The following is a 111353-nucleotide window of genomic DNA, read 5'->3' as shown; positions in this document are numbered from 1 at the left end:
CCGCTTCGATGCCAAAGGGCCAGACCTGAGCTGCGGGCAGGACCAGCGCATCGTAGTCCTGAAACAGCGCAGCCGCTTTCCGGAACCAGTCAGACCGGATCAGGCTGGCCCGGTGCACCTCCATCGCTGTCATGGCAAGACCGCGATCCAGTTCCCACTGCACGCTGTCTTTCAAAGATGCGCGGTGGTCCAGCAAGGGCTCAAGGCCCGTCGCCACGCTCCAGGATCGCAGGGTGATCCAGCTGTTCCACATCTTTTCCGGGTCGAAAGGCGGGGGCACAGCGTCGACCTGCGCACCGAGGTCTTCGAACACGGTCAGCGCATCCCGGCACAGGCTCAATATGCCGTCTTCCATCGGGAACGCTCCGCCCCAATCGCCAAGCCAGCCAATTCGAACGCCAGTCAGATCGGCGGCCTGCACCGGGGACACCGGTTCGTCTTGCGTTGCCAACGGCGACCGGGGGTCAGGCCCCGAGATCACGTCCAGCAGCAACCCCAAATCTTCGGGGCTGCGCGCCATGGGGCCGAGGGTTGATAGCTGATGCAGGAACCCGTCGCCGACCGGATCAGACGGCACCCTGCCCCAACTGGGCCGGAACCCGTAAACATTGTTCCACGCCGCCGGGTTGCGCAGGCTGCCCATCATGTCGGACCCGTCCGCCAGCGCCACCATCCCCGTCGCCAGTGCAACGGCAGCACCGCCGGACGACCCGCCGCAACTGCGGGCGATATCGTACGGGTTCCGGGTCGCCCCGTAGACCGGGTTGAACGTGTTTGAGCCCAAACCGAACTCTGGCGTGTTTGTCTTGCCGATGAGGATCGCCCCAGCCGCCCGCACCCGCTCCGCGATCAAGGCGTCCGTCTCCGGCACAAAGTCCCGAAAAATCGGAGAGCCCTGAGCCGACAGGATGCCCGCCACATCGACCAGATCCTTGACCGCAATCGGCAACCCGTGCAGCGGCCCGCGGATGGGTCCGGCATCACAGGCCTGCGCCTCGGCCAGCAAGGCGTCTTTACTCCGCAGCGCGACGATGGCGTTGACCGCGCCATTGACCACTTCGATCCGGTCCAGCGTCTTATGCATCAGGTCCACGGCCGACAATTGGCGGTTCGCCAGCTTGCCCAGCAACTCGGTGGCTGATGTGAAAGGATGGATCATTCTTGCCTGCGCTGCTGCCGTTCGCGGCCAGCCTAACCAGACGTGCAGATCATTTAAACCTGCCGTTCAGATGTATTTTTACCCAAACCGCAGCGTTGATCAGGCTTACCCGTCGCCCTGCGCCTCGGACCGGCTTTTGCCTGCCACGTTCAGCGCCAGCGTCGCGGCCATGAAGCCGTCCAGATCACCGTCCAGAACCCCTTTGGTGTCCGAGGTTTCGTGGTTCGTCCGCAGGTCCTTCACCATCTGGTAGGGCTGCAACACGTAGGATCGGATCTGGTTGCCCCAGCCCGCATCGCCCTTGGCCTCATGCGCGGCGTTGATATCCGCATTGCGGCGGTCGAGTTCCTGCTGGTAGAGCCGCGATTTCAGCGCCTTCATTGCGATATCACGGTTCTGGTGCTGCGACTTTTCGGAACTGGTCACAACGATGCCCGTAGGAATATGCGTGATCCGCACCGCCGAGTCCGTGGTGTTCACGTGCTGACCGCCCGCGCCCGAGGACCGGTAGGTATCGATGCGGATATCCGCCGGGTTGACCTCGATCTCGATATTGTCGTCCACCACCGGATAGACCCAGACCGAACTGAACGAGGTATGCCGCTTGGCCGCCGAGTCATAGGGCGAGATGCGCACCAGCCGGTGCACGCCGCTTTCCGATTTCAGCCAGCCATAGGCGTTATGCCCGGAAATCTTGTAGGCGGCAGACTTGATCCCCGCCTCTTCCCCTGCCGTCTCGGACTGCAACTCGACGGTATAGCCCTTTTTCTCGGCCCAGCGCACATACATCCGTGCCAGCATCGAGGCCCAATCGCAGCTTTCGGTCCCGCCTGCGCCCGAGTTGATCTCGAGGAAGGTGTCATTGCTGTCGGCTTCACCATCCAGCAGCGCTTCAAGCTCTTTCTTGGCGGCTTTGGCTTTCAGGGTCTTGATGGCAGCTTCGGCGTCCTGGACGACCTCTTCATCCTCTTCCATCTCACCCAGTTCGATCAGTTCGATATTGTCGCTCAGATCGGTCTTGATGGATTCGTAGGTCTCGATGGCGTCCACCAGCATCTGACGCTCGCGCATCAGTTTCTGGGCGTTTTCGGGGCTGTCCCACAGGTTCGGATCCTCGACGCGCGCGTTGAATTCCTCAAGCCGATGCGGCGCGGTTTCATAGTCCATGCGCTGCGCCAGCAGCTCCAGCGACTTTTCGATTTCCGCCACGATGTTCTGGGTTTCGGCGCGCATGGTCTTGTCCCAACTTGCTCAATCAGGCCTGCGTGATAGCAAGAGGCGCAGGCCACCACAAGACAGGCGAGACGCGAATGCAGAACCCTCCGCAGCAGATTCTGGATCAATGGGGTTTGACCTTGCCAATCGGCGTGGCCGACACCGGAGCGGCGCTCGTATGGAAGGTCATCCAGGCCGACGAGTCTGCTGCTGCGTTGAAACTGTATCGCAATCCTGATCGTGGCAACGAGGCGCCGGGCACGGCGTTGTTGACGGCATGGCAAGACCGAGGTGCCGTTCGGATCATTGCGGAGGTCGACAACGCTGTACTGATGGAGTGGCTGACCGGGCCCTCGCTGGGAGACATCGCGAGACGTGGTCAGGTGGACAACGCCACGCAGATGCTTGCGGAAACGGCGCATCAGTTGCACCGGCATCCACCGGTTCAATGCTCAGGATTAAAGCCTTTGGGTGATGTGTTTGCGCCCCTGTTCGATTGTACGTTCGCCGACAGTTGCCATACCGCTTTGGAAAGGGACATGCAGCGCGCAATGGCTTTGGCACAAGACCTGCTGGACACTCAGACAACGCTTGCACCGCTGCATGGGGATTTGCATCCCGACAATGTCATCCTGACGCTGGATGGTCCTCGTGTGATTGATGCCAAAGGGTATCTGGGCGACCCCGCCTTCGAACTGGCCAACGCGTTGCGTCATCCCAAGGGCATGCCCGACGTAGTGCGCCAAAGGCGGCAAATTGAGACCTGCCTGACCCTCTATGCAAACGCGATGGAACTGCCGCGCGCACGGCTTGCCAATTGGGCGGCAGCGAAATGCGCCTTGTCGATTTTCTGGAGGTCAAACGGCCTGGTCACCCACGATGACGAGGCCGATTTGCTGAACCTGTTCCTGAAAGCCGCAGGTCAGTAAAGCCCACCGGTCGTCACATCGCCCTGTGTGGCTTTCGGCCCGACAATGACGGTCTGACCGGTCGAGGTTTGCACCTGAACACCGGCGCGCTGCACCTCTTCGAACAAGGGCAGGTCCGAGCCGATGGCAAAGCCGCCGTCATAGACCCGATCGATGAACCCATCGACGCCGTCGCGGAAGTATTCAGCCACCACGTATTCGCCGCTGGCATCTGCGGGCAGACGCGCGCCGCTGAAACGATCGATCTTGATGAAGTGACCACCCGGAGGCACTTCGAACGGGCCGCCGCCGTATTTCTCGACCGCTTTTTCCATGAAGCTCTGGAACACCGGGCCGCACATGGTGCCGCCGTAAGCCCCGCGCCCCATTGGACGGGGGCGGTCATAGCCGATGTAACACCCGGCAACGATGTTGGATGTGAAGCCGATAAACCACGCGTCCTTGGATTCGTTGGTCGTTCCGGTTTTACCGGCGGTCGGCACCGGCAGGTTCACATGACGGGACGCCGTGCCCCGATCCACAACGCCTTTCATCATCGAGGTCAGCTGATACGCGGTGATCGCGTCCATGACCTGGCTGCGGTTGGTCTCGATAGTGGGCGACTCATCCGGTTCCAGCCAGCTGGAATTACAATCCAGACACTGCCGGTCGTCATGACGGTAGATCGTTTTGCCGAACCGGTCCTGAATGCGGTCGACCAGAGTGGGTTCGACCCGCTCACCGCCATTGGCAAACATCGCGTAGGCGGCGACCATCTTGTAGAGCGTGGTTTCTTCGGACCCCAACGAGTTCGCCAGAAATGCGCCCATGCGGTCGTACACACCGAACCGTTCCGCGTATCCGGCGACAACCGGCATCGTGACCTCCTGCGCCAGACGGATGGTCATCAGGTTCCGCGATTGCTCGATCCCGGTGCGCAACGGCGTCGGGCCGTAGAACTTGTTGGATGAGTTCTTGGGCCGCCACAGGCCTTGTGGCGTGTTCACCTCGATCGGGGCATCCACAACAATGGTGGCGGGGCTATAGCCACTGTCCAGCGCGGCGGCGTAGACGAAGGGTTTGAAACTTGAACCGGGCTGGCGCTGCGCCTGCGTGGCGCGGTTGAATACGGTGTCCTGGTACGAGAACCCACCCTGCATTGCCAGAACGCGGCCCGAGTTCACGTCCATTGCGACAAAGCCGCCCTGCACTTCGGGCACCTGACGGGCGGACCACTGGCCCTCTTCCCCGGCCATGACAAGGATCACGTCGCCGCGTTTGAAATTGGCTGCGAAATCGCCCTGCATCCACTTGATGTCCGAACGCGGGATGATGCCGTCGGCGGGGCCGTCCTCGACCCCGACGGTCAGGGACTGATCGGCCACGTTCAGCACCACGGCAGGATACCATTGGGTCGGCAGCACCACATCGCGCGGGATTTCGATGATGGACAGCGCTTCGCGCCATTGCGCTTCATCTGACAGTTTTTCTTCGGCGATGACCTCGCCCGTGCCACGCCATTTGCCACGCGACAGGTCGTATTTCTGTAGCGCCTCGCGCAACGCGCGCGCCGCTTCGACCTGCATTTCTTCGTCGACCGAGGCGCGGACGGTGAAGCCGCCGGTAAAGAATTCACCCTCGCCGAAATCTTCGCTCAGCTGGCGGCGGATTTCGTCGGTAAAATAGTCACGCGGCGGCAAGGCGGTGCGGAAGCTTTCGAAATCACCGTTCTGGACAGAGCGCAGGGGCATCTCGACCTCGGTGTCATAGGTAGCCTGATTGATATAGCCGTTCTGACGCATCTCGCGCAGCACGTAGTTGCGGCGATCCAGCAAGCGCTGTTTCTGCCGAACCGGGTGGTAGTCCGAAGGTGCCTTGGGCATCGCGGCCAGCATCGCCGCTTCGTGCGGGGCCAGTTCCTGCAGCGTCTTGTTGAAATAGGTCTGGGCAGCGGCGGTCACGCCATAGGAGTTCTGGCCCAGAAAAATCTCGTTCATATAAAGTTCGAGGATCTGTTCCTTGTCCAACGTATCCTCAAGCCGTGTCGCAAGGATGATCTCCTTGATCTTGCGCTCGGCCCGGCGGTCACCGGACAGCAGGAAGTTTTTCATCACCTGCTGCGTGATGGTTGAGGCCCCGCGCACGGTCTCACCTTTGGTCCGCACGGCCTCAACCCCGGCGGCGATGATACCGCGCGGATCATAGCCCTGATGTGTATAGAAATTCTTGTCTTCCGCCGAGATGAACGCCTGTTTCACCAGATCGGGGATTTCCTCGGACGGCGTGAACAGGCGGCGTTCCTGTGCGAATTCGTCGATCAGTTGCCCTTCGCCTGAATAAATCCGGCTGATGGTCGGCGGCTTGTACTGCGCCAGCGATTCATGGCTGGGCAGGTCACGGCCATACATCCAGAACACCGCACCGATCACCAGTGCAGCCATAAAAATACCCAAAGTCACGAGGCTGAAGATCGCCCCGAAAATCGAAAGAATGAACCGGATCACGTTACTGCCTTTTTCTCGCGCTGCCGCCTATATAGGGATGCACCGCCCGAGGGTCAAAACCACAAGCGCATTCTAGCCGTTTTGGACGCCCGGGTCACTGACCAATGAGGGATTGCCTTATCACATCCTGCTGGTGCCAGTCCTCGAGCCCCTGATAGATGCCCTTTGCCATCCTGGCGCGCCATTCCGGATTTTTCAGGTTTTTCAAGTCTCTGGGGCTGGAAAGAAACCCAAGCTCAACAAGTACCGAGGGGATATCCGCCGCCTTGAGCACCGAAAAGGATGCCGTGCGCAAGGGTTTGCTGTTCATGGGTCCGCCCTGTTGCGCCATGCCGTTCGCCAAAGCCTGTGCCAGCGCGTTGGTGCGGGGTTTGGTTTCCTGCCGTGCCATGTCCAGCAGAACATCGGCCACCTGATCGTCGGCCCCGTTCAGATCGATGCCTGAAATCAGGTCGCCCCGGTCATGCCGTTCCGCCAGTTTTACACTGGCCACATCCGATGCGTCGGCGGACAGAGTATAGACCGCTGCACCATGTGCCTGCCCTTCAGAGAGTGAATCGGCATGCAGCGAAATGAACACATCCGCCCCGGCCCGATGCGCCAGCGCGATGCGGCGTTCCAGCGAGACGAACTGATCTTCGACGCGGGTCAGGATCACCTCGTAACCGCCTGACCGCAATAGCAGTTCCCGCAGCTCGCGCGCGAAAACCAGCATCATGGTCTTTTCGTCGATCCCGCCAAACTCGGCCCCCGGATCGATACCGCCGTGGCCCGGGTCCAGCATAACGCGCAGGGGGCGGTCTGCACGGCGTGGGGCCTCACCCTCGATCACAGCCGGTTCCGGCAAATCCCACCCGGGGTTGCGCGGCGCACCGGCCGCAGCGTTGAAGGCGTCGAAATAAGTACCTTTCAGATGCAGGGACAGCAGCGCTGCGCCCGAGCTTTCGTCGATCCGCAATTCCGCCGTATCCACTGCCATCGGCGCACCCAGTTCCAGCACCAGACGCGACCAGCCCGGCACATACGCTCCGAACTGCACACCGCTGATGCGCTTGGACTGCAGAAAGTCGTCGCGGGTCAGGCCGGTCCAGTCGACCTCCTGAAAATCCAGAACCATCCGGTAGGGATCGCGCAGGGTGAAGATGCGGTATGGCACGCCCTGGCTTAAACTCAGGTCCACGCGGACACCGGTTTGCCCGGTATCCACAATCCGGCTGTCCTTGGGCTGAACACGCGCCAACGCGCTGAAATCCTGCGCAACGGCAGCACCAGCCAGCGCCCAGATCAGCGCAATGCAAAAGAGTATCCTGCTCATGGCCTCAAGTTTTCCCGAGATCGTTTGCGCGCCAGCCTATCCCATCGGGGCGCGTTTGTGAACGGCTCAGGCCTGTTCCGTGACTGCCCCGCGTTCCGCCATGAAGATACGCAACCGGTCCAGCCCCTGCTGAATGTCAGCGGTGGCGCGGGCGTAGGAAAAGCGCAGCGTCCTGTGGCCGCGCTGAGGGTCGAAGTCCAGCCCCGGCGTCACAGCGACCCCGGCCTTGTCCAAGATCTCGGCCGCAAAGGCGCGGCTGTCATCGGTCAGGTCCGACACGTCGGCATAGACATAAAACGCCCCGTCAGGAGGCGCGATATTGGTGAATCCGGCCTTGGGCAGACCGTCCAGCATCAATGCACGGTTTCGGCGGTAGACGTCCAGATTGGCCTGCAACTCATCCTCGCAGTCCATCGCCGCCAGGGCCGCGACCTGACTGGCATGCGGCGCGCAGATGAACATGTTTTGCGCGATGCGCTCGACCACGCGCACCTGATCCTCGGGCACCACCATCCAGCCCACGCGCCAGCCAGTCATCGAGAAATACTTGGAGAACGAGTTGATCACGTAGCACTCATCCGTCAGTTCCAGCGCGGTGACGGCTTTGGCCTCATATTCCAGCCCGTGATAGATTTCGTCGCTGATGAAGGATGCGCCCTGCCCCTGCGCCGCGTCGATCAGAGACGACATCGCCGCATGATCCAGCATGGTGCCGGTGGGGTTAGCGGGCGAGGCAACCATAAGCCCCTGCAAGTCCAACCCGGCGAAATCGGTCGGAACCGGCTGCAGCCGGTTTTCCGGCGCGGTCGGCAGATCGACCGGAACCAGACCGAGCGCTTTCAAAATCTGACGGTACGAGGGGTAGCCCGGCGCACCGATCCCGACCCGATCTCCGCTGTCGAACAGTGCCGTGAAAGCCAGCAGAAAACCGCCCGAGGATCCGGGCGTGATCACCACCCGGTCAGGATTCAGATCGACGTTGTACCATTCGCCATACATCCGGGCGATGCGTTGGCGCAATGCGGGCAAACCAAGCGCCACGGTATAGCCCAGCGGGCCGTGTTCCATTGCGCTTGCCAAGGCCTCGGTCGCGCCTTTGGGGGCACCGGTTCCGGGCTGGCCGACCTCCATATGGATGACATGTCGCCCGGCCTCTTCCGCTTTGCGCGCGGCCTCCATCACATCCATCACAATGAAAGGATCGACCCCGGACCGGGTTGAGTTTCTCATGCCCATCTCCCATGTTTCTGACATGGCTTTTGAACGCGTATCCCGGCTGGCGTCAATCCCGGCCCTGATGCTGGCTGCGGTGATGTGGCTGGCAGCCGCCGCGCAAAGCCATGCACAAGGCCTGATCCGGGACCCAGATATCGAACACGGGCTGCGCGAACTGGCCTTTCCGGTGCTGCGCGCCGCTGGGCTGAACACCAACCGGGTTCGCATCCTTGTGGTCAATGACAGCACCTTCAACGCCTTCGTCATCGATTACAACGCCATCTATCTGAATTACGGGCTGATTCTGACGGTGGACAGCCCCGACATGCTGCAGGCCGTGATCGCGCATGAAGCCGCGCATATCGCCAACGGCCATCTGGCCCGGCGCGCCGAGAACCTGAAAGCTGCGAAGCGCAAGGCGGGTTTGGGAACGGCCCTTGCCTTGATCGCCGGTGCCGCCGGTGGCGGAGAGGCCGCCGCAGGCATCGCTGCGGGCACGCAATCCGCCGCCCTGCGCAGTTTTCTGGGACACACGCGCGCCGAGGAATCTGCCGCCGACCGCAGCGCCGCCGGTTATCTGCGATGGGCGGGCATTTCGCCCAGCGGCATGGTCAAACTGCACCGGAAGTTTGCGGGTCAGGAACTGCTGAGCCCGGCCAATCAGGACCCCTATATGCGCTCGCACCCCACCAGCCGCGAACGCTTGCGCGCTGCCGAAACCTTTCTGGATCAGTTCGGCGACAAGGCGCAGCCCAATGCCAATGCCGATTATTGGTTTGCGCGGGTCAAGGGCAAACTCTCGGCATTTCTGCGCTCGCCCGCCTGGACCCTGCGCCGGTCACATGAGGAAACCGATTACGACATCCGCATGATGCGCGAGGCCTCGGCCCATCACCAGAACCGCGATCTGGCCCGTGCCCGCGCCGCGATTGACGAGGCACTGGCAATGCGCCCCGACGATCCTTTCTACTATGATCTGAAAGGGCAAATCCTGCTGGAAAACAGACAGTTGTCCGAGGCTGTTGCAGCATACAGCCAGGCCGTGGACATGGCCCCCAATGACTCTCTGATCCTCGCCGGGTATGGCCGCGCCTTGCTGGCGCATGGCAAGACGAACGAAGCCCTGCAAGCCCTTGAAAAAGCACGCGCTCGGGACTATCGCGACGTCCGGCTGATGCGCGATCTGGGTGCGGCTTACGCCAAGGTTGGCAATAACGGGATGGCCTCGACCGTCACCGCAGAACGATACGCTTTGCAAGGCAAGCTCGCCGACGCAGGCATTCACGCAAAACGGGCCATTGGGCAGTTGCCCGAAGGCTCACCGGGTTGGCAAAGGGCGCAGGATGTGTTGATTGCTTCACAACGCGCCGAAAAGGAAAAAAGGAAACGGAAATGATCCTCAGACATGCAGCACCCGCCCTTCTGGGGCTTTCCATGCTCACCAGTCCTGCACAGGCGCTGGACCTGAACGCCATGAGCCAGGCCGAGAAAGACGAATTCGGCGCGCAGGTCCGTGAATACCTGCTGGAAAACCCCGAGGTGATCATCGAGGCGATCAATATTCTGGAACAACGCAACGCCGCCGCCGAAGCGCTGGCCGACAAGGAACTGGTCGCAGCAAATGCCGACGAGCTGTTCGACGATGGCTATAGCTGGGTCGGCGGCAACCCCGAGGGCGATATCACGCTGGTCGAGTTCATGGACTATCGCTGCGGCTATTGCCGCCGCGCCGTGCCCGAGGTGACCAGCCTACTGGCCGAAGACGGCAACATCCGCCTTGTGATCAAGGAGTTCCCGATTCTGGGCGAAGCGTCGGTCCTGTCCTCGCGGTTTGCGGTCGCAACCAAACATGTGGCCGGGGGCGATGCCTACAAGCAGGTGCATGACGCATTGCTGGAGTTCAGTGGAGAACCCTCCGAAGTCACCCTGCGCCGTATCTCGGACGGTCTGGGGCTGGACAGCGACGCGATCATTGCCGCGATGGACAGCGATAAAGTGACCGAGGAAATCGCCCAGACCCGCGCGCTGGCGCAACGGATGCAGATCACCGGCACGCCATCCTTCGTGCTGGGCACCGAAATGCTGCGGGGGTTCCTGCCAGCAGAGCAGATGCAGCAGATTGCCGATGGAGTTCGGGCTGAACAGGGGTGATTGGAGCGTTTTTTGAACGCGCCTTACCCTAGTACGGATAGGGCGCGTTGCACTTCAAAGATACGAACCACTCAGGCGTTCCATCTCTGCTGAAACGCGTCGCAGACACTGGCTGCCCTTTGATTCCCGCTGGTATGACATCGCGACCTTGCCGGGTACTTTCGGCAAGAATGGCATTCAGATCCTCGGGTTTCGTGTAACGGCGTATCCCGGTGTTTTCGGTAATCGGCCCCGACCTGCAATAAGTTGCTCTCGCAATCTGCTTGGCCAAACCCAGCGCCGCAGCTTTATCCTGTCCGTCCCGCAAAGATACCGCCACGCGCGAAGCGAGTTGCGGGTCAGCGTTGATGATCGTCGACTTTCGTGACGGATTGCCCTGTCCGCCCGGTCCGATCCGCACCCGGGCCAGCGTGTTCGTCCCGCTTTCATTATACCCCGAAACATGAACAGACAGATATCCCAGCTGTGTTCCGGCTGTTGGCTGCGGCACCGGAACACTCACAAAACCCGGTCTGTTATCATATTCGCTTGAAGGACTGGTGCATGCCGTCAGAAGCACCGTAGCGACCAACGCCGCCGAAAACTTAAAATGCAAGGGAATCGCTCCGAAAACTGATTTTGTTCAGCCAGTTCTGGAACGGAAATTCGACCGAATGAAGGCATTCCGGAATGGTGAGTTACTCCGCCGCCTCTGCAGCAGCATCCAGTTCAGCCGCCTTCTTCTCGACCTGCTCGACGATGTGATCGATCATCTGTTCATTCGACATCTTGTGGCTGGCCTTGCCCGCCAGATAGACCATCCCCGACCCGGCCCCGCCGCCGGTGAAGCCCACGTCGGTCATCAACGCCTCACCCGGTCCGTTCACGACGCAGCCGATGATCGACAGGGACATGGGCGTCTTGATGTGTTCCAGCCGGTGTTCCAGCGCCTCGACCGTCTTGATCACGTCGAACCCCTGACGCGCGCAGGAGGGGCAGGAGATGATGTTGACGCCACGATGCCGCAGGCCGAGGGATTTGAGGATCTCAAACCCGACCTTGACCTCTTCCACCGGATCGGCGGACAGGCTTACGCGGATCGTGTCGCCGATGCCCATCCACAGCAGATTGCCCAGACCGATGGCCGATTTGATGGTGCCGCTGACCAGCCCGCCGGCCTCTGTAATGCCAAGATGGATCGGCGCGTCGGTGGCTTCGGCAATGCCCTGATAAGCGGCAGCCGACAGGAAGACGTCGCTGGCCTTGACGCTGATCTTGAAGTTGTGGAAATCGTTGTCCTCAAGAATGCGGATATGTTCCAGCCCGCTTTCGACCATCGCCTCGGGGCATGGCTCGCCGTATTTTTCAAGCAGATGCTTTTCCAAAGAGCCCGCGTTCACCCCGATACGGATCGAACAATTGTGGTCGCGCGCCGCCTTGATGACCTCTTTCACCCGTTTCTCATCACCGATATTGCCCGGATTGATCCGCAGACAGGCAGCCCCAGCCTCGGCCGCTTCGATCCCGCGACGGTAGTGGAAATGGATGTCGGCCACGATCGGCACCGGGCTTTCGCGCACGATCTCTTTCAGCGCTTTTGACGAGGCTTCATCCGGAACCGAGACGCGGACGATATCCGCGCCAGCCTCGGCTGCGGCCTGAACCTGAGCCACGGTTGCTGCTACGTCGGTGGTCAGGGTGTTGGTCATGGTCTGCACGGCAATGGGCGCATCCCCGCCAACTGGCACGGTCCCGACCATGATCTGACGGGATTTGCGGCGATAGATATCGCGCCATGGACGTACGTGATTAAGGGACATGAGGACCGGTCCGCGTCTGCCTGGGTTGCGCCTTTAGATAGTCCGGCAACCCGTGCTCCGCAATGGCTAGATCACTCGGCAGGCTCTTCTGTCGCCTGCGACTGAAGCTCGGCCACGACTTGTTTCAGCGCGCTGTTCTGTTCGGCTTCCAGATCGGCAACCGCATAGGTTTCGGCCACTGATTCCTTCGACAGAACAACGCCCTTGGCGACCGTTCCCGGCGCGCCCACGGGACCAAAATGTTCACCGTTCATCGAGAAGAACACAGATCCGGATGCGCCAGCGCGCAGTTGCGGGGGTTCTTCGGTCAGGGGGACTTCGAACACGTTGCCTTGCTCAATCGTTCCCAGCGTGCCTTCGAAGATCACGCTGCCATCGGCGGCAGTGACCCGCATCCATGCCGGATTGACGGCCACGATCTTGAGGGTCGTATCGATCTGCTCGACCACCTGCGGCAGCGCCGGTCTTTCGACCGTATGCACCTCGGCCAGTTCGGCCTTTGGCAGTTCCGGCGGGCGGAAGGTGCCAACATTGCGCGGATCAAGGGTCGAGATCGGGGCGTCGCGGGCAACCAGGACCGGAACGTCCAGCGCCTGCGGGCGATAAAGGCGATCCAGCGCCTCTGCCGTCGGGGCAGCCGCTGTTTCGACCGTGTCGCTGTTGTTACGCGCTGCGTCCAGCGGGTCGAGATCGGCCAGCACCACGGGCGCCTGCTCAACCGGGCTGACCTGCACCTGCTGAATCCGGTTCAGAACCGACCAGCCGCCATAGCCAATCCCGCCGATCAGCATCAGCAGCACCAGCGAGGAACCGATGGCGCGAGGTTCGATCTGGCTGACCAAAGACTCGCGGCCCGGAACGAACGGCGTATTCGGAGAGATAAACGGATCATGCCCCATCGGACCGCGCGCCGGGGTGCCGCCCAGGGGTTTGCGCACCACCGAGGCCTCGGCCGACATGCCATGAGCGACCTCGAACCCGCTTTCCTTGCAGAAGGCGGCAAAGGTTTCGTCCGGGTTCATGCCCAGATAGCGGGCGTAGGAACGCACATACCCGGCGATGAAGCCGGGTGTGTCGAATGCATCGGGGTCAGCGTTTTCGATGGCGGCGATGTAGGTGGCCTTGATCCGCAATTCGCGCTGCACGTCCAGAAGCGACTTGCCCATGGTGGCGCGTTCACCGCGCATCATATCGCCAAGCCGAACCTCATAGTCGTCATAACCTTTCGGTCTGACATCCGTGTCCTCTTCGGAATCGCGCTGAGATCTGCGCCCAATCATTCCTGCCGCCCCATTTTGCCTGTCGCGCGTTTCGCGCTAACGGCGAATCATTCCCTTAACGATTCGTCCGTTGTTTTTGTTAGCGTAAGCTTAACATGCGACAAACCAGTTGCACACTTAACCGTGACGTTAGCCTGCAAGTTCGGCGCGATTTAGCGCACAATGTGACCAAAGTTCGTCCATCGCCTGCACCAGACGGTTCATTTCGTCGGGTCCATGCACCGGGGATGGGGTAAAGCGCAGACGCTCGGTTCCGCGCGGGACGGTCGGGAAATTGATCGGCTGCACATAAATGCCATAGTCGTCCAGCAGCATGTCGCTGAGTTTCTTCGTGTGGACAGGGTTGCCCACGATGACCGGAACGATGTGGCTGCCGTGATCGATCAGCGGCAAACCCATCCCCTTCAGCCGCAGCTTGAGGATCTTTGCCTGGGTCTGATGCTGCTCGCGCAGTTCGGGCGCACGCTTGAGATGCGCGACCGAGGCCGCAGCACCAGCAGCAATCGCCGGCGGCAGCGACGTGGTGAAGATGAACCCCGGCGCATAGGACCGCACCGCGTCGCACATCTTGGCGCTGGCCGCGATGTATCCACCCATAACGCCATAGGCCTTGGCCAGCGTCCCGTTGATGATGTCGATCCGATGGGCCAGACGGTCCCGCTCGGTCACGCCACCACCGCGGGGGCCGTACATGCCAACCGCGTGGACCTCATCAATATAGGTCAGGGCACCGAATTCATCGGCCAGATCGCAAATCTCTTCGATCGGGCCGAAATCGCCATCCATCGAATACACCGACTCGAACGCAATCAGCTTGGGCGCGGCGGCATCGTCAGCCTCGAGCAATTCGCGCAGATGGGCGACGTCGTTGTGGCGGAAGATGCGCTTGGCCCCGCCATTGCGGCGCACGCCTTCGATCATCGAGGCATGGTTCAGCGAGTCGGAATAGATGATCAGGCCAGGGAACAGCTTGGGCAGCGTGCTGAGCGTTGCGTCATTGGCGATGTAAGCGCTGGTGAACAGCAAGGCGGATTCTTTGCCGTGCAGATCGGCCAGTTCCGCCTCAAGCCGCTTGTGATAGACCGTTGTGCCCGAGATGTTGCGCGTGCCGCCCGATCCGGCACCGGCCGCATCAACCGCGTCATGCATCGCTTCCAGGACAACCGGGTGCTGCCCCATGCCCAGATAGTCATTGCCGCACCAGACGGTGATGTTCTGCTGCGAGCCATCAGGGCGGGTCCGTACCGCGTGGGGGAAATGCCCGTTGCGGCGTTCGATATCGATAAAGGTCCGGTAACGTCCTTCGTCATGCAGCCTGGCAATCGCTGTATCGAGCTGAGCAGTATAGTCCACCGGACCCTCCTTGACTGCCCGGCGCGGATTTCCACCCCGGACAAAATTCCACCGCTTTAACAGAGTGCTCTGTTCAGGCGGCTATTTTGCGTTCGTATGCTTCAACTCACTACAGCCGAACCGCAGAACCCAACTTTGATTTGCATCAAATATAAGTTTGGTCCCTCTCCGACAAGCAAAGTTACGGCCTTCAAGCGCGAGGAAACGACGCAGGCGCTATATCCAGCATCGGCAGGTTTCCGATATTAGACGAATTTCAACGCCTTGCCCACTGGACGGCAAGTATAACCCTGTTAGGTTCCCGCAAACACCACCAAAGCAGGAGCCCGCCATGTCCTTGGACGCCGTGCTGAGCCGGATCGACGACGATCTGCAAACTTCAATTGACCGTTTGATGGAGCTGTTGCGCATCCCGTCCATCTCAACCGATCCGGCTTATAAAGAACAGGTCGATCAGGCCGCCGACTGGCTGGTTGCCGATCTGCAGAGCATCGGTATCGCCGCCGAGAAACGGGAAACACCCGGACACCCGATGGTCGTTGGCCATGTTGGGGAAGGCGGAAACGGGCCGCATGTGCTGTTCTATGGCCACTACGATGTCCAGCCGGTGGACCCGCTGAACCTGTGGAACCGCGACCCGTTCGACCCGGCGATCGAAGAAACGGAACACGGCCCGGTGATCCGGGCGCGCGGTGCCTCTGACGACAAAGGGCAGTTGATGACGTTTGTCGAGGCATGCCGCGCCTGGAAAGCGGTCCACGGCACCCTGCCCTGCCGCATCACCTTTTTCTTTGAAGGGGAAGAGGAATCGGGCTCTCCGTCGCTGGTGCCGTTCCTCAAGGAAAACGCTGCCGAACTGAAGGCCGACCTCGCGCTGGTCTGTGACACATCGATGGTGTCGCGCGGGGTGCCGTCCATCGCCTCGCAACTCAGGGGGATGCTGAAGGATGAGTTCACTATTGTCGGCCCCCGTATCGACCTGCATTCCGGCCACTATGGCGGCCCCGGCCTGAACCCGCTGCGGGAATTGTCGAAGATCGTCGCATCGTTCTATGACGAGGAAACCGGGCGGGTGGCCGTCGAAGGATTCTACGAAGGCGTCCACGAGGTTCCGGCTGAGCTGTTGCGCCAATGGGAAGGCTGCGGGTTTGATGAGGCCGAGTACCTGAACTCGGTCGGATACACGCAGGCCCACGGCGAAAAGGGCTATTCCACCCTCGAACAACAATGGGCGCGCCCGACGCTGGAAGTGAACGGGCTTTGGGGCGGCTACAACGGCGCAGGTTCGAAAACGGTGATCCCGTCCGAGGCCCACTGCAAAATCACCTGCCGTCTGGTGGGCGACATGGACCCTGACGCGCTGCGCGACAAAATCCGCAAGCACGTCCAGGATCGCCTGTCCCCTGATGCGAAGGTTGTGTGGGACAACGATCTTGAAGGGTCCCCGGCCTCGGTCATGAACCTGGATCGACCTGAGTTTGAAACCGCCCGTGGCGCGCTGTCAGACGAATGGGACCGCGAGGCCGTGTTTACGGGCATGGGTGGATCAATCCCCGTCGTCGGCTATTTCAACACGGTGCTCGGGCTGGATTCGATGCTGGTCGGATTTGCCAATGAAGACGACGCTATTCATTCGCCGAACGAGAAATACGACGTGAAAAGCTTCCACAAAGGCATCCGGTCCTGGGCCCGGATATTGGAAGCGCTCAGCAAATAACTCAGGGATTTTGCGAGGCTCTGCCTCGCGCTCCGGGATATTTTCAGCCAGATGAAGAACGGATCCCCTGCTTCATCTGGCCCATAAATATCCCGGGGGAGTCGCGGCTTGCCGCGGCGGGGGCAGAGCCCCCTATCCCTACATGTGGATTACGCGACCGTAAGCATCCAGCACGCTTTCGTGCATCATCTCCGACAGAGTCGGGTGCGGGAAGACGGTGTTCATCAGGTCTTCTTCCGTGGTCTCCAACTGGCGGCCGACGACATAGCCCTGGATCAGTTCCGTCACTTCAGCGCCGATCATGTGCGCGCCCAGAAGTTCTCCGGTCTTGGCGTCGAACACGGTCTTGATCAGACCTTCGGGTTCGCCCAGAGCAATGGCCTTGCCATTGCCGATGAAGGGGAAGCGCCCGACCTTGATGTCATAGCCAAGCTCTTTGGCCTTCGCTTCGGAATATCCAACCGATGCAACTTGTGGCTGGCAATAGGTGCAGCCTGCGATGCTTTCGGGTTTCACCGGATGCGCGTGCTTGCCGGCGATCAGGTCGGCGACCATGACGCCCTCGTGGCTGGCCTTGTGCGCCAACCAGGGCGCACCCGCGATATCGCCGATGGCATAGAGGCCATCGACCCCGGTTCGGCAATATTCATCGGTCACAACATGGGTCCGGTCGATTTTCACACCCAGCGCTTCCAGCCCCAGGTTTTCGACATTGCCGACGATGCCAACCGCCGAGATCACGGTGTCAAACTCGTGTTTCTCGACTTTGCCCTTGACCTCGATATGCGCTGTCACTTTGCCCTTGGCGCGGTCAAGCTGCTTGACCATCGCCTTTTCCATGATCTTCATGCCCTGCTTGGTAAAGGCCTTTTTGGCGAGCGCGCTGATCTCGGCGTCTTCCACCGGCAGAACGCGGTCCATGACCTCGACAACGGTCGTATCCGCGCCCAGCGTGTTGTAGAAGCTGGCGAATTCGATGCCGATTGCGCCCGAACCGATGACCAGCAGTTTCTTGGGCATGCGGGGCGGCTGCAGCGCGTGTTTGTAGGTCCAGACCAAATCACCGTCTGCCTCAAGACCCGGCAGTTCGCGCGCCCGCGCACCGGTTGCTAGGACAATGTTCTTCGCAGTCAGATCCTCGGTGCCCTTGTCGGTCTTGACGCTGACCTTGCCTTTGGCGGGAATGGATGCCTCACCCATCACCACGGTGACTTTGTTCTTCTTGAGCAGATGCCCGATACCACCCGACAATTGCCCCGCAACCCCGCGTGAGCGTTTGACGACCGCATCCAGATCGTAGCCAACCTTGTCTGCCTTGAGGCCGAAATCCTTGGCACGTTCCATAAGGTGAAACACCTCGGAAGAGCGCAGTAGCGCCTTGGTGGGGATACAGCCCCAGTTCAGGCAGATGCCGCCCAGATGCTCACGCTCAACCACTGCGGTTTTCAACCCCAGTTGCGCACCGCGGATTGCGGCGACATAGCCCCCCGGCCCGGCGCCAATTACGATCAGATCAAAAGATTGTGCAGCCATGTGTCCCTCTCGGCGCAGGTCGATAGAAATTTAGTTTACCATTAAACTAATTTTCGCAACGCATCAACACACCGCCCCGCGACAAAAGCGACGCAGGGTCAATTTGGTCGAATTGTGCGGTTTTCAGCCTATACCCGAGGGGGCGCAATAGCTAGAAAAGAAGAGGTTGAACCCTGCACACGTTCTTAATTCCAAGATATTCGAAAGGCTTACCATGGCCAAAACGCTCAAAGATCTTTTGCTTGCCCTGCTGAACGCGACGCTGATTTTGGTGGCACTTTGCCTGTTTCTGGGTTGGAAACTGGCCTCGACCGTCAACGGGATCACATCAGAATTTGCCGAGAACCTGCAGATCGTGACCCCCTTGCGCGATCAGGCGCAGGACCTGCGCGGCGAGCTAGCGAGCCTACGCAGTGAACTGGCGGAGCTGCGGACTGACGGCGGCGCGCTGGATGAGGCGGCGGCGCAGCGCCTTGGTCAGACGCTGGGCAGATTGGAACAGATCGAAGAAAAGCTGCAATCCGTTCAAACCCGGTTTGCGGACATGGCGGACTCGCCCGAGCTGTTGATTGATCAGGCAATCAGCACCTCGGCCGACGTTATCGCCGACCAGGTGAACGAAATCCGAGGTTGCGTGCCCGAGGCCTAACCGGCGGCCTGCAACTCGCGCACCGTTGCGCCATAGCCGCCCATGCTGACATAGGCTGCCTCATGCTCGGTCGTGGCGCGGGACAGGGCCTCATTCCGGTACGGGAAGCGCCCGAACTTGCGGATCACTTCGCGATGCGCCCTTGCATGCAGCAGATTGCGCGAATTGTCCTTGCTCATGTTCTCGCACATCAAACGCACGCAGCGTTCCTGATCGCACAGGTTTTCCGAATGCATCAGCGGCAGGTAGAAGAACTGCCGTGCCGGTTCGTCGATCTTCAGATCCCAGCCCTTGTCGATGGCGCATTTCGCTGCCGCCAGCGCCGCGCGGTCGGTTGCAAAGGCCTTGGCCTCGCCCCGGAACATGTTGCGCGGAAACTGATCCATCAGGATGATGTACGCCAAAGCGCCGCTTGGATAAGTCAGCCAGAGCGAAAATTTGCCCCCATTCGCTGCTTTCCATGTCTCAAAGAAACGATCCCGGATGTCGGCGTCCATCGCCTCATCCTGCAGATACCAACCCTTGGGACCAACCTCATCTAACCAATAACTCAATACACTTTCAGGACCAACCATGCCCTAAACTCCGTCTTGCACCCTCCCCAGGGACGTAACTTTATTTAAGTCCGTTTTACAGAACTGTTACAGTAACATATTGCAACACTGGCGACATAATCTCGTGTCCTAGGCAACATCTTGCGTATCCTGGTCCGCCTCGGCGGCTTCTATAGCGACTTCCTGTGCCACCTCGAGCGCAACAGGTGAAGCAGTTGGATACAATGTGGACATTGTGCCGGTTTCGTCCACGGGAATCGCGGCACGCTGAGTCGTGCGGTAGAGCGCATAGGTGGCCATCGCGAACAAAAGCAATGCGATAAACAGGAAAAAGCCCGGCGGTCCAAAGACCGTATCGCCCATCAGCCAGCCTGTGATCAGCGGCCCGGCAATCGCCCCCAGCCCATTGATGAACAGCAACCCGCCCGAGGCTGCGGCCATGTCTTCGGGTTCCAGAAAGTCATTCGCGTGAGCGATGAGAAGAGAGTAAAGCGGGTTCGACATGCCACCGATGATGAAGGCCGCAGCCAGCAGGATCGGGAACGCGATGCCAAACATCATACCCGCAATTGCGCCACATCCCCCCGTTGCGGCGACAAGCAGGATCAGGAACCGGCGGTCCATTCGGTCCGAGAACCAGCCCAGAGGGTATTGCAGCACGATGGCCCCGATGTAGAACGCGGCGACAAAGGTCGAGATTTCGACCAGCGACAGACCGGCCCGGGCGCCGTAGACCGACGCCATGCCAAACTGAGCCGAGAAAACGCCCCCCAACAGGAACATGCCCACGCAGCCCAGCGGTGACTTTCCCATCAGCTCGCGCAGGGTCATCGCCTTGGTGGTATCGAAAGCGGGCGTGGGCGAAATCGACAGCAGGATGGGCGCAAACGACACCGAAACCAGTATCGACGCGATTACGAACGTTTCATACCCCGCCGGATCACCGGCCAGCACCAGCGCCTGCGCCCCGATAATGCCGGACATCTGAACGATCATGTAAAGCGACAGCGCCTGGCCCCTGTTTTCATTGCTCGCGGCGTTGTTCAGCCAGCTTTCCGCAGTGACATACACGCCCGAGAAACAGAACCCGATCACGACCCGGCCCAGAACCCAGGCAACCGGGTCGGTCAGCATCGGGTACATGATCATGACCGCTGAAATGAATGAGGCCAGCGCCGCGAACACGCGCACATGACCAACACGGCGGATCATCTCGGGCGCCAAACGCGAGCCGCCCAGGAACCCCACAAAGTAGGCAGACATGACAAATGACATCTGCAGGGTCGAGAAGCCTTCGATCTCGCCGCGCACACCAAGAATCGTGCCCTGAAGGCCGTTTCCGACCATCAGCAGCCCCATGCCAAGCAAAAGAGCCCACGCGCTGGACAGGACCTGAATCATTGGGGCCTCCGAAGTAATGCCGATCTGTATTGGGGTCCGTTTTGCGATCAAAACCCGCCCTGGTCGCGCTTGTCTACGACATTCCCGAAAAATGATGCCCGGAACGCGCCCTTCACGGGATTAAAAGCGACGCGTCACCGTAGGAAAAGAAACGATATTTCTGACGGGTGGCATGGTCGTAGACGTCCCGCATCCGGTCCTGCCCCATCAGGGCCGAGACCAGCATCAGCAGGGTGGATTTCGGCAGATGGAAATTGGTCATCAGCGCGTCTGTCACCTGAAACTGAAAACCGGGATAGATGAAGATGTCGGTCTCACCTTCCCACGGTTCGATCCGGCCGCCGCGTGCCGCGCTTTCGATCAGGCGCAGCGCTGTGGTTCCGACCGGGATGATCCGCCCGCCCGCCGCTTTGGTGGACCGGATCTCTTCGGCGGCGGTGGCGCTGACCCTGCCCCATTCCGCATGCATTTTATGTGTGGTCACGTCCTCGACCTTCACGGGCAGGAACGTGCCCGCCCCGACATGCAGGGTGACATGGCTGATATGTACCCCGCGATCCGCCAGCGCCTGCATCAGCGGTTCATCAAAATGCAAAGATGCCGTGGGGGCTGCAACCGCGCCCGAGTTGCGCGCCCAGATGGTCTGATAGTCGGTCTTGTCTTGTTCATCCGCTGGTCGCTTGGCCGCGATATAGGGCGGCAATGGCATCGCGCCCGCCTGTTCCAGCGCCGTGTCGAAATCTTCGCCGGTCAGGTTGAACCGCAGGCAAGCCTGCCCGTCTTCCACCCGCTCGAGCGTGGCGCTCAGGTCGTCCGAGAAAACGATGCGCTCTCCTGGCTTGATCTTTTTTAGCGGCTTGATCAGGGCCGCCCATGTGCCATCGGCCTGCGGATCCAGCAAAGTGGCCTCGATCGCGGCGGAAACCGGCCCCTGCGCGCTGTCCCGATGACGCCGCCCGTTCAGGCGCGCGGGGATCACCCGCGTGTCGTTCAACACCAGCCGGTCGCCCGGCTGCAGCCATTGCGGCAGGTCGAACGCGTGGCTGTCAGTGATCGTGTCCCCCTGCGCCACCAGCAGCCGCGCGGACGAGCGCGGGTTGGCAGGACGGGTGGCGATCAGGTCTTCGGGCAGGTGGAAATCAAAGTCGCTCAGTTTCATGGCCGCGCCTTACAGGGCCGGAACAGATTCGGCCATATTCGGATTTACCGGTCGCTTGTCCGTGACCCGAATGTCTTCTTCACCTCATCCGGCTTTTGCGGCTTGGCGTTGGGTCCGTCCGAGACGGTGGGCGCAGGCGCGCGCAGAAGGTTGCGCAGGAACAGCGGGGCAAGGCCGGACAGCGGGTTAACCGAAACCTTGGGCGAGGCCAGCGGCCCGGTTAACGTGTAGTTGAAGCCAATGACCCCTTCGCCCTTCTTGGTGAAGACACTGCCGATGGCATTCACCAGATAGATGGGTGAAATCGCGCCACGCAGGTTCAGCAGCCCCGCCACCGTGTCGATGGTTCCGTCAAAAGACAGGCCCATCGAGGGGCCGACCGCGCTGCCGCTGAGCACTTTGATTTCCGTCGGGGTGATCCGCATCCGGCTGTCGATGGTCGAGAAAAAGATGCCCTGCCCCGCCATTTCATCCAGCAACCCGACCAGACTGATCGCGTTTAGCAGCGCAGCCATGGCCGGAGCATCCTGAATGCGCGTGTTGACGATTTTCAGGATCACGTCGTAGCTGCCCGGCGCAGTGACCGGCTCGAGCTGCAGGTCAAAGCCGCCGCCACGCGCTTGCGTCAGCACGCCGGCAGACCGAAGGACGGCCCCTGCATTGTCGGATTTCAGGTTGACCGCGCTGCGCCCACCGCGCGGCGTTACCTCCCCCCGGACCGAGGCCCCGCCGTTGACCAGAGCCGTAAAGGGCCCGTGGACACCGCCGCTGGTCTGGAACGTGCCTTTGAACCCGGTCAGCGCAATTGTCTCGGTGACCTGCAGACGGTCCAGCGTGACGTCCAGTTTAAGGCTGGATGCCGCGCCGCCACCGCCGCCTGATCCAAAGGTCGAGCGGCCCAGATTCAGAACGCCGCCCAGAACGCGGATATCCGGGGCTGCCGAGCCTCGCGACACAAGCTCCGCCGGAACCGCCAGCCAGTTGCCCAGATCGAATGAGCTAAATTGCATACGGTCGAACTCGCCCTCGTTGAAGGAAATCGAGGCTGTCGTGCGCAGTCCAGCGGCGTCAAGACGCAGGGAATCCACCTTTAGCTGATCCCCCAACGTTGCCTCGGCGGTCAGCGTGCCGGAACTGTTCGCACCTTTGCGCCAGCCCAGTTCCGGGATCGCAAGCGCGACGCCAACCAGATCGGAGGACGCGCTAAGCTTCGGTGGTTCCCCCGCGCCGATGCCCAGTGTGATATCCGCCGTCCCCTTGCCCGTCAGCATGCCTTGCGGCAAGCCCGCCTTGATCTCGTCCATCAGGCGCGGTGACAGTTCAATCTGCCCGGTCAGTTCGCTGCGCTGTGCGGTTTTGCCGTCGATCGGCTGATACCAACGGGCCTGAATCGGGACATCTCCGAACAGGCCCTGCCCGTCGATTTCAACACCGGTCTGATCGCCGCTCAGGTCGAGCAGAGCGGCACTGACCGCGAAGCCGGGCACCAGACCGTCACTGCTGAGGTTGCCCAGATCGCCTGAGAAGTGGAACTCGGTGTCCTGAAACTGCAACCCTTTTTTCATGGGCAGAGACAAGGTGCCCGACAGCGCCACGGACCCATCTGCCAGATCGACCGGCAGCCCCGCTTTGCTGAGCAGGCTCAGCGGCGGACGGTCCAGCAGGGACAAAGCAGCCGTCACGCTTCCCGCCGCATTGATCCGCGCGATGGCGGGTGAGGATTTCTTGATCTCGGTGTCGGGAACGATGAAGGACGTCCCTGAGGCGTCAACTGCCCCGCCCTCATCTGCGATCACGACACCGCTTTCGGCGGTGGCGGTGAACCTGTTTTCGATCAGGATGGCCTGCCCCTGCGCGTTTTCAATCGGGGGCAGCGTTTTGACGAACCGGATCTTGGCCTTGCTGAACCCGAAATCCAGATAGATATCCGGCCTCTCGTCGGGTCGCAGCCGCAGTGCGAAATCCATATCCGACAGTTCGCCCTCGTACAGGTTCTTCGTCACCCATTCGCGGGGTTTGGCGGCCAGACGCTCGGGCCAGTAGCTTAGCACCTCGTCCGAGGTCATCGCGTCCAGATGGGCATCCAGATCGACCGACCACCCATCGGGCAGGCCGATCAGAATGCCGGACGCGCGCAGCGTGTGTTCCGCATCCTCTACCGTCAACTGACCGACACGCAGTTGGAACGGGTCGAATTTCATCTGCAGGTCAAGTTCCGCGTGCGTCAGGTCCAAGGCTTCCGGGAACAGGTTCGCGGGGTTCACGTTCAGCCCTGAAAACTGCAATTGCGAGGACAGGCTTTCCAGAACGCCGTTTTCCACCCCCTGCAGAAAGGCTTTGCCATCGGCCTGAATCGATCCCCAGGCCGAGACCACCGAGAACTCGTTGAAGTCCAGTGCCTGTTGTTTCGGATCGTAGGTGAAATAAGTGCGGGCCGAGTCGAACTGCACCGGAAGGGTCTCGGGGTTCGGCTGCAGCGCCCCCGCCCCGAGGTTCAAGGTCGCAAACAGGGGGCCAATTGCGCCCTGGTCATCCACACTGCCGCGCAGCGCGCCGGATATCGGCGCGCGCAGGTATTGCAGCCAGGCCAATGCCGCGCTTTGCCCGGCGATGTCTTCGGCCGGCAGATCGGTGATCGAAACGCCGAAGCTCGCCGCCGGAGTACCCAGAACGCTTGTATAGTTCGCCTCGATCTCGCTGGCATAGTCCCTGCCCGACAACACGGAAAACCCGGTTGCCAGACGCATTTCACTGGCGCTGCGCGTGGCCTGAATATGGCCGCCATCCATGACCCAGGACCGCCCCTGCCGCAGATCGGTGAAATCCAGCGTGATCGCATTCACCTGAACCGAGGTCAGTGCTGAAAGCACCGGCGACAGAAAGACCTCATCCGAGGTTTCGATCAGTTGGGCGAGGTTCGGCGCCTCCTGCACCGGCGCGCTGCCCGCGCCCACGGTCAGGGTCAGCGCCCCGTCCATCCCACGCGTCAGCGCGATCTGAGCCCCGCTGAGGATGATCCGTTTGGGCCGCACATGCCCGCGCAGCAGCGGGCGCATCGCAAGGCTGGCGCGCATGTCCGACACCTGAGCGATCTGCTGTCCCGCCGCGTCGCTGATGCTGACATCCGTCAGGCGCAACCGGGGACGCCATCCTTCGTGAATGATGAAGCTGACATCGCCAAAGCGGATTTGCAGCCCGCCCATATTCTGTTCCAGCCGGGCCTCGACCCGGTCACGGACCCAGACCGGCGCGTGGAAGGTCTGCCCCAGAACCATGAAACCGGCAAACAGTGCCAGAACCACCAGTAGCAACGTGCCCCGCATGGCCCAAATTCCGGCAGCACGGCGACGGGAACGGCGACGTTTGGGTTTCCCCGCCGTCCCGTTACCTTCCTGTTTCTGCTGCACCAATTTGCTATCCACGCCTTTCCACCCGTCCAGGATGCCCTATGATAACCGGCAGCCCTTAAATCTCTTTACCGGAGTTTCCAATGCCCGACATTTCAGACATAGCCCCTGACTTCACCCTGCCGCGCGACGGTGGCGGTGAGGTGACACTTTCGGATCTGCGCGGCGGCACCGTCGTTTTGTTCTTCTACCCCCGTGATGATACGCCGGGCTGCACCAAGGAATCTATTGGTTTCTCAGAACAACTTCAGGCCTTTGCCGATTCAGGCGCTCACGTTTTCGGCATTTCGCGGGACAGCGTGGCCAAGCATGACCAGTTTGTCGCCAAGCACGGGCTGACCACGCCGCTTCTGTCGGACGAGAACTCGACCGTCTGCGAGGATTACGGCGTGTGGGTCGAAAAGAACATGTATGGGCGCAAATCGATGGGGATCGAGCGGTCGACCTTTATCATCGATGGCGAGGGCAAGATTGCCCACGTCTGGCGCAAGGTCAAAGTCCCCGGCCATGTCGATGAGGTGCTGGAGGCGGTCAAGGCCCTCTGACCCTCGACCCCGAGCGCCATCCGGTCTATCACCCGCAGCGAAGCAAGCAGGCGGAGCGACAGAGTGCCCCAAACACTGACCCAGATGGCGACCGAGGTTCTGACAACGGCGGACGGGCGGGCGAAAACCGCCCTGTCCAAACGTCACGCCGCCGCGTGGTTCGCCGCCCGCAAGGGCGAGGCCGAAGCCATCGAGGTCGGTACGGCAACACCACCGCTGAACCCCGCCCGCCCAGACAAGCCGGAACTGCTGTCGCCCCGCGACGTACCGAAACGGCGACCGGGAACCGAGGCAGGGCGTATCGCCTTGCTGCATGCTGTGGCGCATATCGAGCTTAACGCGGTCGATCTGCACTGGGACATCATCGCGCGGTTCGGGCATGTGCCCATGCCCATCGGGTTCTACGACGACTGGGTCAAATGCGCCGAAGAAGAGTCGCGCCATTTCGAGATGGTCTGCGATTGTCTGGAAAGCATGGGCAGCCATTACGGCGCCCTGCCCGCCCACGCAGGCATGTGGCGCGCGGCGGAGGACACCGCCGAGGATCTGATGGGCCGCCTTGCCGTGGTCCCCATGGTGCTTGAGGCGCGCGGGCTGGACGTCACCCCCGGCATGATCGAAATCTTTCGCAAGGCCAAAGCCGAACAGGCCATCGCCGCGCTGGAAGTGATCTATGCCGAAGAGGTTGGCCATGTGGCTTATGGCTCAAAATGGTTCCATTTCCTTTGCGGTCGCGAAAACGCCGACCCCAAGGATGTGTTCCACGCCCTTGTCCGGCGCTATTTCCACGGGGTTCTCAAGCCCCCCTTCAACGAAGAAAAACGCGCCGAGGCCGGGTTGCCGCCCGACTTCTACTGGCCGCTGACCGAAGACCTGCCTGCGCCCGGGCATGTCTCAAAGTGATGCTTTTCAGTTGATTTCGGCAATATCCCGCCGATGAACCGCAGGAATTCCGCATGGATCGCTGCGGATGGGTCAACAAACTTGCCCGACCGCGACCGGCCCTTTATGCAAACGCCCCAAGGGACGGCGACGCACTCACTCACGACCGGTCCCGATCTTGGGGACGAGAGGATAAGACGCGTGAGAACACGTCTGGCAATCAAATTACACTCGCTGCTTGAACGGCACTTTCCCGAACGCCGGGTCTTTCTGAAATCCGACAAAGACACGCGGTTTATCCGTCTGAGTTCCGAGACGCAGGTGGCCGCGGTCGCCGGTGTCGCGGTCATGGTCGGCTGGACGACGGTGGCCACGGCGATCCTGCTGATGGACAGCATCGGCTCGGGCAACTTCCGCGAACAGGCGAAACGGGATCAGGCCACCTATCAGGAACGTCTGAACATCCTGTCAACCGAACGCGATGCGCGGGCGCAGGAAGCGCTGGCGGCGCAGGACCGGTTCAATGCGGCTCTGGATCAAATCTCGGCGATGCAATCCGAACTTCTGGCCTCGGAAAACCGCCGTCGCGAGTTGGAGACGGGGATCGAAGTGATCCAGACCACCCTGCGCGCGACCATGAAGCAGCGCGAAGAGGTTCGGACCGAACTGGCCAAGCTGCAGCAGGAAACCGACGGCACCGACATGTATATGGCCGCCGTCGCCAACCCTGCGCAGATGGAGTTCATGACCGACGCCCTGGCGCGCACGGCGGAACAGCGGGACCAGATCGCCGCCAACGCGCAGGACGCGCTGGATCAGCGGGACGATCTGGAACTGGAAATTCGCCTGATGCAAGAGCGCAACGACGAGATTTTCCGCCAGTTGGAAGAGGCGATGGTGATCTCGGTCGAGCCGCTGGACAAGATGTTCCGCAGCGCAGGCATGCCCACAGATCGCATCATCGAAGAGGTCCGGCGCGGATATAGCGGTATGGGCGGTCCGCTGACCCCTTTATCCTTCAGCACACGCGGTGAAGAAGAGGACCTGTCCGCGGACGAGGCCCGGGCAAACACGTTGCTGCAGCAGATGGATCAGCTGAACCTGTACCGTATCGCAGCCGAAAAAGCCCCGTTCGCCAGCCCGGTGAACGCGGCCGTGCGCTTTACCAGCGGTTACGGCACCCGCCGCGACCCGAAAACCGGCGGTCGGCGCATGCATAACGGTGCGGATTTTGCCGGCGCGCATGGCACGGATATCTTCGCAACCGCTGACGGAGTCGTCACCCACGCGGGCTGGCAATCGGGCTTTGGGCGGCTGGTCAAGATCCGCCACGCGTTCGGAATTGAGACACTTTACGCTCATAACACCAAGATCAACGTAAAGGTCGGTCAAAGGGTCTCGCGCGGGGATCATATTGCTGATATGGGTAGCACCGGACGGTCTACCGGCACACATTTGCACTATGAGGTGCGTGTGAACGGAAAACCTGTAAACCCAATGACTTACATCAAGGCTGCGAGAAATGTTTTCTAAGAGCAAAATCAACGAGCCCGGGTCGAAAGAAACCGAGGCAGCAAAACCGGCCGCTCCGGCCACTCCGGCGACCCCTGCACCGGCTGAAACCAAGGCCAGCACCGCGCCCAAGCCCAAGCCTCCGGCGTCGGTTCTGTCTTCGGACCTGCACATCACCGGCAACCTCAAGACGAGCGGTGACATTCAGGTTGAAGGCACGGTCGAAGGCGACATCCGCGCGCATCTGCTGACCATCGGCGAGACCGCGACAATCAAGGGCGAAGTGACGGCGGATGACGTGGTTGTCAACGGCCGCATCGTAGGCCGTGTGCGTGGTCTGAAGGTCCGCCTGACCTCGACCGCACGGGTCGAAGGCGACATCATCCACAAGACCATCGCCATCGAAAGCGGCGCGCATTTCGAAGGCTCGGTCCAGCGTCAGGACGACCCCCTGAACCCGGGCCGCAGCGGCAAATCGGGCGCAAACCCGGCGGCGGAAGTGAAGCAGTAAGCTTCTTTCGGCAAAGTGACACTATTCGGAAGCGCCGCAGGACCCCCTGCGGCGCTCTGGTTTTCTGGGGCGCTTTTCGTGGTTCTGGAATGTCCTTGGTGCGCAATGAAGCTGCCGTTCGATCCCGGAATGCACTTCAACCGACAAGCTTTTCCTGAACTGCAAACGGGCTGAGGCCGAGCCAGGTTTGAATTGTCGAGGAAATTTCTTTTGGCCCTGTAAATTCAAACTTCTCGCGTTCGGAAGCGACATCTGTCACACCCATCCAGATCGCCGTCATCGTGCGAAGATCGGTAGATACGAAAAGATCGACCTCGAATCCCGGGTCTGCCCAGCACAAATCGACATCCCCTGCCGGTTCAATTACCAGCCACCAATCGCGTTTGGTTGATGGCAGGTCGTGGTACAGAAATTGAATCACGGTTCGCCGGTTGGGTAGTGGATCGGGATTTAGGTTTCTGCGCATATCCCACATCAAGAGTGATGGATCGAGATTCTTCAAAGACAATGAGGACTCTACCCATTTTTGGCCCCACATTCCCATTGCGATAACAACGTCCCGAAGGTCTTTCCCAGCTTCGGTCAGGTGATACTCGAACACTCTGCGTTCATGAGGAACGGGTAGTTTCACAACAATCCCGGCCTCCTCCAATTCCTTGAGGCGTTGGGATAACAAGGTCGGTGACATCTTCGGCACGCCGCGTCGCAAATCGTTGAAGCGCGTTGAACCAGCGATCAGTTCGCGCATCAGGACCATGGTCCAGCGCGTGCAAAGAACCTCGGCCGCCATCGCGAGAGGGCAGAATTGTTTGTATCCGGCTTGTGCCATGTTGATCCTCGCTAGCTGGTTTTTTTGTATCTTAGTGACCTTGCGGGCGCGCACCAGTCCAGAAACTGTACTACCAACTCCAGATTTGTGACTGGATTCGATTCCCGAAAATCCGCCAGCCTTGTGGCCACATCGCGAACAGCCTCGTTCGCTTGCTCAATGGAGAGTCGAAATGAGTGTATTCCTAATCGCAGACATAAAGGTGACTGACGACGGGTGGATTCCGGACTATGCGGCCAACGTACATAAACTGGTTGAAAAACATGGAGGTCGCTACCTGTCGCGCAGCGGCAATATCGAAACACTGGAGGGAAACCAGAAGGACAGCACGTTGATCGCTATTTTGGAGTTCCCAACGCGGGAAGCACTGGACGCATTCGCTGCGGACCCGGAATACGCACCCCATGGAAAGGCGCGTCAATCGGGTAGCGTTTCGAACTTCCATGTCATCGATGACACGGACATTGCCGGCGCAATCCCCTATCTCAAAGCGGGTTGAAAACGTGGGCTGGCAGATCCGGTTCTGATTGGACCGGTTCTGTCGATGTACATGGCCAAATTTGACTCAGAACGAACGCTCTTAATCTGAAGAACGCGGGGCGACGCCCTTGACGCACCAGTGGTTCCGATCTGACGCATCCTGGTGGAAATTCCCCACTCTTTAACAATTTCACAAAAAGTGTTTTTTGAATTAACCTTAACCCCATTGAATTGTGGAGGAGTTTTCATGTCATCGAAACTTATGGCCGAGTTTTTCGGCACATTCTGGCTGGTCCTTGGCGGCTGCGGCAGCGCGGTTCTGGCAGCGGGTGTCGCTGATGTGGGCATCGGATGGCTGGGTGTTTCACTGGCCTTTGGCCTGACGGTCCTGACGATGGCCTATACGGTTGGCCATATCTCGGGCGGGCATTTCAATCCGGCGGTCAGTCTGGGCCTGATGATCGGCGGGCGCTTTCCGGCCAAGGACCTGCTGCCCTACTGGGCTGCGCAGGTGATCGGTGCGATTGCGGCTGCTGTGGTTCTGTATCTGATCGTCAGCGGCGCGCCGGATTTCGCTGGGGTCGGCGGGTTTGCGTCGAACGGATACGGCGAGGCCTCTCCCGGAGGGTACTCACTGATGTCCGCGCTGGTGATCGAGATTGTGATGACCGCGTTCTTCATCCTGATCATTCTGGGCGCGACGTCCAGCGGTGCGCCTGCCGGGTTCGCTCCGATCGCCATTGGTTTGGGGCTGACATTGATCCATCTGGTGTCGATCCCGGTGACCAACACCTCAGTCAACCCGGCCCGCTCGACCGGAGTGGCGCTGTTTGCCGATGGCCCTGCGCTTGCGCAGCTGTGGCTGTTCTGGGTCGCCCCGCTGATTGGCGGTGCGGTCGGTGCGCTGATCTGGAAGGCGATGTCGTCGGAGGATTGACACACCGCTTTGCGATAGGCGGCTGTAAAGAAACAAAACCCCGGCGCTTGATGCAGCGCCGGGGTCTTTTGTTACTCAGTGACGGTGACTTTTTTCATCACATCAGGCTGGCCGATAACGGCTCCGTTCTGGCCCTCGCCGCGTTTGATCGCGTCAACCACGTCCATGCCGCCTGTGACCTGACCGACGACAGTATACTGCCCGTCCAGAAACGGCCCCGGTGCGAACATGATGAAGAACTGCGAGTTGGCGCTGTTGGGATTGTTCGACCGCGCCATGCCGACGACACCCCGGTCAAAAGTGATGTCCGAGAACTCGGCAGGCAGATCGGGACGGTCCGAGCCACCACGCCCGGCGTAGTTGGCGTTGAAGCCGTCGCTGGTCTGATCGCCGTACTGAACATCGCCGGTCTGCGCCATGAAGCCGTCGATCACACGGTGAAACACCACGCCGTCATACTGACCCTCAGCCGCCAGCGCCGCGATCTGTTCCACGTGCTTCGGGGCGACGTCATCGAACAGATCGACGATGATGGTGCCATTCGCCCCCTCGCCTTCGACCTCGATCTCCAGGCCCGTGGCCAGCGCGGGGCTGGCCAGCAGAGCAAAAATAGCGGCCAGCTTATGCATCGGCGGCCACCTTGACGCTGATCATGCGGTCGGGGTTTGCAGGCGGCTCGCCGCGCACGATGGCGTCCACATGTTCCATCCCGTCGATGACGCGGCCATACACGGTGTATTGGCCGTTCAGGAAGTGGTTGTCCTTGAAGTTGATGAAGAACTGCGAGTTTGCCGAATCCGGGTTCTGCGACCGCGCTGCACCCAGTGTGCCCCGGTCATGCGGCAGCTTCGAGAACTCGGCCGGAACGTTAGGTAGCGACGACCCGCCGGTGCCCGCCATACGCAGGTTGAACCCGTCTTCCATATCGCCGTGCTGTACGTCACCGGTCTGGGCCATGAAACCGTCGATCACACGGTGGAAGGCCACGTTGTCATATTCGCCGCCGCGCGCCAGTTCCTTCATCCGCGCGCTGTGCTGGGGCGCGACATCCGGCAGCAATTCGATCACGACATTGCCGTCCTTCAGCTCGATGATGATTGTGTTTTCGGGGTCTTTGATCTCGGCCATGAGGCCCTCCTGTCGTTTGGTCTTGGCAAATACCTATGCCCCAAGCCGGTGAAAGCCAAGTGACGCATTGACCTGAGGGCAAAATGCAGGAAAAGAACCGCCTAAACTGGGTATCAAAACACGAGGATTGCGCGATGGGCTGGAAAACGCTGGACGATATGGACCTGAACGGCAAACGCGTCTTGGTGCGCGTCGATATCAACGTGCCGGTGGTGGATGGCGTTGTAACCGACGCGACCCGCATCCAGCGCATCGTTCCGACGGTGCGGGATATCCTTGCCGCGGGGGGCAAGCCGATCCTGTTGGCCCATTTTGGCCGCCCCGGCGGCGAACGGCGCGAGAGCCTGTCTCTGAAACAACTGGTTCCGACGCTCGAGGCTTCATTCGGGGCCGAGGTTCTGTTTGCCGCCGATTGCGTCGGGGCCGAGGCGGAATTGGCCGCCGAAACGCTGCAACCCGGTCAGGTTCTGCTGCTGGAAAACACCCGTTTTCACGCGGCCGAGACAAAGAACGATCCCGATCTGGCCGCCGGAATGGCGCGTCTGGGCGATGCCTATTGCAACGATGCGTTTTCCGCCGCGCACCGCGCCCATAGCTCGACCGAGGCGATTGCGCGCCTGCTGCCCGCCTGCGCCGGTCGCCTGATGCAGGCAGAGCTTGAGGCGCTGGAAGGCGCGCTGGGGGCGCCGAAACGCCCCGTGACCGCCGTGGTCGGTGGCGCGAAAGTGTCGACCAAGCTGGAACTGCTGGGCAACCTGATCGACAAGGTGGATTTTCTGGTGATCGGCGGCGGGATGGCGAATACTTTTCTTGTCGCCAAGGGCGTGAGCGTCGGCAAATCGCTGGCCGAGCGCGAGATGAAGGACACCGCAGCCGACATTCTTGCAAAGGCCGAAACCTCGGGCTGCAAGATCGTTCTGCCCACGGATATCGTTGTTGCCGAAAAGTTCGAAGCCCACGCGCCGCATCAAGTCCTGCCTGTGGACCAATGCCCCGAAGAGGGCATGATCCTGGACGCGGGCCCCGACAGCGTGGCGGCAATCTCGGATATCTTCGCGCAAAGCCAGACACTGATCTGGAACGGCCCCCTGGGCGCGTTCGAACTTGAACCCTTTGACGCGGCCACCAACGCTGCTGCGCTGAAAGCCGCGGCTTTGACACGGTCCGGCCAATTGGTCTCGGTCGCGGGGGGCGGGGATACGGTTGCGGCGCTCAATGCCTCGGGCGCGGCGCGGGACTTTTCGTATATCTCGACCGCTGGCGGTGCGTTTCTGGAATGGATGGAAGGCAAAACCCTGCCCGGCGTCGCCGCGCTGGAGCAGTGATTTCGACCCACATGGCGCGTTCTGCGCGCGCCATGTGACTTTCTGACTCATCCGGTGAATTTTGACGACTCAAGGGATTCACAACCGGAATCACCTGTGACATAGTGCTTTCAGATGCCCGCCAAGGGCACGTTTTTGAGGCAAGTTTCATACGGCGGTAACAGAGTGTCCCGTTCCAATCGGCCCGGTTTGGGCGCAGTCCTTTTCTTCTCGGTGGCTTTCATGCTGGGTGTTTATTTCACCTTCGCCGCCGTGCAGGGCGACTATGGCCTGTTCCGGCGGGTCGAGATTGCGGCGGAACGGGATGCTCTGTCACGCGACCTGGCGTCTCTGACCGCCGAGATCACCGAGATGGAAAACCTCACCCGCAGACTGTCCGACACCTATCTGGATCTTGACCTTCTGGATCAGCAGGCGCGTTCCGTTCTGGGTATGATCCGCGCGGATGAGATCGTCATTCGCTGAACCCGCCCGGTTACTGTCTCAAACTCTTCTTAAACCGAGGATTTCGCGGAAAAAACCCGGCTGGATTCCGCACGGGGTGCCGCTGCGTCACATTTGCACTCGCCAGACAGACGGAAATGCTTTATGAGATAGTTTAACGCTAAACTATCTTGCCGAAAGGGGGAGATCGCCACTATGGCTGCGCGAAAAACCACAAAGAAACCAAACGTTTCTGCGGAAGAACTTACCACCTATTACCGTGAAATGCTGCTGATCCGCCGATTCGAGGAAAAGGCCGGACAACTCTACGGCATGGGTCTGATCGGCGGTTTTTGCCATTTGTATATCGGCCAGGAGGCGGTTGTTGTCGGGCTCGAGGCCGCGGCAAAAGACGGTGACAAGCGGATTACCTCGTACCGCGACCACGGCCATATGCTGGCTTGCGGCATGGACCCGGGCGGCGTGATGGCCGAACTGACCGGGCGCGAGGGCGGTCTGTCCAAAGGCAAGGGCGGCTCGATGCACATGTTCTCGAAAGAGAAGAATTTCTATGGCGGCCACGGCATCGTCGGCGCGCAGGTCCCGCTGGGCGCGGGTTTGGCATTCGCTGACAAATATAAGGAAAACGGTGGCGTCACCTTTACCTATTTCGGCGATGGCGCAGCAAACCAGGGTCAGGTTTACGAGACCTTCAACATGGCGGCCCTCTGGCACCTGCCGGTGGTCTTCGTGATCGAGAACAACCAGTATGCCATGGGCACCGCTCAGGCGCGCTCGACTTCTTCCGCTGACATCTACCATCGCGGTCAGGCCTTCGGGATACCGGGCGAAATGGTCAACGGCATGGATGTTCTGGCTGTCAAAGCTGCTGGCGAGAAGGCCGTTGCCCACTGCCGCGCGGGCAAGGGCCCCTATATTCTGGAAATCAAGACCTACCGCTATCGCGGCCACTCGATGTCCGACCCGGCCAAATACCGCACCCGTGAAGAGGTTCAGAAGGTGCGCGAACAAAGCGACCCGATCGAACATGTGCGCGAGTTGCTGCTGACCGGCAAACACGCGACCGAGGATGACCTGAAGGCGATCGACAAAGAGATCAAAGAGGTCGTCAATCAGGCCGCCGAATTCTCAAAAGAAAGCCCCGAGCCTTCCGTCGAAGAGCTCTGGACCGACATTTACGCCTGAGAGGACGATTAAGACATGGCAACCGAAATTCTCATGCCCGCCCTTTCGCCCACGATGGAAGAAGGCACGCTGGCCAAGTGGCTGGTCAAGGAAGGCGACACCGTATCATCCGGCGACATCATGGCCGAGATCGAGACCGACAAGGCCACGATGGAGTTCGAAGCTGTCGACGAAGGTATCGTTGGCAAGATCCTGATCGCGGAAGGCACCGAAGGGGTCAAGGTCAATACCCCCATCGCCGTGCTGGTGGAAGAAGGCGAAGACGCCTCGGCCCTGCCCGAAGCGGCGCCTGCAGCCGCAGCGGTGACCGAAGCCGCCCCAGCGGCGGTTAAGGCCGCCGCTCCTGCCGCAGCCCCGGCGGCCCCGGTCGTCGATCTGTCGCCCGACTGGCCCGCAGATGCCGAGATGGCGCAACAGACCGTCCGCGAGTCCCTGCGCGACGCGATGGCCGAAGAAATGCGCGGTGACGAAGACGTTTATCTGATGGGCGAAGAGGTCGCTGAATATCAGGGCGCGTACAAAATCAGCCAGGGTCTGCTGGACGAATTCGGGTCCAAGCGCGTCATCGACACCCCGATCACCGAGCATGGCTTTACCGGCATCGCCGTGGGGTCCGCCTTTGGCGGGCTGAAACCGATTGTCGAGTTCATGACCTTCAACTTCGCCATGCAGGCGATTGACCAGATCATCAACTCGGCGGCCAAGACGCTGTACATGTCCGGCGGTCAGATGGGCTGCCCGATCGTGTTCCGTGGCCCGAACGGTGCCGCCGCCCGCGTGGCCGCCCAGCACAGCCAGGATTACGCCGCGTGGTACATGCAGGTTCCCGGCCTGAAAGTGGTCATGCCGTACTCGGCAGCCGATGCCAAAGGCCTGCTGAAATCGGCGATCCGCGACCCCAACCCGGTGGTGTTCCTGGAAAACGAAATCCTCTATGGCCGCTCGTTCGACGTGCCGCAGGTGGATGACCTGACGATACCGCTGGGCAAGGCGCGCATCTGGCGCGAGGGTTCGGATGTCACTATCGTCAGCTTCGGCATCGGCATGCAGTTCGCGCTGGAAGCCGCCGACAAGCTGGCCGAGGACGGCATCAGCGCCGAGGTGATCGACCTGCGTACCATCCGCCCGATGGACACCGGCGCGATCATCAACTCGGTGATGAAAACCAACCGTCTGGTGACCGTCGAAGAAGGCTGGCCGCAGGGTTCGGTTGGCAGCTACATCAGTTCCGTGGTGATGCAGGAGGCGTTCGATTACCTCGACGCACCCGTGATCAACTGCACCGGCAAGGATGTTCCGATGCCTTATGCCGCGAACCTGGAAAAGCTGGCCCTGATCACCACTGATGAGGTGATCGCCGCCGTCAAACAAGTGACCTACCGGTAAGGAGCGACAGACAGATGCCCACCGAAATTCTGATGCCCGCCCTTTCGCCGACCATGGAGGAAGGCACGCTTGCCAAATGGCTGGTCAAGGAAGGCGACACCGTCTCATCCGGTGACCTGCTGGCCGAAATCGAAACCGACAAGGCCACGATGGAGTTCGAAGCGGTTGACGAAGGCACCATCGGCAAAATCCTGATCCCGGAAGGCTCCGAAGGGGTCAAGGTCAACACCGCCATCGCGGTTCTGCTGGACGATGGCGAAAGCGCCGATGATATTGCCGCCACACCTGCTGCTGCACCCGCGGCTGCCCCCGCAGCCGCCGCGGGCAACGAGGCCGCCGCACCAGCGGCGTCCGAGGCGCCTGCCCCTGCCCCGGCAGCTCCGGCCAAGGCAGATGGCGGACGCATCTTTGCCTCGCCTCTGGCCCGCCGCATCGCCGCTCAGAAAGGTCTGGACCTGACACAGATCACAGGTTCCGGCCCGCATGGCCGGATCGTCAAAGCGGATGTCGAAGGTGTGACTGCGCCGGCGGCCGCCCCTGCACCGACTGCGGCGGCACCTGCGCCTGCAGCCGCTCCGGCCGGTCCATCGGCGGATGCTGTGGCCAAGATGTACGAAGGTCGCGAATACGAGGAAATCAAACTCGACGGCATGCGCAAGACCATCGCCGCGCGCCTGTCCGAAGCCAAGCAGACCATCCCACATTTCTACCTGCGCCGCGATATCAAGCTGGACGCGCTGCTCAAGTTCCGCAGCCAGTTGAACAAGCAGTTGGAAGGCCGTGGCGTGAAGCTGAGCGTCAACGACTTCATTATCAAAGCCGTCGCCAATGCGCTGCAGCAGGTTCCCGAGTGCAACGCCGTTTGGGCGGGTGACCGGGTGCTGCAATTGAAACCCTCGGACGTCGCGGTTGCGGTCGCCATCGAGGGAGGGCTGTTCACTCCGGTCCTGCAGGATGCCGACACCAAGTCGCTGTCTGCGCTATCGACCGAGATGAAAGATCTTGCCGGTCGCGCCCGCGAGCGCAAGCTGGCCCCGCATGAATATCAGGGCGGCACCTTCGCGGTTTCCAACCTCGGCATGTTCGGCATCGACAATTTCGACGCCATCGTGAACCCGCCGCATGCGGGTATCCTGGCCGTCGGCACCGGTTTGAAAAAACCGGTCGTAGGTGATGATGGAGAGCTGACCGTCGCCACCGTGATGTCCGTCACCATGTCGGTCGATCATCGGGTTATCGACGGCGCGCTGGGGGCCCAGTTGCTGCAAGCCATTGTAGACAATCTGGAAAACCCGATGGTTATGCTGGCGTAGTCACCTGTGAAATCTCAATCCCGCCGGACACACAGCCCGGCGGGATTGACGGACCCCGCGCCGGGATTTGAGCGCACGTGATCGCCCGAACGATTGCGTGCAAGGGTGAAACATCCCACCTTCTTCTTACCGAACATGCTGGAAGATGTTGTGCGATGCGCCCGAAAACAACCACCAAAAGCCTGATCGTGCTGGCCTTGCTGGCAACCGCCTTGCCTGAAGTGAGCGCGGCAAAGCCCAACAGCTATCCGGGCGAAAACTCCAGGTTCAAGTCAACCGACCCTGCCGTGATCGCGCAGCAAAAGGCCGAGCGGCAGAAGAAAATTGAGCTACGCAAACAACGGCGCGCGCAAAAACGGCAAGAGCGGCTGCTTAGAAAAAACAGCCGCTCGAACTGAACATCGCGTTTTTTGACGTTACTGGTCCTTGCCCAGCATATGATCCATCGAGATCGACGGCTGGTCGCAGCCTGCCTCACCCACGATCTTGGCCGGGATACCCGCCACGGTCGTGCAGGCTGGAACCTCTTGCAGCACCACCGATCCGGCGGCGATGCGGCTGCAATGGCCAACCTCGATATTGCCCAGAACCTTGGCTCCGGCCCCGATCAGAACGCCATCGCCAATAGTGGGATGACGCTGTTCCTCTTCCTTGCCGGTCCCACCCAGGGTCACGGAATGAAGCATGGATACGTTGTCGCCGACCACAGCCGTTTCGCCGATCACGATGGAATGGGCGTGGTCGATCATGATGCCCTTGCCGATCCTCGCGGCGGGGTGAATGTCGATCCCGAAAATCTCGGATGACCGCATCTGGAAGAAATAGGCCAGATCGTGCCGCCCCTTGCGCCACAACCAATGGGACACGCGATAGGCTTGCATGGCCTGATAGCCTTTGAAGTACAGGATCGGCTGCAACAGACGGTGGCAGGCCGGATCGCGTTCGTAGACCGCCATCAGGTCGGCACGGGCCGCTTCGATCAGGCTGGGATCGTTGGCATACGCCTCATCCACGATCTCACGCAGGACCATCATCGACATCTCGTTCGAGCACAGCTTCGCCGATACCCTGTAAGACAGGGCACGTTCCAGACTGCGGTGATGCAAGATACAGGCATGCACCAGCCCCCCCATCAGGGGTTCTTTTTCGACCGCTGCGGTGGCTTCGGCGGTAATGCGTCCCCAAACCGGGTCCACGGACGTGACTTGGCTGCGCTTTTCGAACATAGCTTTTGATCCTCTGCTGCGCCTAGAATGCCATTTAGTGGTAAAAACACCAAACGCAAACCCGTGATCTGCGATGCAACAGAAATGAATGAATCACAACGCCGTTATTTCGAGGCAAAAATTCAAGCGCGTCTGGCGGAATTGAGCCAGCTTTCAACCGCGGGCCAACAGGCGCAGGCGGTTGTCGAGTTGGACCAGCAGGCCGTTGGCCGGTTAAGCCGGATGGACGCTTTGCAAAATCAGGCGATGGCCAAGGCGTAGCAGGCCAATCGTGATCTGGAAACCCGTCGTCTGCACGCCGCATTGGCCCGCCTGCAGGAAGATGAATACGGGTATTGCGAAGATTGCGGCGACGAGATTCCCGAGGGCCGACTGAACCTGGACCTCGCCGCCAGCAAATGTGTCAGCTGCGCTGCCGGTTGATCTGAAACCGGATCAAGTGGTTCAGAACCAGTTCAAAACACTGGCAATATTGCACATCGTCAAAGCTGGGTTCCGTCGGCAGCACTCTGTTCCGCGCGGCGGCCATTAGCGAGCCATTGCCGTAAAGCGGGTGCAAGCGCCCCGTCTTGGTGACATACGCATCCGCCAGTTCCGCCCCGGCGATCATGCGGACACACAGGCTGTCGCGGTCCCGCTGCGGCACGGCCAGCAAAGCCCGCGCCGCAGAGCTGATATCACCGTGGAGCACGGGCCGCATCGGGCCGCTTACCCCACCGCCAGTTGTGCGAACGGACCCGGCCCGAAGCTGGCCGAAACCTGCGCCACCTCAAGCCGATAGGGGCCCGTCAGACCATCCGCCGCCTTCATCGCGGTCGAATAGGTCCATCGCGGTCCCGCCGTCACCACTTCGCGCAGTACCGCGCCTTTGGCACGCACGCGCAGAAGATAGGATTCGTTTTCCTCGGCCAGTGGCACGTCCAGCCCGGCCCAGTCATCGCCATCCAAACGTGTGCGGCGGATCCAGGTTGCCATGTCCCCCGCAGAGGTCGGCCTGACCCGCACATGCGCCGGCGCATAGGGACGCAATCCGTTGCCATCGAAAGACTGTACGAGGTGCTCGTATGACGGATCGTCATAACTCCGTGCGGCGGGGCCGATGCGATAGTGCTTGGCCACCCGCCGCTCGGTGCGCAGCAGGCTGGTCTGGACCACCCGGTCATTCAGCAGCACAAAGACCGAGCCGTCAGGCCAGACATCCGGCATCAGCGCATCGGTCCCCAACTGCCCCCGCAAGCGACCGGACAAGGCGTAAATGCCCGGAGATTGCAGGGCGGCATCTGCGAACTGAAAAACCTCCCAATTATTGGGTGATCCGTCGCCGATGGCCGCCGCGTTGACGCCGCTCAGCAGGGCCGAGCGCGGGCGCGATTCCAGCAAACCGTCGATCAGTTTGACCTGCAGCGCTGGCCCCTCGTCCCAGATACCGCTTGCAGCGCGCCTGAGCGGGGTTTCGGTGAATCCGATGATGGCCTGGCCTGAAATTGCATCGCTCAGCCGGTAATCCTCGTCATTGGATGACGAATAGACGGCAGCGCTGCCCGGCCATGGATCGGCTGACACGGCAAGGTAGGGCGCATGCGGCACCTCGGCGCCGGTGATCAGGGGCAGGTCCATGAACACAGGCAAGACCGGAACAGGAGCGATGTATGGCTTCACCGAAACCGCATCTTCCGCAAGGTCTGAGGTGGAATAGACCCCTTGCTCGATCCTTACCGCGTCAGCCATTTGCATCTCGGCCTGCTCCAGACGGTCGATCCGATACCGCGCTCCGCCTTGATCGCCCGAAAGGCTGACCACATCCCCGGCCCCCAGATGCATCAACGAGGGCGGCAACGCAAAGCGCACCGTGTCGCGCGACACACGCGCTTCACTCAACCATCGCTCAACTGTCTGACGTCCTTCGGTGCGGGTCATCGACAGGGGCATTTCATTCACGGCCACGCCATGGGTACTGTCGTCCGGCAGCACAGCCTCTTCGGCGACCACGTCGTGATCCGCGTCTGATTGCACAAAGCGCAGACGCACCCTGCCGGTCATTTCCGCCTCGGCCTCGCGACGATGGTCGACCGTGCCTTCAATGTCCGGGCTGACGGCGAGTTGATCGGGACCGACCGTAGTTGCACCCAGCGCATCGCGCATACGGAATTGCAGCATCCCGCCGCGCTCGATCGCATCGAACCCGTAGCGCAGCATCAAAGGCTGCAACGCCGATCGCGCGTCCGACACTTCCTCGACCGCATAACCCCGGACAACCCCGTAAAGGGCTGAGACGTCGATATCCGTCACCCCTGCCCCATGGCAGATTTCCGTCACCACCGACGCCAGAGTGCGGGACCCAGACCGGCCATTCAGCCAATGGCCGCGCGCATAGTTCTCACCATCGCTCCATTGGCTGCGCAGGTTCGGGAAGGTGGGAAATGGCCGCGCGTCCCAGGCCCAGACATAGGCGTTCGACATGTCCACCATGGGTGCGCCATAGACAGCCGACACCGGGTTAACGCTAGCATCGCCCCAATAGCCCAGCATGGCCGTCAAGTATTGAACCTGAATGTAATCGTCCCGCAGGCCGTTGGAATAGGATGGCAGTTTGGATTCCGACGATTTGTGGTCCAGGAATTTGTTGGGCTGGTTCGTGCCTTTGTCGATGGCCGCACAGCCCAGTTCCGTGAACCAGATCGGCTTTGACCCCGGAACCCAGTCTGTCGGGTTCGTCTGACGAACGCCCCCGATCCGCTCGTGATGGGTGTTCGACCACCAGTTCCGCAGATCCTTGTAGCGCCAGATCCACGGCTCATCATGGTCGGCATCCTCAATCGGTGTCCGAATCTGAGCCTCGGCCTCTTCGGGAGAAACATAGTACCAGTCGTACCCTTCGCCCCCTTCGATGTTGCCCCGGAGGTAGCCCAGGTCGTAAATCGCGCCCGCGTCGGCATCCAGATGATCTTCCCCGTCACGCCAGTCCGACAGGGGCATGTAGTTGTCGATGCCGACAAAATCGATGTTGTCGTCCGCCCACAGGGGATCAAGGTGGAAGAACCTGTCGTCGGTGCCCGCAGGTTGGTATCCGAAATACTCGCTCCAATCCGCCGCATAGCCGATTTTCGTGTCCGGGCCCAGTATCTGGCGCACTTCGGCGGCAAGCGTCCGCAGTTGTGCAACGGCCGGAAACCCGGAAGCGCCGCGAATTTGCGTCAGCCCGCGCATTTCAGACGCGATGCAGAAAGATGCCACCCCACCGGCGGCCTTACACAGCATGGCATAATGCAGGATGAACCGGCGCAGGCCCCATTCGTCTGGGCCGGTGTAGTCGATAACGTTCCGGGCTGGCGGTGTGTCCTTTGCCGCAATAGCGCCGCCGCTACCGTCACCAAACAACCCACTACCGGTGCCTGTGTTGACTGAGAATTCACCGCTGTCGCTCTCAGGCGGATCCTCATCGTCGTTGATCGAGAAATCGTCAGCGCGCGCGATGCCGAAAAACGCCGCCACCTGCGCATCCGCTGCAGCGGTCTGATCCGGCGACCCGGCACGCCCCGGCGCAACATCCAGCGTGATGCGGCCCCGCCAGGGCAAATGCGGCTGGTCAGGCGCATCGGACCACGGGTCGCCAAGGCCGTTTGCCTTCAGTTGCTCCATCAGGATGAACGGGTAGAACATGACCCGTTTGCCGGTCTGGTTCAGATGCCGGATCGCTTCCACCACAGCGGCATCCGCCGGGGTGCCCCCATAGACCGGAGTGTTACCGTCCCGCGCGACGATCCCGGCGGTTTCGCGAGTCTCCCCGGCGACGTTCCAGCGCATGCCCTTGCCATCGGCGTCCTTGTGTTCCACCTTGGGCCTGATCCGACAATCGCCGCAGCGCAGATCATCGCCGAACCATGACACGATCAGCGATGTTGCATCGCAACCGGGCAGCTCTTTCTCCAAAGCCCGCGTCGAGGTGATCAGATCCGGCAGGCCAGAGGCCGAGTGCACATTCGCCGTCGTGCTTTTTCCGCGTCCGTGATCATAGTTCACCTGTGTGCTGGCCAGCGCATACTCACCGGTTCCCGGCATCAGGGCGACGCCACGGACCAGACGGGGCAACGAGGTATCGTGATCCGGCAAACCCTTTTGCGAGGGGCGCACAACTTCGAATGAAAACTGCGGAACGCGGTTGCCAAAGGCGCCAAGCTGGAAATCTTCGATAACGATATAGGCCGTCCCGCGATAGGCCGGGACATTGCCGGTGCCCTCAATGGCCTCGATCAGCGGGTCGGGCAACTGGTCCTGTGTGCCGCGATAAACCCGGATGTTCAGGCCGGCGCGCTCCTGCTCTTCACCATCGGCCCATATGCGTGCGACATCGGCGATTTCACCAGCCCCCACCGCAATCGCAAGCGATACCGAATAGCTGTACGTAACCGTTGTTACCTTGGGCGGCTTGGGAGAACCCTTGCCCCCGCCGGATGAGGTCGTCGACGAATTGCGCGTTTCCAGAAAATCCGACGCCCAGATCACCTGTCCGCCGACCCGCATCCGACCAAAGACCGTGGACACCGCAGCGCCCTCGCCCGTTTCAGTCAGGCGGAACCGGTCCAGACGGCCTGATTCAACCACTTCACTGCCACCCCCCATGATCGCCTGGCTCATCAGGCGCTGATCAATCACGCGGCCGATGGTGGCCCCGATCGCACGGCCGATGATCGCAGTCGACAGGCCTGCAACCGTGCCCCCGATCGCGCCCCCAAGTGCCGCACCCGCTGCGGAAAGAAGAATGGTAGCCATCAGAGATTCTCCACCGGAAATTCGAAACAGGCGACGACCCGGCGGAGCCAGGGATCGCTCAGAGTGTTTTCAACGACGCCGTGCCCGGAATAGGCGTGAATAAATCGCGGTATGTCGCTGACGCTGCTTACAATGCCCAGATGCTTTGCGACGCTGCCGGCCCGCATTCGAAACAGCAGGACATCACCCGCTGCCATCCCGGCAATCGGCTTTTCCGACAAATGCCGCCGCGCCGCTGACCACATGCGTTCCTCGCCCTGCGGTTCGGACCAATCCATGCTGTAGACCGGAACGGCCTCTGGCTCTTTCCCGACCACCGAACGCCACACACCGCGCAACAGCCCCAGACAATCCGTACCAGCCCCTTTGACCGAGGCCTGATGCACATAGGGTGTCCCCAGCCAGGCACGGGCTTCATCCACAATATCCTGTCTGTACACAGTCACCGCCTGCTGCCTCCGTTGTGGGAGTTGCCCTGCCTGGGCACTGCCAGAACCCAGTCTTCACCCGGAAGGTCCGGGAAGCCCTGAAAATTCAGCAGGTTGTTGAATTTCAACCGGCAGGTCTCCATGCGTTTGTCGCACCCGGCGGTCAGCCTGACCCGGTCGCCCACAGCCAGCCCGCCGCTGATACCGGACCACAACGTGATCTCGCGCCCACCACTTGCTCGGCGGTCCTGTTTGATCGCGGCCCACAGCCCCTTTGCGGCACCGGAAACCACATCAAGCCTACCGCGTTCGAACCAGGCCTCGTCCGCCGTTGCCGCTCCGGCAAGGCGTAGCTGGGTGCTGCTGTCCAGCCCGGCGATTTCAGCTTCGGCCCAATAGCCCGGCGCGTTCGTGTTGAAACGGCACGACCCATCCCCCAGAACCGCCGTGCACGGCTTCTGATAAATGCGCCCCAATGGCCGGTTCAACAGGTCGGTCAGCCCGCGCAGTTCCGCGTGAAAGGCCCCGCCCGCCCGCCGCAACTCGCCAATCGAGCCCCGAAACTGCAAGACGCGCTGGTCCAGATCGGTCCAGTTGACCAGCCATGCCTGCACCTCGGCACCGTCGAAAGGACCCGCTTCGATATCCTCTTCTCGTACCGCTGCGTCGGACAGCGCACCCATCGCCTCGGTGTTGTCAATCGACAAGCCGGTCGCCTGTTCGACGGCGGCTGCCGTCAGTCCGGTGCTGGCCTTGAAGGTCAGACCATCGAAGCGAAGCTCCATGTCATGATCGGTGAAACCGAAGGTCACCCCGTCGGTCCGCGTGATCGCCCAGCACCGGCAGACGGTCGTCAGCCCGGTTTGCAGATGGCCATACAGGCCCTGTTCATCCCCGCTCATCAGACCCGCACCTCAACCACCGGAACATTGGGAACATCCCCCGCCTGAAAACTGGCCACGCTGGTCTGGATCTTGTCGGTGTCAAAGCGCACCGGCACGTCGAATTCGAACCCGGCGGTGATTTCGATCTGCTCCGGGGGCGGGTCAGCGAAACGGATCGAACCGCTGTTCAGATCCACTTCAAAATCGACGCCTTCGCGAACCTCATCCTGATCCAACCCCAGCCGCACCGTGCCCAGAACCGGCTTGGCGATGGGCCGCACATAGCTGGCACCACCCGAGCTGTAGGTTTTGACCAGTTGAAACTCGGTCCGCACGCCATCGCCACGCGCAATGACCTGATCGCCCTTATCCGCCTCAGCCGTCGCGGCGCAGGATTTGAAGTCCGACCAGTCTTTCCAGCGAAACCCGAACATCTGCCCCTGCCGTGCCTCGAAGAACGAGATCAGCGTCTCGATATCGTCCAGCGAGCGCATCCCCAGCCCCGCATCATACCGCCTGCGCGAATGCGCCCAGGGGGTGTTGCGCTCTTCAAACCCGTTGGCCAGCGTCACGATATCCGTGCGCCGCTCGGGCCCGCCGACCGAGCCGAAACTCAGACTGGCGGGAAATCTCACCTCATGAAAATTCATCACCTGCTCCCCTTATCTGTTGCGGTTTCCACAGCCCAAGGCGCGGCTCATCTGCGCCGCAATCTGCCCTTGCGAGCGGCGGAATCCCTGCACATCTGGTGTCGTGATATTCATCACCACGTTCACCGCCCGGCCTCCGCCCTGCGTCCGCACGCCCAGTTTGCCATCCGCGCCGCGGGCCAACGGCATGATCGCCTCGGGGCCAGCCTCACCCATCAGTCCGGTGCCGCCGCGCATCGGGAACATGGTCGGGCTGCTGACGATGCCGCCATTGGCAAAGGGCATCACGCGGCCTTGAGAGAAACTGCCGCCATCCGCAAAGGGCAAAAGACTCTGCACCAGACTGCCAACGCCACTGGCCAGCATCCCGCCAAAATGATCCGTCACCGGCTTGATCGCCGCCGAATAGGCCGTCCGGATCATCGAGTTCTTCAGCACGTCCAGCGCATCCGACAGGTTCATCCCGTCCAGCACCACGCCATCGAACGCCTTGCGCAAGCCGCCGGACATGCCGCGCTCCAGCGTCGCCACATCCTTGCCGGTCTCTTCAAACGCGGCGCTGATCCGTTTCATCTGACCATCGAACGCCGCCGCCATGGTCGCGGCATCGCCCAGCGCGTCACCCAGCGCCTCTCCCCGCTCCTGCAGGTCGTCAAACCCCTCACGATCCGTCATCACGCTCTCCTTGTGTCTTGTCCGGATAGGCCGCCAGCAGCGCATCCAGCCCGGCGCGGTTCATCGCCGGAACGCCGGCGCCCTGTCCCAGCATCAGCCGCAGCTCCGCCGGGGTCAGACGCCAGAACTGCTCGGGCGACAGGCGCAGGCCAAGCACCCCGGCCCGCATCAGCGCGGGCCAGTCGAACCCGCTCACTCGGGCACCATGAAGGCGCGGGCCAGCAGATCTGCCGCCGCCCTGGCGCCCGCCATCGGGCCGCCCGCGATCTCGGCGTGCAGCAGGTCCTCGCGGGTGACTGTGGCACCACCACCCCGCAAACCGGCGACAAGCAGCGCCAGCACGTCACCGCTGGAATAGCCCCCGCCCTCGAACCGCTGCACCAGTTCCACCAAGGACCCGGCCTTCAGGTCCTGTTCCAATTCCGCCAATGCGCCCAAAGTCAGCTTGAGCACCCGCTGCTCCCCATCGATGGTCAGCGCCACCTCGCCCGTCCACGGATTGGCCATCAGAGCGCCGTAAAGCTCAGCGCGCCGGCGCTTGCCATGCTCATCTCATACGTCGCCTCGCCGTTATGCGAGCCCGCATATTCGATGCTGCTGACCTGAAACGGCCCTTCCACGATGCCGAAATCCGGGATGATCACCTGAAAACCTGGCGTCTCACCGTCAAAGAACAACTGACGCGCACGCTCATCCGTGCCTGCATCCTTGAACACGCCCGAGCCCGAGATCGAGGCCGACTTGACCCCTGCGCCCGACAGCAGCTCGCGCCAACCGCCCTGGCTTTCCAGGCTGGTGACATCCACGCTTTCCGCGTTGAAACTGATCCGCGTGGCGCGCAGGCCCGCGATGGTCTCGAACAGGCCGGTGCCGTTCATATCCACTTTGACCAACAGGTCTTTTCCGTTCTGGGCAGCCATATGCTCTCTCCGTTGATTGCTTAGTCGTCTTCCACGCGGGCGCGGAATCTCAGGTCGATCTGGCGGATTGCGCCGCCGGTTCCCGTACGTCTGGCGCGGGCGCGCTCGAACCACAGCCCCACCAGATGGCCCCGGTCCAAGGACAACGCCGCGCCCTCCAGCGCGTCACACACCGCCCCGGCCAGCGTCTTGGCCGCACCAAACCCCGCAGCTTCGGAGACCACCGAAACCGTGAACCGATGCACGGCACCCGCGCCCGATCGGTCTGCGGCCTCGCGCACGTCTTCCGGGCCCAAAGTCACGTAAGTCTGCGGCAACACCCCCGAGGGCACCGCGTCATAGATCGCCCCGCCCGAAAGCGAGCTAACCTGCGCGTCGCCCGAAAGCTGTTGAAACACCGCCGCCTGCAAAGCGGCTGCAACGCCATAGCTCATGCCGCCACCTCTTCATCTGCAAAACAGGTCAGGTACTGGCCGCGCCCATCGCGTTCAGCCACCGCGCGGATCACGAACCGGCGCGGACCTTCGCGAAACCGCTGATCCGGCGCGGGCCGCATGCTCGACCCTTCAGGCGCACCCCGCACCACGATCCGGTAACCCACGCGCGAGACTGAGGCTCCGCCAACCGCCCGTTCCGACCCGCTCCGCGCCGTCACCTCGGCCCAGAGCGTACCCAGCGCCGCCCATGTCTCGGTATAGCCGCCCGCGCCATCGGCACTGCGGACCGGTGCCTCCAAAACCAGCTTGCGGTTCAGACGCGGCGCGCTCATTGCGTCACCCCTGCACCGAAGCGCACCGTGCGATAGCGCTGTATCAGGCTCGTCACCCCGAAGGGCATGCACCCCGCGCCCAGCGCCGTCTCATCGCGATATTCATAGTAGTGCGCCGCCAATAGAAGCACCGCCTGCCCCAGATCGGCGGGCAACCCGCCCCAATACGCCGCCATCCCGGCGCTAAAGGCGATCTTCACCGAACCGCCAGTCCGGATCATGGGCAATGTCGCCCCCACAGACCGCAACCGAGGCCGCTGGCTATCGCGCTCCAGCCGATACCCGGCGGCATCCACCACCGTCTCGGCCCCCGCCGCGTCCATCAGCGTCACCGCGTTGACCGCAGTTACAGGGGCCACTGGCAGCACCTCACCCGCCGCATCGCGCCAGCCGTTCAAACTCCACGAGAAGTCCCTTTCAATCAGCACCTTACCCGTGCGCACCTCAATCGCCGCAATGGCCGCGTGCAGAAACCCCTTCAGCACTTCGTCCTGCACATTGTCTTCGGCGAATCCCGTGCCCAGCCGCAGATGCGCCTTGAACTGATCCACCGGCAGTGCCGCATCCGCGATGGCGGTTTCTTCGATCAACATCATCCATTCACTCCGCAATCTCGGACCCCTCCGGGGCCACATTCCTGGAAAATGACGGGCACGCGCCGCCCCACGTTGCTCGGACGGAGGGGAGCAGCTAGACAACACAAGGACTTCACCCCGGCCCGCGCCCGCCGCCCCGGGGGACCGAAGCCCCCCGGGATCCGCCACCGCTTAGGCAGTGCCGAATTTCACCAGCTTGATCGCGGCAAAGTCGCTCACATCACCGCCCACGCGCTTGGTCGCGTAGAACAGGACATGCGGCTTGGCGCTGAACGGATCGCGCAGCACGCGCAGATCGGGACGCTCGGCAATGGTGTAACCCGCCTGAAAGTCGCCAAACGCAATCGAGAAGCTGTCGGTCACCGCATCCGGCATATCCTCCGCAATCAGCACCGGATAGCCCATCAGACGCGCAGGCTCACCGGCGGCCAGACCATCGGACCACAGGAAGCGGCCATCGCTGTCCTTCAGCTTGCGGATCACACCGGCGGTTTTCGAGTTCATAACGAAAGTGCCATTGACCCGATACTGCGCGCCCAGCGCATAGACCACATCGACAATCGCATCCGCATCAACGCCGCCATCGATACCGGTGGCCACATACCCAAGGCTGCCCCAGGACCACGCGTCGTCTGCCACAGCACGGTGGATCATCAGACCCTTCGGCTTGTCCACACCGTCTCCGTTGATAAACGCCGCCGCCTCGGCGCGGGCAAACTTGTCGGCAATCCGACCGGCCAGCCAGCCCTCGACATCAAACGCACTGTCGTCCAGCAAACGCTGCGAGGCCTTCGGCAATGCGCTCAGTTCGTGCAGCGGGATCGAGATACGGTCAATCGACGGGGTCGAAGTCCCCGCCGTGGCCGAGGTTTCATCCGCCCAGCCCGCGCCCACATCGGTATGGTCGATCAGCACATCGAACGAGTTCGCCTCGACATTCACCACCGACGCAATCGACCGGATCGAGGCGGTCGAATTCAGCACCGATTTGATCGCTTCAGCCGTCTGCGGATCAACCAGATAGCCGCCGTCACTGTTCACAGCGCTCGACAGAGATTTCGACTCCATCTCAAGCCCACGGAGCCCGTCATCCTCGCCGGACCGCACATAGGCGTCGAAAGCCTTCTGATGCGGGGCACCGTCCTCGATCGAGGTCGCAAGATGCGGGCGGGCCGCGATGGTTGATTTACGATCCAGCATGGTCAGTCGCTCTTCTGTCTGTTGCAGTTGGGTTTTAACTTCGGCCTTGAGGCCCTTGAATTCATTCACGAAGCCAGCCATCGCCTGCTTCACCTCCTGAACCAGGGGCGCACCCTCTCCGGTCAAGGCCGGGGTCTCGGTCTTGCTCATCAGCATGTCCTGTTTTTGGGTGGGGTTTGAGGCGCGCTAGGTTCGCGCCAGCTCCTGCCGGGCGTCTCGGAACACCTCGGCAATACTGCGCCAGGTGAACGCGGTTTCAGGGTCACATCCCTTCGCCGCCACCCGCGCACTGGGCAGCATCGGAAAGGTCACCAAAGACACCTCCCACAGCTCCAGTTCGGTCAGGACCCGCTGGCCCTTGTCATTCTTCACGGCCCGCTTGGTGCGATAGCCAATCGACAGACCGTCCATCGCACCCGCCCGGATCAGTTCCGCCGCCTCACGGCCCTTCTGAGTGCTTTCCAGCAGGCGGCCCTTGACCGACAGGCCCCGGTCATCCTCGCGCACCTCATCCCACACGCCGATAGGCTGCGCCGGATCGTGCTGCCACAGCATCTTGACCCGCTGACCAGCTTTCGCCAGCCCGTCAAGCGAGCCGCGATACGCGCCTTTCTGCACCACATCGCTACCCTGATCGACCTGACCGAACAGGCTGGCATAGCCCTCGATCACCGCATCCTCGGTGACCGACAATCCATCGCCGAACCGCGCAAATTTATGCTCCAAATCCACGAACTTCTCCATGTAACTCACTGAACTCATGGCGTTACTGCCAACAACGACTGAAACGCCTGCGCCAGGATCACCGCCACCACGCCATAGACCGTCAGCCACAACCGGCGCTCCAGCCGTTCCATCATCTCTTCGATCTGATCCAGCCGCCGGCACAGATGCGCATGCTGGATCTCGGCCACCCGCTCATGCGCGGCCAGCCTCAGCCCCGGCGCGCAGTCGAACGGGGGATACCCCTCAGCCATCCGCACGCTCCGGCAGACCCAACAACGCGCGCTTCTCGGCATCCGTCAGAAAATCGGCCCCATTGACCCGCGCCCATTGCGCATCGCGTTCCGCCGACAGCGCAGGCACCTGATCCAGATCGGGCTTCAGCACCAAGTCCTCGCCGCTAAAGCCCGCCAGCCATTCCGACACCGCCGCCGCCACCCGCGTCACCAGGGGCAGCACGGTCAGGCGATAAAACGCCCGGTTGGCCTCCTGATAGTTCGAATAGGTCGCGTCGCCTTGGATCCCCAGCAACATCGGCGGGACTCCAAAGGCCAGCGCGATCTCGCGGGCGGCGGCTTCCTTGGTCTTTTGAAACTCCATATCGGACGGAGAGAACCCCATCGGCTTCCAATCCAGCCCCCCTTCCAGAACCATCGGACGGCCAGCATTGCGCGCTCCGCGATAGTTCTGCTCAATCTCATCCGACAAACGCCGGAACTGATCCTCGGCCATGACCCCATGGCCATCGCCCTTCCACACCAGCGCCCCCGAAGGCCGCGCCGCATTGTCCAGCAGCGATTTCGACCAGCGAGACGCGCTGTTATGCACATCAATCGCCATCGCCGCTGCCTGCATCGGCGAGAACCCATAGTGATCATCCTGAGGGTGGAACGATTTGATATGACAGATATTTTGCGCCGAAAACCGGTGCTTCTTGCCGCCCACCGCGTAATCATACGCCTTGGGCCACCCATCCGCGCCCGCCACCACGCTCATCCGGTCGGATCGCAGGACGTGCAGCTCAACCGGCAGCCCCTCATCGGCCTGCACCGCCTCGACATAAGCATTGCCCGACAGCAGCAACTGCCCGAACAGGGCCTCCATCAACTCCGCCCGCCCCTGCGCCGCATTCGGACGGCGCAGAAGGGACAGGATCGGGTGCACATCATAGCGCTGCGCCTGATCCTGCAACACCAAAGGCAAGGCCGCCGCCGCCTCGGCAATCAGCTTGACGGATCGAAACCCCACCGGGTTCCCCGAAAACCCCGTCCGCGTCAGCGACACCGCGTCCCGAGGGCTCCACGCCACGCGCCCCCCCGTCTGCCACGCCACCACAGGCCCCGCCGCGCTGGCCTTCGCCTCGGGCGCTTCGTCAGTCGATCCACGACGCAAGAAATCGAATACCATCTGTGCTCCTTTCTGCCGCCGCTCTGCCCGGCTTGTTGAAAGGAGTTATGAGGGAGAGAAGTTTAAGGCTTGGGAATGGAGCGTGCGGGGGGTGGGCAACGGCGGTTTCACTTGTTCAGCGATCGCGATTGACAGTACTGAACGACTCAACCATGAATTGAGGCCGTTATGAGGAAATCAAGATGACTTGGAATCTATTGATGTGGAAATGGTCGGATGAGTTCGCCAACTCACCTAGAAAGAAACGGCCAAAGTTCTCTACAATCGTTGAACAGTTTTTAGCTACCAATGATCACTCAGTATTTTCCGAAATGAATTTGGAAGGTTTTACGGAAGCCCTCGAAAAAGAGTTTGGCGCGGATCAAACGTATTGGCCTTTCGTTCTCGAAGCCTATCCTCGTTGTGTTGCGGTAAACTATCCAAACGAAATACGCTTTGAGATAGTGCCCACTATCGCAGCGATCGGCAAACGATTTGAACTAAACGCCTCAGAGTTTTAGGTTTATAACAGCTAGAGAACGCGCACGAGAATTGTAGAAAATCCGGGGGTTAAACGATCGCGAGCGAAGTTATCTCGACCGTTGCCCCATCAAGAACAGCACTGGTAATCAGTACTGTGGTTGACCCCAAACTGTTCCCTACAAACCCCTTACCCTCGGCCGTCGATACGCCCCCGCAGGCCCCACGACCAACTCATGCAGCGCCCAGACCAGAGCATCCACCCGGTCCGGCGAGCCCTGCCCCTCGAACCCGCGCGCGGTCATCTGGCACATCTGCTCCTCCAGCGCGTCCAGCCCGGCCACATGGCTCACCCGACCCTGCTCGTACAGGGCCGCCACAGGCTCGGCCCGCGCCACCTTTCCACGTGAGGCCCGTACCGCACGATAAGGCACTAGAGGGTCCACCTGCCGCACCACCTCTTCCACCAGTTGCCCGCCCTGATTGACCTCGGCCACCAGCCGTTCGGCCCCAAATTCCTCCATCGCGTCAATCGCCGCCTGCGCCCAGCCCGCCGGGCCAACGCCCTGCACCGTCCGGTCGGCCAGCACATAGGCCCGCCACTCCTCGGGCGGCCCCTGAACCCGCGCACCTGCAACCACGATCCCACAGGCATCCGCATCCGCCCCCGCCGTCACCGCCGGGTCCAGCGCCACCACAACCCGATCCAAGTCGGGCACCTGCGCACAGCGCGCCGCCTCCAACATTGATCCTGTCCACAGCGCGCCCTCGGCATCCGACAGCAGCACCCCGTCCAACTCCTGCCGCCCCAGCCGCGTGCCCGCGTACCGCGCGCGGACCTCTTCCAAGAAGGAACCCGCCAGATTGGCCCGGTTCGCCTCGGTCGGCGCATGGGTTTGCACGGTGGAGGGCGACGCCAGCAAATCCTTTAAAACCTTCACATTGCGCGGCGTCGTGGTCACACAGACCCGGGGCCGCTCCCCCAACCGCAACGCAAACTGCAACATATCCCAGGTCTCCCCGGCCTTCTTCCACTTGGCCAACTCATCCACCCAGGCCGCATCAAACTGCGGCCCCCGCAATCCTTCGGGGTCATGCGCCGAAAACGCCTGCGCCTCGGCCCCGTTGGGCCAGACCAGTTTCCGTTCCGTTGCCTTCCACACAGGCCGACGATCCGGCGGCGAGCACTGCAATATCCCGCTGTCGCCAAAGATCATCACATCGCGCACCTGATCGAAGGTTTCACCGACCAACGCCACCCGACAGGCCTCGCCATAATCCAACGGCAAAGACCCCTCGACCATCGACCGAACCCACTCGGCCCCGGCGCGCGTCTTACCGGCCCCACGCCCGCCCACGATCACCCAGGATCGCCAGTTCCCCTCGGGCGGCAACTGATGAGGCAGCGCCCAGAACTCGAACAGGAAAGGGAGGGCACACAGCCCCCCCTCCCCGATCTCACTCAGAAATCTGTCCTGCACCGCAGCAGGCGCGGAGGCGAGCCAGCCTGCACCCGATCTCAGATCGTGCCCGATCAAGGTCGAGCGCATACCCCCCTTGGGCAATTCCGGCTTGTCTGTGATGTTGTTCGACAAAGCTTGTCTCCACTTTCTGGCAACTGCGGATCAGCCCCTCTAGCTGCCCCAGTTGCTTGCCTGTTCCGGCAAGGTCTGCATCCTCCCCGGCACCGATCTGCCTGCGCAGTTCTTCCGCTGCATGGCGCAGATCGCGAATGGATCGCTCAAGCGACTGCAGCAAGTCAGCCGTCTGGGAAATCCGCTCTTCCGGGGTAATCAAAGTCATGTTTGCCTGTGACCTCATGCGTGAGTTTTCTCCGCACGAGAGAAACGAAAAACGGCCACCGGGTCGCCCCGGGGCCGTTGCCCACTTCTTCTAGCATGACACAACTTATGCGGGTGTCCGCGCGCAAAGTCAAGATTTCGCGCAACACCGGCGCAACGGGCACCGTGCGACGTGATCAGAAATGCGCACGTTTTGTTAAGTCAAATGACCCAAACGGCGTCACCCTCTCACGATCTCCAACAGCGCCGCACTTACGATAAGCGTTGCGCCCGTGAACTCGCGCACCCCGAACGGCTCGCCCGAAAAAACCGCGGCTGAGATCAGGCCTACCACGACCTCGCTCATCAACAACAGCCCCACACGGGCCGGAGAAAGCTTGGTCGCGGGCCAGATCGTCAGAAATATCATCGGCAAAGTGTACAGGGCCGAAAGCAAGGCAAACGGCACAATATCCCGCGCAAAACTACCCTCAACGATTTGCAGAAGCGGACTGGAACTGAACGGTAAACTGACCAGAGACAGGACCAGCGCGCCAGAAAGGAAAGCGAAAACCTGACCGGGGACGGTAATGCCTCTGGTTCGATACAAACCAAGCGACCCAACGGCCCAGGCCATGCCGGAAATCAACGCCAGCCAATCCCCGACATTGCGCGGCCAGGGAATGATCTGCTCGCCGCCCAGCACAATGACCAACCCCGCCAGACCGCATACCAACCCAAGCACACGCGTGGGCCCCAAACGCTCGCCAAGAAAAACGAGACCCAGCAAGGTGCCCCAGACCGGGGTCAGATAAAACAACAGGATCGAGCGTACGACGTCTGTATAAACCAGACTGATCGTGAACAGGCTGAACGCGGCTCCGGTAAACATGCCGCTGAAAATCAGGCCCCGCCAGTCCGAGAAAAGCGACTGCGGCTCACGCCAAAAAAGCGGCAGCAACGCAATCAGGGCCGAGGCATACATGACAATCCCCGGCCACGGGCCGCTTAGCCCCTGATCGACAAAGTAGCGCACCGGGATCCAATACAGGCCCCACATCATGCCACCGACAACAAGGGCGATGCTGGCCACCCTCAGGTTAGCTCCATGCACATTTTCGATTGTCATCGCAAACCCTGAAAACGAAACATCGGTTGAGCGCCGGACCCGGCGCATCGCCGGTGACTGACCCCAAGACACTTGGAAGCGAATGACCCAATCGGTGCAAAAACGCCAGCCAAAAGTTGTTGCGGTCGCACCAGTTGCCTCGGGCGTGAAGAAAGCCAACGCTTGACAATCCCGCCCGAAACCCGCAATAGCCCGCCAAACAGCGCTGACGCGTGAGCTTTCCCGGGTCGAAAACTGGCCCCACAGCGCCCACACACCTCCAGTTCCCCTTCACGCAGGGTTCTTGACGCGATGGCCGGATGCCGCAGGAACCGCCTGCCTGTCCCGAGGTCTCGCACAACCCCTGCGGGTCGCGCATGATGCGTGGCCCATTAACAGTGCCTGCTGGCGTATCGGCGTCAGGGGCCTAAAGGATAGTTATTTGTTCGACTTCGACATGCTCGGCCTTGCGCCGGCACTGAATGACGCTTTGAAACGCGCGAATTTCACTCAACCCACCCCGATTCAGAACCAGGCCATCCCGCTTGCGCTGAACGGTCACGACATTCTGGGCCTTGCCCAGACCGGCACCGGCAAGACACTGGCCTTTGGCCTGCCGCTGATCGACCACCTGCTGGCGCAACCCGGCAAACCCGCGCCCAAGACCGCCAAGGCCCTGATCCTTGCCCCCACGCGTGAGTTGGTGAACCAGATCGCCGAAAGCCTGCGCGCCCTGACGCAAAAGACCAAACTGCGGGTCGCGACCGTTGTGGGCGGGCAGTCCATCAACAAGCAGATTTCGTTTCTGTCTCGCGGCACGGACATCATTGTCGCAACACCTGGCCGCCTGATCGACCTGATGGATCGCGGCGCGGTCGACCTTGGTTCGGTCCGCCATCTGGTGCTGGACGAAGCGGACCAGATGCTCGATCTGGGGTTCATCCACGCCCTTCGCAAAATCGCGCCTCAACTCGGAACGCCGCGCCAGACGATGCTGTTCTCGGCCACCATGCCCAAGCAGATGGCAGAGCTCAGCCGCGCCTATCTGACCAACCCGCAACGGGTGCAGGTCTCTCCCCCCGGCAAAGCCGCAGACAAGATCACGCAATCGGTTCACTTCGTCAGCAAGCCTGAAAAACCGGCGAAGCTGCGCGAGATTCTGTCTCAGGACATGGACGCCCTGACACTGGTTTTCTCGCGCACGAAACATGGTGCGGAAAAGCTTATGAAAGGGCTTGTGGCCGATGGGTTTAACGCCGCGTCGATCCATGGCAACAAAAGCCAGGGCCAGCGCGACCGCGCCATCAAGGCGTTCCGGGCCGGGGAAATCAACGTCCTCGTCGCAACCGATGTCGCCGCACGCGGCATTGATATTCCGGGCGTTGCCTATGTGATCAACTACGATCTGCCCGAAGTGGCCGACAACTATGTCCACCGCATCGGTCGCACCGCCCGCGCCGGGCGCGAGGGCGAAGGCATCGCCTTCTGTTCCGCGGAAGAGGTCGATCTGCTGCGCCAGATCCAGAAGCTGATGAAGATCGAGATTCCGGTGGCCAGCGGCACCCAACCCGAAGCGGTTGAACCCAAGAAACCTGCGCGGCGTCAGAACCACCGTCGTCGTGGCCCGAAACCGCAAGCCGCCAACGGCGATTCCAAACCGTCGTCGAAACGCCGCCGCCCCCGGCGCCGGCCCGCTGCATAAACAATAAAGGGCGGTGTTCTGACACCGCCCTTTTTTATTCAAACCTGCGGATTTAGTTGCCCGAGTTCCTCTCGGCCTCAATCTCTCGCCATTTGGCGACGTTCCGATTGTGCTCTTGCAGCGTTTCGGCGAATGCATGCCCGCCCGTTCCATCCGCTACGAAGAACACATAATTCGTCGCGTCGGGGGCAACAGCCGCCTCAAGGCTCGCCTGTCCCGGATTGGCAATCGGGGTTGGCGGCAGACCGTCAATCACGTAGGTATTCCAGGGCGTTGGACGGCGCAATTCGCTACGGCGCAAACCACGGCCCAGCACGCCCTGCCCCTTGGTAACACCATAAATCACCGTCGGGTCCGTTTGCAGTTTCATGCCCTGACGCAGGCGGTTCACAAACACGCTGGCCACCTGACCGCGTTCCTCCGGCACCCCGGTTTCCTTCTCGATGATCGAAGCAAGCACCAGCATTTCTTCGGGGTTTTCCAAAGGCAGATCATCTTGACGGCTCTCCCACACGGCGTTGATCCGCAGCTGCTGTTTGTCCTGCATCGCCTGCAGCACCGCACTCCGATCATCGCCCGGTTTGATGTCATAGCTGTCAGGGGCAAGCATCCCCTCGGCGGGAATCTCGGCAATCTCACCGGTCAAAGCTTCAAAGCCTTTCAGCGCGTCAACCACTTGCCACGAGGTCACGCCTTCGGCGACCGAAACCCGATAGCGGGTGTCCGCCTCGGCACGCTTTTCGGTGTAGGCCTCGGGGATCTCCTTATCCGTTGCATCAAACAAAGCAATCTGGTCAAAATCCAACGTAGCCGGGTTCAACTCGCGCACGCGGGTCTGAACGCGCGTGACACCGATCCGATACTCGATCTCGGACCCGCAGGTGCTGACACCGCTGCTGGTGATCTCATCGATGATCTGCTCCATCGACGCACCTTCGCGAACCAGAAAGCTGCCCGCCTTCAACTGCGGAGCCTTGTCCGTATAATCCGCCGCCATCCGGAAGATCATCGCGCTGCTGACAGCCCCCTGATCTTCAAGATCGCGGCTGACGCGGGTCATAGTCGACCCACTTTCCACTCGAAGGCAGATGGCGGTTTCCAGCGGGCCTTCGGCCTTGTACTGCGTCTGGCCCCACAGGATCAGGCCGCCCAGCAAAAACAGGCTGACCACCAGAATAGTCAGCGCGTTCGATGCCAAGGCCCGCCACATTTAACTGACCTTTCCGAAGATCACGCTGGCATTGGTGCCGCCAAACCCGAACGAGTTCGACAGCGCCACGTTTATCTCACGCTCGCGTTTCGCGTTGGGCGCCAGATCAATCGGAGTTTCCACGGCAGGATTGTCCAGATTGATCGTCGGCGGCGCGACCTGATCCCGGATCGCCAAGATCGAAAAGATCGCTTCGATCGCACCTGCGGCACCCAGCAGGTGCCCAGTGGCCGATTTGGTCGAGGTCATGGTCGCATTGGCCGCGTGATCGCCCAGCAGACGCTCGACCGCACCCAGTTCAATCGTATCCGCCATGGTCGAGGTGCCATGCGCGTTGATGTAATCCAGATCCGTGGGTTCCAGTCCGGCGCTGCGCAGCGCCGCTTTCATCGACCGCTCGGCCCCGTCGCCATCTTCGGACGGCGCGGTGATGTGATAGGCATCGCCCGACATCCCATAACCCAGCACCTCGGCATAGATTTTCGCGCCGCGCGCCTTGGCGTGCTCGTAATCTTCCAGAACGACGATGCCGGACCCTTCGCCCATCACGAACCCGTCGCGATCAATGTCATAGGGGCGGCTCGCCTTTTTCGGGTCATCGGCATATTTGGTCGACAACGCCTTGCACGAGTTGAACCCGGCGATACCGATTTCACAGATGCAGCCTTCACCACCACCTGCGATCATGACATCTGCGTCACCCGCGCGGATGATCCGGCTGGCATCTCCGATGGCATGCGCCCCGGTCGAACAGGCGGTCACGACAGAATGGTTCGGCCCTTTAAAGCCAAACCGGATCGACACCTGCCCCGACGCAAGGTTGATCAGCGCGCCCGGAATAAAGAAGGGCGAAACCCGGCGCGGGCCCTTGTCGCGGATCAGATTCGCGGTTTCCGCAATGGACCCAAGCCCGCCAATCCCCGAGCCGATCAGAACGCCCGTACGCAGCCGCTCCTCTTCATCCTCGGGCAGCCAATCCGCGTCCTTGCAGGCCATTTCTGCTGCAGCGATGGAATAGAGGATAAAATCCTCGATCTTGCGCTGCTCTTTTGGCGGCATCCAGTCATCGGGATTGAACGTACCGTTTGTACCGTCGCCGCGCGGCACCTCGCAGGCATAGGTGGTTGTGACACCGCTCGCCTCGGCATCGAACAGGGTGATCGGGCCTGCGCCGGATTCCCCGTCCAACAGACGCGACCAGGTTTCCTCGACCCCACTGGCCAAAGGAGTGACCAATCCCAGACCGGTAACAACGACTCTGCGCATGAAGTGCCTCTTGCCTGCTTCCTGTTATGAGAACCGCTCTTACCCCGGCGCAGGGGGCGGGGGCAAGAGCAACAGCGCAATCCGCACTCTCCTGCGCACGCCGATAGCTGTTGAAGCAAATGGATAACGACCCAAATCCGCCGGCCCAACGCAAATGCCGCCCCTTTCGGTTTCCCGAAGAGACGGCATTTATCCGGCGTTATGAACCTTACTGGAACTGCGCCACCGGCTCATGTGCGCCGGTTGTGACCGCAAGCGCCTCGTGCAAATCCACCGTCTTGCGGAACAGCGCCCGCCCGACAATCGCACCGGCAATGTTGGGAATATACGCCAGCCGCGAGATATCATCGACCGTTCGCACCACACCACTTGCAATCACCGGCGTCCGCGAATGCTGCGCCAGACCCGAGATCAGGCCCAGCTGCGCCTCGACATCTTCCATGTCGCTGTCGATATCGGTCACCAGAAGGGCCGCGAACGGCGTACCCGCAAAGGCATCGATGAACGCTTCGGGGGTGAACGCGCTTTGGCTGCGCCAGCCTTCCGTCATCACAAAGCCCTGCCACACGTCCACGGCAAGCACGATCTGATCGGGATAAAGCTTGGCCAGTTCCTTGACCAGGTTCGGGTCCCAGGCGGCCAGCGTACCGATCACGACACGTCCAACGCCCTTGCCGATCCAGTGCTCTACCTGCTCGCGGGTGCGCATGCCGCCCGCCAGTTGCACCGACATTTCGGATGTCCGAATAATCTCTTCTATAAGCTCGGCATTGGTGTCCCGGCCTTCGATCGCATCGAAATCCGTCAACTGCATCCAGTCAGCCCCGGCCGCAGACCAACTGCGCGCCGTCTCTGCCGGGTTTACATGCCAGATCATCGCATCTTCCAGACGGCCCTTGTCCAGCGTAACGCACCGGCCGTTCTGCAGTTCCATCGTGGGGTAAATCCTCATGAGCCTGGTCCTCCGCTCAATCGCTTTGCAAATCCAGCATATCATACAAGCGGATCGTACGTGCGATTGGACTGGGATCGGCACAGTTTGGTCTTTTTGCGGCATGTGCAATGCCCGGCGGATTTACGCCCGGGTCGGAGGACCGTTCCGCCGCAGCAGATGCACAGGCGTTCCCTCGTACGTTTCTTCGCGCATAACGACATAGCCCAGTTTTTTTGCGAGCTTCTGCGAAGCGATGTTGTTTGCATCAACCATTGCAACCAACCGCCCCGGAATGACCCTGTCGAACCAATCATGCGCCGCCTGCACGGCCTCATGGCCGTAACCTTGCCCCTGCATATCAGGTGCCAGAACCCATCCGGCCTCGGGGAAGGCGTCAAAATCGTCACCCAAAGAACGGTTGCCATAGAAGAACCCGGCCTGCCCGATCAGCGTGCGATTCGATTGCAACATCACGCCCCATTGACCAAACCCTGTCATCTGCCAGTGCCCGGCATTGCGCAGAAATTTGTCCCACGCCTCGCCCCGCGTTAGCGGTGAGCCGGTAATATGACGTACGACACAAGGGTCCCGCCAAATCTCGGCGAAGCGGTCGAAATCCTCGGGACGCATCGCGCACAGCGTCAACCGGGAGGTATTGATCATCGGGGTGGATCTTATCATGGTCTGTCCACTGGGAATTATGCCTCAGTGGAAACAGTGCTAAGCCAAAAAGCGTTACGCAAGCGTGAATCTTTGGCAAACAAAAAAAGCGGCGCCCCCGTTGCCCGGAAGCGCCGCTTTTTCAGACTTCGAAACGCTTAGGACGCTTCGGTGATAAACTTGACGGCGTCGCCAAAGGTCTGGATGGTCTCGGCTGCGTCATCGGGAATCTCGATGCCGAACTCTTCTTCGAAGGCCATGACCAGCTCGACGGTGTCCAGGCTGTCTGCGCCCAGATCATCGATAAAGGACGCGTTTTCCGCGACTTTATCTTCTTCGACACCCAGGTGCTCAACAACGATCTTCTTAACGCGATCTGCGACGTCGCTCATATCAATTCCTCATTCCGTTTCAGGGCGCTGTGCCCGGTTCTGCCCTTGCCCGCGCGGGGTGGCCTTGATTTGCCCGTTCCGGGCGGTTTGGGTCCCGTGTCAGCGGGAAAGTAGAAGGCCGACCTGAACAACCGGCCCCTGTTTGAATGCGCCGCCTATAGCACAGACAACGCCCAAGGCAAACGCTTTCGCACCTGCCTCGTGTCGCGGTCACAACATGGCCATACCGCCGTTCACATGCAAGGTGCTTCCTGTCACATAACCCGCTTCGGGGCTTGCAAGATACACGACTGCCGCCGCGATTTCCTTGGGATCACCCATGCGACCCGCAGGAACTTTGTGCAACAGACCCTTCTTCTGTTCCTCTGTCAGCTTCTCGGTCATCGCGGTCGTGATAAAGCCAGGGGCCACGGCGTTCACGGTTATACCGCGCGTGGCAACCTCATGGGCCAGTGCCTTGGAAAAGCCGATCATTCCGGCCTTTGAGGCCGCATAGTTGGTCTGCCCCGGATTGCCGATCGCCGCCACGACAGACGAGACATTCACGATCCGGCCCCAGCGCGTTTTCATCATGCCGCGGATGACGCCTCTGCACAGCTTCATGGTCGAGGTCATGTTCACATCGATAACGCTCTGCCATTCTTCATCCGACATGCGCATGAACAGATTGTCCCGCGTGATCCCGGCGTTGTTGACCAGAATGTCGACCGACCCCATCGCCTCGGCAGCCTGCTTTGGCAGTGCGTCAACGGCATCCGAGTCACTCAGGTTGCAAGGCAGCACATGGGCGCGCTCTCCCAGTTCATCGGCCAGCGCCTGCAGCGGCTCGACCCGGGTGCCGGACAGACCGACCGTGGCTCCGGCCTCATGCAGCGCGCGGGCGATGTCGCCGCCAATTCCGCCCGAAGCACCGGTGATCAGCGCGTTCTTACCAGTCAAATCAAACATTCTGTTTCCTTCGCACTGCGCCCCGTGGGGGCGCGTTTGTCCTCACGAATCGGCCTGAACAGCCTTTTGTACATCCTCGGGCGTACTCACCGCCTTGCCCGCCACGGCGCGGTCGATCTTGCGGATCATACCAGACAGCGCCTTGCCTGCACCAATCTCCCACGTCTCGGTGACGCCCTGCGCCGCCATATACTGAACGCTTTCCCGCCAGCGGACCGAGCCTGTGATCTGCTCGACCAGCAATTGCCGGATCAGGTCCGGGTCACTGACCGCTTCGGCGCGAACATTGGCGACCAGCGGGACGGCAGGCGCTTTGATTTCAACCGCAGCCAGGGCTTCGGCCATGACATCGGCGGCGGGCTGCATCAGCGCACAATGGAACGGCGCGCTCACCGGCAGCATAACCGCCCGCTTGGCGCCTTTTTCCTTGGCAATCTCAGCCGCGCGTTCAACGGCAGCCTTTGACCCCGACACCACGACCTGAGTCGGATCGTTGTCGTTGGCGGCCTGACACACCTCGCCCTGCGCCGCCTCTTCTGCAACGGCGCGCACCGCATCCAGATCAAGCCCCAGAATGGCAGCCATCGCGCCCTCACCCACCGGAACGGCGCTCTGCATCGCCTGCCCGCGCGTCCGCAAGAGGCGTGCGGTGTCGGCGACGCTCAACGCCCCAGCGGCAGCCAAGGCCGAGTATTCCCCCAGCGAATGCCCCGCCACAAACGCTGTATTTGTGACCGGAACGCCCTCGGCCTCAAGCGCGCGCACCGCCGCCATCGAGGTTGCCATCAGCGCCGGCTGCGCGTTCTGCGTCAAAGTCAGATCGGCGATGTCGCCTTCCCAGATCAGGCTGCTCAGCTTTTCCCCCAGCGCCTCGTCCACCTCATCGAAAACGGCCTGTGCGGCGGGATATGCCTCGGCCAGGGCCTTGCCCATTCCGATGGTCTGGGCGCCCTGCCCCGGAAAAACGAACGCGAGTGTCATTGCAACCTCATGGATGACGTTAGGTTGCGGCGGGGTGTAAACTGACTGGGCACGCGGCACAAGCGCTGCGTTTGCTCTGCATTCGGGCACCGGTGTTGTGCGCAACCTCCTACTTGTGTCCCGTCCGCGCCGCTTTAGGTTGGTCGCAACCGACCAACCCCGGAGCGTTCGATCAATGGCCCTGACCAACACTTTCTCCAGCTACGGCAGCGTGACCAAGACCTTTCATTGGCTCATCGCATTGCTGATCTTCACGGCGCTGCCTCTGGGCTGGATCGCAAACAACCTGGCCCACGCGATCTATGACCCGAACATCCCGACGACCGAGGCGGATATCGCCCTGGCCGCGCGTCTGTTCACGATCCACAAGACAGTTGGCGTTACCGTTTTCTTTGCCGCCCTCGCCCGCATCCTGTGGGCGCTGTCGCAACCCAAACCGGGGCTCTTGAACGCAGAAAACAAGCCCGAGGCCTTCGCGGCCGAGACCGTGCACTGGATGCTCTACGCCTCGCTGGTACTGGTGCCTCTGACCGGATGGATCCACCACGCCGCCGCCGAAGGGTTTGCCCCGATCTTCTGGCCCTTCGGCCAGAACCTGCCCTTTGTGCCGAAATCCGCGCATCTGGCCGAGCTTACGGCGGCGCTGCACTGGCTTTTCATCTGGGTTCTGGCCGGTTCGCTGGTGCTGCACATCGCGGGTGCCCTGAAACATCACGTGGTCGACAAAGACAGCACCTTGCGCCGCATGCTGCCCGGCCAGTCCGATGCCCCCCAGCCCCCGAGCCAGAAACACTCGGCTGTGCCCGCGCTGGCTGCGATTGCCATCTGGGGTGCCGTGCTGGCAGGCGGTTGGAGCATGGGGGTCTTTTCCCATCACTCTACCGCAGCGACAGACACAGCCGAACTGGCCGAGGTTCAGTCGGACTGGCAGGTACAGGACGGCACGCTGTCCATTACCTTCACCCAGCTTGGCAGCCCTGTCACCGGCAGCTTTGCCGACTGGACCGCTGCGATTGCCTTTGATGACCCTGCCGAACCCGGACCGGCAGGGTCCGTCGATGTGAACATCGCCATCGGGTCGCTCAGCCTGGGCACGGTGACCGATCAGGCGATGGGGACGGATTTTTTCGACAACGGCCAGTTTCCGACGGCCAGCTTCAAGGCTGACCTGTTCAAAACGGAAACCGGCTACGAAGCCCGAGGCCCGCTCACAATCAGGGATAAATCTCTGGATGTCGTGCTGCCCTTCACGCTGGAGATGCAGGACGGCACCGCAATGGTAGCCGGAGAACTGGAACTGAACAGGCTGGATTTCAACATCGGCGCCTCAATGCCCGCCGAGGATTCATTGGCCTTTGCAGTGAAGGTCGCAATCGAATTGACCGCGACACAAGGCGAATAAAAAAACCGCCGGGGCAAGGGCCACCGGCGGTTTCGCTGTTTCGGGGAACAGATTTAATCGGCCTTTTGCGCCTCGACCGAGATCTGAACCTGAACCTCATCGCTGACAAAGGGTGCGAACTGGCCCAGATCAAATTCGCTGCGGGTCAGGGTCGTGGTTGCGTTGAACCCGGCCCACGGCTTGTTGGCCATCGGGTGTTGATCCACCTTGTTGAGCTTGGCGTCCAGAACAATCGATTTGGTTACGCCGTTCATGGTCAGATCGCCGGTGATGTTGGCGGTATTCTCGCCTGTCACTTCGATTCCGGTTGAGGTGAAAGTGATCAGATCGCCTTCGGCAGCACCAAAGAAATCCTCGGTCATAAAGTGCTCTTCGCGCGGCTTCCAGCCAGTAAGCATCTCAACCACCGGCATCGACACGCTCACGGTCGATGCGGACGGATCTTCCTGGTCGAACATGATCTCGCCCTCAAAGCCCGAGAACATACCGGTGGTGGTTGAAAACCCAAGGTGGTCATAGCTGAAAACAACCTGACTGTGGCTTGGGTCAAGAACATATTTTTCGGCGCTCGCAAAAGCCGTGGTTGCCGACACGGCCAGAGCAGCAGCAAGAAGGATGGGTTTCATGACAATCTCCGCGTTTTTGTGGATGCAAACCAGTTTGGGTTGCTCAAAACAAAAATGTGCCGCCTAAGGGCGGCACACAAGTTTTTTTAGTTCACAAACTCTGTTCCTTTTTGAACAGAATAAATCTCAGGCGAAAATTGTTACGCTTTGGCTCAACTGACCTTTCAGCGCGCGGCTGACATCCGCCGACTGCAGGGGCAGTTTCATCAACAGGCTGCCATCGACGTCATACAGCTCGACATCATCATCCGAGAAGCGGGCACCGCCCAGCGTATCGTATGCACGGCGCAATACTGTTTGCGGGCGTCCCTCATCATTCTTTTGAAGCACGCGGACTTCGCGGCGGATGGGGTCAAAATAGGCGTCAGGCCGCGGGTCCAGAATTTCGACGGTCATCAGGCTGACACCGATAATCAGAAACAGCATCGATGCCGCCAGCTTGATAGGCCAGACATCTGCGCCGATGACCGATCCGGGCATCAACCACATGGAGAATGCGGCCAAAATCATAAACACGCCGATGATGCGGGACAGTACCTGCCGGGCTTTCCAATTCGGTGCGAAAGCAATCATGACCGGCACGGAGTTTTCAAAACGTGCGCCGGACGTCTTTTCCTGAAAAGTGTTTGTGTTTGTAGCGGTCATAACATTTTTACCCTGCATAAGGTTACCGTCATTAGTGTTGTCCGTTCCGGTTAATATCCGGTATACGAAACAACTTCGGGGTGAAAAGCGTCAGGAATTGGGCGCGGCAATGGAAATTGGGCGACTTCACAAGGGCATCTGTGGCAGGGCTTGCCCCCCCGCCATAAACGTGTATATGGGGCCATCCTTCGCAAACGACATGAATCGCGCAGCCTCTCGTGGCAGGGTCGCGAAGGACCATTTGGCCCCGCCTTTGAAATGCGCCTTGATATAAACAGGAGTGCACATGCCACTGTATGAGCATGTAATGATCGCGCGTCAGGATTTGTCCAACGCGCAGGCAGAAAGCCTTGTCGAACATTTCGGCACCGTTCTGGCTGACAACGGCGGCAGCGTCGTCGACAGCGAGTACTGGGGCGTCAAGACGATGGCTTACAAGATCAACAAGAACCGCAAGGGCCACTATGCCTTTCTGAAGACCGACGCCTCTGCTGGCGCGGTTCAGGAAATGGAACGCCTGATGCGCCTGCACGAAGACGTCATGCGCGTTCTGACCATCAAGGTCGATGAACATGCCGAGGGCCCGTCGGTCCAGATGCAGAAGCGCGACGAGCGCGAAGGCCGCCGCGAGCGCCGCTGATCAACGCCTGAGAAAAGGACACTAAACCATGGCCGCAAAACCATTTTTCCGCCGCCGCAAGGTCTGCCCGTTCTCGGGCGACAACGCGCCGAAGATCGACTACAAAGACACCCGTCTGCTGCAGCGCTACATCTCTGAGCGCGGCAAGATCGTTCCGTCGCGTATCACCGCCGTTTCGGCGAAAAAGCAGCGTGAACTGGCCCGTGCTATCAAGCGCGCGCGCTTCCTCGCCCTGCTGCCCTACGCCGTGAAGTAAGGAGAGACTGACATGCAAGTTATCCTGCTGGAACGCGTTGCGAAACTGGGTCAGATGGGCGACGTCGTTGACGTCAAGCCCGGCTACGCCCGCAACTTCCTGCTGCCCCAGGGCAAAGCGCTGAGCGCGTCCGAGTCGAACATCGCCTCGTTCGAAGCCCAAAAAGCGCAGCTCGAGGCCCGCAACCTGGAAACCAAGAAAGAAGCTGAAGCACTGGCTGAAAAGCTGGACGGTCAGCAGTTCATCGTGATTCGCTCGGCATCGGATGCCGGTGCTCTGTACGGCTCGGTCACCCCGCGTGACGCCGCAGACGCCGCGACCGAGGCTGGCTTCACCGTCGACAAGAAGCAAATCGCCCTGATCGCTCCGATCAAGGAACTGGGTCTGCACTCGCTGGCAGTCAAGCTGCACCCCGAGGTTGAAGTCGAGATCAAGATGAACGTCGCCCGTTCGGAAGAAGAAGCCGAACTGCAGGCCTCGGGCAAATCGATTCAGGAACTGGCTGCTGAAGAAGAAGCCGCCGCCGAATTCGAAATCGCCGAGCTGTTCGACGACATCGGTTCCGCTGCTTCGGAAGACGAAGATCTGGTTGCAGAAGAAGCACCCGCCGAAGAAGACGAAGCCAAAGCCTGATCCGGCTGACAGCTACAGAATTAAAAGGCCGCGCCGATTTGCGCGGCCTTTTTTTCACCAGCGCACCAGCGAATTTCAGCCAGAATTTCCGGCAACAGTTGCGGTCAGAAACCCACCCCCTATCATCGGCTCTCGGACTTCGGAGAAACCCTATGCCCCAACTACTTCGCCGCAGCGTCTTGGCCTTTCTGCTCATTGCGCCACTGGCGGCGTGCGGCGGTCCCGGCAATCAAACAGCCGCGCCGTTCGACCCGCCGCTCTACCCCAATGAAACGCCCGAACTGCGCGCATCGATCAACAAATGGGCGGATCACTACGATGTGCCGCGTGAGTTGGTCCACAAACTCGCGATCCGGGAAAGCACCCATCGGCCCTGGGCGGTGAACCGGCCGTATTACGGCCTGCTGCAAATCCTGCCGGCCACCGCACGCTCGATGGGGTACAAGGGCGACGCGAACGGGTTGCTGGACGCGGACACGAACCTGGAATTTGCCGGGAAATACCTGCGCGGCGCATGGCTTTTGTCGGACGGAGACCAGCAAAGAGCGATATTTCTCTATGCCAAAGGCTACTACCCCGAAGCCAAAGCCCGGGGAATGTTGGTCGAGACGGGTCTGGAACCTGCGCCCTAGCGGTTCTGCCCCCTGGATCACCGCAAAAAATCGCAGTAGTGACAAATTTAACTCTAATGAAAGCTAACAGACACGCTAAATGTACGCACATTAAGAGCGTTGTCTTGTCATAGTCAAAAAAGTGTGATGTTGTTTTCGCCGTGAGGTAAATTGGGTTCCACTCTAAGTCAAGTTAAAGCTCGGCGACACCACCGAGCTAAGATGGGCCGCAGCTGGTAGGCGCGCATGGAAATCTTCGATCTGAGCACTCTGCCGGATTCAGAAACTCGATATACCGAGTTTCTTCACCAGGTCTGCGAAAAGCATGACATGGACCATGCAGCCTATGCCGGTATGAACCCCGCAGCGGGGACTGTGGCCGGCTACGTCACCTACGACGATGCCTGGAAAGAACACTACCAGAATCAGGGCCTGATCATGATCGACCCGACCATTCACATGGCGCGTCGTAGTATCGCCCCCGTGGATTGGAGCCGTCTCGAGCGCAGCCCCGATTTTCAGCGCGTTTTCAGGGATGCCCATGATTTTGGCCTTCCCAGTCAGGGTGTCACAATTCCCGTGCGCGGACCTTATGGTGATATCGGCTTGCTGAGCGCCACACGGGAATGCAGCAAGGAAGAGTGGAAAAAGCTCTTTACCCACGTGATTGCCGACCTGCAGTCGATGGCGGTGCATATTCACGACAACGTCGTCTCCTCGGACGATTTGACCGGTGCCCTGTACCATCCGACCCTCTCGACGCGCGAGGCAGAGATCCTGCAATGGGTCGCGGCGGGCAAATCCCAGCAGGATATCGGCGATATTTTGTCGATCTCACACCGCACCGTAGAAGTTCACTTGCGTTCCAGCCGGGAAAAGCTTAGTGCACTCACCACCCCGCAGGCCGTCGGGCGCGCAGTGGCAATTGGGCTTATTACCCCAGGTTAAACACAAAATTGGCCGAATTCCGTCAAAATACGGGAAACCCCCAATAGAAATTCTCCCCCAAGCCGGTAACGTCTGGTTTACCGAACAACCACTCGAAGGGGGTAGAAATGATCATCGTGGTAGATGGCCTGAACAAACACATGTTCAGCGACGTTCTTGACGAGATGTACGAGTTGAGAGCACGAGTATTTGGCGGTCGCCTTGGCTGGGACGTCAAAATCGAAGACGGCAAAGAGATCGATGAATTCGACCATCTGGACCCGGCATATGTAATCGGCCTCGACGACGGGGGGAATGTCGTCGCAGCCGTGCGTGCCCTCCAGACCACCGGACCGCACATGCTGTCCGACGTATTCTCGGCCATTCTTGACGGCGAAGCACCTTTGCGCAGCGCAACCATGTGGGAATCCACCCGGTTCTGCGTCGACACCCAGCGCCTCACACGCGGGAAAGAGAAAAACTCGGTTTCGTACGCCACCTGCGAACTGATGATCGGTTCGCTTGAATATGCCCGCAACTCGGGCATTCAGGACATCATCACCGTCATTGACCCGGTCATGGACCGCGTCCTGAAACGGTCGGCCTGTGCACCTTATGACTATGTCGGGAAAACAGTCCCGATGGGCAAAGTTGCCGCTCTGGCCGCCCTGCTGGATTGTACCGAAGAACGTATCTCGGCCGTCCGCGACTTCGCAGGCATTCACGAGGATGTATTCCTGGAAGAAGAAACTGCGCTGGAATTGTTCAATTCCAAGAGAGCCGCAGAAATCAGCCCCGCCAACCGGGACCACAAACCGCTTACCGACCTCGAAAAGTACTTTGTCGAGCAGATGAGCGCGGCGCGGACCGAGGCGGAACGGCAGGATGTCCTGAAACTGATCGAGGCGCTGACCGACACCTTCACGCCCGAACAGAAGACCGCTTTATTGCAGACCCCCCGTGCTTTTGCTCATGAGGCCTGACCCCCTCACCTCATAGAGAAAAGCCACCCTAGCGGAGCCACCGAATTCCCGGTGGCTCCGTTTTATTTTGCCCCCACCATAAGGGGCGGAAGAGGATTACTCCTCTTCCAGTGCCTCAACGGCTTTTTGCAGATCGTCCTTGCTGACTTCCTTGTCTGCGACCTGTGCCAGTTCGAACACATAGTCCACAACTTTGTCTTCAAAGAGCGGCGCGCGCAGTTGCTGCTGCATCTGGGCATTCTGCTGCACGAACTCAAAGAACTGACGTTCCTGACCCGGGTACTGACGCGCCTGGTTCATGATCGCCTGAGTCATTTCGGCGTCCGAAACTTCGACCTCGGCCTTCTGGCCCAGTTCCGCCAGCAGCAGGCCCAGACGCACGCGGCGTTCCGCCAGTTTGGTGTGCTCTTCGGTGGGCTCGACCTCGGCGTGGTCGTGGCCTTCAACCTCGGGGTTTTCCTCGTGCCACAGCTGATGCGCGATCTGCTTGGCCTCGGCCTCCACCAGTGACGGCGGCAGGTCGAACGAAACCTTCTCGTCCAGCACATCCAGCAGCGCACGCTTCATCACCGCGCGCGAGGCACCTGCGTATTCGGCTTCCAGACGCTCGGAAATCTGCGTCTTGAGCGCGGCCAGATCCTCGGCACCAAATTTCATGGCCAGATCGTCATTGACCTCGGCTGCAACCGGTTCCTTCACCTCTTTTATGGTGCAGGTGAACACGGCGTCTTTACCGGCCAGATGCTCGGCGCCGTATTCTTCGGGGAAGGTCACGTTGACGTCTTTTTCTTCCTCGGCCTTCACACCAACCAGTTGCTCTTCAAAACCGGGGATGAAGCTGTTCGAGCCCAGAACCAGCGGGTAATCCTCGGCCGAGCCGCCTTCGAACTCTTCGCCGTCAACCTTGCCGACAAAGTCGAACACGATCTGGTCGCCGTCCTTGGCTTTCGACCCCTTGCGGCGCACTTTGAAGTCCTGCGCGGTTTCGGCAAGATTGTTCAGCGCTTCTTCGACCGCCGCATCGTCTGCCTTGACGATCAGCTTTTCCAGCTCGACCGATTTCAGGTCCACCTCGGGGATTTCCGGCAGCGCCTCATAGGACATCGCGACCTCGACATCGTCGCCTTCTTTCCAGTCCTCGTTGGTCATCTTGACCTCGGGCTGCAGGGCCGGACGCTCGCCGCTGTCCTCAAAGTGCTTGTTCATCGCGCCGTCGATGGATTCCTGCATCGCTTCACCCAGCAGGCGCTGGCCAAACTGCTTTTTCAGCAGCGCCATCGGCACCTTGCCTTTGCGGAACCCCTTCATCTCGACTTCGGGCTGCGCTTCGGTCAGTTTCTCATTGACCTTCTCGTCCAGCTCAGCCGCGGTAACGGTGATGTTGTAGCCGCGTTTCAGACCTTCGTTCAGCGTCTCGGTAACCTGCATTATGGTAGTCCCCATAGGATTCGGGGCGCGCAAAACGGCGCGCCGGGCAAATTTGAGGCCTTCTATTTGCCCAGCCCCCCGCGTGCAAGGGGCAACTGTTCAATCCGCTTTGTTTTGCCCGGCTTTTGGCCAAAAATAATGGTGAACGGGCCCAGTCTACCTTCCAACCGGCAAGGCGTTCAGGCTTCTATCTTCCGCAAGACGGATGGTAGTTGCTCGGGCAAATCCTCGGCAATCAGACCCGGCCCAAAGCTCCGCGCACATTCCACATGCAGCCACGCGGCGGTTTCCGCCGCCTGCATCGGGCTGAACCCGCGCGCAAGCAGTCCGGTGATGAACCCCGCCAGCACATCACCTGACCCTGCCGTGGCCAGCCACGGGGCCGCGCGTTCATAAAATGCCGCGTTGACCGAGCACCGCCCGTCCGGTGCGGCAATCACCGTGTTCGGCCCCTTGAACAGAACCACGCACCCCGCCCTTTCGGCAGCCTCACGCGTGGCATCCACCTTGGAATAGGCTGGCCCTTTGGTCGGCACGACTGCCAGCTTCTCTGCAGTATCCGGAAACAGCCGCGCAAATTCCCCACCATGCGGGGTCAAAACGCAGTTCTCATGCAGTTGCGCAAACAGGGCGTCGGGCTCATCCGCAAACGCCGTCAGCGCGTCAGCGTCCAACACCGTCGCGCGCTTGGCCTCAAGGGCGACTGGCACCAGTTCCCGCGCCCGCTCCAACCCCAAACCTGGCCCGAGGCACAAGGCATTCAACCGTTCGTCCGAAAGTACGCTGGCCAGACCATCCGCCCCCTCAACCCGCTGCAACATAACGGCTGTCACCTGCGCCGCCACCTCAAGCTGCGCAGCAGGAGACACGCCTAAGGTCACCAGCCCCGCACCGATCCGCAACGCCCCCCGCGCCGCCAGACGCGCTGCGCCGGTTTTTGCCGGGCCACCCGAAAGGATCAGGGCGTGGCCGTGGGTGTATTTGTGCTCCTCTCCCTCCTTTTGCAGCGACGCGATCAGACCAGTTTCAATCAGCCCGACGCTGCTGCCACCCACGCCGTCCAACCCGATATCGACACTTCGCAGCGCTCCGCAATACTGTGGTCCATCCTTAAGGAACTGCCCCAAGCGCATCCGATGAAAGGTGACGGTCAGAAAACCATGTACTGCACCAAACCCAGCACTCAAGGCACGGCCACTGTCCATGCAAAGACCGGTCGGCGCATCAACGCAAACCATGCGGCCAAAAGTTTCGCCCGCCACGTATAACTGCACCAACGGTTCCAGAATCTCCGCCGCCGGAGCCCGCGTCAGTCCCGCCCCGAATACCGCGTCCACGTACAGATCGCGCCCAGACAGGTCAGCGACAGCAGATGCGGACCAGAGTTGAACAACCCCTGCTTCACACCACCGCTCATAATTCACCCGCGCATCCGGCGGCAGCTTCTCCGGATCGCCATACAAAAAAACCTCCACTTCCCAACCCAACTCGCGCAGCAACCGCGCGACCACAAATCCGTCTCCGCCATTGTTCCCGGGACCGCATAGTACCACGGCACGCAGCGGCCCCTCTTCATCTTTTTGAAAATACTCCGGGGGTGCGGGGGCTGGCCCCCGCTGCAACTCCGGCCACTCCTCGAAAACCGCCTCGACGACACCTCGCCCGGCCCGCTCCATCAACTCCAACCCGGTTACCTCACCAGACTCGATTGCGGCCTGTTCGATGGCCCGCATCTGCGCGGCTGTCAGCAATTCCGTCATCTCAAATTCCTTAGGCGATTCAATTCTGATTACTTTTTGTGCAAATCGATCAAAATTTAACCCACCGCCTGTTTTCTCCGCACCACGGCGCGGCCAATTTCGCATTCAGATTGCCGCCCGATCTTAGACGTGGTCACTGCCATCCTGACAAGAGCTAAAGGGAGCCCGGGATGAAGAAGATCGAAGCGATCATCAAGCCGTTCAAACTCGATGAGGTGAAAGAGGCCTTGCAGGACGTCGGCGTCCAGGGTCTGAGCGTGATCGAGGTCAAGGGGTTTGGCCGTCAGAAAGGTCACACCGAACTGTATCGCGGTGCGGAATATGTGGTCGACTTCCTGCCCAAGGTGAAGGTCGAGGTCGTTCTGGACGACGATCAGGTCGATGCTGCCATTGATGCAATCGTGTCCGCGGCGAAGACAGATAAAATTGGCGACGGCAAAATCTTCGTCTCGCCTGTCGAACAAGCCATCCGCATCCGCACCGGCGAGACCGGCTCGGACGCGCTGTAACAGAACACTCAAATCAGAGGAATAGTGAGTATGAGCAAGGACGCAGTTCTTAAGCTGATCCAGGACGAAGGCGCTGATTACGTTGACATCCGCTTTACCGACCCGCGCGGCAAGCTTCAGCACGTCACCATCATGGCCGATCAGGTTGACGAGGATTTCCTTGAGGAAGGCTTCATGTTCGACGGATCGTCGATCGCCGGATGGAAGTCGATCGAAGCATCTGACATGAAACTGATGCCGGATACCGACAGCGCCTATGTCGATCCGTTCTACGCGGAAAAGACCATCTGCCTGCACTGCTCGGTTGTCGAGCCAGACACTGGTGAGGCGTATGAGCGTGACCCGCGTGGCACCGCGCAAAAAGCGGAAGCCTACCTGAAATCTTCGGGTATCGGCGACGCAGCTTTCTTCGGCCCCGAGGCCGAGTTCTTCCTGTTCGATGACGTCCGGTTTTCGAACAGTATCAACAAGGTATCCTACGAAGTTGATGCAACCGACGCGTCGTGGAACACCGACACCGAGTACGAGATGGGCAACATGGGCCACCGTCCGGGCGTCAAGGGCGGTTACTTCCCTGTAAACCCGGTTGACGAAGCGCAGGACCTGCGTTCGGAAATGCTGTCGACGATGAAGCGCCTTGGCATGAAGGTCGACAAGCACCACCACGAGGTTGCCTCGTGCCAGCACGAGTTGGGTCTGATTTTCGACAGCCTGACCAAACAGGCCGACGAACTGCAGAAGTACAAATACGTCATCCACAACGTTGCGCACGCATATGGCAAATCGGCGACCTTCATGCCGAAGCCCATCGCAGGCGACAATGGCACCGGCATGCACGTGAACATGTCGATCTGGAAGGACGGCAAGCCGCTGTTCGCAGGCGACAAATATGCTGACCTGTCGGACGAGGCGCTGTGGTTCATCGGCGGTGTTCTGAAACACGCAAAAACCCTGAACGCTTTCACCAACCCGTCGACCAACAGCTACAAGCGTCTGATCCCCGGTTTCGAAGCCCCCGTTCTGCGCGCCTATTCGGCCCGCAACCGTTCGGGTTGTGTCCGTATTCCGTGGACCGAAAGCCCGAAAGCCAAGCGCGTCGAGGCCCGTTTCCCCGACCCGGCTGCAAACCCCTATCTGGCGTTTGCCGCGTTGCTGATGGCCGGTTTGGACGGCATCAAGAACAAGATCGATCCGGGCGAAGCCATGGACAAGAATCTGTACGATCTGCCTGCCGAAGAACTGGCAGACATTCCGACCGTCTGCGGCTCGCTGCGTGAGGCTCTGGAAGCTCTGGCATCCGATCACGACTTCCTGCTGCAGGGCGACGTGTTCACCAAAGACCAGATCGACGGCTACATCGCGCTGAAGATGGAAGAGGTCGAAACCTACGAGCACACCCCGCACCCGGTTGAATACGGCATGTACTACAGCTGCTAATCCAGCCCTGCGAGGTCAAAAATCAGGGGCGTCCTTCGGGGCGCCCTTTTTTTGTTTGCTCCATCGCGCCGGGATCGGACTGTTCCAACGCGAAATGAGCATAGATCAGGATCACGGCCGAGACCGCCGCCGTAACCCAGAACACGACCGCAAACGACCCGGACATGGCATAGACAGTGCTGCAGATCGCCATACCGAATGTGCCGCCCAACAGCTGGCTGCTCAGCACGATCCCCCCGGCCTGCCCTTGCATCCCCGGAGGGACAGACATCATGACCGCACGCTGCGGCGGCACGAACAGGAACGAAATCGCGACGCCCGAGAACAGCAGACCTGCATAGACCAGCAGGTTGACACCAACTCCCATCCCGATTGCCATTGCGACCAACCCAACCAGAGTCCCCAGTACGCCAAGCAGGGATGGCAGGCGGGTTCCATAGGTGTCCGCCGCCTTGCCCGCGATGGCCGCGGTCAGGACGGGAGGAACAACGGCGGGCAGCAGCGCGACACCCGCCATCAGCGGGGACAGCCCGCTGACCCTTTGGAAATACATCGCGCCAAACACGAAGGTTGCGATTTTGACGAACTGGGCCAGCAGGACGATCATGTTCGACGCCGCAAAGGTGCCGTTGGAAAACAGCCGCATGGCGATCAGGGGCGCGGGCACCCGCAACTCCATCGGCACCAGAATACCCAGCATCAGCACGCCCAGAATCAACGGTCCAAGCACGTCGATCCGATCCCAGCCTCGCTCTGGCCCCTCCATGATGCCGAAAACGGTCAGGCCCAGCCCGCCGACCAGCAGCAGCAACCCGGCCCAGTCAAAGGCGGGCTCTTCCCGGTGCGGCGGGTCACGCCAGTAGATCCAGGTGATCAGGGCGACGATCAGAACGATGGGCGGATTGATCCAGAAGATCCAGCGCCAGGACAGATAGTCCGTCAGCAAACCACCCACGACGGGACCAAGCGCCAGAAAACTGGTGCCAATCGCGCCATATATGCCCAGCGCCATGCCGCGATCTTTGTCCTCGAACGACATCGACACCAGAACCAGCGAAAGCGGGAAGATAATCGCGGCCCCGACGCCCTGCACCGCGCGGGCAAAAACGATGGCCGTACCGCTATTGGCAAATCCAGCCGCCATCGAAGACAGGCCAAACAGCAGCAGGCCAATGACAACCAGCGTCCGTGTGCCAACCGTGTCGCCCAACCGCCCGGCGGCTCCGGCCAGCGCCGCGAGGACCAGCAGGTAGATACTGACCACCCAATGCGCGCCCAGATCGCTCAGCCCGATGTCTTTCTGGATCGTGGGCAAGGCCACACCCACCACGGTTTCATCCAGCAGGATGACGCCAAGAATTGCGCCCATGGCCCCCAGCACCCACCAGCGCCTGTTCTCATCCTTGCTCATGTGTGAACCGCCTTGGAATATGAAACCTGAATGCACTTTATTGAACACGCTGCGCGAAACAGGCGTCAAGGGTCCGGCTGTCCTGTGTATCGGCCCGGTTGCAGCGCAAAGCCAATTTCACGACACGACGGGAATTCTCTTCTTTGCGGCAATCGGGCCAGCTATCCTAGCGCTCAAAGGAACAAGGAAAGAGCGGTTCATGAAACGTCTTGTTGGCCCCCTTGCCGCCCTTGCGGTGACATTTGCCTCTGCCGGGCTTGCGGCGCAATGCGGCAACACCAGCAGCGGGTTCGAGACATGGAAGAAGGACTTTGCCAAACAGGCGCGCAAAGCCGGTGTGAAAAAGAAGGGCCTGCAGGCGCTGGCCCAGACGCAATACGCAACACGGACCATTGCCGCAGACCGGAACCAGAAAAGCTTCAAGTATTCGCTGAACAAGTTCATGCGCATTCGCGGCGCGGATACGATTGTTGCGCAGGGCCGCAAGCGCAAGGCGCGCAATCCCGAATTCTATGCCGCGCTTGAACGGCAATATGGGGTTCCCGCCGGCGTTCTGATTGCCATCCACGGGATGGAAACGGGCTTTGGGAACTTCATGGGCGACAGTCAGGTTGTTTCCGCAATCACAACACTGGCCTACGATTGTCGCCGATCCGAGTTCTTTATTCCGCACGCAATTGGGGCACTGAAACTGGTTGATCAGGGCAGTATCACTATGGCGACAAAGGGGGCGAAACATGGCGAGTTGGGCCATACCCAATTCCTGCCCGGCAATGCGCTGACCTATGGGGTCGATGCCACCGGGGATCGCCGCGTGGACTTTTACAACATGACCGACGCGATGGCCTCGACCGCGAATTTTCTGCGGAAGAAAGGCTGGAAGCCCGGTCGCGGGTATCAGCCCGGTCAGCCCAACTTTGCGGTGATCCAGCAGTGGAACGCGGCCTCGGTCTACCAGCAATCCATCGCAATTATGGCAGCCCGAATCGATGGCTAGCCGCGCCTTGCCGCCAACATCGTGACAGCCCAATTTGGCCACATTGTCGCCATAGTGTGCGAAAAAAGCCGGATTTCCTTGGTTTCCAATACGTAATCAATCGTCAGAAAATTTCTTTTTTTTGCATTTTCGTCAAATTCTCCCCCAGATGGGTCGCTAGGTTGTGGTGTCAGACGGAATGCAACAGAGGACAGAGCTGTGTCTCGGAAGCAAAGCTACCATGGCGGCCTGCAATTTGACGGGGGCACCGAAGGCGCGATCGAGCGGTTCGGAACCATCGTCGCGGCAACACTGGAAGACTACGGTCATTTGGTCGAGCGGAAAGCCCTGCTCAGCCAGACTGAGGCCAGCATCGTATCCAGCCAGTATCTGGTGCGCCTGTCCCTGACCTCTGAGGCCGAGAAAGCCGAGAACCGGCACGAGCGCATGGATCGCGCCGCCGGTCTGAAAACCCTGACCCGTCCCAGTGTCAGCACGCCACGCAACCGGCTGGTGATTACGCTCACACCCGTCTCGCCGCTTCTGGATGACAGCGAGATTTCGGAACTGATGCTGGTGGTCGTTCTGTACCGCATGGTCGATATCTGCACCACGCGGCGCGTCGAATGGCTGTCGCCGCACACGGTCCTGACGGTCGAACAGTTCATGAGCGCCTTTGACACTCTGGCCTCCAGAAAACCGCGCGACAGAAAGCAGATTTTCCAATCCGTGACCGGCCAATTCGCCGGGCTGACCGTGGCCGCGCCCGGCGAATCCACAGCCGAGGCAGACGCGCCGGAAGCCCGACCGATCCAGTTGACGGACGAGCAGCTGCTCAGCATCGCTTTCCGCTCAGCCGATACTGATCCGGTGTCCGCCACCCCTGCCCGGTCGGATGACGACGGTGACAGACCCAGCGATGTTCTGCGCCTTGGCACTTGGTGCATGACCGGTGTCATCGCCAGTGTATCCACTCCGATTGCCCTGTCGATGGCCGCGGTGAACCTTCTGCGCGGTGAAGACTTCCGCCTGAACACGCAGGTGCTTGTCTTTTCCGTGGCTATCGTCGGCCTGAACACCAGCAATGCATTTGCGGGCGTTGCCGGGATGCTCGGGCACTAACAGAATTACTGAAGACCCTCCTAGGAGGCCCCGCCGTCAGGCGGGGTTTTCCGTTTTTGGCACATGGCCAGCGTCCAGAATGTAAGTGTGGATCGAGAACACAACGGCGCGCGTCCCGGGCAGGCGCAGCAAGGTCTGGCGTTCACTGCGCAGGTACCTGGCGGTGTCGGGATCAACGGCAACCCGCCGATCATTGGCGCTGCGCGGCTGGAACAGCTCGGCGTCGTTGTACCAAAGCGTGTTGAACCGCCACAGCGGACGGCCCGGCTGGATACCGTCGAACAGGCGCTGCACCCGCCGGGCTATGTTGTCGTCATAACTGTCTACCGGCACGTGAATATCCACCAGCGGGCGCATGAACTTTTCAGACAGTTGCCAACTGGCGGGAAAACACAGGATCGCGCCTGTCAGCACATGTTCATCGCCGGTCTTTTGCAGAATGCAGAAATCCTCTTGAACCAGTTTGCACAGCGTGTCCAAGGGGCGATCTCGGTCAATGGCAACGGACACCCCGTCTGGCCGTACGACCTGCTCGGCCATCCCCGGATAGGTTCGGGCCAGAACCAGGTCCAACAGTTCCCGCGCCGCAGGTTCGGCATCGGGGCTCAACGCCAAAACATCCTTGCGGTGGCCGGCCAACAGGGTTTCCCGGCGCTGCATCTGGCCCGCAAATGCCTCATCCCGATGCAGCCAGTTGTCCATCGTGACGGGCTGAATCCCCGGCAGCGCGCGCCGGTCGAGCGGATCGTAGGGAATGGCTGTCTGCAGAATGGTCATGCGCCCGGCCTATCATCCGATCGTGCAAATGTCGGTCAAAAAGCGACAATTGCGTCGTCGCAAATCACTGAGACGGGAAACCGATGATTCCGCAGGCTGATCACGCAAGCAGGGAGCCAAGCCGTGAATCACCATTACCGGGATACCCGAAAGATCGACCCGACCCGAGGCGCAACACTCGGCGACGGCACCCCAAACGACAATGACCGGATCGAGATCGGTCCGACTCAACTGGCGTTTGACGAATGGTCTGCGGCCGGGCTGGACCTGCCCAATCTCGACCGGATGCGCGAGTTTCGCTGGAAGCGGCTGACACAGGCTATTGTCGATCGGGGTTACGGCGGGCTGCTGATGTTCGACCCGCTGAACATCCGCTATGCGACCGACAGCACCAACATGCAGCTTTGGAACACGCATAACCCGTTCCGGGCGGTGCTGCTGTGTGCCGACGGGTACATGGTGATCTGGGATTACAAGAACTCTCCGTTCCTGTCCAAATTCAATCCGCTGGTGCGCGAACAGCGTTCGGGCGCGGATCTGTTCTATTTCGACCGTGGCGACAAGGTAGACGTGGCCGCCGATGCCCTGTCGAACGAAATCCGCATTCTGATAGATGAACATGGCGGCGGCAACAAACGTCTGGCCGTCGACAAGATCATGCTGCACGGGCTGCGCGCATTGGAGGCTCAGGGCTTCGAGGTGATGGAAGGCGAAGAAGTCACCGAAAAATCACGCGCCGTCAAAGGCCCTGACGAGATACTTGCGATGCGATGCGCCAGCCACGCCTGCGAAACCGCCGTGGCCGAGATGGAGAGGTTCGCGCGCGCCAATGTCGGTGACGGCAAGACCACGGAAGATGATATCTGGGCTGTGCTGCACGCCGAAAACATCCGGCGGGGCGGCGAGTGGATCGAGACCCGGCTGCTGGCTTCGGGCCAGCGCACCAACCCGTGGTTTCAGGAATGCGGCCCGCGCATCACACAGCAAAACGAAATCATTGCTTTCGATACCGACCTGATCGGGTCTTACGGTATTTGCGTCGATATCTCACGCACCTGGTGGATCGGGGACCAAAAGCCCCGCCCTGATATGATCTATGCCATGCAGCACGCGCACGAGCATATCATGACGAATATGGAGATGCTGAAACCCGGCGTCATGATCCCGGAACTGACGGCAAACACCCACAGGCTGGACGACAAGTTTCAGGCGCAGAAATACGGCTGCCTGATGCACGGTGTCGGTTTGTGTGATGAATGGCCGCTGGTGGCTTATCCGGATAAGGCGGTCGCCGGGGCCTATGATTATCCGCTGGAACCCGGAATGGTTCTGTGTGTCGAAGCCGCAGTGGGCGAGGTTGGCGGAGATTTCTCGATCAAGCTCGAAGATCAGGTCCTCATCACCGAGGATGGCTATGAGAACCTGACCAGGTACCCGTTTGACCCGCAACTGATGGGTCTGGAATAAGGCACGGTTATTGCGACCAGTTGGACCGCCGCACATTGCCGTGCCAATCCTCGATCTCTGACACAATCTGCGGCTGCGGCGAGTACCCCGTCGCGGGCCAGGCCTGACCCAGCGCGAAGCCCATCACCGAAGCCAGAACGATGGCAATCAGGGTCCCGCTATGGGCTGAAGAGACTTGGGGGTTTGTTGCTGTATGTGCCATGGCGGCCTCCTATGATTTGTCCATGGCACTGATATGGGCGAAAGATTAAAATAATGAAAACGAATGTTTGTTGGGTTATTTATCACCAATATCGATTAATCGAAATTACTCACCTTCACGTGACGCAGATGACATAAGGGTTGTGACACCACGCGGATGCACACAATATCAGGGGCATCCCCCCAGCAACCGAAGGAGCCGACATGCCCACGGAACGCATCACTTTTGCCGGACATGACGGCAGCCAACTGGCGGCACGGCTGGATCTTCCGGATGGGCCGGTGCTGGCAACGGCGTTGTTCGCGCATTGCTTTACCTGCTCCAAGGACATCCCGGCGGCGCGGCGCATCTCGGCCCGGCTGGCGGCCATGGGCATTGCCGTTTTGCGTTTCGACTTCACCGGTCTGGGCCATTCCAAGGGGGAATTCGCCAATACGACCTTTACCTCGAATGTCGAGGATCTGATCGCCGCCGCGCAATACCTTGCGGGTCGGAACATGGCACCTGCGCTGCTGATCGGGCATTCGCTGGGCGGTGCCGCCGTCCTGCGCGCGCGGGCTGGCATTCCGTCGGTCAAGGCGGTTGTGACCCTGGGCGCGCCTGCCGATCCCGGCCATGTGTCGCATCATTTTACAGAAGCCCTGCCGCAGATTCAGCAGGATGGCAGCGCCGAGGTTTCTCTGGGCGGTCGCCCATTCCGCATCGGCAAAGCCTTCGTGGACGACATCGCCGAGGCGGCGCTGACACCGGCGATTGCCGAGCTCAAGGCGGCTCTGCTGATCCTGCACGCCCCCCTTGATGAAACTGTCAGCATCGACAACGCCAGCACCATCTTTCTGGCCGCCAAACATCCCAAAAGCTTTGTCACGCTGGACGATGCCGACCACCTGATCACCCGCGCCTCGGACGCTGAATATGCCGCTGACGTCATCGCGGCATGGGTGACGCGCTATGTGACCCTGTGCCCCCCGGCCCCGCCCCCCGGCGCGCCCGAGGGCATCATCCGCGTCACCGAAGCTGGCCCGGACGGTTTCCTGCAGGACATTCAGGCCGGGCCGCGCCATCATTCGGTGGCCGATGAGCCTGCCTCATATGGCGGTACCGACAAGGGCATGTCGCCCTACGGGTTTGTCTCGGCCGGTTTGGGGGCCTGCACATCGATGACCATCCGCATGTATGCAAGGCGGAAAAAGTGGCCGCTGACCGGCATCACGGTCGATATCTGCCACGACAAGGTGCACGCGCAGGATGCGGGGCTGGCAAGCGAAGGCAAGGTGGACCAGTTCCGCCGCAAGATCCGGCTGGAAGGTCCGCTGGATCAGGAACAACGGGACCGGTTGCTGGAGATCGCAGACAAATGCCCGGTGCACCGCACACTGGAAGGCACCGCGCAGATCACCACCGAGTTGCTGGACTGAACACAGGCAGCCCCTGACGGTTCAGAGGCTGCTGCGGTGTCAGCGCCGCCTCGGTGCGGGCCGGTGGATCGGCGGTCGGGCCGCAGGCGGGCGCGCAACCGGCGGACGGGGCCGCGCTGGCGGCTTTGCGATCGGCGGCTTCGGTCGCGCAGGCGGCTTACCTACCGGAGGACGCCCCGGTCTGTTCGGACGATCCACATCAATGTCGACATCATGGTAATAATCGTTCCACAGCATCGAGTCGTAAAACGGGTCATAGCCGTAGCCGACCCCGACCGTCACGCCCTCACAGGCGGACAGAGTGAAGCTCGCCGCGCCGAGACCCAGCGCCAGAACCGACCGTTTGATGAGTTTGCGGGTCATATGCGCCTCCGTCACTGCAGGGACCGGAACGACGCGAACACATCATTCACATCGTCCACATAGGCCGGGTCGGCCCCATCAAGCAGGATGACAACCGCAACAGCCACCCGATTGTTGGGCAGGTCGATCACCGTCGCGGTGAAATTCACGCCCCGCCCGTCACGGCTGCCGGTGCCCCGGAACACACGTGCGGGCAGACCGCCGATCCTTGTGTCGCTGGTGCTGGTGACGGTCGGATCCTTAACAAGGAATTTATCAATATTTTCAAGGTATCGCACCGCGTCCCTAATGGACGCAACGCCTGCGGGTGAGACAAAACCCATCCACACCTTTTCGTCCGTCACCGGTCGGAACCCCATCACCCGCGCCACGGCGCGGGCGTCACCCAGTTCGGTATCTTCGATCTCGCGCGGGCCTCCGGTGCGCAGCAGCCAGAAGTCCGGTACGGAAAAGCGAAACAGCGCGCGCCCTTCGTCGGTGTATGTGACCGGAGTCTCTGCCGCGGCCGGTTCCGCGCCCCACATCCACAAACTCGCGCAGGCAGCAAGGGCTGAGCCCAATAAAATACGCATATCTCAATAGCCTGATGGTTTCTCTGCCATCAGATTGAACGCGGACCTGCAGCTTTGTCCAGTACGCGTTTGACAGGACAACAAAAAACCCGCGCCGGGAGCTTCCCCGGCGCGGGTCAAATGCCTCTGGCATAAAGCCAATCAGGTACGGGCGTCGCCCACCAGTTTCCACAGCGCGGGGATCATCAGTGCGGCCAGGGCCAGCTTGAGTGCATCGCCCACAAGGAAGTTGGTCAGACCCCATTTCAGAATCGGCTGATCCCAGCCAAGCACATGGCCCAGCCACAACACGCCCGGCACATAGATCAGAGCATTGGCCAGCAGCAGCGCAAGCGCCAGCTTGCCGGCCGAGCGGTCCCAGCCGCGAGCCGCCAGCGCGCCCAGCAGAACGGTCGCCAGCAGGTAGCCCACCAAATAGCCGCCACTGCCGCCCATCATGTAGGTCAGACCGAATTTTTCAGCCGAGGAGTTTGCGAACACGTCAAACCCCAGCGCACCGATCAGCAGATAGCCCAGCATGGTGACAAGGCCCAGACGCGCGCCATAGGCCGTGCCGATGGTCAGAACGGCAAAGGTACCCATGGTGATCGGAACCGGCCACATCGGAACCTTGATCTTGGCGGCGACGGCCAGCGCCAGAATCCCCAGAGCGACCAGAACAACCTGTTTAACGCGCAGCGCGGTACCTTCGCGCGGGCCGATTGCTTCGGCCAGAACATTCGTTTGCATTTTTGTTTCTCCACATTCCAACGGCTTTGCGGGCGCAGCATTGCCTGCACTACGCCGCGACCGCAAGCAGATTGCGCTATCGCAGCCGGTAATCTGTCTCCATTTCATAGGATTTTCGCGGTCCGGAAACTGTCCAGCGGACGCTCCAGCGCGGCCAATCCGTAAAGTCGTATAATGCATCATAGCTGTCCGGCGGGCAATCATGGTGATCCGCCGCATGCGGCAGGCCAAGCTTCAGATTGTGAAAAAACCGCCCGTCGTCGAAGTGAACGGCAACCATATCGCCCGCATCGTGCCACTGGTACCGCCGCGTGCCCTTGATCGCAGGCTGACCCGGCAGATGCAGCGTGACGTCCTCATCGTAGATCAACCCGTCCTGCCCCGCGCTCAACCGGGCGTGACCCTCGGCCATGAAGGTGTGGCCGGCCCTGGCGTCGCGGATAGTGCGTTTCATGTCCCACGTGCCGATGAAGTCCGAGATTTGGCTCGGCAAACTCACTCGGAATAGGTCCCGTCCGTGATATCGCCACCATCACCGACAAAACGGATCGTGTCGCCGCTCTGCAATACGTCATAGCAGGCCCAGATGTCAGATGGCGGCCATTGCGAGCAATAGCGGTCCCCCCGCACAGCCCATCTGCCCGAGCTGGGACCGCCCGAGAAATACTGCGTCGACATATGTTCATCGAAGGTTTGCGACACGCCCTGCCCATAGTCCAGCCGCTTACCGGACAGTGCCGTCAGGATTTCCTCGCCGGTCAGCTGCGTGAACTCCGCTGCTGCCAAACCTCCGGGCCACAGGGCCAAAATCAGGGCAAACCGTCTCATATTCGCACTCGCGCCTTGTTCGTTGGCCTGCGCGGGTTTAAACCCCGCCGCATCGCCTCTTGCCAAATCACAATAAGGTGCCGCTGCCAATGATTCCACGCTATTCCCGCCCCGACATGGTCGCCATCTGGTCGCCCGAATCCAAGTTCCGCATCTGGTACGAGATTGAGGCGCATGCCTGCGACGCCATGGCGGATCTGGGCGTCATCCCGCGCGAGAATGCCGAGGCCGTGTGGAAAGCCAAGGATGCGGAGTTTGACGTGGCCCGCATCGATGAGATCGAGGCCGTGACCAAGCACGACGTCATCGCCTTTCTGACCCATCTGGCCGAACATGTGGGCAGCGAAGAGGCGCGGTTCGTGCATCAGGGCATGACCTCTTCGGATGTGCTGGACACCTGCCTGAACGTGCAACTGACCCGCGCCGCCGATCTGCTGATTGCCGATCTCGAAGGCTTGCTGGCCGCCCTGAAACGCCGCGCGATCGAACATAAGGACACCATCCGCATCGGCCGCAGCCACGGCATTCATGCCGAGCCCACCACCATGGGCCTGACCTTCGCGCGCTTCTATGCCGAGATGGACCGCAACCTGTCCCGGATGCGCGACGCCCGGGCCGAGATCGCCACCGGCGCCATCAGCGGCGCGGTCGGCACATTTGCCAATATCGACCCGCAGGTCGAGGAACATGTCTGCGACAAGCTGGGTCTGGTGCCCGAACCGATCAGCACGCAGGTCATCCCCCGCGACCGCCACGCGGCATTCTTTGCCACGCTGGGCGTCATCGCCAGCAGCATCGAAAACATCGCCATAGAAATCCGCCACATGCAACGGACCGAGGTGCTGGAGGGGGCCGAATTCTTCTCGATGGGTCAAAAGGGCTCCTCGGCCATGCCGCACAAGAAGAACCCGGTGCTGACCGAGAACCTGACCGGGCTGGCCCGCATGGTCCGCGCCGCAGTGATCCCGGCGATGGAGAACGTGGCGCTCTGGCACGAGCGCGATATCTCGCATTCCTCGGTCGAGCGTATGATCGGGCCGGACGCTACTATCACGCTGGATTTTGCGCTGACCCGCCTGACCGGTGTGATCGACAAGATGCTGATCTTCCCCGAGAACATGATCGAGAACATGAACAAGTTCCCCGGCCTTGTGATGAGCCAGCGGGTGCTGCTGGCGCTGACCCAGGCCGGTGTCAGCCGCGAAGATGCCTATGCTATGGTCCAGCGCAACGCGCTGAAGGTTTGGGAACACCGCACCGATTTCAAAGAGGAACTGCTGGCCGACGCGGATGTCACAGCCGCGCTGAGCCCCGCAGAGATCGAAGAGAAATTCGACCTCGGCTATCACACCAAGCACGTCGATACGATCTTCGCGCGCGTGTTCGGCGAATAAAAGGCCAGCAATACCAGACCGATCCAAAGGCCCGGGCCGCTGCACGCAGCCCGGGCCTTGTTCTTTTGCCAGATGGTCTGAAATCAGGTATTCTCAGATCAGATTTCTTATCGGAGAGGCACCATGGTCCGTACCATTCTCTGCTCATTCGCCTTGATCTGTGTGGCGTCCGCAGGCATCGCCTGCAGCGGGCATTCCAAACAAACCCAGTCCTGCGCGCCCGGCTCGTTCTGGGACAGCGAAAGCCAAACCTGCATGAAAATTGTCAATAGCTGACATTTTTCTGTCCTGCATGTGAATAAACGCGACCGGGCGGGTGTTAGCTTTTCTGAAGATCACACTATGATTTCTAAAAGCAGCCCTGAGACCGGAGTAGTATAATGCGCCTCATTTTAGCTTCTGCAATTGCCTTCCAAGCCTTTGCCTTTGCCCCTTATGTTCACGCCGCAGGTGGTGACAGCAACCCGCCCAAGCCCACCAACACCACCAAAAAGTGTCTGTTCGGGCGCGTTTATGACAAAGACCGCGGGCGGTGCGTGAAGCCGAACAAGACCAATTTCACCGAAGATCAACTCTATGACGCGATGCGCGAACTGGCCTATGACGGGCAGTTCGAAAACGCGCAGGACATTCTGCGCATCATGGACCAGAATGACGACCGCGTTCTGACCTATTGGGGCTTCACCTATCGCAAAATGGGTGAGCTCGAGATGGCGAATGTGTTCTACCAGAACGCCATCGACAAGAACCCCGACAATATTCTGGCGCGCAGCTATATGGGCCAGGGCTTTGTGTCCGAGGGCAAAACCGATCTGGCCATCGCGCAATGGCGCGAGATCAAGGCCCGTGGCGGTGAAGGCACCTGGGCCGAAGCCTCTTTGCGTGAGGCGATCAGAACGGGTCTGACCTATAGCTACTAGGCTTCAGTCTTTCTTTACCCGATTCCCCCTAATCTGCCTGTGGAACAGAGTTTTGGCACCACAGGCAGATGCAGGATTCAAACGCATTGATACAAATGGCACCGGGGCAATCCGCGCCGGTCGCCGATCCGGCGGATGACGCGCCGCGTGTCGTTGCCCGGGCATTGAACAACCGGGAAAAGGCCGCCGTTGTCGTGCGTCTTCTGTTGAACGAAGGCGCGGATATTCCGCTGGAAGAGCTGCCCGACGATCTGCAGGAAAAACTGACCCACCAGCTTGGGCAAATGGGTCTGGTGGACCGCGTGACGCTTGATGCGGTGGCGCGGGAATTCGGCGATGCGCTCGACAGTGTCGGATTGGCATTTCCCCACGGGCTGGCCGGGGCGCTGGACGCGGTGAACGGCAAGATCGCACCAACCACCGCCGCCCGCCTGCGCAAAGTGGCCGGGGTGCGCCAGATCGGCGATCCATGGCAGCGATTGCGCGATATCGGGGTCGAGGATCTGGCCGCGATGGCACAGGCCGAAAGCACCGAGGTCGCGGCGGTGATGCTATCCAAACTGGACACGGCCAAAGCGGCGCAGATGCTGGGCCACCTGCCCGGCCCGGTGGCGCGGCGGATCACCTATGCTGTTTCCAAAACCGCAAATGTCACGCCCGATGCAGTCGAACGCATTGGCTGGTCTCTGGCCGCGCAACTGGATCAACGCCCCGCTCAGGCCTTTGCCGACGACCCAGGCGCGCGGGTCGGCGCGATCCTGAACCAGTCTGCCGCCTCGACCCGGGATGGCTTGTTGGATGCGCTTGACGAAGAGGATGCCGATTTTGCCAGCGTGGTGCGCCAGTCGCTGTTTACTTTCGCCCATATCGCAACACGCATTGCGCCCCGTGACGTACCCGCGATCCTTCGCGAAGTTGAACAACCCGTTCTGATCACCGCCCTGGCCGGTGCCGCTGCCGAGGATGACCAGGCCTCGGTCGAGTTTGTGCTGTCCAACATCTCCTCGCGCATGGCGGATAACCTGCGCGAGGAGATGGGTGAGCGCGGCCGTGTCAAACGGGCCGAGGCCGAGGACGCGATGACACAGATCGTAACCGCGATTCAGAATTTGGCCGGCGAAGGCGCGATCACCCTGATCGAACCCGAAACCGAGGAGGAAGACGTTTAACAAAACCCGGCGTATCGGCCCGTTACTCCCTCCGCCCTCGATGCGCGCTTGAGGTTGAAAGCGACGGGTTGTATGTCTGGGCCAACAATTCGCAACACGCGGTGAGACGCCTTTATGCCCGTCGAAAAGTCGGAGCTCAGCCGGTTTGAGCTTGGAAAGTACTATGCCACCAGTTTGTTCCTGAAAGGGCTGATCGGCGCAATGCGTCTGCTGCCCTACGAACGGCGCATCGCAACGATGGGTGCGCTGGCGCGCGGTGTGACCCCTCTGATCGGCTTCACCAACCGGGTGCGGCGGAACCTGAAACTCACCTGCCCTGACCTGCCCGAGGCCGAGGTCAAACGCATCTGCCGCGCGGTTCCCGACAATGCCGGGCGCGCGATCATGGAACATTTCTCGCCCGAGGATTTCACCAAGCGCCAAAGCACCGCCAAAGTGTCCGGTCCGGGGGTCGAGGCTTTTGACGCTGCTGTCGCCGAAGGCCGCCCGATCATGATGATCACAGCCCATTTCGGCCACTACCTGGCGGCCCGCGTCGCCCTGCAAACCCGCACCGGCAAGCCGATCGGCTGCCTTTATCGCCGAATGGCCAACCCCTATTTCAACGATGCCTATGTCGAAGCGTTCTACAAAACCGGCGCGCCCATGTTCGAACAAGGCCGCCGGGGCATGGTCGAAATGGTCCGGTCGCTGAAGAAAGCTGGCATTATCGCCATCGTTTCGGACCTGCACGCCCAAGGCGGTGAAGAGCTGATGTTCTTCGGCAAACCGGCGGTCACGTCCGTTTTGAATGCCGAGTTGGCAATCAAATACAACGCCGTGCTGATCCCGTGCTACGCGGTGCGGCAACCCAATGGCATCGATTTCGATATCGTCCTGCATGAACCGGTTCCGCACACCGACGCAAAGACAATGACTCAGTTCACCAATGACGATCTTGAGAAGATGGTCCGCCAGCACATGGGTCAATGGTTCTGGATTCACCGCCGCTGGAAAAGCTGGAACGGGCTGGGCGTGCACCCCAAGGACATGCCCTGATCACTTGACCCGCGTGGCCGCCACGATCGGCCCGTGCCCGACCCGCTGCACCAGAACAACCGCCGGCAGGTCCGACGCCAAGGTGGCCGAGAATTGTTGCGGGGCCACCCCATCCCATCGACCGGCCACCTGCCAGCTTTCAACCACATTGGCATAGTCCAGCTCATGCCCCGCCAACTCTCCCCGACGGATCGAGGCATGGCGCATCGGGGTATACTGCACGACGCGGATGTCAAAACTTTCGCCCTCGGGCATTTCAACCGGCGTCACATCCACCGTCAAATCGTTGCCGGACCGAACCGCAGTGACATAGGCCTCGGCGGCGGCTGTCAGATGGGCATCGATCAGGCGGTTCACCTCACCCGCCTTTGCCCCAACGACATCCTGCTCGCCGTTTATGACCATCTGCGGCGTATAGATCATCGACCGCCCACCCTGCCGCGCATAGGCGCGCTGCCGCATCGCGTGATCGGGGTCGGCAAATTCATCCTTCCAGCCGATATAGTCCCAATAGTCTACATGCAGGGCCAGACCGATCACATCATCCCGCTGTGCCAGATCATGCATGATCGCGTCCGCAGGCGGACAGGACGAACATCCCTGCGAGGTGAACAACTCGATCACGACCGGATCCTCTTCGGCTGTGGCCGGAAGGGTAAACAACAGGGATGCGGCTGCCGCTGTGGCAATGGCTTTCAGCATAATGGGTCTCGGCTTGGTTCAGTGCTTCAAGGTGTACTGACTCTGCCGTTCAACCACCAATCAACGTTTCTTGAGACATATCCGTCCTGCTGCAACATATTTGTGCACAATGGTATGCAGTTTTCGACCCGAAGCCCCCTCGCAAAGCTTGAACCGAACACAAACGTGGTACAGATAACGTGCAGCGAATCCCGCGTTCCAAGTCATTTGAGAGGGAGGCCATTAGATGCCAATCAAAGTTGGACACGATACAGCCAGGGCTCGGCGCAGCCTGAATGTAAATGGCAGATTGATCGATTATTATTCAATTCCCGCCGCGCAAGAAGCCGGTCTGGGAGATTTCTCGAAACTTCCCGCTGCTTTGAAAGTCGTTCTGGAAAACATGCTGCGATTCGAGGATCAGGGGTTCTCGGTCTCGGTCGACGACATCAAAGCGTTCGGCGAATGGGCCGCCAATGGCGGCAAGAACCCGCGCGAGATCGCATACCGCCCTGCACGCGTTCTGATGCAGGATTTCACCGGCGTTCCGGCTGTGGTCGATCTGGCCGCGATGCGCGACGGCATCAAAGGGTTGGGTGGCGACGCGCAGAAGATCAACCCGCTGAACCCGGTCGATCTGGTCATCGACCACTCGGTCATGATCGACGAATTCGGCAACCCGCGCGCATTCCAGATGAACGTGGATCGCGAATATGAACGTAACATGGAACGCTACCAGTTCCTGAAATGGGGCCAGAACGCGTTCAACAATTTCCGCGTTGTGCCGCCGGGCACCGGCATCTGCCATCAGGTGAACCTGGAATATCTGGCCCAGACCGTCTGGACCGACACCGACCAGAACGGCGGAGAGGTTGCCTATCCCGATACGCTGGTCGGCACCGACAGCCACACCACCATGGTCAACGGCATGGCCGTTCTGGGCTGGGGTGTCGGCGGGATCGAGGCTGAGGCCGCGATGCTGGGCCAGCCGATCTCGATGCTGATCCCCGAGGTTGTGGGCTTTGAACTGACAGGTGCGATGGTCGAAGGCACCACGGGTACAGACCTTGTGCTGAAGGTCGTGGAAATGCTGCGTGAGAAGGGTGTTGTTGGAAAATTCGTCGAATTCTACGGCGAAGGTCTGGACCGCCTGCCGCTCGCCGACCGGGCGACCATCGCCAACATGGCACCGGAATACGGCGCGACCTGCGGTTTCTTCCCCATCGACGGTGAAACCCTGCGCTACATGCGCAACACCGGCCGCGACGAAGACCGGATTGCTCTGGTCGAGGCCTATGCCAAGGAAAACGGCTTCTGGCGCGGCGCGGACTATGCGCCGGTTTATACGGACACCCTGAGCCTCGACATGGGCACTATCGTTCCCGCGATCTCTGGCCCGAAACGCCCGCAGGACTATGTCGCCCTGACCGACGCCAAGGCCGCCTTTACCAAAGAGATGGCCGAAACCTTCAAACGCCCCATGGGCAAGGAAGTCGCCGTCAAAGGCGAGGATCACACGATGGAATCGGGCAAGGTCGTGATCGCCTCGATTACCTCGTGCACAAACACCTCGAACCCGTATGTGATGATCGGCGCGGGTCTGGTGGCGCGCAAAGCCGCCGCGCTGGGGCTGGATCGCAAACCGTGGGTCAAAACCTCGCTGGCACCGGGATCGCAGGTCGTGTCAGCTTATCTCGAGGCTGCGGGCCTGCAGGACGATCTGGACAAGATCGGCTTCAACCTCGTGGGCTACGGCTGCACCACCTGTATCGGCAACTCCGGCCCGATTCAGGCCGAGATTTCCGATGCGATAGCTGAGGGCGATCTGGTCGCCACCTCGGTTCTGTCGGGCAACCGGAACTTCGAGGGCCGGATTTCACCGGATGTGCGCGCCAACTATCTGGCCTCGCCGCCGTTGGTCGTGGTCTACGCGCTGGCCGGGACGCTGGACATCGACCTGACCTCGGAACCGATTGGTCAGGACAAGGACGGCAATGATGTCTACATGAAAGACATCTGGCCGAATCAGAAGGAAATCGCTGATCTGGTTCAGGAAACCGTCACCCGCGAGGCGTTCCAGACCAAATACGCGGACGTCTTCAAAGGCGACGAGAAATGGCAGAGCGTCGATGTTCCGCAACAGGAGACCTATGACTGGCCGCCGACCTCGACCTATATCCAGAACCCACCCTATTTTCAGGGGATGGGGCCCGAGCCGGGCACGATCTCGAATATCGACGGGGCCAAGGTTCTGCTGATCCTTGGCGATATGATCACCACCGACCACATCTCGCCCGCCGGGTCCTTTGCGACGACCACGCCGGCCGGAAAGTACCTGACCGACCGTCAGGTGCAGCCGCGCGAGTTCAACTCCTACGGCTCGCGCCGCGGCAACCACGAGGTCATGATGCGTGGCACTTTCGCCAATATCCGCGTCAAGAACGAGATGCTGGATGGTGTCGAAGGCGGCTATACCTTGGGTCCGGACGGTCAGCAGACCTCGGTCTATGAGGCGTCGATGGCGCATCAGGCCAATGGCACTCCGCTGGTGGTATTCGGCGGCGAGCAGTATGGCGCGGGGTCCTCGCGCGACTGGGCTGCCAAGGGCACCGCACTGTTGGGCGTCAAGGCCGTGATTGCCGAAAGCTTTGAGCGTATCCACCGCTCGAACCTAGTTGGCATGGGCGTGATCCCGTTCGAGTTCACCGGCGGCGACACCCGCAAGACGCTGGGCCTGAAGGGGGACGAAACCGTCTCGATCCACGGTCTGGACTCGGTAGAACCGCTGCAAGAGGTCCCCTGCACCATCGTCTACGGCGATGGGACCGAGAAGACCATCACCCTGAAATGCCGGATCGATACCGCGCCCGAGATCGAATACATCGAAAACGGTGGCGTGCTGCAGTATGTGCTGAGGAATCTGGCGAAAGCGGACTGACGCAACAGCACCACCTTTTTGAGTCGCAACAAACCCTGTCAATGGCGGGGTTTGTTACTTTACCGAATTCACCCTTTGGGTGATACGTACCCAATAATTCAATTAAAAAGGGTACGTTAAATGGCACTTTCCACCGAACAGCAAATGCTGGTCGAACAACGCTTGAGCAACGAAAAGAAATCGACGGTCGTCGCTTATTTGCTTTGGCTCTTTCTTGGCGGGCTTGGTGGGCACCGCTTTTACCTTGGGCGCACCGGCACTGCGATTACGATGCTGATCCTGTTTGTTGTCGGCTGGGCAACCGCCGCATTGGTGGTTGGTCTTGCACTGCTGATCCCACTGGGGATCTGGATGCTTGTTGATGCATTCCTGATACCGGGCATGATCAGTCAGGACGCAAACGCCAAACGTACGGCAATCGCCAATGAAGTTGCTGTGATGTCCGGCGGCAGTTAATCTTGCCAGGCGGCGGCGTCAGCCACCCGCCGCCTTTTCCAGCGCAGGCCGGATCGTGCTTTCGATGACGCGTTGGGTGATCGGCCCGGCAAAGCGCAGGATGACCGTGCCTTGGCCGTCGATCACATAGGTTTCGGGCACGCCGTAAAGACCCCAGTCCAGTGCCATGCGCCCTTGCTCGTCCCGGCCGATCGCCTCGTAGGGATCGCCCAGTTCGGTCAGAAATCCTTCGGCGTTGTCCAGCTTGTCTTTGTAGTTGATGCCGTAGACCGGGATACCTTCCTGCGACAGCGCCTCGAGGTTGGGGTGTTCGGCGCGGCAGGGCGCGCACCAGCTGGCCCAGTAGTTGACCAGCTTGACCTCTCCGTCGCGCAGCGTGGCGTCGTCAAACATTTGCTTGCCGGGGAATTCGGTCAGGACAACGGGCGGTGCGGGCTGGCCTTCGCGGGCCGACGGCAGCGCGTTGGGGTCATCGCGGAACATCCCGATCCCCGCCAGAACGGCGAATGCGCCGAAGATCAGCGGCGGCGCGATCATCAGGGGTGAGACTTTAACCATTGCGCGTAATCCTTTGTTCGACCTTCTCCATCTCGGCCCGCACCTTGCGACCGCGCATGATACTGAACGCGACCAGCGCCACCAGCAAGAGGATGGATGCCGCGTAAGACGACAGGACAGCGTCCGCATATTTTCCAAGATCGGGGATCATCCGCCCACCCTTTCCCGCGCCAGCAGCGCCTTGATCCGGCGCGCGCGAATTTCAGTACCGGTGCGATACAGGACCAGCGCAACGAACAGCAATACAAAGCCGATGATGCAGATCAGCAGCGGGTAGAAGAAGATGTTGCTGACCTTTTCCTCGGTATCCGTGCCGGTAACGGCTCCGGCCCGCATGACCGACGCGCCCTGATGCAGGCCCTGATTCCAGAAATTTACCGCGTAACGGCTGAGGATCGCAAAGACCGAGCCCACCAGACACAGGACCGAGGTCAGGTCGGCTGCGGTGTCGGGGTCCTCGATCGCTTCCCACAGGGCGACGTAGCCCAGGTAGAATAGGAACAGGATCAGGAACGAGGTCAGGCGAGGGTCCCAGGCCCACCAGGTGCCCCACATCGGTTGCCCCCAGATCGCGCCTGTGGCCAGCGCGATCAGGGTCATGACGATGCCGACAGGGGCCGCAGCCCGGGCGGCCAGCGCGCTGACATGGTGACGCCGCACCAGCCAGACCAGCGAGGTTGCCAGCATCATCAGCCAGCAATTGATCGCCATCAGCGCCGCCGGAACGTGCAGGTAAATGATCTTGACCGTCGAGCCCTGCTTGTAGTCATCCGGCGTGAAGAAGAACCCCCAGACCAGACCGACCACGATACAGGCCGCCGAAGTGATCCAGAAGAACGGCAGGACACGCTCGCTGGTCGCGAGGAACTTTCGCGGGTTGGCGTATTCCCAGAGGGCGTTGGCTTTGGCTGCGATTGACATGGGCCTTATCTAGTCCGACTCGGGTGTGTTCTCAATTGACCTCGGTCAATCTTGTGGCGCTTCACCGCAGATTGATCCGCAGCACGGCGGCGCTGGCAAAAGGCAGCAGGGCGATGGTAGCCGCCGTGATCCCGGCCAGCATCAGCAGCGGGGTCTGAACCTCCATCCCCACTGCGCCGCGGCGGGCGACTTCGGCTCCGAAAATAAGGGTTGGGACGTAAAGCGGCAACACCAGCAATGACAGCAGCAGTCCGCCGCGCTTCAGACCCACCGTCAGGGCCGCGCCGAAGGTGCCGATCACGCTCATGGCCGGGGTGCCGATCAGCAGCGATATCACCAGCCAGGTGAAACCCGGCACCGGCAGGTTCAAAAGCACGCCCAGAAACGGGGCGGCCAGCACCAGCGGCAGTCCGGTTGTCAGCCAATGGGCCAGCGCTTTGATCGAGACAACGGACTCGAGCGGCAACGGCGCCGTAGCCAGAAGATCCAGCGAGCCGTCCTCCCAATCCAGCGCCAGCAGGCGGTCCAGCGACAACAGGCAGGCCAGCAATGCGCCCAGCCACAGAACGCCGGGGGCAATGGTCGACAACAGGGACGATTGCGGGCCGACGGCAAAGGGCACCAGAACCGTGACGATCAGGAAAAAGGCCAGCCCCAACCCAAAGCCGCCCCCGGCGCGGAAGGCCAGTTTCAGGTCGCGCAGCAGCAGGGCGATCACAGGAAACCTCCGTCGAAATCATCGATGGGTTTGGGTTTGGCCTTGTTGGGGCCGACATCCAGAACCTCACCATCCAGGCCGAGGTCGATATGAGTGGCGATCAGGGCCGAGCCGCCCTGCCCCAGATGCGCGCGCACTGCGTCGGCGAACATCTGCACCGCGTCACGGTCCAGCGATACGGTGGGTTCGTCCAGCATCCAGATCGGACGGCCCGTGACCAGCATCCGCGCCAGCCCCAGGCGACGTTTCTGCCCCGCCGACAGGTTTCCCGCATGGCGGTCGGACAGATCGTTCAGGGCAAAGGCGTCAAGTGCGGGCTGGATCGTATTGGTACCAAAGACCGAGGCCCAGAAGCTGAGATTTTCAACCACGGTCAAAGTGGGTTTCAGGCCGTCGGAATGCGATGCATAGGCGATCTGATCCTCGGCTCCTTCGATCTGCCCTTCCAGTGGCGGCTGCAACCCGGCCAGCGTTCGCAGCAAGGTTGTCTTGCCGATCCCGTTCGGACCGCGCAGGATCAGCGCCTTGCCGGGGTGGAGCGTGAAGCTCAACCCTTCAAGCACGGGAACGCCGCCGCGGGTGATGGCCAGATCGGTCACAATCAGTGTCATATCGCCCGCTTAGCGGATTGTGTGGGCGGACAAAAGGACGGAATTGCCGCAGAGTGGCGAGGGTTGGTTTGTTTGGTTAGGGCAGAGCGAGGGGCCAGCCCCTCGCGCTCCCCGGGATATTTTTGGCCAGATGAAGATGGGATCCCTCAGACCGGGATCAGGGCGAGGGCGACGCGGCGGCCTTCGGAGAGTAGCACGTTATAGGTGCGGCAGGCGGCGGGGGAGTTCATGATCTCGACGCCGATGCCGACCTCTTCCAGCGTTGCGCGCAGGTCAGGCGGGATGCGCGTCAGGTCTTTGCCGGTGCCGATGAACAAGACGTCGATGTGATCCGCAAGTTGCAGCAGCGGCGGTTGGTCATTAAAGCCGCCCCACCCTGTTGTCCCGGTTGGGCCGGTCAGAACCGGGCCGTCGTGGACCTGTCCGCCGATGCGGAAGAAGCCGGGGCCGTAGCCATCGACCGGAACTGCATTGTTATATGTGATCTCGTTCAGGCGCATGTAGCGGTTCTAGCCCCAAAGCGGCAGGCCCGACAAGGCCGCCAGTGCGATGGCCAGATAGGCCGCCGCGCGGTAAAGCCGTTCATGCTCGGGGTGGAACATCCATCCGCCCAGCCAGTTCCCCGCCAGATTCGGGATGGCCAGAGCGAGCCCCAGCGCCGCGGTAGCCCAGGTCACCCGCCCGATCCCGGTCAGATAGCCGAGCAGCAGGAAATCAAACGCAAAGAGGAACAGCAGGATCGTGGCGCGGATCACCTGCACTGGCAGCGGGCGGGACATGTAGAACAGGATCACAGCCGGCCCCGGCAAACCCGCGACACCGCCCAGAAACCCTGCAGCGGCGCCGATCCCGGCGACCATCGCGCGGCGGACCCGGCCGCTATACCTGAGCCCCAATATCAGAACGGCGAGCATGAAAAGCGCCAGCAGGCTGACCGCGTATCGAAACACCTCGGGGTCGACCCGTGTCAGCACCCATAGGCCCAGGGGCAAAACCACGGCGCATCCGCCGACCAACCGGGTCAAGTCGCCCTTGTCCACGTCGGCCCAGGCGCGGCGCAGGTTGGGCAGCGGGCCGAAGATGTCCATGATGGTCAGGCCGATTAGCGCGCCGAACGGGCCAAGATGCGGGGTTGCGATGGGAAGGAAAACCAGCGCGGTTCCGAAGCCGGAAAACCCGCGTACGACGCCACCCAGAAAGGCTGCGAAAAAGATAATGGCCAGCCCGGCAGGGGGCTGGCCAAAGAGCTCAGGCATCGACGTTGGCAAACTGGTTGCCCGCCGTGTTCGACGGTTTCGACCAGTCGCGCTTGACCCCCAGCCACAGCAGGATGGTCGAGGCCACGAAGACCGAGGAATAGGTTCCCACGATCACGCCCCAGATCATCGCGAAGACGAACCCCCGGATCACGTCCCCGCCCAGAACATAGAGCGAGATCAGCGCCAGCAGCGTCGTGACCGAGGTCATGACCGTCCGGCTGAGCGTTTCGTTGATCGAGATGTTCAGGACCTCTTTCAGGTCTTTCTTTTTGTATTTCCGCAGGTTCTCTCGCACCCGGTCGAACACGACCACAGTGTCGTTCAGCGAGTAGCCCACGATGGTCAGCAGCGCCGCGATGATCGCCAGATCGAAGCGTATCTGAAGTTCCGAGAAAATGCCGATGGTCAGGATCACGTCATGCACAAGTGCGGCCACTGCCCCCAGCGCGAACTGCCATTCGAAGCGCAGCCAGATGTAGACCAGCACCGCGCCAATCGCCAAGGCGACGGCAATCACGGCGGTCTGGATCAACTCGCCCGACACTTTGGGGCCAACGGATTCGACCGACACGAACTGAATGTCGGGGACGGCGAGTTTCAGCGCCTCTTCCACCGCGGTCACGGTTGCGGCAGAGACGGCCTCGGCATCTTCCTGCGCCTGAATGCGGATCATTGCCACGTTTTCGTCCGGCCCGAAGGTCGGATCGAAAATCTCGGTAATGGTCACATCGCCCAGTTCCAGCGGCGAGATTGCATCGCGATAGGCCCCTACATCGATTTCCTGCGCACTTTGGGTGCGGATCGTGGTGCCGCCCCGGAAGTCGATGCCGAAATTCAGACCCTGCAGCAGGAACGACCCGAAGGCCAAAACCATCAGCAGGCCCGAGATACCCAGCCAGACCTTCCAGCGGCTGAAGAAATCGAACGAGGTGTTTTGCGGTACGAGTTTCAGTCTCATGTCAAACCTCGATCATTTTCGGACGGCGGCGTTCGAACCACATCACGATCATCAGGCGCGTCACGAAGATCGCGGTGAAGACCGAGGTCAGAATGCCCAGACCCAGAGTGATGGCGAAGCCGCGCACGGGGCCGCTGCCCATGGCGAACAGGATGGTCGCGGTGATGAACGTGGTGACGTTGGCGTCCAGAATGGCCGACAGCGCCTTTTCATAGCCCAGTTCGATGGCACGCGCCGGGCCCTTGGCGGATTTCAGTTCCTCGCGGATACGCTCGAAAATCAGCACGTTGGCGTCCACCGCCATACCAACCGTCAGCACGATGCCGGCGATCCCTGGCAGGGTCAGCGTGGCCCCGATCAGAGACAGCAGCCCGAACAGCAGGCCGACGTTGATGATCAGCGCGATGTTGGCGAAGATGCCGAACAGACCGTAGCTGAGCGCCATGAAGACCAGAACGGCAACGAAAGCCACGATAGTCGCCACCTTACCGGCGTCGATACTGTCCTGCCCCAGTTCCGGGCCGATGGTGCGCTCTTCCAGGAACTCCAGCCCCGCAGGCAGCGCACCAGCGCGCAGCAGGACGGCCAGATTGGTGCTTTCCTCGACGGTGAAATTGCCGGTGATGATGCCCGAACCGCCCGGAATATGGCTTTGGATCACGGGGGCCGAGATCACTTCGTCATCCAGAACGATTGCGAAGGGCTCGCCAATGTTTTCCAGCGTGTAGTCGCCGAACTTCCGTGCGCCGGATGTGTTGAAGCGAAAGTTAACCGCCGGGCGTCCGTTCTGGTCGAAGGATGGCTGCGCATCGACAAGTTCTTCGCCCGTTACAACGGGGGCTGCGTCAAGCGTGTAGTAGAACCCTTGCTCATCAATCGAAGGCACAACTTTTTCACCTGGACGAGGTATTACGTCCGGGTCGGTGCCGCGACCTTCAACCGGATTAAACGTCAATTGCGCGGTCGTGCCGATGATCTCTTTCAGCTCACCCGCGCTGCCAATGCCCGGCACCTGAATCAGAATCCGGTCGGCGCCCTGACGCTGAATCGTAGGTTCGCGCGTCCCGACCTCATCAATCCGGCGGCGGATGATCTCGAGCGCCTGACGTACCGTCCGGTCGTCCGAGGCGAGTTTCTCGGCATCCGTCAGTTGAACGATAATCGTGTCACCTTCGGCGCGGGCCTCGATATCGGTTGAACCAACGCCGGTCAGGGTCTGAATCTGACGGGCCAGTCCACGCACAACCTCCAGCGCGCGGGACATGCCTTCGGGCTGGCTGATGCGAACGCGAATCTCATCCGGGGCCGAGTCCTGTTTGCGGATCGTGCCCACGGTCGCACGCTCATCCCGCAGCGCATCACGGATTTCGGGCCACATCGCCTCCATCCGGGATTCGTAGACATCGCCGACCTGCACTTCGGCCAACAGATGCGCGCCGCCGCGCAGATCAAGGCCCAGATTGACCAGAGACGACGGCATCCAGTTCGGCCATTGCGCGGCCTCTGCCTGCATCTCGGGCGTGTCGATCCCCAGCTCAATCGCGGCCTTGGCGTCGTTCGATTGCTCGACGCGCGTGTAAAACGCATTCGGCAGGGCCAGAAGCAGGCCGGTCACACAGACCAGCCAGATCAGGACCCGCTTCCAGGTGTCAATTTGCAGCATTACCCTGCCTTTTTAAGAGGTTGTAGGGCGAACTTACTTCGCGGGCTCGGTCTTGTTCAGAACCTGAGCGATGGTCGATTTGACCACGCGCACCTTCACACCATCGGCGATCTCGACCTCGATCTCGTTTTCGCCTTCCTTGACCTTGGAAACCTTGCCAATCATCCCGCCCTGCGTGACAACCTGATCGCCCCGGCGCACGGCCTCGACCATGGCCTGATGTTCCTTCATCTTCTTCTGCTGCGGACGGATCAGCAGGAAATACATGATCGCGAAGATCAGGATCAGCGGGAGAAACTGGGCGATTGCGCCACCTTCCATGGGATATTCCTTTTGTTTTGGATTGCGGCACCGTTCCGCAAATTTGGCCGGAACCTATGCGCAGATATGCGCGTTTGCAAGCAAAGGCGGCGCAGTGTCTCACCCGGCACCCGCCTTGACACACAAAGATGCCCCGGACCGTTGCAGATATGCCCTAGGCGCAAGGAACATCTGGGATATAGTCAGGCGACAGGAGGGGCAATGGCACATCTTCACAAACCCTTGCGAATGCTGGCGCTTTTGCTTGCGTTGACCCTGTCTGTCGTGATGCAGCCCCTGCCCGGACAGGCGCAGGAAACACAGGCTGACGCGCCTGCGGCATCGGACACCCAATCCGACGTTTTCAAAGCCCCGGTCATCGTCGATGGCGATACGCTGTTCCACCTGCGGGGTTCCAGCGCCCTGCCCGCAAGTGAACGCGCCGAAAACGTCCAGAACAGAATTATCGAAGTTGCCGAGGCCTCGGACAATCCGGATGTGACCGTCACCTATGAGGATACCGATCTGGGCACCCGCATTCTGGTTGATGGCGTCTCGGTGTCGATCGTCACCGTCGCGGATGCGGAACTGGACCAGATGGAGCTGGACGTCCTCGGCTTCCTGCACGGTGAGGCCATCAAAGAGGCCATCGTCGCCTACCGCGCCAACCGGACCGAACAGGCGCGCGTCTCGGGCGCGATTGAGGCCGCCGCCTGGACCATCGGGTTCGCCCTGTTCGTTGTCGCCATTCTGTGGCTGCACCGCCGGATCCGGCGGCGTACCCTAAGGTTTGTCAAACGCCATCTGAAGGATGTGGAAACCGCCACCGCCAAAAGCGTACAGGCCGAAGCCATTGCCGCGCTGGTCAGATACGGTTTGAATTTCGTGCTGCTGGTCGTCTTCTTTCTGGGCTTTTACTACTACCTGTCCTTCGTCCTGCTGGCCTTTGCCGAGACCCGGTATTTCGCGCAACTGCTGCTGACCTACCTGACCGAGCCGGTCCTGCTGATCTTCAAGGGCGTTCTCAGCTATATCCCGAACATGATCATGCTGGCGCTGATCACCTGGATCACTGTCTATGTCATCCGGGGGATGCGGGTGTTCTTTGACGCGGTCGAAGCGGGCTCGTTCGAACTGGGCGATTTCGAAAAGCACTGGATCAACCCGACCTTCAACATCGCCCGCGTCGTCGTCATCCTGATCGCTTTGGTCTTTGCGGTGCCTTACATTCCGGGTTCGGATTCGGCGGCTTTTCAGGGGCTGACCATTCTTGTGGGCGCGATGCTGTCGCTGGGCGCGAACTCGGTCGTGTCGAACATGCTGGCCGGGCTGTTCGTGATCTATCGCCGCTCGACCTCGATCGGGGATCGCATTCAGATCGGCGACCATATCGGCGATGTGGTTCAGATCAAGCTGATGGAGACGCATCTGAAGTCGATCAAGAACGAGTTGATCTCGATCCCCAACGCGCAGCTGATGAATTCGGATGTGGTGAATTTCTCGAAGAAAACCGATGGCAGCGGGCTGCTGCTACACACCACAGTCGGCATCGGCTATGAGGAGCCTCCCGAGAAGGTCGAGGCGATGCTGATCGAGGCCGCCCATCGCACCAAGGGGATCAAGGCCAAGCCGGAACCCTTTGTTTTATGGACCGCTTTGGCGGATTACGCGATCAATTACCAGATCAACGGCTACACCACACGCGGCAGTATCATTCCCAAGATACGCTCGGACCTGCACCGCAACATCGTGGCGGTGTTCAACGAGAACAACGTTCAGATCATGACGCCCTCGTATATGGCCGATCCGCCCGAGCCGAAAATCCCGGTCGGGGAATGGGACGGGCATCTGGCGCATGAAACACACGAAGACGCGGATAAGTCGTAACCGGTGCTACACGCTGTCATTCAGATAGTGCATAAGCGGCAACAGTGATTCACGCATTAAGGACCTGGACTATGCACGACATCCGCGCCATTCGCGAAAACCCTGCCGCCTTCGACGCCGCCCTTGCGCGCCGTGGGGACGCGCCGGTGTCGTCAGATCTGCTGCGGCTCGACGAAAGCCGCCGGGCCAAGATTCTGGCGGCCGAAACCGCGCAGGCCGAACAGAACAAGGCCAGCAAGGAAGTCGGCGTCGCCAAAGGGCGCGGGGATGAGGCCGAGTTCGAACGCCTGCGCGCGCTGGTGGCCGAGAAAAAGGCCGAAGTGGCCCGCATGCAAACCGAGGCCAAGGACCTTGACGCGCTGCTGACCGATCAACTGGCCCGTATCGCCAACCTGCCCGCCGACGATGTGCCGCAGGGCGCGGATGAGACCGACAATGTCGAGGTCAACCGCTGGGGCTCCCCGCGCGAATTCGCCTTCGCACCGAAAGAGCATTACGAAATCCCCGCCGTCGCTGCGGCGATGGATTTCGAAACCGCCGCAAAATCCAGCGGCAGCCGGTTCGTGAACCTGTCGAAAGGGGTCGCCCGCATTCACCGTGCGCTGGCCCAGTTCATGCTGGACACGCATATCGACAAGAATGGCCTGACGGAGACGCAAACCCCGGTCCTGGTCCGGGACGAGGCGATGTACGGCACCGACAAGCTGCCGAAATTCGGCGAGGACAGCTATCAGACCACCAATGGCTGGTGGCTGATCCCGACATCCGAGGTCACGCTGACTTATTCGGTGGCGGGCGATATTCTGGACGAGGCCACCCTGCCCATCCGTATGACCGCCCACACCGTCTGTTTCCGGTCCGAGGCGGGCAGCGCGGGCAAGGACACCGCCGGCATGCTGCGCCAGCACCAGTTCGAAAAGGTCGAGATGGTCTCGGTCACCCATCCGGACAAATCGGATGACGAGCAAAAGCGCATGCTGCGCTGTGCCGAGGACCTGCTGGAACAATTGGGCATCCCTTACCGCACTGTGGTTCTGTGCACCGGCGACATGGGCTTTGGCGCGCGCCGGACCTATGACATCGAGGCGTGGCTGCCCGGTCAGGATGCCTATCGCGAGATCAGCTCGGTCTCGACCACCGGTGATTTCCAGGCCCGCCGGATGAATGCCCGGTTCCGCCCCGAGGGCGGCGGCAAACCGGCATATGTGCACACGCTGAACGGCTCGGGCCTTGCTGTCGGGCGCTGCCTGATTGCGGTTCTGGAAAATGGCCAGAACGAAGATGGCACCGTGTCCCTGCCCGAGGTCCTGTCGCCCTATCTGGGCGGCAAACTGACCCTGCAGGCCGACGGCACACTGGCCTGACAAGAAAAAACCGGCATCGTCTGAAACGGTGCCGGTTCAAAAATCGGAAAGGCGCAGGCGTTACTTCTTGGCCTTTTTGTCCTTTTTCTTGCCCTTCTTCTTGTCTTTCTTTTTGTCGTCTTTTTTCTTGCCGTCCTTCTTGGGCTTTTTGCCCTTCTTGGACTTTTCCTTGACCTTGTCCTTGGCTTTCGAGAACGCGGCTTCCATCTCTTTGCGCTTGGCTGCGGCTTTCTCGGCCTTTGCCTTGGCTTTTGCCTTTTTCTTTTCCTTCGCCGCAGCCAGTTCAGCCGCAGCCTTTTCCTCTGCCGCTTTCCGGGCGGCCTCTTCCGCGCGCTTTTCGGCAGCGGCGGCCGCTACGGTCTTTCGCGCGGCGGGTTTTCGGACCGCCGGTTTTCGTGTGGCGGTCTTGCGGGTGGCCGGTTTACGGGCGGGGGTTCGGCGCGAGGCGGCCGGTTTGGCGGCAATCGCCTCTTTCGCGGCGGCAATCAACAAAGCCGCACGGGCCTCACCCACGCGGGGAACCTTGACCAGAGCCGCAGGGGTCGCCTTGGCCAGCGCTTCTGCGGTCTTGAACCCGTTAGCGGCAAGCGCCTGCGCCAGCGCTGCTCCTACACCTTTAACATCGGTCACTGCGGTCATTATCGGTCCTTTCTCTGTCTCCCGGCATCTTCGTATATACACAGGATGTACATCCATGCAAGTCGCCCTGCTATCCTGCTAAGATTAGAGGGTCAATTGCTATGGGCAAGATTAGCTGCGCGTTCCTTTTTCGGGAAGGGCACAAGGCGCTTGGTGTCCTCGTCCCAAAGCTTGAGCCTGAGGGCGGCCACCGCCTCGGGGAACTTGATGCGGCGCGGTGTGAATTCCGGTGGCAGATTGTAATGGCAGGCGCGCAGCCGATAGGACGGGATACGCGCGTTGAAGTGGTGGATATCGTGCAACGTGATGCAGGCCACCGCAGTGTCGAACCACCAGCCGAAATCCAAAGCTGACGACCCCTGCAAAGCCGCCAGTTGCGGGTCCAGATCGGGGCGGCGGTCCCAGTAGGTATCCTCGAAATTATGCTGCAGATAGACAAGGAACACGCCCAGCATGCCCCCCAGCATCGAAAAGACCAGCCAGACCAGCATGCCGGTGGCACCGGCGATCAGGTACAGCAGGCCCAGAAACACAACAATCGAGAGATTGTGTAATACAACACCCCGGACCCCGAAGCGGACGGTGTTTTTGGGCCAGCGATAGCGGATGAAATAGGTGAACAGCGCCCCGACCGGAACAAGGATGAACGGATTGCGGTACAGCCTGTAGAACAGGCGCTTTTTCCAATCGGCGTCATTCCATTCCCCCAGGGTCATGGTATGAATCTCGCCGGTCTCGCGATGTGCCAAATTGCCGATGCCCGCGTGATGCAGGTTGTGGTTCTGCTTCATCACCTCGAACGGCGCGAAGGTGAAAGGCGACAGTCCGTGCCCGGCCCATTCGTTCTGCTGTCGGGTTTCGAACAGCGAGTGATGCCCGCAATCATGTTGCAACACGTATAGACGTACGGCGGAAAACGCAAAGACGATCCCGGCGGGAACCATGATGTACCAGTGATCGACAAAGGCAATCGCCAGTGCCAGCGATGCGAAATACACCGCAAATGTTCCGAAATAGCTCAGCGCAGCCAGCCGATTGTCCTGTACCGCGTATTGTCGTGTATATTCCCTCAAATCCATCCAGCCCGCTCCCCACGATGGCCCGGTTTTCCTGTCTCAAAATCAAATGCGGTTGCCCGCATACCAGCAGCGCGCGAAAACAAATGCACGCACGTGAATGCTAGCGTGGGGAACAGGGGCTGTCACGCCCCCACAGCAAAAACGCTGAAAATTGGCGCAGTTACGCGCGGCCCTTGAGATGTTTGGCCAATGCACCGGCGTTTTTCTTGCGCCGACCCTTATAGGGGTTCTTGTCGCCCTGCCCGCGCAACGTCAGGCGGATCGGGGTGCCGGGCATATCAAAATCCTCGCGCAGGCCGTTCACCAGATACCGCGAATAGCTGTCGGGCATCTTGTCGGGGTGCGAGCACATGACCACAAACTCCGGCGGGCGGGTCTTGGCCTGAGTCATATAGCGCAGCTTGATCCGACGGCCTTGCGGGGCTGGCGGCGGGTGCTGCTGCAGCATCGCGGTCAGCCAGCGGTTCAGCGCGGCGGTCGGTACGCGGCGGTTCCACACGTCATGTGCGCGCAGAATGGCGGCACGCAGGCGCTCCAGCCCCCGGCCTGTTTTAGCCGAGACTGTGATCAGCGGCGCGCCGCGCAGTTGCGGCAGAAGGCGGTCAAAGGATTCTTTCAGATCGCGCAGCTTTTCCTGCTTGTTGTCCTCGATGTCCCATTTGTTGACAGCGACAACCACAGCGCGGCCCTCGCGTTCCGCCAGATCGGCGATGCGTAGGTCCTGCTGTTCGAACGGGATGGCGGCGTCGAGCAGGACGACAACGACCTCGGCAAATTTCACCGCGCGCAGACCGTCCGAAACCGAGAGCTTTTCCAGCTTCTCCTGCACCTTGGCCTTTTTGCGCATCCCCGCCGTGTCGAAGATTCGCATCGGCGTGCTGTCGCCATCCGGGTCGGCCCAGTCGATGCGCAGGCTGTTGGCGTCGCGGGTGATCCCGGCCTCGGGGCCGGTCAGCAGACGGTCTTCGCCGATGATCTTGTTGATCAGGGTGGATTTCCCGGCGTTCGGACGTCCAACAACCGCCACCTGCAAGGGCTTGGCGACGGTGATCAGCGGCGCTTCGCCCTCGCCATCTTCATCCAGTTCGATATCGGTTTCGGGCGTATCATCGGCGGCTTGTTCCTCGGCCGCATCCGCCAGAGGCATCAGCTGCGCGTAAAGGTCCGTCATCCCTTCGCCATGCTCGCCGGACAGACGGACGGGTTCGCCGAGGCCGAGGTTATAAGCCTCGAGCACGCCGGCATCTGCGGCTGACCCTTCGGCCTTGTTCGCCGCAAGGATCACATGTTTCGACCGTTTGCGCAGAATCTCGGCGAACATCTCGTCGGTCGGGGTCAGGCCCACGCGCGCGTCGATCATGAACAGGCAGACATCGGCCATATCCACCGCGCGCTCGGTCAGGCGGCGCATGCGGCCCTGCAGGCTGTCATCGGTCGCGTCCTCAAGCCCTGCTGTGTCGATCACGGTAAAGCGCAGATCGCCCAGACGCCCTTCGCCTTCGCGCAGATCGCGCGTTACGCCGGGCTGGTCGTCGACCAAAGCCAGACGTTTGCCCACAAGGCGGTTGAACAGGGTGGATTTGCCCACATTCGGGCGCCCCACGATGGCGAGGGTCAGCGACATGTTCTCAACTTTCAAGACTCAAGAAGCGCCCTTTAGCGCATCTTGCGGTCAACGGAAAGCGTGTAGATCGCCCTTGGTCGATACGACATACAAGGTCTGACCGGCCACAACCGGCGCGGTGGTCGCCCCGCCCGGCACCTCGACCCGATGCACCAGCGCGCCGTCGACCGGGTTGAAGAAACGCAGATACCCGTCGTTCGAGGCGATTACGATACGGCCCCCGGCAAGGATCGGGCCATAGTGGGCAAAGATCGCGCCACGGCGACCGCGCTTGTCCTTGACAAAGCCCGGCAGGTCCTGCGCCCAGATGATGGACCCATCGGCGGCGTTGAGACGCACCAACTGGCTGCGGTCGCTGATCAGGAAGATGCTGTTGCCTGCGGGCCAGACCGTATCAACAGCACCCTCGTCCGCCGTCCAGCGACGCTCGCCCGAGCCCGCGTCAAAGGCGACGGTGCGGCCCGAGTGGTTGCCGATGTAAATCGTATCGCCAGCCACCATCGGCCCACCGGTTACATCCACGATCTGCGCGGCCGCGCGACCCCGGCGGCCACCGGCGACCGAGGCGTTCCAGCGCCGGATACCGCCCCGGCGGAAGGTCGCGGCAATATCGCCCGAGCCAAAGGCAAACACCGCCAGATCCGAGGCTATGACCGGCGCAGGTGCGCCCAGAACGTTGCCCACGCTTGGCGTGCCTTCGATCTGCCAGGCGATGCGGCCATCCTTGGTGTCAACGGTCCAGCCGGTTTCATCGCCCGCCACCAGATAGAGTAGCCCGTCATTGACCAGCGGCGCACCGCTGCCGGTTGCATTCAGCCGTTTCTGCCAGCGGATCGCCCCGGTCTTGGCGTCCAGCGCCGTCAGCCGCCCGAACCCGGACGACACGTAAAGCACGCCGTTGGCAAAGGCCAGACCGCCGCCTGTCGCGTCGCCATCGCTGTCCCGCGACGGGATCAGGTTTGTATCCCAGACCACCTGCCCCTGCGGCGACACCGCCGATACGGTCGCACCGGCATCGAGCGTATAAATCAGCCCGCCCGCCACGACCGGCTCTGCCGTGATCCGCTGCTTGCGCGAGTCGCCGTCGCCAATTGACGCCGACCAGATACGCTGCGGCGCGCTTCCGAGTGCGGCGTTATTCGTACGGTAAGCAGGCGTTCCAGGGCTTTGCGACCAGCTTGAATTTGCCGACTGTCCCGGCAGGCTGATCGGTTGAGACCCCCGCGTTTCAACCGTTTCGCTGTCGGCAGCGGGGCGGATATCTTCACGGGCGCCGGGCAGGATGGCCTCGGGCTCTTCACAGGCGGCCAGCGCGGTCAATGCGATTGCCGCAGCCAGCAAACCCATACGGGAAAAAAATCTTGTCACCATGATAATCCGAACTCGCCTGTCATTTAGTCTTGTCCCGCCAGATCAGCCTTGCTGCGCCACAAGCGGTTCCGGTTCGCCACCCAGCGCCACGATCAGCTGAGCCGCTCGTTGCTGCAAATCGACACCAACCTCGGCATCCTGTCGCAGCGCCTGCAGCCGGTCCAGCGCGGCGTCGATATTGCCCTCGGACACGTCGATCAGGGCAAGTTGCTCTTCGGCCAGCAGGCGCAGCGGCGCGCCAGGCGCGGCCAGCGCTTCGAACTGCAGCCTGCGATCTGCGGCGGGCAGTGTCTCGCTTTGCAGCAGCAGCGCCTTGAAGCTGGCCACTGCGCGGTAAATCTCGGGGATATCGCCCTGCACGGCAACCGTGTTCAGGCTTGCAACGGCATCCTGCTCGGACCCGGCCTCGACCTGCGACGCGGACAACAGCATGTTCAGCACCGCGTCACCGCCCGGCGACTGCGCCTGAACGCTCTGCAAGCCGGATGCGCGTGCGGCGGAATCATTCTGGCTCAGCGCTGCAAGAATCTCATCGCCCAGGGTCTGGGCCTGCGATGCATCCCGTGCCTTGCGGTATTCGTTGAACGCCGCCCCGCCCACGATCAGGATCACGACCAGAACGCCAACCCAGCCCCAGCGCCGCAAAAGCAGGTACATCCGGTCGCGGCGCACCTCTTCCGTGACTTCATCAATGAAACTGTCGACGTCGCTCATCCGTGTCCCCAAGCTGTGTACTGCGCGTTAGTGCGCCATGTCATACCCCGGCACCAAGGCCAAGCCAAGGGTCCGATTTTGCCCATTTTCACCGTCATGCCGCGCCCTTGCGTAAAAAAACATATTGAACTATTCAGTTCAGCGTGGAAAAGCCCTTTGACGTACCCCATTTTTATACCAGACCTTAGCGGTCAAAGTGGCTGAGAATTCCAAGAGAGGTCCTTTATGCGTTTGATTTCATTCATCAATGCCGCCTTGGTGATTGCTGCGCTGTATCTGCTCGTTTTCGAACGCGACGCGCTGTTCGCCTTTGCCGGACGCGAAGACGCCCCGGCCGAGGACCAATCTGACGCAACGTCACCTGCGCAGGCAGCTACGGACCAGGACGCGGTTGGCGTTGTTGCGATCCGTTCGGTCGCGCGTGAAATCGACAGCGCGGTCCTGCTGCGCGGCGAGACGCAGGCGAACCGACAGGTCGAGGTTCTGGCCGAAACCACCTCGACCGTGACGTCCGAACCCAAACGCCGGGGTGCCTTTGTCGAAGCGGGAGATTTGCTGTGCGAACTGGACCCCGGATCGCGCCCCGCCGCGCTGGCCGAGGCCAAGGCCGCCAAGCTGGAAGCCGAAAGCCGCATCCCCGAGGCTGAAGCGCGCCTGGTCGAAGCCCACGCGCTGGTCGCAGAGGCCGACATCAACCTGAAGGCCGCGCGCAAGCTGTCGGAAACCGGGTTCGGCTCGGAAACGCGCCGCATTTCCAGCGAAGCCGCCATGAGTTCGGCCAAGGCTGGCATCAAATCCGCCGAAGCCGGGCTTGAGGCCACGCGCGCAGGGATCGAAGCCGCCGCTGCCGAGGTCGAAGCCGCCGAGCGCGAGATTGACCGCCTGACCATCGAAGCCCCCTTTCGCGGCCTGCTGGAAAGCGACACCGCCGAACTGGGCAGCCTGATGCAGCCCGGCGCGCTCTGCGCGACTGTCATTCAGCTCGACCCGATCAAGCTGGTGGGTTTCGTGCCCGAGACCGAGGTAAACCGGGTCACCGTCGGATCAAAAGCCTCTGCACGGCTGGTGACGGGGGAGCAGGTCGAGGGGCTTGTGACCTTCCTCAGCCGCTCGGCGGACGAGACCACCCGCACGTTCGAGGTTGAGATCAGTGTTCCGAACCCGGACCTGACCATCCGCGACGGCCAGACCGCGGAAATCCGCATCGCCGCCGAGGGCGCGAAGGCGCATTTGCTGCCGCAATCCGCGCTGACCCTGAACAATGACGGGCAGTTGGGCGTGCGTATTGTCGGCGACGACGACGTGGTCGATTTCGTCCCGGTCCGCCTGCTGCGTGACGCTGCTGATGGCGTCTGGCTCGGCGGGCTGCCCGAAAGCGCCGAGGTTATCGTGGTCGGACAGGAATTCGTTACACGCGGCGTCGCCGTCGCACCGACTTATCAGGACGTCTCACAATGACGGGTATTGTCAGTTGGGCCGCCGGCCGGGCCCGGATGGTTCTGGCCTTCATCGCGATCTCGCTGGTCGTCGGCGGGTTTGCTTATGTGAGCCTGCCCAAAGAAGGTGAGCCGGATATCGACATCCCGATGCTGTTCGTCTCGGTTCAGTTTCCCGGCATCTCTGCCGAGGATTCGGAAAACCTGCTGATCAAGCCGATAGAAACCGAGATGGCCGATCTTGACGGTCTGGACAAGATGACCGCCACCGCAGCTGAGAACTACGCAGGCATGCTGTTGGAGTTCGAGTTTGGCTGGGATAAATCGGCCACCATCGCGGACGTTCGGGATGCGATGAATACGGCTCAGGCCGACTTTCCCGACGGGGCCGAACAATACACGATCTCCGAGGTCAATTTCTCTGAATTCCCGATCGTCATTGTCAACC

At 60.8% G+C, this 111353-nt stretch carries 116 protein-coding genes (2 of these 116 only partly in view); 44 read left to right on the top strand and 72 right to left on the bottom strand.

Going from position 1 to position 111353, the window contains the following annotated elements; genetic code table 11:
• Nucleotides 1–1159, bottom strand: the 5' portion of a protein-coding gene (locus tag ACR0EZ_RS13555) for an amidase (RefSeq protein ID WP_480613830.1). Its footprint begins 242 nt before the window's first position; 1159 of the gene's 1401 nt are visible here — the first part of the coding sequence; the start codon lies at nt 1157–1159; its stop codon lies off the left edge, out of view.
• Nucleotides 1160–1264: 105 nt separating this feature from the next.
• Nucleotides 1265–2392: a peptide chain release factor 2 gene (prfB, locus tag ACR0EZ_RS13550; protein WP_480613827.1), complete on the bottom strand. Its 1128-nt coding sequence runs from the start codon at nt 2390–2392 to the stop codon at nt 1265–1267.
• Nucleotides 2393–2469: 77 nt separating this feature from the next.
• Between prfB and ACR0EZ_RS13545 the strand changes: the two genes are divergently transcribed.
• Nucleotides 2470–3303, top strand: coding sequence for an aminoglycoside phosphotransferase family protein (locus ACR0EZ_RS13545; protein ID WP_480613825.1), 834 nt, complete (start codon nt 2470–2472; stop codon nt 3301–3303).
• On the opposite strand, the gene ACR0EZ_RS13540 is transcribed toward ACR0EZ_RS13545, so the two are convergent.
• The 3 genes from ACR0EZ_RS13540 to ACR0EZ_RS13530 form a co-directional block, all read right to left on the bottom strand.
• Nucleotides 3297–5786, bottom strand: coding sequence for a penicillin-binding protein 1A (locus ACR0EZ_RS13540; protein WP_480613824.1), 2490 nt, complete (start codon nt 5784–5786; stop codon nt 3297–3299). The genes ACR0EZ_RS13545 and ACR0EZ_RS13540 overlap by 7 nt on opposite strands.
• 94 nt (nt 5787–5880) lie before the next feature.
• The gene (locus ACR0EZ_RS13535) at nt 5881–7101 is read right to left on the bottom strand and encodes an N-acetylmuramoyl-L-alanine amidase (RefSeq protein WP_480613822.1); all 1221 of its coding nucleotides are present in this window, start codon (nt 7099–7101) and stop codon (nt 5881–5883) included.
• Between the two features lie 66 nt (nt 7102–7167).
• Nucleotides 7168–8331, bottom strand: coding sequence for a pyridoxal phosphate-dependent aminotransferase (locus ACR0EZ_RS13530; protein WP_480613820.1), 1164 nt, complete (start codon nt 8329–8331; stop codon nt 7168–7170).
• Here ACR0EZ_RS13530 and ACR0EZ_RS13525 point away from each other — a divergent pair.
• Both ACR0EZ_RS13525 and ACR0EZ_RS13520 read left to right on the top strand, forming a co-directional pair.
• Complete coding sequence (locus ACR0EZ_RS13525) at nt 8330–9712, top strand: M48 family metalloprotease (RefSeq protein ID WP_480613818.1); 1383 nt, start codon at nt 8330–8332, stop codon at nt 9710–9712. The two genes, ACR0EZ_RS13530 and ACR0EZ_RS13525, sit on opposite strands and share 2 nt — an antisense overlap.
• Nucleotides 9709–10467 carry a DsbA family protein gene (locus ACR0EZ_RS13520; RefSeq protein WP_480613816.1) on the top strand — a complete coding sequence of 253 codons (759 nt, stop codon included), beginning with the start codon at nt 9709–9711 and terminating at the stop codon, nt 10465–10467. Before ACR0EZ_RS13525 ends, ACR0EZ_RS13520 begins: the two co-directional genes overlap by 4 nt.
• A 28-nt stretch (nt 10468–10495) precedes the next feature.
• Here ACR0EZ_RS13520 and ACR0EZ_RS13515 read toward each other — a convergent pair whose 3' ends face one another.
• The 4 genes from ACR0EZ_RS13515 to hemA form a co-directional block, all read right to left on the bottom strand.
• Nucleotides 10496–11062 carry a hypothetical protein gene (locus tag ACR0EZ_RS13515; RefSeq protein ID WP_480613814.1) on the bottom strand — a complete coding sequence of 189 codons (567 nt, stop codon included), beginning with the start codon at nt 11060–11062 and terminating at the stop codon, nt 10496–10498.
• Nucleotides 11063–11144: 82 nt separating this feature from the next.
• A complete protein-coding gene (gene ispG, locus ACR0EZ_RS13510; protein WP_480613812.1) occupies nt 11145–12266 on the bottom strand; it encodes a flavodoxin-dependent (E)-4-hydroxy-3-methylbut-2-enyl-diphosphate synthase in 1122 nt (373 codons plus the stop codon).
• Between the two features lie 71 nt (nt 12267–12337).
• Nucleotides 12338–13546 (bottom strand): helix-turn-helix domain-containing protein, encoded by a 1209-nt coding sequence (locus ACR0EZ_RS13505; RefSeq protein ID WP_480613810.1) that lies wholly within the window; start codon nt 13544–13546, stop codon nt 12338–12340.
• A gap of 129 nt (nt 13547–13675) precedes the next feature.
• A complete protein-coding gene (gene hemA, locus ACR0EZ_RS13500) occupies nt 13676–14899 on the bottom strand; it encodes a 5-aminolevulinate synthase (RefSeq protein WP_480613808.1) in 1224 nt (407 codons plus the stop codon).
• A 331-nt stretch (nt 14900–15230) separates the two neighbouring features.
• On the opposite strand from hemA, the gene ACR0EZ_RS13495 reads away from it, so the two are divergent.
• A complete protein-coding gene (locus ACR0EZ_RS13495; RefSeq protein ID WP_480613806.1) occupies nt 15231–16616 on the top strand; it encodes a dipeptidase in 1386 nt (461 codons plus the stop codon).
• A gap of 138 nt (nt 16617–16754) precedes the next feature.
• On the opposite strand, the gene lpdA is transcribed toward ACR0EZ_RS13495, so the two are convergent.
• Entirely contained in the window at nt 16755–18149 is a 1395-nt protein-coding gene (lpdA, locus tag ACR0EZ_RS13490) for a dihydrolipoyl dehydrogenase (RefSeq protein WP_480613804.1), read from the bottom strand.
• Nucleotides 18150–18363: 214 nt separating this feature from the next.
• Here lpdA and ACR0EZ_RS13485 point away from each other — a divergent pair, with 214 nt between their 5' ends.
• Complete coding sequence (locus ACR0EZ_RS13485; RefSeq protein ID WP_480613802.1) at nt 18364–18798, top strand: hypothetical protein; 435 nt, start codon at nt 18364–18366, stop codon at nt 18796–18798.
• On the opposite strand, the gene ACR0EZ_RS13480 is transcribed toward ACR0EZ_RS13485, so the two are convergent.
• The 4 genes from ACR0EZ_RS13480 to ACR0EZ_RS13465 all read right to left on the bottom strand — a co-directional run bounded on the left by ACR0EZ_RS13480 (nt 18795) and on the right by ACR0EZ_RS13465 (nt 25334).
• Nucleotides 18795–19373 (bottom strand): DUF924 family protein, encoded by a 579-nt coding sequence (locus ACR0EZ_RS13480; protein WP_480613800.1) that lies wholly within the window; start codon nt 19371–19373, stop codon nt 18795–18797. The two genes, ACR0EZ_RS13485 and ACR0EZ_RS13480, sit on opposite strands and share 4 nt — an antisense overlap.
• Nucleotides 19374–19481: 108 nt before the next feature.
• Nucleotides 19482–20753, bottom strand: coding sequence for an MFS transporter (locus tag ACR0EZ_RS13475; RefSeq protein WP_480613799.1), 1272 nt, complete (start codon nt 20751–20753; stop codon nt 19482–19484).
• A gap of 112 nt (nt 20754–20865) precedes the next feature.
• Nucleotides 20866–21912: a tRNA preQ1(34) S-adenosylmethionine ribosyltransferase-isomerase QueA gene (gene queA, locus ACR0EZ_RS13470; RefSeq protein WP_480613797.1), complete on the bottom strand. Its 1047-nt coding sequence runs from the start codon at nt 21910–21912 to the stop codon at nt 20866–20868.
• 44 nt (nt 21913–21956) lie between these two features.
• Nucleotides 21957–25334 (bottom strand): YhdP family protein, encoded by a 3378-nt coding sequence (locus ACR0EZ_RS13465; RefSeq protein ID WP_480613795.1) that lies wholly within the window; start codon nt 25332–25334, stop codon nt 21957–21959.
• A 68-nt stretch (nt 25335–25402) separates the two neighbouring features.
• On the opposite strand from ACR0EZ_RS13465, the gene ACR0EZ_RS13460 reads away from it, so the two are divergent.
• The 4 genes from ACR0EZ_RS13460 to ACR0EZ_RS13445 all read left to right on the top strand — a co-directional run bounded on the left by ACR0EZ_RS13460 (nt 25403) and on the right by ACR0EZ_RS13445 (nt 28769).
• Nucleotides 25403–25864, top strand: a complete 462-nt coding sequence (locus ACR0EZ_RS13460) for a peroxiredoxin (RefSeq protein ID WP_480613793.1) — start codon at nt 25403–25405, stop codon at nt 25862–25864.
• A gap of 84 nt (nt 25865–25948) precedes the next feature.
• Nucleotides 25949–26767 carry a ferritin-like domain-containing protein gene (locus ACR0EZ_RS13455; RefSeq protein WP_480613944.1) on the top strand — a complete coding sequence of 273 codons (819 nt, stop codon included), beginning with the start codon at nt 25949–25951 and terminating at the stop codon, nt 26765–26767.
• A 180-nt stretch (nt 26768–26947) separates the two neighbouring features.
• Nucleotides 26948–28279: a DUF5930 domain-containing protein gene (locus ACR0EZ_RS13450; RefSeq protein ID WP_480613791.1), complete on the top strand. Its 1332-nt coding sequence runs from the start codon at nt 26948–26950 to the stop codon at nt 28277–28279.
• Nucleotides 28269–28769 carry a bactofilin family protein gene (locus ACR0EZ_RS13445; RefSeq protein WP_480613789.1) on the top strand — a complete coding sequence of 167 codons (501 nt, stop codon included), beginning with the start codon at nt 28269–28271 and terminating at the stop codon, nt 28767–28769. Before ACR0EZ_RS13450 ends, ACR0EZ_RS13445 begins: the two co-directional genes overlap by 11 nt.
• 136 nt (nt 28770–28905) lie before the next feature.
• On the opposite strand, the gene ACR0EZ_RS13440 is transcribed toward ACR0EZ_RS13445, so the two are convergent.
• Nucleotides 28906–29598, bottom strand: coding sequence for a winged helix-turn-helix transcriptional regulator (locus ACR0EZ_RS13440; protein ID WP_480613787.1), 693 nt, complete (start codon nt 29596–29598; stop codon nt 28906–28908).
• Nucleotides 29599–29770: 172 nt separating this feature from the next.
• Between ACR0EZ_RS13440 and ACR0EZ_RS13435 the strand changes: the two genes are divergently transcribed.
• Together ACR0EZ_RS13435 and aqpZ are read left to right on the top strand one after the other, a co-directional pair.
• Entirely contained in the window at nt 29771–30097 is a 327-nt protein-coding gene (locus tag ACR0EZ_RS13435) for a DUF1330 domain-containing protein (protein ID WP_480613785.1), read from the top strand.
• A gap of 228 nt (nt 30098–30325) precedes the next feature.
• Nucleotides 30326–31015: an aquaporin Z gene (gene aqpZ / locus ACR0EZ_RS13430; RefSeq protein WP_480613783.1), complete on the top strand. Its 690-nt coding sequence runs from the start codon at nt 30326–30328 to the stop codon at nt 31013–31015.
• A gap of 71 nt (nt 31016–31086) precedes the next feature.
• Here the strand turns inward: aqpZ and ACR0EZ_RS13425 are convergent, their stop codons facing one another.
• Both ACR0EZ_RS13425 and ACR0EZ_RS13420 read right to left on the bottom strand, forming a co-directional pair.
• Nucleotides 31087–31644, bottom strand: coding sequence for a peptidylprolyl isomerase (locus ACR0EZ_RS13425; RefSeq protein ID WP_480613781.1), 558 nt, complete (start codon nt 31642–31644; stop codon nt 31087–31089).
• A complete protein-coding gene (locus ACR0EZ_RS13420; RefSeq protein ID WP_480573455.1) occupies nt 31637–32143 on the bottom strand; it encodes a peptidylprolyl isomerase in 507 nt (168 codons plus the stop codon). The genes ACR0EZ_RS13425 and ACR0EZ_RS13420 overlap by 8 nt, the downstream gene beginning before the upstream one ends.
• A 134-nt stretch (nt 32144–32277) precedes the next feature.
• Here ACR0EZ_RS13420 and ACR0EZ_RS13415 point away from each other — a divergent pair, with 134 nt between their 5' ends.
• From ACR0EZ_RS13415 to ACR0EZ_RS13390, 6 genes are all read left to right on the top strand, one after another.
• Nucleotides 32278–33468 carry a phosphoglycerate kinase gene (locus ACR0EZ_RS13415; protein ID WP_480613942.1) on the top strand — a complete coding sequence of 397 codons (1191 nt, stop codon included), beginning with the start codon at nt 32278–32280 and terminating at the stop codon, nt 33466–33468.
• Nucleotides 33469–33633: 165 nt separating this feature from the next.
• On the top strand, nt 33634–33933 hold the full coding sequence (locus ACR0EZ_RS13410; RefSeq protein ID WP_480613779.1) for an FtsB family cell division protein: 300 nt from the start codon (nt 33634–33636) through the stop codon (nt 33931–33933).
• 174 nt (nt 33934–34107) lie between these two features.
• On the top strand, nt 34108–35097 hold the full coding sequence (gene pdhA / locus ACR0EZ_RS13405; RefSeq protein WP_480613777.1) for a pyruvate dehydrogenase (acetyl-transferring) E1 component subunit alpha: 990 nt from the start codon (nt 34108–34110) through the stop codon (nt 35095–35097).
• 15 nt (nt 35098–35112) lie between these two features.
• Entirely contained in the window at nt 35113–36483 is a 1371-nt protein-coding gene (locus ACR0EZ_RS13400) for a pyruvate dehydrogenase complex E1 component subunit beta (protein WP_480613775.1), read from the top strand.
• 14 nt (nt 36484–36497) lie between these two features.
• Complete coding sequence (locus ACR0EZ_RS13395; protein WP_480613773.1) at nt 36498–37796, top strand: pyruvate dehydrogenase complex dihydrolipoamide acetyltransferase; 1299 nt, start codon at nt 36498–36500, stop codon at nt 37794–37796.
• 77 nt (nt 37797–37873) lie between these two features.
• Entirely contained in the window at nt 37874–38194 is a 321-nt protein-coding gene (locus ACR0EZ_RS13390; RefSeq protein WP_480613771.1) for a hypothetical protein, read from the top strand.
• A gap of 18 nt (nt 38195–38212) precedes the next feature.
• On the opposite strand, the gene cysE is transcribed toward ACR0EZ_RS13390, so the two are convergent.
• On the bottom strand, nt 38213–39022 hold the full coding sequence (cysE, locus tag ACR0EZ_RS13385) for a serine O-acetyltransferase (protein ID WP_480613769.1): 810 nt from the start codon (nt 39020–39022) through the stop codon (nt 38213–38215).
• An 84-nt stretch (nt 39023–39106) separates the two neighbouring features.
• Between cysE and ACR0EZ_RS13380 the strand changes: the two genes are divergently transcribed.
• The gene (locus tag ACR0EZ_RS13380) at nt 39107–39283 is read left to right on the top strand and encodes a hypothetical protein (protein WP_480613767.1); all 177 of its coding nucleotides are present in this window, start codon (nt 39107–39109) and stop codon (nt 39281–39283) included.
• A 42-nt stretch (nt 39284–39325) separates the two neighbouring features.
• Nucleotides 39326–39445 (top strand): TraR/DksA family transcriptional regulator, encoded by a 120-nt coding sequence (locus ACR0EZ_RS13375; protein WP_480613765.1) that lies wholly within the window; start codon nt 39326–39328, stop codon nt 39443–39445.
• On the opposite strand, the gene ACR0EZ_RS13370 is transcribed toward ACR0EZ_RS13375, so the two are convergent.
• The 16 genes from ACR0EZ_RS13370 to ACR0EZ_RS13295 form a co-directional block, all read right to left on the bottom strand.
• Entirely contained in the window at nt 39426–39722 is a 297-nt protein-coding gene (locus ACR0EZ_RS13370) for a DUF7742 family protein (protein ID WP_480613763.1), read from the bottom strand. The two genes, ACR0EZ_RS13375 and ACR0EZ_RS13370, sit on opposite strands and share 20 nt — an antisense overlap.
• An 8-nt stretch (nt 39723–39730) precedes the next feature.
• Nucleotides 39731–43792, bottom strand: coding sequence for a baseplate multidomain protein megatron (locus ACR0EZ_RS13365; RefSeq protein ID WP_480613761.1), 4062 nt, complete (start codon nt 43790–43792; stop codon nt 39731–39733).
• Nucleotides 43792–44238, bottom strand: a complete 447-nt coding sequence (locus tag ACR0EZ_RS13360; RefSeq protein WP_480613759.1) for an NlpC/P60 family protein — start codon at nt 44236–44238, stop codon at nt 43792–43794. The genes ACR0EZ_RS13365 and ACR0EZ_RS13360 overlap by 1 nt, the downstream gene beginning before the upstream one ends.
• A complete protein-coding gene (locus tag ACR0EZ_RS13355) occupies nt 44235–45122 on the bottom strand; it encodes a DUF2163 domain-containing protein (RefSeq protein WP_480613757.1) in 888 nt (295 codons plus the stop codon). The genes ACR0EZ_RS13360 and ACR0EZ_RS13355 overlap by 4 nt, the downstream gene beginning before the upstream one ends.
• Nucleotides 45122–45754, bottom strand: coding sequence for a phage distal tail protein, Rcc01695 family (locus ACR0EZ_RS13350; protein WP_480613755.1), 633 nt, complete (start codon nt 45752–45754; stop codon nt 45122–45124). Before ACR0EZ_RS13350 ends, ACR0EZ_RS13355 begins: the two co-directional genes overlap by 1 nt.
• A gap of 12 nt (nt 45755–45766) precedes the next feature.
• Nucleotides 45767–46429, bottom strand: coding sequence for a phage tail tape measure protein (locus ACR0EZ_RS13345; RefSeq protein ID WP_480613753.1), 663 nt, complete (start codon nt 46427–46429; stop codon nt 45767–45769).
• On the bottom strand, nt 46416–46625 hold the full coding sequence (locus tag ACR0EZ_RS13340) for a rcc01693 family protein (protein WP_480613752.1): 210 nt from the start codon (nt 46623–46625) through the stop codon (nt 46416–46418). Before ACR0EZ_RS13340 ends, ACR0EZ_RS13345 begins: the two co-directional genes overlap by 14 nt.
• A complete protein-coding gene (locus tag ACR0EZ_RS13335; RefSeq protein ID WP_480613750.1) occupies nt 46622–46936 on the bottom strand; it encodes a gene transfer agent family protein in 315 nt (104 codons plus the stop codon). Before ACR0EZ_RS13335 ends, ACR0EZ_RS13340 begins: the two co-directional genes overlap by 4 nt.
• Nucleotides 46936–47349, bottom strand: coding sequence for a phage major tail protein, TP901-1 family (locus ACR0EZ_RS13330; RefSeq protein WP_170779913.1), 414 nt, complete (start codon nt 47347–47349; stop codon nt 46936–46938). Before ACR0EZ_RS13330 ends, ACR0EZ_RS13335 begins: the two co-directional genes overlap by 1 nt.
• Nucleotides 47350–47369: 20 nt before the next feature.
• Entirely contained in the window at nt 47370–47783 is a 414-nt protein-coding gene (locus ACR0EZ_RS13325) for a DUF3168 domain-containing protein (protein WP_480613748.1), read from the bottom strand.
• Entirely contained in the window at nt 47780–48118 is a 339-nt protein-coding gene (locus tag ACR0EZ_RS13320) for a phage head closure protein (protein WP_480613746.1), read from the bottom strand. The genes ACR0EZ_RS13325 and ACR0EZ_RS13320 overlap by 4 nt, the downstream gene beginning before the upstream one ends.
• Nucleotides 48115–48714: a head-tail connector protein gene (locus ACR0EZ_RS13315; protein ID WP_480613744.1), complete on the bottom strand. Its 600-nt coding sequence runs from the start codon at nt 48712–48714 to the stop codon at nt 48115–48117. The genes ACR0EZ_RS13320 and ACR0EZ_RS13315 overlap by 4 nt, the downstream gene beginning before the upstream one ends.
• 171 nt (nt 48715–48885) lie before the next feature.
• Nucleotides 48886–50064, bottom strand: coding sequence for a phage major capsid protein (locus ACR0EZ_RS13310; RefSeq protein ID WP_480613742.1), 1179 nt, complete (start codon nt 50062–50064; stop codon nt 48886–48888).
• 36 nt (nt 50065–50100) lie between these two features.
• A complete protein-coding gene (locus tag ACR0EZ_RS13305) occupies nt 50101–50676 on the bottom strand; it encodes an HK97 family phage prohead protease (RefSeq protein WP_480613740.1) in 576 nt (191 codons plus the stop codon).
• A complete protein-coding gene (locus ACR0EZ_RS13300; RefSeq protein WP_480613739.1) occupies nt 50673–50891 on the bottom strand; it encodes a GTA head formation protein, RCAP_rcc01685 family in 219 nt (72 codons plus the stop codon). The genes ACR0EZ_RS13305 and ACR0EZ_RS13300 overlap by 4 nt, the downstream gene beginning before the upstream one ends.
• Nucleotides 50884–52044, bottom strand: a complete 1161-nt coding sequence (locus ACR0EZ_RS13295) for a phage portal protein (protein ID WP_480613737.1) — start codon at nt 52042–52044, stop codon at nt 50884–50886. Before ACR0EZ_RS13295 ends, ACR0EZ_RS13300 begins: the two co-directional genes overlap by 8 nt.
• Before the next feature lie 182 nt (nt 52045–52226).
• Between ACR0EZ_RS13295 and ACR0EZ_RS13290 the strand changes: the two genes are divergently transcribed.
• The gene (locus ACR0EZ_RS13290) at nt 52227–52544 is read left to right on the top strand and encodes a hypothetical protein (protein WP_480613735.1); all 318 of its coding nucleotides are present in this window, start codon (nt 52227–52229) and stop codon (nt 52542–52544) included.
• Nucleotides 52545–52682: 138 nt separating this feature from the next.
• On the opposite strand, the gene ACR0EZ_RS13285 is transcribed toward ACR0EZ_RS13290, so the two are convergent.
• From ACR0EZ_RS13285 to ACR0EZ_RS13275, 3 genes are all read right to left on the bottom strand, one after another.
• Nucleotides 52683–54053, bottom strand: a complete 1371-nt coding sequence (locus tag ACR0EZ_RS13285; protein ID WP_480613733.1) for a DNA-packaging protein — start codon at nt 54051–54053, stop codon at nt 52683–52685.
• A complete protein-coding gene (locus ACR0EZ_RS13280; protein WP_480613731.1) occupies nt 53962–54306 on the bottom strand; it encodes a hypothetical protein in 345 nt (114 codons plus the stop codon). The genes ACR0EZ_RS13285 and ACR0EZ_RS13280 overlap by 92 nt, the downstream gene beginning before the upstream one ends.
• A gap of 219 nt (nt 54307–54525) precedes the next feature.
• Entirely contained in the window at nt 54526–55413 is an 888-nt protein-coding gene (locus ACR0EZ_RS13275; protein WP_480613729.1) for a DMT family transporter, read from the bottom strand.
• 421 nt (nt 55414–55834) lie between these two features.
• Here ACR0EZ_RS13275 and ACR0EZ_RS13270 point away from each other — a divergent pair, with 421 nt between their 5' ends.
• Nucleotides 55835–57094 carry a DEAD/DEAH box helicase gene (locus ACR0EZ_RS13270; RefSeq protein WP_480613727.1) on the top strand — a complete coding sequence of 420 codons (1260 nt, stop codon included), beginning with the start codon at nt 55835–55837 and terminating at the stop codon, nt 57092–57094.
• A 52-nt stretch (nt 57095–57146) separates the two neighbouring features.
• Here ACR0EZ_RS13270 and mltG read toward each other — a convergent pair whose 3' ends face one another.
• From mltG to fabD, 7 genes are all read right to left on the bottom strand, one after another.
• Complete coding sequence (mltG, locus tag ACR0EZ_RS13265; RefSeq protein ID WP_480613725.1) at nt 57147–58304, bottom strand: endolytic transglycosylase MltG; 1158 nt, start codon at nt 58302–58304, stop codon at nt 57147–57149.
• The gene (fabF, locus tag ACR0EZ_RS13260; RefSeq protein ID WP_480613723.1) at nt 58305–59570 is read right to left on the bottom strand and encodes a beta-ketoacyl-ACP synthase II; all 1266 of its coding nucleotides are present in this window, start codon (nt 59568–59570) and stop codon (nt 58305–58307) included.
• Between the two features lie 208 nt (nt 59571–59778).
• The gene (locus ACR0EZ_RS13255; protein ID WP_480613722.1) at nt 59779–60522 is read right to left on the bottom strand and encodes a 1-(5-phosphoribosyl)-5-[(5-phosphoribosylamino)methylideneamino]imidazole-4-carboxamide isomerase; all 744 of its coding nucleotides are present in this window, start codon (nt 60520–60522) and stop codon (nt 59779–59781) included.
• A gap of 123 nt (nt 60523–60645) precedes the next feature.
• Nucleotides 60646–61185 carry a GNAT family N-acetyltransferase gene (locus ACR0EZ_RS13250; RefSeq protein ID WP_480613720.1) on the bottom strand — a complete coding sequence of 180 codons (540 nt, stop codon included), beginning with the start codon at nt 61183–61185 and terminating at the stop codon, nt 60646–60648.
• Nucleotides 61186–61322: 137 nt separating this feature from the next.
• Complete coding sequence (locus ACR0EZ_RS13245; protein WP_039529899.1) at nt 61323–61556, bottom strand: acyl carrier protein; 234 nt, start codon at nt 61554–61556, stop codon at nt 61323–61325.
• Nucleotides 61557–61766: 210 nt separating this feature from the next.
• Complete coding sequence (gene fabG / locus ACR0EZ_RS13240; RefSeq protein WP_480613718.1) at nt 61767–62504, bottom strand: 3-oxoacyl-[acyl-carrier-protein] reductase; 738 nt, start codon at nt 62502–62504, stop codon at nt 61767–61769.
• Nucleotides 62505–62546: 42 nt separating this feature from the next.
• Nucleotides 62547–63485: an ACP S-malonyltransferase gene (fabD, locus tag ACR0EZ_RS13235; RefSeq protein ID WP_480613716.1), complete on the bottom strand. Its 939-nt coding sequence runs from the start codon at nt 63483–63485 to the stop codon at nt 62547–62549.
• 175 nt (nt 63486–63660) lie between these two features.
• On the opposite strand from fabD, the gene ACR0EZ_RS13230 reads away from it, so the two are divergent.
• Nucleotides 63661–64887: a cytochrome b/b6 domain-containing protein gene (locus ACR0EZ_RS13230; protein ID WP_480613714.1), complete on the top strand. Its 1227-nt coding sequence runs from the start codon at nt 63661–63663 to the stop codon at nt 64885–64887.
• Nucleotides 64888–64940: 53 nt separating this feature from the next.
• Here the strand turns inward: ACR0EZ_RS13230 and ACR0EZ_RS13225 are convergent, their stop codons facing one another.
• Together ACR0EZ_RS13225 and ACR0EZ_RS13220 are read right to left on the bottom strand one after the other, a co-directional pair.
• Nucleotides 64941–65513, bottom strand: coding sequence for a YceI family protein (locus ACR0EZ_RS13225; RefSeq protein WP_480613712.1), 573 nt, complete (start codon nt 65511–65513; stop codon nt 64941–64943).
• A gap of 126 nt (nt 65514–65639) precedes the next feature.
• Complete coding sequence (locus tag ACR0EZ_RS13220) at nt 65640–66086, bottom strand: hypothetical protein (RefSeq protein WP_480613710.1); 447 nt, start codon at nt 66084–66086, stop codon at nt 65640–65642.
• Nucleotides 66087–66444: 358 nt separating this feature from the next.
• Between ACR0EZ_RS13220 and rpsF the strand changes: the two genes are divergently transcribed.
• From rpsF to ACR0EZ_RS13190, 6 genes are all read left to right on the top strand, one after another.
• Complete coding sequence (gene rpsF / locus ACR0EZ_RS13215) at nt 66445–66798, top strand: 30S ribosomal protein S6 (RefSeq protein WP_480613708.1); 354 nt, start codon at nt 66445–66447, stop codon at nt 66796–66798.
• Nucleotides 66799–66826: 28 nt separating this feature from the next.
• Nucleotides 66827–67054 carry a 30S ribosomal protein S18 gene (rpsR, locus tag ACR0EZ_RS13210; protein ID WP_005982441.1) on the top strand — a complete coding sequence of 76 codons (228 nt, stop codon included), beginning with the start codon at nt 66827–66829 and terminating at the stop codon, nt 67052–67054.
• 12 nt (nt 67055–67066) lie between these two features.
• Complete coding sequence (gene rplI / locus ACR0EZ_RS13205; RefSeq protein WP_480613706.1) at nt 67067–67687, top strand: 50S ribosomal protein L9; 621 nt, start codon at nt 67067–67069, stop codon at nt 67685–67687.
• A gap of 152 nt (nt 67688–67839) precedes the next feature.
• Nucleotides 67840–68319: a transglycosylase SLT domain-containing protein gene (locus tag ACR0EZ_RS13200; RefSeq protein ID WP_480613704.1), complete on the top strand. Its 480-nt coding sequence runs from the start codon at nt 67840–67842 to the stop codon at nt 68317–68319.
• 225 nt (nt 68320–68544) lie between these two features.
• A complete protein-coding gene (locus ACR0EZ_RS13195) occupies nt 68545–69246 on the top strand; it encodes an autoinducer binding domain-containing protein (RefSeq protein WP_480613702.1) in 702 nt (233 codons plus the stop codon).
• A 107-nt stretch (nt 69247–69353) separates the two neighbouring features.
• Nucleotides 69354–70208 carry an acyl-homoserine-lactone synthase gene (locus tag ACR0EZ_RS13190; protein ID WP_480613700.1) on the top strand — a complete coding sequence of 285 codons (855 nt, stop codon included), beginning with the start codon at nt 69354–69356 and terminating at the stop codon, nt 70206–70208.
• Between the two features lie 96 nt (nt 70209–70304).
• Here the strand turns inward: ACR0EZ_RS13190 and tig are convergent, their stop codons facing one another.
• On the bottom strand, nt 70305–71636 hold the full coding sequence (tig, locus tag ACR0EZ_RS13185) for a trigger factor (RefSeq protein WP_480613940.1): 1332 nt from the start codon (nt 71634–71636) through the stop codon (nt 70305–70307).
• Nucleotides 71637–71815: 179 nt separating this feature from the next.
• Nucleotides 71816–73396: an NAD(P)H-hydrate dehydratase gene (locus ACR0EZ_RS13180; protein WP_480613698.1), complete on the bottom strand. Its 1581-nt coding sequence runs from the start codon at nt 73394–73396 to the stop codon at nt 71816–71818.
• Nucleotides 73397–73566: 170 nt separating this feature from the next.
• On the opposite strand from ACR0EZ_RS13180, the gene ACR0EZ_RS13175 reads away from it, so the two are divergent.
• Both ACR0EZ_RS13175 and glnA read left to right on the top strand, forming a co-directional pair.
• Nucleotides 73567–73905, top strand: a complete 339-nt coding sequence (locus ACR0EZ_RS13175; RefSeq protein WP_170472761.1) for a P-II family nitrogen regulator — start codon at nt 73567–73569, stop codon at nt 73903–73905.
• Between the two features lie 30 nt (nt 73906–73935).
• Nucleotides 73936–75342, top strand: a complete 1407-nt coding sequence (gene glnA, locus ACR0EZ_RS13170; RefSeq protein ID WP_480613696.1) for a type I glutamate--ammonia ligase — start codon at nt 73936–73938, stop codon at nt 75340–75342.
• Between the two features lie 22 nt (nt 75343–75364).
• Here glnA and ACR0EZ_RS13165 read toward each other — a convergent pair whose 3' ends face one another.
• The gene (locus ACR0EZ_RS13165) at nt 75365–76753 is read right to left on the bottom strand and encodes an MFS transporter (RefSeq protein ID WP_480613694.1); all 1389 of its coding nucleotides are present in this window, start codon (nt 76751–76753) and stop codon (nt 75365–75367) included.
• Nucleotides 76754–76952: 199 nt separating this feature from the next.
• Here ACR0EZ_RS13165 and ACR0EZ_RS13160 point away from each other — a divergent pair, with 199 nt between their 5' ends.
• Both ACR0EZ_RS13160 and ACR0EZ_RS13155 read left to right on the top strand, forming a co-directional pair.
• Complete coding sequence (locus ACR0EZ_RS13160) at nt 76953–77750, top strand: lytic murein transglycosylase (RefSeq protein ID WP_480613692.1); 798 nt, start codon at nt 76953–76955, stop codon at nt 77748–77750.
• A 198-nt stretch (nt 77751–77948) separates the two neighbouring features.
• Nucleotides 77949–78851, top strand: a complete 903-nt coding sequence (locus tag ACR0EZ_RS13155) for a hypothetical protein (protein ID WP_480613690.1) — start codon at nt 77949–77951, stop codon at nt 78849–78851.
• A 36-nt stretch (nt 78852–78887) separates the two neighbouring features.
• Here ACR0EZ_RS13155 and ACR0EZ_RS13150 read toward each other — a convergent pair whose 3' ends face one another.
• Nucleotides 78888–79628 (bottom strand): heme-dependent oxidative N-demethylase family protein, encoded by a 741-nt coding sequence (locus ACR0EZ_RS13150; protein ID WP_480613688.1) that lies wholly within the window; start codon nt 79626–79628, stop codon nt 78888–78890.
• 123 nt (nt 79629–79751) lie between these two features.
• Here ACR0EZ_RS13150 and dddP point away from each other — a divergent pair, with 123 nt between their 5' ends.
• Nucleotides 79752–81095 carry a dimethylsulfonioproprionate lyase DddP gene (dddP, locus tag ACR0EZ_RS13145; protein ID WP_480613686.1) on the top strand — a complete coding sequence of 448 codons (1344 nt, stop codon included), beginning with the start codon at nt 79752–79754 and terminating at the stop codon, nt 81093–81095.
• Nucleotides 81096–81102: 7 nt separating this feature from the next.
• Here the strand turns inward: dddP and ACR0EZ_RS13140 are convergent, their stop codons facing one another.
• A complete protein-coding gene (locus tag ACR0EZ_RS13140) occupies nt 81103–81297 on the bottom strand; it encodes a hypothetical protein (RefSeq protein ID WP_480613684.1) in 195 nt (64 codons plus the stop codon).
• A 203-nt stretch (nt 81298–81500) separates the two neighbouring features.
• On the opposite strand from ACR0EZ_RS13140, the gene ACR0EZ_RS13135 reads away from it, so the two are divergent.
• A complete protein-coding gene (locus ACR0EZ_RS13135) occupies nt 81501–82715 on the top strand; it encodes a bifunctional alpha/beta hydrolase/OsmC family protein (RefSeq protein ID WP_480613682.1) in 1215 nt (404 codons plus the stop codon).
• Between the two features lie 39 nt (nt 82716–82754).
• Here ACR0EZ_RS13135 and ACR0EZ_RS13130 read toward each other — a convergent pair whose 3' ends face one another.
• From ACR0EZ_RS13130 to ACR0EZ_RS13110, 5 genes are all read right to left on the bottom strand, one after another.
• Nucleotides 82755–83078 carry a hypothetical protein gene (locus tag ACR0EZ_RS13130; protein WP_480613680.1) on the bottom strand — a complete coding sequence of 108 codons (324 nt, stop codon included), beginning with the start codon at nt 83076–83078 and terminating at the stop codon, nt 82755–82757.
• Nucleotides 83079–83089: 11 nt separating this feature from the next.
• Nucleotides 83090–83650 carry a hypothetical protein gene (locus ACR0EZ_RS13125; protein ID WP_480613678.1) on the bottom strand — a complete coding sequence of 187 codons (561 nt, stop codon included), beginning with the start codon at nt 83648–83650 and terminating at the stop codon, nt 83090–83092.
• A 141-nt stretch (nt 83651–83791) separates the two neighbouring features.
• Nucleotides 83792–84379 carry a biotin transporter BioY gene (locus ACR0EZ_RS13120; protein ID WP_480613676.1) on the bottom strand — a complete coding sequence of 196 codons (588 nt, stop codon included), beginning with the start codon at nt 84377–84379 and terminating at the stop codon, nt 83792–83794.
• 76 nt (nt 84380–84455) lie between these two features.
• Nucleotides 84456–84878 (bottom strand): DUF6314 family protein, encoded by a 423-nt coding sequence (locus ACR0EZ_RS13115; RefSeq protein WP_480613674.1) that lies wholly within the window; start codon nt 84876–84878, stop codon nt 84456–84458.
• Entirely contained in the window at nt 84875–85207 is a 333-nt protein-coding gene (locus tag ACR0EZ_RS13110) for a hypothetical protein (RefSeq protein ID WP_480613672.1), read from the bottom strand. The genes ACR0EZ_RS13115 and ACR0EZ_RS13110 overlap by 4 nt, the downstream gene beginning before the upstream one ends.
• A gap of 89 nt (nt 85208–85296) precedes the next feature.
• Here ACR0EZ_RS13110 and purB point away from each other — a divergent pair, with 89 nt between their 5' ends.
• The 4 genes from purB (at nt 85297) to ACR0EZ_RS13090 (ending at nt 89728) form a co-directional block, all read left to right on the top strand.
• Complete coding sequence (purB, locus tag ACR0EZ_RS13105; RefSeq protein WP_480613670.1) at nt 85297–86601, top strand: adenylosuccinate lyase; 1305 nt, start codon at nt 85297–85299, stop codon at nt 86599–86601.
• 380 nt (nt 86602–86981) lie between these two features.
• Nucleotides 86982–87521, top strand: coding sequence for a tetratricopeptide repeat protein (locus tag ACR0EZ_RS13100; RefSeq protein ID WP_480613668.1), 540 nt, complete (start codon nt 86982–86984; stop codon nt 87519–87521).
• Between the two features lie 68 nt (nt 87522–87589).
• Nucleotides 87590–88690: a flagellar motor switch protein FliG gene (locus tag ACR0EZ_RS13095; RefSeq protein WP_480613666.1), complete on the top strand. Its 1101-nt coding sequence runs from the start codon at nt 87590–87592 to the stop codon at nt 88688–88690.
• A 114-nt stretch (nt 88691–88804) separates the two neighbouring features.
• On the top strand, nt 88805–89728 hold the full coding sequence (locus ACR0EZ_RS13090; protein ID WP_480613664.1) for a lysophospholipid acyltransferase family protein: 924 nt from the start codon (nt 88805–88807) through the stop codon (nt 89726–89728).
• Here ACR0EZ_RS13090 and ACR0EZ_RS13085 read toward each other — a convergent pair whose 3' ends face one another.
• Nucleotides 89729–90430 carry a DUF1223 domain-containing protein gene (locus ACR0EZ_RS13085; RefSeq protein ID WP_480613662.1) on the bottom strand — a complete coding sequence of 234 codons (702 nt, stop codon included), beginning with the start codon at nt 90428–90430 and terminating at the stop codon, nt 89729–89731.
• Between the two features lie 226 nt (nt 90431–90656).
• Here ACR0EZ_RS13085 and acnA point away from each other — a divergent pair, with 226 nt between their 5' ends.
• On the top strand, nt 90657–93347 hold the full coding sequence (acnA, locus tag ACR0EZ_RS13080) for an aconitate hydratase AcnA (RefSeq protein ID WP_480613661.1): 2691 nt from the start codon (nt 90657–90659) through the stop codon (nt 93345–93347).
• A gap of 120 nt (nt 93348–93467) precedes the next feature.
• Nucleotides 93468–93803 carry a TM2 domain-containing protein gene (locus ACR0EZ_RS13075; protein ID WP_480613659.1) on the top strand — a complete coding sequence of 112 codons (336 nt, stop codon included), beginning with the start codon at nt 93468–93470 and terminating at the stop codon, nt 93801–93803.
• An 18-nt stretch (nt 93804–93821) separates the two neighbouring features.
• On the opposite strand, the gene ACR0EZ_RS13070 is transcribed toward ACR0EZ_RS13075, so the two are convergent.
• The 10 genes from ACR0EZ_RS13070 to yajC all read right to left on the bottom strand — a co-directional run bounded on the left by ACR0EZ_RS13070 (nt 93822) and on the right by yajC (nt 100812).
• On the bottom strand, nt 93822–94361 hold the full coding sequence (locus tag ACR0EZ_RS13070) for a DsbE family thiol:disulfide interchange protein (protein WP_480613657.1): 540 nt from the start codon (nt 94359–94361) through the stop codon (nt 93822–93824).
• A complete protein-coding gene (gene ccmD / locus ACR0EZ_RS13065; RefSeq protein ID WP_480613655.1) occupies nt 94354–94512 on the bottom strand; it encodes a heme exporter protein CcmD in 159 nt (52 codons plus the stop codon). Before ccmD ends, ACR0EZ_RS13070 begins: the two co-directional genes overlap by 8 nt.
• Nucleotides 94509–95282, bottom strand: coding sequence for a heme ABC transporter permease (locus ACR0EZ_RS13060; protein ID WP_480613653.1), 774 nt, complete (start codon nt 95280–95282; stop codon nt 94509–94511). Before ACR0EZ_RS13060 ends, ccmD begins: the two co-directional genes overlap by 4 nt.
• 61 nt (nt 95283–95343) lie before the next feature.
• On the bottom strand, nt 95344–96000 hold the full coding sequence (gene ccmB, locus ACR0EZ_RS13055; protein WP_480613651.1) for a heme exporter protein CcmB: 657 nt from the start codon (nt 95998–96000) through the stop codon (nt 95344–95346).
• Nucleotides 95997–96611: a heme ABC exporter ATP-binding protein CcmA gene (gene ccmA, locus ACR0EZ_RS13050; protein WP_480613649.1), complete on the bottom strand. Its 615-nt coding sequence runs from the start codon at nt 96609–96611 to the stop codon at nt 95997–95999. Before ccmA ends, ccmB begins: the two co-directional genes overlap by 4 nt.
• A 146-nt stretch (nt 96612–96757) precedes the next feature.
• Nucleotides 96758–97111, bottom strand: a complete 354-nt coding sequence (locus ACR0EZ_RS13045) for an Mth938-like domain-containing protein (RefSeq protein ID WP_480613647.1) — start codon at nt 97109–97111, stop codon at nt 96758–96760.
• Nucleotides 97112–97120: 9 nt separating this feature from the next.
• Nucleotides 97121–97867, bottom strand: coding sequence for a TSUP family transporter (locus ACR0EZ_RS13040; RefSeq protein WP_480613645.1), 747 nt, complete (start codon nt 97865–97867; stop codon nt 97121–97123).
• Nucleotides 97860–98828, bottom strand: coding sequence for a protein translocase subunit SecF (secF, locus tag ACR0EZ_RS13035; protein ID WP_480613643.1), 969 nt, complete (start codon nt 98826–98828; stop codon nt 97860–97862). Before secF ends, ACR0EZ_RS13040 begins: the two co-directional genes overlap by 8 nt.
• Nucleotide 98829: 1 nt before the next feature.
• Entirely contained in the window at nt 98830–100491 is a 1662-nt protein-coding gene (gene secD, locus ACR0EZ_RS13030; protein ID WP_480613641.1) for a protein translocase subunit SecD, read from the bottom strand.
• Between the two features lie 33 nt (nt 100492–100524).
• Nucleotides 100525–100812: a preprotein translocase subunit YajC gene (gene yajC / locus ACR0EZ_RS13025; protein WP_480613639.1), complete on the bottom strand. Its 288-nt coding sequence runs from the start codon at nt 100810–100812 to the stop codon at nt 100525–100527.
• Between the two features lie 201 nt (nt 100813–101013).
• Here yajC and ACR0EZ_RS13020 point away from each other — a divergent pair, with 201 nt between their 5' ends.
• Together ACR0EZ_RS13020 and serS are read left to right on the top strand one after the other, a co-directional pair.
• Nucleotides 101014–102678 carry a mechanosensitive ion channel family protein gene (locus tag ACR0EZ_RS13020; RefSeq protein ID WP_480613638.1) on the top strand — a complete coding sequence of 555 codons (1665 nt, stop codon included), beginning with the start codon at nt 101014–101016 and terminating at the stop codon, nt 102676–102678.
• 71 nt (nt 102679–102749) lie between these two features.
• The gene (gene serS, locus ACR0EZ_RS13015) at nt 102750–104042 is read left to right on the top strand and encodes a serine--tRNA ligase (protein WP_480613636.1); all 1293 of its coding nucleotides are present in this window, start codon (nt 102750–102752) and stop codon (nt 104040–104042) included.
• 60 nt (nt 104043–104102) lie between these two features.
• On the opposite strand, the gene ACR0EZ_RS13010 is transcribed toward serS, so the two are convergent.
• The 5 genes from ACR0EZ_RS13010 to ACR0EZ_RS12990 form a co-directional block, all read right to left on the bottom strand.
• A complete protein-coding gene (locus ACR0EZ_RS13010; RefSeq protein WP_480613634.1) occupies nt 104103–104681 on the bottom strand; it encodes a helix-hairpin-helix domain-containing protein in 579 nt (192 codons plus the stop codon).
• A 92-nt stretch (nt 104682–104773) separates the two neighbouring features.
• Nucleotides 104774–105760, bottom strand: a complete 987-nt coding sequence (locus ACR0EZ_RS13005) for a fatty acid desaturase (protein ID WP_480613632.1) — start codon at nt 105758–105760, stop codon at nt 104774–104776.
• A 160-nt stretch (nt 105761–105920) separates the two neighbouring features.
• On the bottom strand, nt 105921–107384 hold the full coding sequence (gene der, locus ACR0EZ_RS13000) for a ribosome biogenesis GTPase Der (protein WP_480613630.1): 1464 nt from the start codon (nt 107382–107384) through the stop codon (nt 105921–105923).
• Nucleotides 107385–107432: 48 nt separating this feature from the next.
• A complete protein-coding gene (locus tag ACR0EZ_RS12995) occupies nt 107433–108755 on the bottom strand; it encodes a PQQ-like beta-propeller repeat protein (protein ID WP_480613628.1) in 1323 nt (440 codons plus the stop codon).
• A 42-nt stretch (nt 108756–108797) separates the two neighbouring features.
• Nucleotides 108798–109469, bottom strand: a complete 672-nt coding sequence (locus ACR0EZ_RS12990) for a hypothetical protein (protein WP_480613626.1) — start codon at nt 109467–109469, stop codon at nt 108798–108800.
• A 225-nt stretch (nt 109470–109694) separates the two neighbouring features.
• Between ACR0EZ_RS12990 and ACR0EZ_RS12985 the strand changes: the two genes are divergently transcribed.
• A complete protein-coding gene (locus ACR0EZ_RS12985; RefSeq protein ID WP_480613624.1) occupies nt 109695–110927 on the top strand; it encodes an efflux RND transporter periplasmic adaptor subunit in 1233 nt (410 codons plus the stop codon).
• Nucleotides 110924–111353: the beginning of an efflux RND transporter permease subunit gene (locus tag ACR0EZ_RS12980; RefSeq protein WP_480613623.1), read on the top strand. It continues 3359 nt past the right edge of the window; only the first 430 of its 3789 coding nucleotides appear in the window; its start codon is at nt 110924–110926; its stop codon lies off the right edge, out of view. Before ACR0EZ_RS12985 ends, ACR0EZ_RS12980 begins: the two co-directional genes overlap by 4 nt.

It is taken from the genome of Ruegeria sp. AK4 (genome assembly GCF_056541025.1).
Note: the sequence above shows the minus strand (reverse complement) of the source record. Positions and strands in the feature narration are given on the sequence as shown.

What these genes read in the sequence shown, in the direction of transcription:
- ACR0EZ_RS13520 (WP_480613816.1), top strand. Translation starts at nt 9,709, where the DNA reads ATGATCCTCAGACATGCAGCACCCGCCCTTCTGGGGCTTTCCATGCTC.
- ACR0EZ_RS13535 (WP_480613822.1), bottom strand. Translation starts at nt 7,101, where the DNA reads ATGAGCAGGATACTCTTTTGCATTGCGCTGATCTGGGCGCTGGCTGGT.
- ACR0EZ_RS13445 (WP_480613789.1), top strand. Translation starts at nt 28,269, where the DNA reads ATGTTTTCTAAGAGCAAAATCAACGAGCCCGGGTCGAAAGAAACCGAG.
- secF (WP_480613643.1), bottom strand. Translation starts at nt 98,828, where the DNA reads ATGAGACTGAAACTCGTACCGCAAAACACCTCGTTCGATTTCTTCAGC.
- prfB (WP_480613827.1), bottom strand. Translation starts at nt 2,392, where the DNA reads ATGCGCGCCGAAACCCAGAACATCGTGGCGGAAATCGAAAAGTCGCTG.
- ccmD (WP_480613655.1), bottom strand. Translation starts at nt 94,512, where the DNA reads ATGATCCCCGATCTTGGAAAATATGCGGACGCTGTCCTGTCGTCTTAC.
- ACR0EZ_RS13320 (WP_480613746.1), bottom strand. Translation starts at nt 48,118, where the DNA reads ATGAGCGCGCCGCGTCTGAACCGCAAGCTGGTTTTGGAGGCACCGGTC.
- rplI (WP_480613706.1), top strand. Translation starts at nt 67,067, where the DNA reads ATGCAAGTTATCCTGCTGGAACGCGTTGCGAAACTGGGTCAGATGGGC.
- ACR0EZ_RS13200 (WP_480613704.1), top strand. Translation starts at nt 67,840, where the DNA reads ATGCCCCAACTACTTCGCCGCAGCGTCTTGGCCTTTCTGCTCATTGCG.
- ACR0EZ_RS13090 (WP_480613664.1), top strand. Translation starts at nt 88,805, where the DNA reads ATGCCCGTCGAAAAGTCGGAGCTCAGCCGGTTTGAGCTTGGAAAGTAC.
- ACR0EZ_RS13130 (WP_480613680.1), bottom strand. Translation starts at nt 83,078, where the DNA reads ATGACCCGCAAACTCATCAAACGGTCGGTTCTGGCGCTGGGTCTCGGC.
- ACR0EZ_RS13175 (WP_170472761.1), top strand. Translation starts at nt 73,567, where the DNA reads ATGAAGAAGATCGAAGCGATCATCAAGCCGTTCAAACTCGATGAGGTG.
- ACR0EZ_RS13400 (WP_480613775.1), top strand. Translation starts at nt 35,113, where the DNA reads ATGGCAACCGAAATTCTCATGCCCGCCCTTTCGCCCACGATGGAAGAA.
- yajC (WP_480613639.1), bottom strand. Translation starts at nt 100,812, where the DNA reads ATGGAAGGTGGCGCAATCGCCCAGTTTCTCCCGCTGATCCTGATCTTC.
- ACR0EZ_RS13060 (WP_480613653.1), bottom strand. Translation starts at nt 95,282, where the DNA reads ATGTCAATCGCAGCCAAAGCCAACGCCCTCTGGGAATACGCCAACCCG.
- ACR0EZ_RS13275 (WP_480613729.1), bottom strand. Translation starts at nt 55,413, where the DNA reads ATGACAATCGAAAATGTGCATGGAGCTAACCTGAGGGTGGCCAGCATC.
- ACR0EZ_RS13070 (WP_480613657.1), bottom strand. Translation starts at nt 94,361, where the DNA reads ATGGTTAAAGTCTCACCCCTGATGATCGCGCCGCCGCTGATCTTCGGC.
- ACR0EZ_RS13330 (WP_170779913.1), bottom strand. Translation starts at nt 47,349, where the DNA reads ATGGCTGCCCAGAACGGAAAAGACCTGTTGGTCAAAGTGGATATGAAC.
- ACR0EZ_RS13415 (WP_480613942.1), top strand. Translation starts at nt 32,278, where the DNA reads ATGGGCTGGAAAACGCTGGACGATATGGACCTGAACGGCAAACGCGTC.
- ispG (WP_480613812.1), bottom strand. Translation starts at nt 12,266, where the DNA reads ATGTCCCTTAATCACGTACGTCCATGGCGCGATATCTATCGCCGCAAA.
- ACR0EZ_RS13485 (WP_480613802.1), top strand. Translation starts at nt 18,364, where the DNA reads ATGGCCAAAACGCTCAAAGATCTTTTGCTTGCCCTGCTGAACGCGACG.
- ACR0EZ_RS13150 (WP_480613688.1), bottom strand. Translation starts at nt 79,628, where the DNA reads ATGACCATTCTGCAGACAGCCATTCCCTACGATCCGCTCGACCGGCGC.
- ACR0EZ_RS13380 (WP_480613767.1), top strand. Translation starts at nt 39,107, where the DNA reads ATGAATGAATCACAACGCCGTTATTTCGAGGCAAAAATTCAAGCGCGT.
- ACR0EZ_RS13125 (WP_480613678.1), bottom strand. Translation starts at nt 83,650, where the DNA reads ATGCGTATTTTATTGGGCTCAGCCCTTGCTGCCTGCGCGAGTTTGTGG.
- ACR0EZ_RS13545 (WP_480613825.1), top strand. Translation starts at nt 2,470, where the DNA reads ATGCAGAACCCTCCGCAGCAGATTCTGGATCAATGGGGTTTGACCTTG.
- ACR0EZ_RS13165 (WP_480613694.1), bottom strand. Translation starts at nt 76,753, where the DNA reads ATGAGCAAGGATGAGAACAGGCGCTGGTGGGTGCTGGGGGCCATGGGC.
- ACR0EZ_RS13085 (WP_480613662.1), bottom strand. Translation starts at nt 90,430, where the DNA reads ATGCTGAAAGCCATTGCCACAGCGGCAGCCGCATCCCTGTTGTTTACC.
- ACR0EZ_RS13460 (WP_480613793.1), top strand. Translation starts at nt 25,403, where the DNA reads ATGCCCGACATTTCAGACATAGCCCCTGACTTCACCCTGCCGCGCGAC.
- ACR0EZ_RS13525 (WP_480613818.1), top strand. Translation starts at nt 8,330, where the DNA reads ATGCCCATCTCCCATGTTTCTGACATGGCTTTTGAACGCGTATCCCGG.
- ACR0EZ_RS13285 (WP_480613733.1), bottom strand. Translation starts at nt 54,053, where the DNA reads ATGCGCTCGACCTTGATCGGGCACGATCTGAGATCGGGTGCAGGCTGG.
- ACR0EZ_RS13075 (WP_480613659.1), top strand. Translation starts at nt 93,468, where the DNA reads ATGGCACTTTCCACCGAACAGCAAATGCTGGTCGAACAACGCTTGAGC.
- ACR0EZ_RS13440 (WP_480613787.1), bottom strand. Translation starts at nt 29,598, where the DNA reads ATGGCACAAGCCGGATACAAACAATTCTGCCCTCTCGCGATGGCGGCC.
- ACR0EZ_RS13010 (WP_480613634.1), bottom strand. Translation starts at nt 104,681, where the DNA reads ATGACCGCAGTGACCGATGTTAAAGGTGTAGGAGCAGCGCTGGCGCAG.
- ACR0EZ_RS13120 (WP_480613676.1), bottom strand. Translation starts at nt 84,379, where the DNA reads ATGCAAACGAATGTTCTGGCCGAAGCAATCGGCCCGCGCGAAGGTACC.
- ACR0EZ_RS13350 (WP_480613755.1), bottom strand. Translation starts at nt 45,754, where the DNA reads ATGAATTTTCATGAGGTGAGATTTCCCGCCAGTCTGAGTTTCGGCTCG.
- fabD (WP_480613716.1), bottom strand. Translation starts at nt 63,485, where the DNA reads ATGACACTCGCGTTCGTTTTTCCGGGGCAGGGCGCCCAGACCATCGGA.
- cysE (WP_480613769.1), bottom strand. Translation starts at nt 39,022, where the DNA reads ATGTTCGAAAAGCGCAGCCAAGTCACGTCCGTGGACCCGGTTTGGGGA.
- ACR0EZ_RS13300 (WP_480613739.1), bottom strand. Translation starts at nt 50,891, where the DNA reads ATGGCTGAGGGGTATCCCCCGTTCGACTGCGCGCCGGGGCTGAGGCTG.
- fabF (WP_480613723.1), bottom strand. Translation starts at nt 59,570, where the DNA reads ATGCGCAGAGTCGTTGTTACCGGTCTGGGATTGGTCACTCCTTTGGCC.
- pdhA (WP_480613777.1), top strand. Translation starts at nt 34,108, where the DNA reads ATGGCTGCGCGAAAAACCACAAAGAAACCAAACGTTTCTGCGGAAGAA.
- queA (WP_480613797.1), bottom strand. Translation starts at nt 21,912, where the DNA reads ATGAAACTGAGCGACTTTGATTTCCACCTGCCCGAAGACCTGATCGCC.
- ACR0EZ_RS13195 (WP_480613702.1), top strand. Translation starts at nt 68,545, where the DNA reads ATGGAAATCTTCGATCTGAGCACTCTGCCGGATTCAGAAACTCGATAT.
- ACR0EZ_RS13335 (WP_480613750.1), bottom strand. Translation starts at nt 46,936, where the DNA reads ATGGCCAATCCGTGGACGGGCGAGGTGGCGCTGACCATCGATGGGGAG.
- ACR0EZ_RS13315 (WP_480613744.1), bottom strand. Translation starts at nt 48,714, where the DNA reads ATGATGTTGATCGAAGAAACCGCCATCGCGGATGCGGCACTGCCGGTG.
- ACR0EZ_RS13325 (WP_480613748.1), bottom strand. Translation starts at nt 47,783, where the DNA reads ATGAGCTATGGCGTTGCAGCCGCTTTGCAGGCGGCGGTGTTTCAACAG.
- ACR0EZ_RS13040 (WP_480613645.1), bottom strand. Translation starts at nt 97,867, where the DNA reads ATGCCTGAGCTCTTTGGCCAGCCCCCTGCCGGGCTGGCCATTATCTTT.
- ACR0EZ_RS13425 (WP_480613781.1), bottom strand. Translation starts at nt 31,644, where the DNA reads ATGCATAAGCTGGCCGCTATTTTTGCTCTGCTGGCCAGCCCCGCGCTG.
- ACR0EZ_RS13230 (WP_480613714.1), top strand. Translation starts at nt 63,661, where the DNA reads ATGGCCCTGACCAACACTTTCTCCAGCTACGGCAGCGTGACCAAGACC.
- ACR0EZ_RS13135 (WP_480613682.1), top strand. Translation starts at nt 81,501, where the DNA reads ATGCCCACGGAACGCATCACTTTTGCCGGACATGACGGCAGCCAACTG.
- glnA (WP_480613696.1), top strand. Translation starts at nt 73,936, where the DNA reads ATGAGCAAGGACGCAGTTCTTAAGCTGATCCAGGACGAAGGCGCTGAT.
- ACR0EZ_RS13255 (WP_480613722.1), bottom strand. Translation starts at nt 60,522, where the DNA reads ATGAGGATTTACCCCACGATGGAACTGCAGAACGGCCGGTGCGTTACG.
- ACR0EZ_RS13435 (WP_480613785.1), top strand. Translation starts at nt 29,771, where the DNA reads ATGAGTGTATTCCTAATCGCAGACATAAAGGTGACTGACGACGGGTGG.
- tig (WP_480613940.1), bottom strand. Translation starts at nt 71,636, where the DNA reads ATGCAGGTTACCGAGACGCTGAACGAAGGTCTGAAACGCGGCTACAAC.
- aqpZ (WP_480613783.1), top strand. Translation starts at nt 30,326, where the DNA reads ATGTCATCGAAACTTATGGCCGAGTTTTTCGGCACATTCTGGCTGGTC.
- ACR0EZ_RS13250 (WP_480613720.1), bottom strand. Translation starts at nt 61,185, where the DNA reads ATGATAAGATCCACCCCGATGATCAATACCTCCCGGTTGACGCTGTGC.
- secD (WP_480613641.1), bottom strand. Translation starts at nt 100,491, where the DNA reads ATGCTGCAAATTGACACCTGGAAGCGGGTCCTGATCTGGCTGGTCTGT.
- mltG (WP_480613725.1), bottom strand. Translation starts at nt 58,304, where the DNA reads ATGTGGCGGGCCTTGGCATCGAACGCGCTGACTATTCTGGTGGTCAGC.
- ACR0EZ_RS13005 (WP_480613632.1), bottom strand. Translation starts at nt 105,760, where the DNA reads ATGGATTTGAGGGAATATACACGACAATACGCGGTACAGGACAATCGG.
- ACR0EZ_RS13505 (WP_480613810.1), bottom strand. Translation starts at nt 13,546, where the DNA reads ATGATTGGGCGCAGATCTCAGCGCGATTCCGAAGAGGACACGGATGTC.
- ACR0EZ_RS13345 (WP_480613753.1), bottom strand. Translation starts at nt 46,429, where the DNA reads ATGACGGATCGTGAGGGGTTTGACGACCTGCAGGAGCGGGGAGAGGCG.
- ACR0EZ_RS13295 (WP_480613737.1), bottom strand. Translation starts at nt 52,044, where the DNA reads ATGGTATTCGATTTCTTGCGTCGTGGATCGACTGACGAAGCGCCCGAG.
- fabG (WP_480613718.1), bottom strand. Translation starts at nt 62,504, where the DNA reads ATGTTTGATTTGACTGGTAAGAACGCGCTGATCACCGGTGCTTCGGGC.
- ACR0EZ_RS13280 (WP_480613731.1), bottom strand. Translation starts at nt 54,306, where the DNA reads ATGACTTTGATTACCCCGGAAGAGCGGATTTCCCAGACGGCTGACTTG.
- serS (WP_480613636.1), top strand. Translation starts at nt 102,750, where the DNA reads ATGCACGACATCCGCGCCATTCGCGAAAACCCTGCCGCCTTCGACGCC.
- ACR0EZ_RS13530 (WP_480613820.1), bottom strand. Translation starts at nt 8,331, where the DNA reads ATGAGAAACTCAACCCGGTCCGGGGTCGATCCTTTCATTGTGATGGAT.
- ACR0EZ_RS13100 (WP_480613668.1), top strand. Translation starts at nt 86,982, where the DNA reads ATGCGCCTCATTTTAGCTTCTGCAATTGCCTTCCAAGCCTTTGCCTTT.
- ACR0EZ_RS13455 (WP_480613944.1), top strand. Translation starts at nt 25,949, where the DNA reads ATGGCGACCGAGGTTCTGACAACGGCGGACGGGCGGGCGAAAACCGCC.
- acnA (WP_480613661.1), top strand. Translation starts at nt 90,657, where the DNA reads ATGCCAATCAAAGTTGGACACGATACAGCCAGGGCTCGGCGCAGCCTG.
- ACR0EZ_RS13220 (WP_480613710.1), bottom strand. Translation starts at nt 66,086, where the DNA reads ATGATTGCTTTCGCACCGAATTGGAAAGCCCGGCAGGTACTGTCCCGC.
- ACR0EZ_RS13140 (WP_480613684.1), bottom strand. Translation starts at nt 81,297, where the DNA reads ATGGCACATACAGCAACAAACCCCCAAGTCTCTTCAGCCCATAGCGGG.
- purB (WP_480613670.1), top strand. Translation starts at nt 85,297, where the DNA reads ATGATTCCACGCTATTCCCGCCCCGACATGGTCGCCATCTGGTCGCCC.
- ACR0EZ_RS13310 (WP_480613742.1), bottom strand. Translation starts at nt 50,064, where the DNA reads ATGAGCAAGACCGAGACCCCGGCCTTGACCGGAGAGGGTGCGCCCCTG.
- ACR0EZ_RS13420 (WP_480573455.1), bottom strand. Translation starts at nt 32,143, where the DNA reads ATGGCCGAGATCAAAGACCCCGAAAACACAATCATCATCGAGCTGAAG.
- ACR0EZ_RS13365 (WP_480613761.1), bottom strand. Translation starts at nt 43,792, where the DNA reads ATGGCTACCATTCTTCTTTCCGCAGCGGGTGCGGCACTTGGGGGCGCG.
- ACR0EZ_RS13355 (WP_480613757.1), bottom strand. Translation starts at nt 45,122, where the DNA reads ATGAGCGGGGATGAACAGGGCCTGTATGGCCATCTGCAAACCGGGCTG.
- ACR0EZ_RS13395 (WP_480613773.1), top strand. Translation starts at nt 36,498, where the DNA reads ATGCCCACCGAAATTCTGATGCCCGCCCTTTCGCCGACCATGGAGGAA.
- ACR0EZ_RS13225 (WP_480613712.1), bottom strand. Translation starts at nt 65,513, where the DNA reads ATGAAACCCATCCTTCTTGCTGCTGCTCTGGCCGTGTCGGCAACCACG.
- ACR0EZ_RS13475 (WP_480613799.1), bottom strand. Translation starts at nt 20,753, where the DNA reads ATGATTCAGGTCCTGTCCAGCGCGTGGGCTCTTTTGCTTGGCATGGGG.
- ACR0EZ_RS13045 (WP_480613647.1), bottom strand. Translation starts at nt 97,111, where the DNA reads ATGCGCCTGAACGAGATCACATATAACAATGCAGTTCCGGTCGATGGC.
- ACR0EZ_RS13245 (WP_039529899.1), bottom strand. Translation starts at nt 61,556, where the DNA reads ATGAGCGACGTCGCAGATCGCGTTAAGAAGATCGTTGTTGAGCACCTG.
- lpdA (WP_480613804.1), bottom strand. Translation starts at nt 18,149, where the DNA reads ATGGCTGCACAATCTTTTGATCTGATCGTAATTGGCGCCGGGCCGGGG.
- ccmA (WP_480613649.1), bottom strand. Translation starts at nt 96,611, where the DNA reads ATGACACTGATTGTGACCGATCTGGCCATCACCCGCGGCGGCGTTCCC.
- rpsF (WP_480613708.1), top strand. Translation starts at nt 66,445, where the DNA reads ATGCCACTGTATGAGCATGTAATGATCGCGCGTCAGGATTTGTCCAAC.
- der (WP_480613630.1), bottom strand. Translation starts at nt 107,384, where the DNA reads ATGTCGCTGACCCTCGCCATCGTGGGGCGCCCGAATGTGGGCAAATCC.
- ACR0EZ_RS13305 (WP_480613740.1), bottom strand. Translation starts at nt 50,676, where the DNA reads ATGAGTTCAGTGAGTTACATGGAGAAGTTCGTGGATTTGGAGCATAAA.
- ACR0EZ_RS13160 (WP_480613692.1), top strand. Translation starts at nt 76,953, where the DNA reads ATGAAACGTCTTGTTGGCCCCCTTGCCGCCCTTGCGGTGACATTTGCC.
- ACR0EZ_RS13180 (WP_480613698.1), bottom strand. Translation starts at nt 73,396, where the DNA reads ATGACGGAATTGCTGACAGCCGCGCAGATGCGGGCCATCGAACAGGCC.
- ACR0EZ_RS13020 (WP_480613638.1), top strand. Translation starts at nt 101,014, where the DNA reads ATGGCACATCTTCACAAACCCTTGCGAATGCTGGCGCTTTTGCTTGCG.
- ACR0EZ_RS12985 (WP_480613624.1), top strand. Translation starts at nt 109,695, where the DNA reads ATGCGTTTGATTTCATTCATCAATGCCGCCTTGGTGATTGCTGCGCTG.
- rpsR (WP_005982441.1), top strand. Translation starts at nt 66,827, where the DNA reads ATGGCCGCAAAACCATTTTTCCGCCGCCGCAAGGTCTGCCCGTTCTCG.
- ACR0EZ_RS13110 (WP_480613672.1), bottom strand. Translation starts at nt 85,207, where the DNA reads ATGAGACGGTTTGCCCTGATTTTGGCCCTGTGGCCCGGAGGTTTGGCA.
- ACR0EZ_RS13290 (WP_480613735.1), top strand. Translation starts at nt 52,227, where the DNA reads ATGACTTGGAATCTATTGATGTGGAAATGGTCGGATGAGTTCGCCAAC.
- ACR0EZ_RS12995 (WP_480613628.1), bottom strand. Translation starts at nt 108,755, where the DNA reads ATGGTGACAAGATTTTTTTCCCGTATGGGTTTGCTGGCTGCGGCAATC.
- ACR0EZ_RS13190 (WP_480613700.1), top strand. Translation starts at nt 69,354, where the DNA reads ATGATCATCGTGGTAGATGGCCTGAACAAACACATGTTCAGCGACGTT.
- ACR0EZ_RS13370 (WP_480613763.1), bottom strand. Translation starts at nt 39,722, where the DNA reads ATGCGGCCCGTGCTCCACGGTGATATCAGCTCTGCGGCGCGGGCTTTG.
- ACR0EZ_RS13095 (WP_480613666.1), top strand. Translation starts at nt 87,590, where the DNA reads ATGCAGGATTCAAACGCATTGATACAAATGGCACCGGGGCAATCCGCG.
- ACR0EZ_RS13480 (WP_480613800.1), bottom strand. Translation starts at nt 19,373, where the DNA reads ATGGTTGGTCCTGAAAGTGTATTGAGTTATTGGTTAGATGAGGTTGGT.
- ACR0EZ_RS13495 (WP_480613806.1), top strand. Translation starts at nt 15,231, where the DNA reads ATGTCCTTGGACGCCGTGCTGAGCCGGATCGACGACGATCTGCAAACT.
- ACR0EZ_RS12990 (WP_480613626.1), bottom strand. Translation starts at nt 109,469, where the DNA reads ATGAGCGACGTCGACAGTTTCATTGATGAAGTCACGGAAGAGGTGCGC.